At 70.1% G+C, this 110,406-nt stretch carries 110 protein-coding genes and 2 pseudogenes (2 of these 112 running past the window's edge); 47 read left to right on the forward strand and 65 right to left on the reverse strand.

The window, feature by feature from the left end; genetic code table 11:
• Together EV671_RS04825 and EV671_RS04830 are read left to right on the forward strand one after the other, a co-directional pair.
• A protein-coding gene (locus tag EV671_RS04825) for an HD domain-containing protein (RefSeq protein WP_132570334.1) crosses the window boundary here: on the forward strand, positions 1 to 529 show its 3' portion. The gene continues 65 nt to the left of window position 1, outside the view; 529 of the gene's 594 nt are visible here — the last part of the coding sequence; the start codon falls outside the window, past its left edge; its stop codon occupies positions 527 to 529.
• 16 nt (positions 530 to 545) lie between these two features.
• The gene (locus tag EV671_RS04830) at positions 546 to 1,304 is read left to right on the forward strand and encodes a class II aldolase/adducin family protein (protein ID WP_132570165.1); all 759 of its coding nucleotides are present in this window, start codon (positions 546 to 548) and stop codon (positions 1,302 to 1,304) included.
• A gap of 9 nt (positions 1,305 to 1,313) precedes the next feature.
• Here EV671_RS04830 and EV671_RS04835 read toward each other — a convergent pair whose 3' ends face one another.
• On the reverse strand, positions 1,314 to 2,105 hold the full coding sequence (locus EV671_RS04835; protein ID WP_132570166.1) for a DODA-type extradiol aromatic ring-opening family dioxygenase: 792 nt from the start codon (positions 2,103 to 2,105) through the stop codon (positions 1,314 to 1,316).
• Positions 2,106 to 2,205: 100 nt separating this feature from the next.
• Here EV671_RS04835 and EV671_RS04840 point away from each other — a divergent pair, with 100 nt between their 5' ends.
• From EV671_RS04840 to map, 7 genes are read left to right on the forward strand one after another with little or no spacing between them, the layout of a single operon-like run.
• Positions 2,206 to 3,519 carry a hypothetical protein gene (locus tag EV671_RS04840; protein ID WP_132570167.1) on the forward strand — a complete coding sequence of 438 codons (1,314 nt, stop codon included), beginning with the start codon at positions 2,206 to 2,208 and terminating at the stop codon, positions 3,517 to 3,519.
• On the forward strand, positions 3,516 to 4,223 hold the full coding sequence (locus EV671_RS04845; protein ID WP_132570168.1) for a hypothetical protein: 708 nt from the start codon (positions 3,516 to 3,518) through the stop codon (positions 4,221 to 4,223). Before EV671_RS04840 ends, EV671_RS04845 begins: the two co-directional genes overlap by 4 nt.
• On the forward strand, positions 4,223 to 7,039 hold the full coding sequence (locus tag EV671_RS04850; protein ID WP_132570169.1) for an ATP-binding protein: 2,817 nt from the start codon (positions 4,223 to 4,225) through the stop codon (positions 7,037 to 7,039). Before EV671_RS04845 ends, EV671_RS04850 begins: the two co-directional genes overlap by 1 nt.
• Positions 7,036 to 8,208, forward strand: coding sequence for a hypothetical protein (locus tag EV671_RS04855; protein WP_132570170.1), 1,173 nt, complete (start codon positions 7,036 to 7,038; stop codon positions 8,206 to 8,208). Before EV671_RS04850 ends, EV671_RS04855 begins: the two co-directional genes overlap by 4 nt.
• Positions 8,205 to 8,651 (forward strand): acyl-CoA thioesterase, encoded by a 447-nt coding sequence (locus EV671_RS04860; protein ID WP_207911092.1) that lies wholly within the window; start codon positions 8,205 to 8,207, stop codon positions 8,649 to 8,651. Before EV671_RS04855 ends, EV671_RS04860 begins: the two co-directional genes overlap by 4 nt.
• 44 nt (positions 8,652 to 8,695) lie before the next feature.
• On the forward strand, positions 8,696 to 8,944 hold the full coding sequence (locus EV671_RS04865; protein WP_132570171.1) for a ParD-like family protein: 249 nt from the start codon (positions 8,696 to 8,698) through the stop codon (positions 8,942 to 8,944).
• Entirely contained in the window at positions 8,941 to 9,732 is a 792-nt protein-coding gene (gene map / locus EV671_RS04870) for a type I methionyl aminopeptidase (protein ID WP_132570172.1), read from the forward strand. The genes EV671_RS04865 and map overlap by 4 nt, the downstream gene beginning before the upstream one ends.
• A gap of 19 nt (positions 9,733 to 9,751) precedes the next feature.
• Here the strand turns inward: map and EV671_RS04875 are convergent, their stop codons facing one another.
• From EV671_RS04875 to EV671_RS27210, 4 genes and pseudogenes are all read right to left on the reverse strand, one after another.
• Positions 9,752 to 10,663: a S1/P1 nuclease gene (locus tag EV671_RS04875; protein ID WP_132570173.1), complete on the reverse strand. Its 912-nt coding sequence runs from the start codon at positions 10,661 to 10,663 to the stop codon at positions 9,752 to 9,754.
• A gap of 126 nt (positions 10,664 to 10,789) precedes the next feature.
• A complete protein-coding gene (locus tag EV671_RS04880) occupies positions 10,790 to 11,206 on the reverse strand; it encodes a PilZ domain-containing protein (protein ID WP_132570174.1) in 417 nt (138 codons plus the stop codon).
• 61 nt (positions 11,207 to 11,267) lie between these two features.
• Positions 11,268 to 11,615 (reverse strand): FKBP-type peptidyl-prolyl cis-trans isomerase, encoded by a 348-nt coding sequence (locus tag EV671_RS27205; RefSeq protein WP_415840364.1) that lies wholly within the window; start codon positions 11,613 to 11,615, stop codon positions 11,268 to 11,270.
• Positions 11,616 to 11,645: 30 nt separating this feature from the next.
• Positions 11,646 to 11,990: pseudogene (locus EV671_RS27210) on the reverse strand (FKBP-type peptidyl-prolyl cis-trans isomerase); the annotation flags it as partial.
• 167 nt (positions 11,991 to 12,157) lie between these two features.
• On the opposite strand from EV671_RS27210, the gene EV671_RS04890 reads away from it, so the two are divergent.
• Both EV671_RS04890 and EV671_RS04895 read left to right on the forward strand, forming a co-directional pair.
• Positions 12,158 to 13,480 (forward strand): serine hydrolase domain-containing protein, encoded by a 1,323-nt coding sequence (locus EV671_RS04890; protein WP_132570176.1) that lies wholly within the window; start codon positions 12,158 to 12,160, stop codon positions 13,478 to 13,480.
• Positions 13,481 to 13,804: 324 nt separating this feature from the next.
• Positions 13,805 to 14,593: an N-acyl amino acid synthase FeeM domain-containing protein gene (locus EV671_RS04895; RefSeq protein WP_132570177.1), complete on the forward strand. Its 789-nt coding sequence runs from the start codon at positions 13,805 to 13,807 to the stop codon at positions 14,591 to 14,593.
• Here EV671_RS04895 and EV671_RS04900 read toward each other — a convergent pair.
• The 3 genes from EV671_RS04900 to EV671_RS04910 all read right to left on the reverse strand — a co-directional run bounded on the left by EV671_RS04900 (position 14,587) and on the right by EV671_RS04910 (position 19,501).
• On the reverse strand, positions 14,587 to 17,526 hold the full coding sequence (locus EV671_RS04900) for a putative bifunctional diguanylate cyclase/phosphodiesterase (RefSeq protein WP_132570178.1): 2,940 nt from the start codon (positions 17,524 to 17,526) through the stop codon (positions 14,587 to 14,589). The genes EV671_RS04895 and EV671_RS04900 overlap by 7 nt on opposite strands.
• A gap of 143 nt (positions 17,527 to 17,669) precedes the next feature.
• Complete coding sequence (gene gluQRS, locus EV671_RS04905) at positions 17,670 to 18,536, reverse strand: tRNA glutamyl-Q(34) synthetase GluQRS (RefSeq protein WP_132570179.1); 867 nt, start codon at positions 18,534 to 18,536, stop codon at positions 17,670 to 17,672.
• On the reverse strand, positions 18,533 to 19,501 hold the full coding sequence (locus tag EV671_RS04910) for a LysR family transcriptional regulator (protein WP_132570180.1): 969 nt from the start codon (positions 19,499 to 19,501) through the stop codon (positions 18,533 to 18,535). The genes gluQRS and EV671_RS04910 overlap by 4 nt, the downstream gene beginning before the upstream one ends.
• A gap of 337 nt (positions 19,502 to 19,838) precedes the next feature.
• Here EV671_RS04910 and EV671_RS04915 point away from each other — a divergent pair, with 337 nt between their 5' ends.
• Positions 19,839 to 20,561, forward strand: a complete 723-nt coding sequence (locus EV671_RS04915) for a pirin family protein (RefSeq protein ID WP_132570181.1) — start codon at positions 19,839 to 19,841, stop codon at positions 20,559 to 20,561.
• A 33-nt stretch (positions 20,562 to 20,594) separates the two neighbouring features.
• Positions 20,595 to 21,155, forward strand: a complete 561-nt coding sequence (locus EV671_RS04920) for a flavodoxin family protein (RefSeq protein WP_132570182.1) — start codon at positions 20,595 to 20,597, stop codon at positions 21,153 to 21,155.
• On the opposite strand, the gene EV671_RS04925 is transcribed toward EV671_RS04920, so the two are convergent.
• Complete coding sequence (locus EV671_RS04925) at positions 21,152 to 22,348, reverse strand: DUF1501 domain-containing protein (protein ID WP_132570183.1); 1,197 nt, start codon at positions 22,346 to 22,348, stop codon at positions 21,152 to 21,154. The genes EV671_RS04920 and EV671_RS04925 overlap by 4 nt on opposite strands.
• A gap of 4 nt (positions 22,349 to 22,352) precedes the next feature.
• The gene (locus tag EV671_RS04930; RefSeq protein ID WP_132570184.1) at positions 22,353 to 23,876 is read right to left on the reverse strand and encodes a DUF1800 domain-containing protein; all 1,524 of its coding nucleotides are present in this window, start codon (positions 23,874 to 23,876) and stop codon (positions 22,353 to 22,355) included.
• A gap of 135 nt (positions 23,877 to 24,011) precedes the next feature.
• Between EV671_RS04930 and EV671_RS04935 the strand changes: the two genes are divergently transcribed.
• Positions 24,012 to 24,842: a type 2 periplasmic-binding domain-containing protein gene (locus EV671_RS04935; RefSeq protein WP_132570185.1), complete on the forward strand. Its 831-nt coding sequence runs from the start codon at positions 24,012 to 24,014 to the stop codon at positions 24,840 to 24,842.
• A 20-nt stretch (positions 24,843 to 24,862) separates the two neighbouring features.
• Here the strand turns inward: EV671_RS04935 and EV671_RS04940 are convergent, their stop codons facing one another.
• From EV671_RS04940 to EV671_RS04990, 11 genes are all read right to left on the reverse strand, one after another.
• A complete protein-coding gene (locus EV671_RS04940) occupies positions 24,863 to 25,828 on the reverse strand; it encodes a CysB family HTH-type transcriptional regulator (protein WP_132570186.1) in 966 nt (321 codons plus the stop codon).
• Positions 25,829 to 25,924: 96 nt separating this feature from the next.
• On the reverse strand, positions 25,925 to 26,515 hold the full coding sequence (locus EV671_RS04945; RefSeq protein WP_132570187.1) for an RBBP9/YdeN family alpha/beta hydrolase: 591 nt from the start codon (positions 26,513 to 26,515) through the stop codon (positions 25,925 to 25,927).
• A 10-nt stretch (positions 26,516 to 26,525) separates the two neighbouring features.
• Positions 26,526 to 26,744 carry a TOBE domain-containing protein gene (locus EV671_RS04950; protein ID WP_132570188.1) on the reverse strand — a complete coding sequence of 73 codons (219 nt, stop codon included), beginning with the start codon at positions 26,742 to 26,744 and terminating at the stop codon, positions 26,526 to 26,528.
• A gap of 96 nt (positions 26,745 to 26,840) precedes the next feature.
• The gene (locus tag EV671_RS04955; protein ID WP_132570189.1) at positions 26,841 to 27,104 is read right to left on the reverse strand and encodes a hypothetical protein; all 264 of its coding nucleotides are present in this window, start codon (positions 27,102 to 27,104) and stop codon (positions 26,841 to 26,843) included.
• Between the two features lie 142 nt (positions 27,105 to 27,246).
• Entirely contained in the window at positions 27,247 to 28,305 is a 1,059-nt protein-coding gene (locus EV671_RS04960) for a sulfate/molybdate ABC transporter ATP-binding protein (protein WP_132570190.1), read from the reverse strand.
• Entirely contained in the window at positions 28,305 to 29,180 is an 876-nt protein-coding gene (gene cysW / locus EV671_RS04965; protein ID WP_132570191.1) for a sulfate ABC transporter permease subunit CysW, read from the reverse strand. Before cysW ends, EV671_RS04960 begins: the two co-directional genes overlap by 1 nt.
• A complete protein-coding gene (gene cysT, locus EV671_RS04970) occupies positions 29,177 to 30,001 on the reverse strand; it encodes a sulfate ABC transporter permease subunit CysT (RefSeq protein ID WP_132570192.1) in 825 nt (274 codons plus the stop codon). The genes cysW and cysT overlap by 4 nt, the downstream gene beginning before the upstream one ends.
• A complete protein-coding gene (locus EV671_RS04975) occupies positions 30,001 to 31,011 on the reverse strand; it encodes a sulfate ABC transporter substrate-binding protein (RefSeq protein WP_132570193.1) in 1,011 nt (336 codons plus the stop codon). The genes cysT and EV671_RS04975 overlap by 1 nt, the downstream gene beginning before the upstream one ends.
• Positions 31,012 to 31,089: 78 nt before the next feature.
• Positions 31,090 to 32,670 carry an aldehyde dehydrogenase family protein gene (locus tag EV671_RS04980; RefSeq protein WP_132570194.1) on the reverse strand — a complete coding sequence of 527 codons (1,581 nt, stop codon included), beginning with the start codon at positions 32,668 to 32,670 and terminating at the stop codon, positions 31,090 to 31,092.
• Positions 32,671 to 32,753: 83 nt separating this feature from the next.
• Positions 32,754 to 33,659 carry a dihydrodipicolinate synthase family protein gene (locus EV671_RS04985; protein WP_132570195.1) on the reverse strand — a complete coding sequence of 302 codons (906 nt, stop codon included), beginning with the start codon at positions 33,657 to 33,659 and terminating at the stop codon, positions 32,754 to 32,756.
• A 36-nt stretch (positions 33,660 to 33,695) separates the two neighbouring features.
• A complete protein-coding gene (locus EV671_RS04990) occupies positions 33,696 to 34,640 on the reverse strand; it encodes a 4-hydroxyproline epimerase (protein ID WP_132570196.1) in 945 nt (314 codons plus the stop codon).
• Positions 34,641 to 34,747: 107 nt separating this feature from the next.
• Between EV671_RS04990 and EV671_RS04995 the strand changes: the two genes are divergently transcribed.
• The 3 genes from EV671_RS04995 (at position 34,748) to EV671_RS05005 (ending at position 38,050) form a co-directional block, all read left to right on the forward strand.
• Positions 34,748 to 35,479 (forward strand): AraC family transcriptional regulator, encoded by a 732-nt coding sequence (locus EV671_RS04995; protein ID WP_132570197.1) that lies wholly within the window; start codon positions 34,748 to 34,750, stop codon positions 35,477 to 35,479.
• Positions 35,480 to 35,586: 107 nt separating this feature from the next.
• Entirely contained in the window at positions 35,587 to 36,828 is a 1,242-nt protein-coding gene (locus EV671_RS05000; RefSeq protein WP_207911093.1) for an NAD(P)/FAD-dependent oxidoreductase, read from the forward strand.
• A 13-nt stretch (positions 36,829 to 36,841) separates the two neighbouring features.
• On the forward strand, positions 36,842 to 38,050 hold the full coding sequence (locus EV671_RS05005) for a M24 family metallopeptidase (protein WP_132570198.1): 1,209 nt from the start codon (positions 36,842 to 36,844) through the stop codon (positions 38,048 to 38,050).
• Here the strand turns inward: EV671_RS05005 and EV671_RS05010 are convergent.
• The 4 genes from EV671_RS05010 to modB are packed head-to-tail and all read right to left on the reverse strand — an operon-like array spanning position 38,040 to position 40,967.
• Entirely contained in the window at positions 38,040 to 38,837 is a 798-nt protein-coding gene (locus tag EV671_RS05010) for a TOBE domain-containing protein (RefSeq protein ID WP_132570199.1), read from the reverse strand. The two genes, EV671_RS05005 and EV671_RS05010, sit on opposite strands and share 11 nt — an antisense overlap.
• On the reverse strand, positions 38,834 to 39,544 hold the full coding sequence (locus tag EV671_RS05015; RefSeq protein WP_132570200.1) for an ABC transporter ATP-binding protein: 711 nt from the start codon (positions 39,542 to 39,544) through the stop codon (positions 38,834 to 38,836). Before EV671_RS05015 ends, EV671_RS05010 begins: the two co-directional genes overlap by 4 nt.
• The gene (modA, locus tag EV671_RS05020) at positions 39,541 to 40,287 is read right to left on the reverse strand and encodes a molybdate ABC transporter substrate-binding protein (RefSeq protein ID WP_132570201.1); all 747 of its coding nucleotides are present in this window, start codon (positions 40,285 to 40,287) and stop codon (positions 39,541 to 39,543) included. Before modA ends, EV671_RS05015 begins: the two co-directional genes overlap by 4 nt.
• Entirely contained in the window at positions 40,284 to 40,967 is a 684-nt protein-coding gene (gene modB, locus EV671_RS05025; RefSeq protein ID WP_132570202.1) for a molybdate ABC transporter permease subunit, read from the reverse strand. Before modB ends, modA begins: the two co-directional genes overlap by 4 nt.
• A 79-nt stretch (positions 40,968 to 41,046) precedes the next feature.
• Between modB and EV671_RS05030 the strand changes: the two genes are divergently transcribed.
• From EV671_RS05030 to dusA, 3 genes are all read left to right on the forward strand, one after another.
• Positions 41,047 to 41,982: a VTT domain-containing protein gene (locus EV671_RS05030; protein ID WP_132570203.1), complete on the forward strand. Its 936-nt coding sequence runs from the start codon at positions 41,047 to 41,049 to the stop codon at positions 41,980 to 41,982.
• Positions 41,983 to 42,069: 87 nt separating this feature from the next.
• Positions 42,070 to 42,246, forward strand: coding sequence for a hypothetical protein (locus EV671_RS26665; RefSeq protein WP_165917475.1), 177 nt, complete (start codon positions 42,070 to 42,072; stop codon positions 42,244 to 42,246).
• A 190-nt stretch (positions 42,247 to 42,436) separates the two neighbouring features.
• Complete coding sequence (gene dusA / locus EV671_RS05035) at positions 42,437 to 43,390, forward strand: tRNA dihydrouridine(20/20a) synthase DusA (RefSeq protein WP_132570337.1); 954 nt, start codon at positions 42,437 to 42,439, stop codon at positions 43,388 to 43,390.
• Here dusA and EV671_RS05040 read toward each other — a convergent pair.
• The 11 genes from EV671_RS05040 to EV671_RS05090 form a co-directional block, all read right to left on the reverse strand.
• On the reverse strand, positions 43,367 to 46,513 hold the full coding sequence (locus EV671_RS05040) for an efflux RND transporter permease subunit (RefSeq protein ID WP_132570204.1): 3,147 nt from the start codon (positions 46,511 to 46,513) through the stop codon (positions 43,367 to 43,369). The genes dusA and EV671_RS05040 overlap by 24 nt on opposite strands.
• Positions 46,510 to 47,742 carry an efflux RND transporter periplasmic adaptor subunit gene (locus EV671_RS05045; protein ID WP_132570205.1) on the reverse strand — a complete coding sequence of 411 codons (1,233 nt, stop codon included), beginning with the start codon at positions 47,740 to 47,742 and terminating at the stop codon, positions 46,510 to 46,512. The genes EV671_RS05040 and EV671_RS05045 overlap by 4 nt, the downstream gene beginning before the upstream one ends.
• Complete coding sequence (locus tag EV671_RS05050; RefSeq protein ID WP_132570206.1) at positions 47,739 to 48,971, reverse strand: TolC family protein; 1,233 nt, start codon at positions 48,969 to 48,971, stop codon at positions 47,739 to 47,741. The genes EV671_RS05045 and EV671_RS05050 overlap by 4 nt, the downstream gene beginning before the upstream one ends.
• A gap of 72 nt (positions 48,972 to 49,043) precedes the next feature.
• The gene (locus EV671_RS05055) at positions 49,044 to 49,424 is read right to left on the reverse strand and encodes a hypothetical protein (protein ID WP_132570207.1); all 381 of its coding nucleotides are present in this window, start codon (positions 49,422 to 49,424) and stop codon (positions 49,044 to 49,046) included.
• A 48-nt stretch (positions 49,425 to 49,472) separates the two neighbouring features.
• Positions 49,473 to 49,796 carry a copper-binding protein gene (locus EV671_RS05060; protein ID WP_132570208.1) on the reverse strand — a complete coding sequence of 108 codons (324 nt, stop codon included), beginning with the start codon at positions 49,794 to 49,796 and terminating at the stop codon, positions 49,473 to 49,475.
• Between the two features lie 11 nt (positions 49,797 to 49,807).
• A complete protein-coding gene (locus EV671_RS05065; protein WP_132570209.1) occupies positions 49,808 to 50,299 on the reverse strand; it encodes a cupredoxin domain-containing protein in 492 nt (163 codons plus the stop codon).
• 11 nt (positions 50,300 to 50,310) lie between these two features.
• Entirely contained in the window at positions 50,311 to 51,678 is a 1,368-nt protein-coding gene (locus tag EV671_RS05070; RefSeq protein WP_132570210.1) for a multicopper oxidase family protein, read from the reverse strand.
• A gap of 11 nt (positions 51,679 to 51,689) precedes the next feature.
• Positions 51,690 to 53,093, reverse strand: coding sequence for a TolC family protein (locus tag EV671_RS05075; RefSeq protein WP_132570211.1), 1,404 nt, complete (start codon positions 53,091 to 53,093; stop codon positions 51,690 to 51,692).
• A gap of 101 nt (positions 53,094 to 53,194) precedes the next feature.
• Complete coding sequence (locus EV671_RS05080; protein WP_132570212.1) at positions 53,195 to 53,542, reverse strand: DUF2946 family protein; 348 nt, start codon at positions 53,540 to 53,542, stop codon at positions 53,195 to 53,197.
• Between the two features lie 88 nt (positions 53,543 to 53,630).
• Positions 53,631 to 54,098, reverse strand: a complete 468-nt coding sequence (cueR, locus tag EV671_RS05085) for a Cu(I)-responsive transcriptional regulator (protein ID WP_132570213.1) — start codon at positions 54,096 to 54,098, stop codon at positions 53,631 to 53,633.
• Positions 54,095 to 56,506, reverse strand: a complete 2,412-nt coding sequence (locus EV671_RS05090) for a heavy metal translocating P-type ATPase (RefSeq protein WP_132570214.1) — start codon at positions 56,504 to 56,506, stop codon at positions 54,095 to 54,097. Before EV671_RS05090 ends, cueR begins: the two co-directional genes overlap by 4 nt.
• 173 nt (positions 56,507 to 56,679) lie before the next feature.
• On the opposite strand from EV671_RS05090, the gene EV671_RS05095 reads away from it, so the two are divergent.
• Complete coding sequence (locus EV671_RS05095) at positions 56,680 to 56,937, forward strand: heavy-metal-associated domain-containing protein (RefSeq protein WP_132570215.1); 258 nt, start codon at positions 56,680 to 56,682, stop codon at positions 56,935 to 56,937.
• A gap of 113 nt (positions 56,938 to 57,050) precedes the next feature.
• Positions 57,051 to 57,665 (forward strand): class I SAM-dependent methyltransferase, encoded by a 615-nt coding sequence (locus EV671_RS05100; protein WP_132570216.1) that lies wholly within the window; start codon positions 57,051 to 57,053, stop codon positions 57,663 to 57,665.
• Between the two features lie 6 nt (positions 57,666 to 57,671).
• Here EV671_RS05100 and EV671_RS05105 read toward each other — a convergent pair whose 3' ends face one another.
• A complete protein-coding gene (locus EV671_RS05105; protein WP_132570217.1) occupies positions 57,672 to 58,748 on the reverse strand; it encodes a nickel/cobalt efflux protein RcnA in 1,077 nt (358 codons plus the stop codon).
• 83 nt (positions 58,749 to 58,831) lie between these two features.
• Between EV671_RS05105 and EV671_RS05110 the strand changes: the two genes are divergently transcribed.
• The 6 genes from EV671_RS05110 to EV671_RS05135 all read left to right on the forward strand — a co-directional run bounded on the left by EV671_RS05110 (position 58,832) and on the right by EV671_RS05135 (position 64,376).
• Entirely contained in the window at positions 58,832 to 59,113 is a 282-nt protein-coding gene (locus EV671_RS05110) for a metal/formaldehyde-sensitive transcriptional repressor (protein ID WP_132570218.1), read from the forward strand.
• A gap of 89 nt (positions 59,114 to 59,202) precedes the next feature.
• The gene (locus EV671_RS05115; protein WP_132570219.1) at positions 59,203 to 59,808 is read left to right on the forward strand and encodes a methylated-DNA--[protein]-cysteine S-methyltransferase; all 606 of its coding nucleotides are present in this window, start codon (positions 59,203 to 59,205) and stop codon (positions 59,806 to 59,808) included.
• A 21-nt stretch (positions 59,809 to 59,829) separates the two neighbouring features.
• Complete coding sequence (locus tag EV671_RS05120) at positions 59,830 to 61,083, forward strand: DEAD/DEAH box helicase (RefSeq protein ID WP_132570220.1); 1,254 nt, start codon at positions 59,830 to 59,832, stop codon at positions 61,081 to 61,083.
• Positions 61,073 to 61,555, forward strand: a complete 483-nt coding sequence (locus EV671_RS05125; RefSeq protein WP_132570221.1) for a CYTH domain-containing protein — start codon at positions 61,073 to 61,075, stop codon at positions 61,553 to 61,555. The genes EV671_RS05120 and EV671_RS05125 overlap by 11 nt, the downstream gene beginning before the upstream one ends.
• Entirely contained in the window at positions 61,552 to 62,034 is a 483-nt protein-coding gene (gene nikR / locus EV671_RS05130; protein ID WP_132570222.1) for a nickel-responsive transcriptional regulator NikR, read from the forward strand. Before EV671_RS05125 ends, nikR begins: the two co-directional genes overlap by 4 nt.
• 242 nt (positions 62,035 to 62,276) lie before the next feature.
• Complete coding sequence (locus EV671_RS05135; RefSeq protein WP_243655587.1) at positions 62,277 to 64,376, forward strand: TonB-dependent receptor; 2,100 nt, start codon at positions 62,277 to 62,279, stop codon at positions 64,374 to 64,376.
• A gap of 18 nt (positions 64,377 to 64,394) precedes the next feature.
• On the opposite strand, the gene EV671_RS05140 is transcribed toward EV671_RS05135, so the two are convergent.
• From EV671_RS05140 to EV671_RS05160, 5 genes are all read right to left on the reverse strand, one after another.
• A complete protein-coding gene (locus tag EV671_RS05140; protein WP_132570224.1) occupies positions 64,395 to 65,669 on the reverse strand; it encodes a cytochrome-c peroxidase in 1,275 nt (424 codons plus the stop codon).
• The gene (locus tag EV671_RS05145) at positions 65,666 to 66,286 is read right to left on the reverse strand and encodes a PEP-CTERM sorting domain-containing protein (protein ID WP_132570225.1); all 621 of its coding nucleotides are present in this window, start codon (positions 66,284 to 66,286) and stop codon (positions 65,666 to 65,668) included. The genes EV671_RS05140 and EV671_RS05145 overlap by 4 nt, the downstream gene beginning before the upstream one ends.
• A 25-nt stretch (positions 66,287 to 66,311) precedes the next feature.
• The gene (acpA, locus tag EV671_RS05150; protein WP_243655588.1) at positions 66,312 to 67,949 is read right to left on the reverse strand and encodes an acid phosphatase; all 1,638 of its coding nucleotides are present in this window, start codon (positions 67,947 to 67,949) and stop codon (positions 66,312 to 66,314) included.
• 165 nt (positions 67,950 to 68,114) lie between these two features.
• Positions 68,115 to 69,095 (reverse strand): recombination-associated protein RdgC, encoded by a 981-nt coding sequence (locus EV671_RS05155; RefSeq protein ID WP_132570227.1) that lies wholly within the window; start codon positions 69,093 to 69,095, stop codon positions 68,115 to 68,117.
• Positions 69,096 to 69,178: 83 nt separating this feature from the next.
• Positions 69,179 to 69,829 carry a DsbA family oxidoreductase gene (locus tag EV671_RS05160; RefSeq protein WP_132570228.1) on the reverse strand — a complete coding sequence of 217 codons (651 nt, stop codon included), beginning with the start codon at positions 69,827 to 69,829 and terminating at the stop codon, positions 69,179 to 69,181.
• Between the two features lie 209 nt (positions 69,830 to 70,038).
• Here EV671_RS05160 and EV671_RS05165 point away from each other — a divergent pair, with 209 nt between their 5' ends.
• The 9 genes and pseudogenes from EV671_RS05165 (at position 70,039) to EV671_RS05205 (ending at position 75,241) form a co-directional block, all read left to right on the forward strand.
• On the forward strand, positions 70,039 to 70,620 hold the full coding sequence (locus EV671_RS05165; protein WP_207911094.1) for a hypothetical protein: 582 nt from the start codon (positions 70,039 to 70,041) through the stop codon (positions 70,618 to 70,620).
• Between the two features lie 54 nt (positions 70,621 to 70,674).
• Positions 70,675 to 71,214 (forward strand): hypothetical protein, encoded by a 540-nt coding sequence (locus EV671_RS05170; RefSeq protein ID WP_132570230.1) that lies wholly within the window; start codon positions 70,675 to 70,677, stop codon positions 71,212 to 71,214.
• Between the two features lie 4 nt (positions 71,215 to 71,218).
• Entirely contained in the window at positions 71,219 to 71,653 is a 435-nt protein-coding gene (locus tag EV671_RS05175; protein WP_132570231.1) for a hypothetical protein, read from the forward strand.
• On the forward strand, positions 71,650 to 72,657 hold the full coding sequence (locus tag EV671_RS05180) for a PAS domain S-box protein (protein WP_132570232.1): 1,008 nt from the start codon (positions 71,650 to 71,652) through the stop codon (positions 72,655 to 72,657). Before EV671_RS05175 ends, EV671_RS05180 begins: the two co-directional genes overlap by 4 nt.
• 78 nt (positions 72,658 to 72,735) lie before the next feature.
• Positions 72,736 to 73,011: pseudogene (locus tag EV671_RS27950) on the forward strand (GGDEF domain-containing protein); the annotation flags it as partial.
• A 31-nt stretch (positions 73,012 to 73,042) separates the two neighbouring features.
• Positions 73,043 to 73,255 carry a diguanylate cyclase domain-containing protein gene (locus EV671_RS27695; RefSeq protein ID WP_132570233.1) on the forward strand — a complete coding sequence of 71 codons (213 nt, stop codon included), beginning with the start codon at positions 73,043 to 73,045 and terminating at the stop codon, positions 73,253 to 73,255.
• 93 nt (positions 73,256 to 73,348) lie between these two features.
• Positions 73,349 to 74,236 carry a glutathione-dependent disulfide-bond oxidoreductase gene (gene yghU / locus EV671_RS05195; RefSeq protein ID WP_132570234.1) on the forward strand — a complete coding sequence of 296 codons (888 nt, stop codon included), beginning with the start codon at positions 73,349 to 73,351 and terminating at the stop codon, positions 74,234 to 74,236.
• Positions 74,233 to 74,862, forward strand: coding sequence for a glutathione S-transferase family protein (locus EV671_RS05200; RefSeq protein WP_132570235.1), 630 nt, complete (start codon positions 74,233 to 74,235; stop codon positions 74,860 to 74,862). The genes yghU and EV671_RS05200 overlap by 4 nt, the downstream gene beginning before the upstream one ends.
• Before the next feature lie 10 nt (positions 74,863 to 74,872).
• A complete protein-coding gene (locus EV671_RS05205) occupies positions 74,873 to 75,241 on the forward strand; it encodes a hypothetical protein (RefSeq protein ID WP_132570236.1) in 369 nt (122 codons plus the stop codon).
• Between the two features lie 7 nt (positions 75,242 to 75,248).
• On the opposite strand, the gene EV671_RS05210 is transcribed toward EV671_RS05205, so the two are convergent.
• Genes EV671_RS05210 through EV671_RS05235 form a run of 6 tightly spaced genes read right to left on the reverse strand, consistent with a single transcriptional unit; the run spans position 75,249 to position 81,141 of the window.
• Positions 75,249 to 76,229 carry a succinylglutamate desuccinylase/aspartoacylase family protein gene (locus EV671_RS05210; protein WP_132570237.1) on the reverse strand — a complete coding sequence of 327 codons (981 nt, stop codon included), beginning with the start codon at positions 76,227 to 76,229 and terminating at the stop codon, positions 75,249 to 75,251.
• A 39-nt stretch (positions 76,230 to 76,268) separates the two neighbouring features.
• The gene (locus EV671_RS05215; protein WP_132570238.1) at positions 76,269 to 77,141 is read right to left on the reverse strand and encodes a DMT family transporter; all 873 of its coding nucleotides are present in this window, start codon (positions 77,139 to 77,141) and stop codon (positions 76,269 to 76,271) included.
• Between the two features lie 47 nt (positions 77,142 to 77,188).
• Complete coding sequence (gene aptA / locus EV671_RS05220; protein WP_132570239.1) at positions 77,189 to 78,505, reverse strand: omega-aminotransferase AptA; 1,317 nt, start codon at positions 78,503 to 78,505, stop codon at positions 77,189 to 77,191.
• A 29-nt stretch (positions 78,506 to 78,534) separates the two neighbouring features.
• Complete coding sequence (locus tag EV671_RS05225) at positions 78,535 to 79,449, reverse strand: DMT family transporter (RefSeq protein ID WP_132570240.1); 915 nt, start codon at positions 79,447 to 79,449, stop codon at positions 78,535 to 78,537.
• A complete protein-coding gene (locus EV671_RS05230; protein ID WP_132570241.1) occupies positions 79,449 to 80,231 on the reverse strand; it encodes a ferritin-like domain-containing protein in 783 nt (260 codons plus the stop codon). The genes EV671_RS05225 and EV671_RS05230 overlap by 1 nt, the downstream gene beginning before the upstream one ends.
• A 28-nt stretch (positions 80,232 to 80,259) precedes the next feature.
• On the reverse strand, positions 80,260 to 81,141 hold the full coding sequence (locus EV671_RS05235) for a type 2 periplasmic-binding domain-containing protein (protein WP_132570242.1): 882 nt from the start codon (positions 81,139 to 81,141) through the stop codon (positions 80,260 to 80,262).
• Between the two features lie 63 nt (positions 81,142 to 81,204).
• Here EV671_RS05235 and EV671_RS05240 point away from each other — a divergent pair, with 63 nt between their 5' ends.
• The 4 genes from EV671_RS05240 (at position 81,205) to EV671_RS05255 (ending at position 86,962) form a co-directional block, all read left to right on the forward strand.
• Positions 81,205 to 81,729, forward strand: coding sequence for a gamma carbonic anhydrase family protein (locus EV671_RS05240; protein WP_132570243.1), 525 nt, complete (start codon positions 81,205 to 81,207; stop codon positions 81,727 to 81,729).
• Entirely contained in the window at positions 81,726 to 82,685 is a 960-nt protein-coding gene (gene hslO, locus EV671_RS05245; RefSeq protein WP_132570244.1) for an Hsp33 family molecular chaperone HslO, read from the forward strand. The genes EV671_RS05240 and hslO overlap by 4 nt, the downstream gene beginning before the upstream one ends.
• A gap of 109 nt (positions 82,686 to 82,794) precedes the next feature.
• A complete protein-coding gene (locus EV671_RS05250) occupies positions 82,795 to 86,274 on the forward strand; it encodes a hypothetical protein (RefSeq protein WP_132570245.1) in 3,480 nt (1,159 codons plus the stop codon).
• A 208-nt stretch (positions 86,275 to 86,482) separates the two neighbouring features.
• Entirely contained in the window at positions 86,483 to 86,962 is a 480-nt protein-coding gene (locus EV671_RS05255) for a hypothetical protein (protein ID WP_132570246.1), read from the forward strand.
• 9 nt (positions 86,963 to 86,971) lie between these two features.
• Here EV671_RS05255 and EV671_RS05260 read toward each other — a convergent pair whose 3' ends face one another.
• The 9 genes from EV671_RS05260 to mutS all read right to left on the reverse strand — a co-directional run bounded on the left by EV671_RS05260 (position 86,972) and on the right by mutS (position 95,968).
• Positions 86,972 to 87,478 carry an AAA family ATPase gene (locus EV671_RS05260; RefSeq protein ID WP_132570247.1) on the reverse strand — a complete coding sequence of 169 codons (507 nt, stop codon included), beginning with the start codon at positions 87,476 to 87,478 and terminating at the stop codon, positions 86,972 to 86,974.
• Positions 87,475 to 88,086, reverse strand: coding sequence for a nicotinamide riboside transporter PnuC (gene pnuC / locus EV671_RS05265; protein WP_132570248.1), 612 nt, complete (start codon positions 88,084 to 88,086; stop codon positions 87,475 to 87,477). Before pnuC ends, EV671_RS05260 begins: the two co-directional genes overlap by 4 nt.
• On the reverse strand, positions 88,086 to 88,376 hold the full coding sequence (locus EV671_RS05270; protein ID WP_132570249.1) for a septum formation initiator family protein: 291 nt from the start codon (positions 88,374 to 88,376) through the stop codon (positions 88,086 to 88,088). Before EV671_RS05270 ends, pnuC begins: the two co-directional genes overlap by 1 nt.
• 3 nt (positions 88,377 to 88,379) lie before the next feature.
• Positions 88,380 to 89,666: a phosphopyruvate hydratase gene (gene eno, locus EV671_RS05275; RefSeq protein WP_132570250.1), complete on the reverse strand. Its 1,287-nt coding sequence runs from the start codon at positions 89,664 to 89,666 to the stop codon at positions 88,380 to 88,382.
• 80 nt (positions 89,667 to 89,746) lie between these two features.
• Positions 89,747 to 90,037: a DUF1330 domain-containing protein gene (locus EV671_RS05280; protein WP_132570251.1), complete on the reverse strand. Its 291-nt coding sequence runs from the start codon at positions 90,035 to 90,037 to the stop codon at positions 89,747 to 89,749.
• 7 nt (positions 90,038 to 90,044) lie between these two features.
• Entirely contained in the window at positions 90,045 to 90,902 is an 858-nt protein-coding gene (gene kdsA / locus EV671_RS05285) for a 3-deoxy-8-phosphooctulonate synthase (protein ID WP_132570252.1), read from the reverse strand.
• 2 nt (positions 90,903 to 90,904) lie between these two features.
• Entirely contained in the window at positions 90,905 to 92,551 is a 1,647-nt protein-coding gene (locus tag EV671_RS05290) for a CTP synthase (RefSeq protein WP_132570253.1), read from the reverse strand.
• A gap of 64 nt (positions 92,552 to 92,615) precedes the next feature.
• Complete coding sequence (locus tag EV671_RS05295; RefSeq protein ID WP_132570254.1) at positions 92,616 to 93,410, reverse strand: alpha/beta fold hydrolase; 795 nt, start codon at positions 93,408 to 93,410, stop codon at positions 92,616 to 92,618.
• Entirely contained in the window at positions 93,407 to 95,968 is a 2,562-nt protein-coding gene (gene mutS, locus EV671_RS05300; protein WP_243655589.1) for a DNA mismatch repair protein MutS, read from the reverse strand. Before mutS ends, EV671_RS05295 begins: the two co-directional genes overlap by 4 nt.
• Positions 95,969 to 96,054: 86 nt before the next feature.
• On the opposite strand from mutS, the gene EV671_RS05305 reads away from it, so the two are divergent.
• Positions 96,055 to 97,143: a hypothetical protein gene (locus EV671_RS05305; protein ID WP_132570255.1), complete on the forward strand. Its 1,089-nt coding sequence runs from the start codon at positions 96,055 to 96,057 to the stop codon at positions 97,141 to 97,143.
• Positions 97,144 to 97,268: 125 nt separating this feature from the next.
• Here EV671_RS05305 and EV671_RS05310 read toward each other — a convergent pair whose 3' ends face one another.
• Positions 97,269 to 97,583, reverse strand: a complete 315-nt coding sequence (locus EV671_RS05310; RefSeq protein ID WP_132570256.1) for an energy transducer TonB — start codon at positions 97,581 to 97,583, stop codon at positions 97,269 to 97,271.
• 223 nt (positions 97,584 to 97,806) lie between these two features.
• Positions 97,807 to 98,745, reverse strand: coding sequence for an inositol monophosphatase family protein (locus EV671_RS05315; protein WP_132570339.1), 939 nt, complete (start codon positions 98,743 to 98,745; stop codon positions 97,807 to 97,809).
• Between the two features lie 122 nt (positions 98,746 to 98,867).
• Here EV671_RS05315 and EV671_RS05320 point away from each other — a divergent pair, with 122 nt between their 5' ends.
• The 3 genes from EV671_RS05320 to EV671_RS05330 all read left to right on the forward strand — a co-directional run bounded on the left by EV671_RS05320 (position 98,868) and on the right by EV671_RS05330 (position 103,833).
• Positions 98,868 to 99,605, forward strand: coding sequence for an RNA methyltransferase (locus tag EV671_RS05320; protein WP_132570257.1), 738 nt, complete (start codon positions 98,868 to 98,870; stop codon positions 99,603 to 99,605).
• Positions 99,606 to 99,645: 40 nt separating this feature from the next.
• Entirely contained in the window at positions 99,646 to 100,422 is a 777-nt protein-coding gene (gene cysE, locus EV671_RS05325) for a serine O-acetyltransferase (protein ID WP_132570258.1), read from the forward strand.
• Positions 100,423 to 100,566: 144 nt separating this feature from the next.
• A complete protein-coding gene (locus EV671_RS05330) occupies positions 100,567 to 103,833 on the forward strand; it encodes a ligand-binding sensor domain-containing diguanylate cyclase (RefSeq protein WP_165917476.1) in 3,267 nt (1,088 codons plus the stop codon).
• Here the strand turns inward: EV671_RS05330 and mog are convergent, their stop codons facing one another.
• The gene (gene mog, locus EV671_RS05335; protein WP_132570260.1) at positions 103,834 to 104,418 is read right to left on the reverse strand and encodes a molybdopterin adenylyltransferase; all 585 of its coding nucleotides are present in this window, start codon (positions 104,416 to 104,418) and stop codon (positions 103,834 to 103,836) included.
• The gene (gene yjgA / locus EV671_RS05340; RefSeq protein ID WP_132570261.1) at positions 104,411 to 104,977 is read right to left on the reverse strand and encodes a ribosome biogenesis factor YjgA; all 567 of its coding nucleotides are present in this window, start codon (positions 104,975 to 104,977) and stop codon (positions 104,411 to 104,413) included. Before yjgA ends, mog begins: the two co-directional genes overlap by 8 nt.
• Before the next feature lie 57 nt (positions 104,978 to 105,034).
• Here yjgA and pmbA point away from each other — a divergent pair, with 57 nt between their 5' ends.
• On the forward strand, positions 105,035 to 106,402 hold the full coding sequence (gene pmbA / locus EV671_RS05345) for a metalloprotease PmbA (RefSeq protein ID WP_132570262.1): 1,368 nt from the start codon (positions 105,035 to 105,037) through the stop codon (positions 106,400 to 106,402).
• A gap of 52 nt (positions 106,403 to 106,454) precedes the next feature.
• Positions 106,455 to 107,537, forward strand: a complete 1,083-nt coding sequence (locus tag EV671_RS05350; RefSeq protein WP_132570340.1) for a TRAP transporter substrate-binding protein — start codon at positions 106,455 to 106,457, stop codon at positions 107,535 to 107,537.
• Between the two features lie 50 nt (positions 107,538 to 107,587).
• Here EV671_RS05350 and EV671_RS05355 read toward each other — a convergent pair whose 3' ends face one another.
• The 4 genes from EV671_RS05355 to EV671_RS05370 all read right to left on the reverse strand — a co-directional run.
• The gene (locus EV671_RS05355) at positions 107,588 to 109,105 is read right to left on the reverse strand and encodes a TRAP transporter large permease (RefSeq protein ID WP_132570341.1); all 1,518 of its coding nucleotides are present in this window, start codon (positions 109,103 to 109,105) and stop codon (positions 107,588 to 107,590) included.
• Positions 109,105 to 109,713 (reverse strand): TRAP transporter small permease subunit, encoded by a 609-nt coding sequence (locus EV671_RS05360; RefSeq protein WP_132570263.1) that lies wholly within the window; start codon positions 109,711 to 109,713, stop codon positions 109,105 to 109,107. Before EV671_RS05360 ends, EV671_RS05355 begins: the two co-directional genes overlap by 1 nt.
• 90 nt (positions 109,714 to 109,803) lie before the next feature.
• On the reverse strand, positions 109,804 to 110,148 hold the full coding sequence (locus tag EV671_RS05365; protein ID WP_132570264.1) for a TIGR01244 family sulfur transferase: 345 nt from the start codon (positions 110,146 to 110,148) through the stop codon (positions 109,804 to 109,806).
• 10 nt (positions 110,149 to 110,158) lie between these two features.
• Positions 110,159 to 110,406 carry the 3' portion of a GatB/YqeY domain-containing protein gene (locus tag EV671_RS05370; protein WP_132570265.1) on the reverse strand. Its footprint extends 199 nt past the window's final position, so 248 of the gene's 447 nt are visible here — the last part of the coding sequence; the start codon falls outside the window, past its right edge; its stop codon occupies positions 110,159 to 110,161.

A 110,406-nucleotide genomic window follows, 5' to 3' on the forward strand; every position in this document is an offset into this window, starting at 1 on the left:
ACAGGAATTCCTGGGGTTCGCCAAGGCCCTGCCGGATCGCATCATGGCCCACCTGCGCCTGCTCGATGGCGACTACGGCGGCTTCCCGATTGACCGCCTCGCCCACTCGCTGCAGACCGGCACGCGGGCGCTGCGCGACGGCCGCGACGAGGAGTACGTCGTCTGCGCGCTGTTGCACGACATCGGCGACACGCTGGGTTCCTTCAACCACCCGGACATCGCCGCGGCCATCGTCAAGCCCTTTGTCAGCGAAGCCAACCACTGGATGATCCAGAACCACGGCATCTTCCAGGGCTACTACTTCTTCCACCACATCGGCATGGACAGGAATATGCGCGACCGCTTCGCCGGCCATGCGCATTTCGAGCGCACCGCCGAGTTCTGCGAGCTCTACGATGCGCCGGCCTTCGACCCCAAGGCCGAGACGCTGCCGCTGTCGGAGTTCGAGCCCATGCTGCGCCGCGTGTTCGCCAGGCCCGTCAACTCAGTCTACAAGCAGGCGATCGCCAAGCAGGCCGTTGCCGCCTGAGCGCCGGAGGACCGCCATGAACATCCCCTCGCTCAAGGGCGCCGTCAGTGCCGAAGAATGGCAGCTGCGCTGCGACCTGGCCGCCTGCTACCGGCTCATCGCGTTGTATGGCTGGACCGACCTCGTCTTCACCCACATCAGCGCCAAGCTGCCGGGCGGCGAACACCGCTTCCTGATCAACCCCTACGGCCTGATGTTCGACGAGATCACGGCCTCCTCGCTGATCGTCGTCGACCAGGCGGGCAACAAGCTCTCCGAGTCGCAGTTCCCGGTGAACCGGGCCGGCTTCGTCATCCACAGCGCCATCCATGCGGCGCGCGAGGATGCGGGCTGCGTGCTGCACACCCATACGCGGGCCGGCGTCGGCGTCAGCGCGCAGAAGAACGGCATCCTGCCGATCTCCCAGCAGTCGACCTTCGTGCTGGCCTCGCTGGCCTATCACGACTATGAAGGCGTCGCCATCCGCGACGACGAGAAGCCGCGCCTTGAGGCCGACCTCGGCACCGCCAACTACCTGATGCTGCGCAACCACGGCCTGCTGACGGTGGGCCGGACCGTGGCCGACGCCTTCCTGCAGATGTATGTCTTCGAGACCACCTGCCAAATCCAGCTGGCCGCCCAGTCGGGCGGAAGCGAGCTGGTGCAGGTCGAGTCGCACATCGTCGACGGCGTGGCCGAGTCCATCCGCAGCCAGACCGAAGGCCTGGGCGGCGGTTTCGTCTGGCCGGCGCTGCTGCGCAAGCTCGACCGCGTCGACCCGTCCTACCGCAGCTGACCCGAGCGCTCAGCCGAAGCGGAAGCTGGACGCCGCCACGCCGCCGAGGAACTCGGTCTCGTGATAGTTGCAGCTGCCGGCATCGCCCTCGGCAGCGCCGGCCGCCACCATCAGCGGCAGCAGATGCTCCTCGCGCGGATGGGCCAGCCGCGCCGCCGGTGCCTGGGCCCAGGCCTGCAGCCGTTCAGCGCGGCCCTCGGCCGGGGGCAGGGCGGCCTGCAGCCAGGCGTCGAAGGCGGCCGACGGCGCGCGCCCGCCCTCGTTGTACAGGCGCATGTTGTGGAAGCTGAAGCCGCTGCCGAGGATCAGCACGCCCTCGTCGCGCAGGGGGCTGAGCGCCCGGCCCAGGGCCAGGTGCTCGGCCGGGTCCAGGCCGCGCTTCAGCGACAGCTGCACGACCGGGATCTGCGCCTCGGGGTACATGGGCGCCAGCGTGCAGAAAGCGCCGTGGTCGAAGCCGCGGCCGGCGTTGCGCGCGGCGGGCAGGCCGGCGGCCTCGATCAGCGCAAAGACTCGCTCGGCCAGCGCCGGGTCGCCCGGGGCCGGGTAGACCACCTCGTAGGTGTGGGGCGGGAAGCCGCCGTAGTCGTAGAGCATGCCCGGCGCCGGCGCGGTCATCACCGTGAAGGCGTCTTCCTCCCAATGGGCCGAGATCATCAGGATGGCCTTGGGCGTCTCGACCAGCGTGGCCGGCAGGGCCTGCAATGCGGCTTCCAGCTTGGCGTGGGCCTGGTGATAGGGGCCATCCATATAGGGCCAGGGGCCGCCGCCGTGGGAGAGGAAGAAGGTGGGCTGTCTCATGATGCGCCCAAGTTTGAGCTCTTGTCGCCCGACCGGGGTTCAAACCCCTCGCTGGCAGCGCTCAAAGCGCTTGAACAGCCCCGACGATAATCCGCGCCCCATGTCCGACCTTCGCATCACGCCCGCCCCTGACGAGCCGCGCTCGGCCGACGATTTCTTCCGCGATGGTGATGCGCCCGTGGATTCGTTGCTGTGGTGGCAGCTGGACCGCCACGAGGCCTTGCTGGCCGCGCAGCGTGCGCTGTTCGGCGGCGAGGCGGCCTGGGTGCGGCTGCGCGTCTGGGTGTTCCTGGAGCTGATGGCGTTGCCAGCCGCCCGGTTGACCCGCGACGAACTGAACCGCCACTTCCACCATGTGCGCGAGGACGCGCTGGAGACCGTGCTCAAGCGCCTGCGCGACGCCGCGCTGCTGCACTGGGAGGCGTCCACGCAAACCTACGCCATCACGCCGCTGGCGCAGTCGATCGTCGGCATGCTGCAGCCGCTGACGGCCGACACCACTGGCCCCGATGACGACCTTGCCGCGCTGCTGGCCGGCGTGGCGGGTGCACACCAGCTGGGCCTGCTGGAGCCGCAGCAGTTGAACATGCTGCAGGCCCAGCTGGCGCGCCTGCGCGAGGAGTTCGCCGATGCGATGGCCAGTGGCAGCGAGTTTGAGCTGCGCCGTGCCAACGCGCGCTTCGTGCGCGCCATCGCGCTGGTGGAGCGGGCCAGCGATGCCGTCAAGGCCATCATCGAGCAGGCCCAGGCCAGCGGCCATGCGCGGCTGGAGCGGCTCGCGCGCGAGCTGGCGGGCGCGCAGGCCGGGCTGCTGGTCATGGCCAGCCAGTTCAACCGCGCGCTGCAGCAGGCTGACCGCCAGCGCGTGACGCTGGGCTCCACCGGCGTGACGACGACCGACCTGCGCCAGTGGCTGCAACGCGTGCCCGACCTGGCGGCCCTGCTGGGCGAGGCCTTGTCCACCGGTGTGCAGCCAGCGCTGGTCGGCGCGCAGGAACTGGTGGACGGCGCCGAGGCCGAGTTCGAGCGCGACCGCCCCAGGCCCGCCGACGTGGCCGGCTTGCCCGCCGCGCAGGCCGCTCCCGACGGCCGGCTGGAGGTGCTGAGCCTGCCGGCCGAGCTGGGTGCGCTGCAGCGGCTGCTGGACGGCTGGACGGCGGAGGGCCTGGGCACCCAGCCCGTGGAGCCGGCGGTGCTCGGAGGGAGTTATGCCTCGGCCGCTTACCGCGCGCAGCTGCTGCCCTTGCTGGGTGACCCGCAGGCGCATCACCTGAAAGGCGCCGCCGGCGACATGGCCCGCCAGCCGTGGCGGGTGCAATGGAGCGCCGAGCAGGGGCCGGTCGATGACGAGGCCGTGGCTTGGATGAGCCGCGGCGAGCTGACCAAAGAATCTGTCAAAGAGCAGGGCGAATGAACACCTTCGACGACGCCGCCAGCCTGGCGGCCCAACTGCTGGCCCGGCGCTGGCTGCCCCGCACCCACCCGCTGGTCAAGCGCGCGCTGATCGACGCCGACCTGTGGGCAGCCGTCACCGCGCGGCTGGACGGCGTGGGGCTCAGGCTGGTGGACAACGTCTACGCCGAACACGTGTCGGTGGCGCTGTTGCGTCCTGCCGAGACCGCCGTGTTCGGCGAGACCGGCCTGGGCGCCAACAACAATCTGGATCTGCCGCGCGACGGCGTGTCGCTGCTGGTGGTGCTGTGGAGCCTCATCGTGCTGCCCAAGCGGCAGCGCCAGATCAACCGGGCCGACGCTGCCACCGACAGCCAAGGCGAGATGTTCGCCGCCGACAAGCCGCTGCCGACGGCGGCCAGCGTGGCGCCGGTGCTGAGCTACCGCAGCCTGCTGGCCGACTACGGCGACCAGCTCGGCAAGAAGGTCCGGCTGGACGGCAACCTCAAGGCGCTGGAGCGCCACGGCTTCATCACGCGGCGCGGTGAAGACATCGCCGAAGGCCCGCTGCTGGACCTGCTGCTGGACTACGACCAGCTCGCGCCGCGCATCCTCGACGGCGCGCTGGCCGACGTGCTGGCTCGCGCGACGGATGCCGTCGCCGCGCCGGCGCTGGCCGCCATCCAGGCCGCGCGCCAAGAAGAACCCGCCGACGACGAGGCCTGATGTTCCACCTCCAAACCCTCGAACTGCTGCACTGGGACTACTGCCAGCGCGTCACGCTGCCGCTGGACGGCAACATCATCACGATCGCCGGCCCCAACGGCTCGGGCAAGACCACGCTGCTGGACGCGCTGCGCACGCTGCTGGGCCTGGAGTGCTCGGGCGGTCGCACCTTCCGCACCTATGCCCGCCACGCCAACGCAGAGACCGCCTGGCTGCGCGCGCTGGTGGACAACCGCCCGCGCGGCCGACAGAACAGCAGCCGGCCCTTCGCCAGCTCGTTGATCTACGCCGACCAGGTCACGTTGGCCTGCCGCATCGAGCGCCAGGGCGGTGACTGGGTGCGGCGCTACCTCATCGTGGATGGCGCCGTCGATATCGAGAAGCTGGCCGAGAAGGGCGAGCGCGAATGGCTGGGCATCGAGGCCTGGCGCAAGCGCCTGGAGGCAGCCGGCCTCACCCGCGCCATCGGGCGCGTGCTGGCGCTGGAGCAGGGCCAGACCGACCGGCTCTGCGAGCTGAGCCCGAAGGAATTACTGCGCCTGGTCTTCGAGGTCTTCGGCGACCAGGAGGTACTGGACCGCTACGAGCAGGCGCGCAGCCACCAGCAGCAGCTGGCCAAGGAGGTGCAGACCGCCGAGGGCGAGTTGGCGCGCACGCAGGCCCAGCTCAGCGAACTGGCCAACCGCGTCAACAACTACAGGCAGTGGCAGCTCAAGATCGCCGAGCGCGAGCGCCTGGCCACAGAGGTGCTGCCCGTCATGCAGTGGAGCGAGGCGCGTGACCGGCTGGCCCGTGAGGGCCGCGAGCTGCACCGCGCCAGGCTGTTCGCTGCCGCCGACGCGCGGGCGTTGTCGGCCAAGCGCGCGGGGCTGCATCAGCTGTTTGCCGACCATGAGGCGGCCAAGAAGCGGCTGGCCGAGCTGGACGGTGAGAAGCGCGAGGCCCGCGCCGCGTTCGATATGGCGCGCGATGCCGAGAAGCCCGTCGAGGCCACCGTGAAGCGCGAGGACGAGTTGCGTGCGCTGGCCGACGTGGAAGCCGATGCCGCCGCGCTGGCCGCCCGCACCCAGGCGTTGGCCGCCGAGCGCGACCGGCTGCGCGGCGACTACACACGCTGGAACGACAAGCTGCTGCACGTGCAGGGCCTGATCAACGAGCTGAAGGACAAGCGCCTGCCGCCGCCGCCGGCCGAGGTGAGGCCGCTGCGCCAGGCGCTGGACGAGGCAGGCATTGCCCATCACGTCGTGGCCGACTGCATCGACATCGCCGACGAGCAGTGGCGCGCTGCCGCCGAGGGCGTGCTGCGCGGCTCGCGCTGGGTCATCGTGCTCAAGCACCGCAGCGACGAGGCGCGCGCTTTCGGCATTGCGGCGAAGCAGAAGTATCGCCACTACGTCGTCTCCGACGCGGCGCCGGTGCCGCAGGCACGGCCCGGCTCGCTGCTGGCCGCGCTGAAGGTCAGCGCGCCGTTGCCGACCTGGCTGGCCCGTCAGCTGGACGGTATCCGCTGCGTCGCTAGCACCGAGGAAGGCTCGGGCACCGGCGGCGAATGGATCACGCCAGACGCCTACTACCGCGACGGCCGGGGCGGCCGCAGCGTGGCTATTCCGGTGTCGGATCATCAGTTCGGCGCCAACGCCGTTGCGTCGCGTCGTGCGTCGCTGGAGGGTGAACTGGCCCGCATCGACAAGGAACTCACCGGTGTCGCCAAGGCGCAGGCCGAGGTGGAGCGCCAGTTGAAGGATGCGCAGCGCGCCGCGCAGGGCCACAAGGCCGCCGCGGAGCTGTCCGAGCGGGCCGACGAATTCGCCGAGGCGCGCGCGCGGCTGCCGGCGTTGAAGCAGGCACGAGCTGAGGCCAGCACGCGCATGACCAGCGTGGAGACCGAGCATGACCGGCTGCTGAAGGCCTCCGGCGTGCACGAGCAGAACTACGAGCGTGCGCAGCGGGAACTGAAGGACGGCGAGGAACGCCAGGCCCGCACGGCACGTGAGCACGGCGAGCGGCGCAAGGCCTTGCATGAGGCCGCGCGCGAATCCCGCGAGGCTGGCGCCAAATTCCCGCCGCGTTGGACCACCGCCATCGCGCTGCAAGCCTTGCGCAATGACTTCGAGAATGCCCGCCAGGCCCAGCTCCGCGCTGACCGCGTCGACCGCGAGCTCGCGGACGGCCTCTGGGAGACCGACACCACCGTCATCGACCGCCACCTGCGCATGGAGATGCAGGTGCGCGAGGAGGAGACCCAGCTCGGCGACCGCCGCGCAAGTAACGCGCTGGCCGCCACGGCCGCGAGCAACGCCCGCGAGCGCTACATCGACGTGCTGCGCGCCACCGTGCGCCGCTACAAGAAGAACGTGGCCGAGCTGGGTGAACTGGCCGGTGTTGCTGCCGAGGCACAGTTGCCGCATCTGGACAACGATGACACCGTGCTGGCCCAGGCCGGCCTGCACGTGAAGTTCAACTTCGACGGCAAGGGCGAGGTGGGCCTGAACGACGGCGAGGCCTCGGGCGGCCAGCAGGTGCTCAAGAGCCTGATCCTGCTCGTCGGCCTGATGAAGGACGACGAGACGCCCGGCGGCTTCGTCTTCATCGACGAGCCCTTCGCCCACCTGGACGTGCGCAACATCCAGCTCGTCGGCCACTTCCTGCGCAGCACGCGGGCCCAGTACCTGCTCACCACGCCGATCACACACAACGTCGAGGTCTTCGAGCCCAGCGAGATCACGCTGATCACGAGCAAGAAGCCGCGCGGTGAACGCTGGGCGCCACCCATTGCCGTGCTGGCACGAAGGCCCGAGGTCAGCGAGTACGCATGAGTGCCTGGCGCGAGCTGTCGGCCAACCGCTCGCGGCGGCATCTCGGCGCTGCCGAGCCGGTCTGGCCCGGCTCGCTTGCGCCGCTCGACGAGGACGAGAAGGCCTTGCTGCTCGACTGGCTGCGAGACAGCGCGGACACGCGCAAGTGGCAGGCCTTGCTGGAGACTGCGGGCACCGCTCGCATCGACCTGGCCGGCCGGCTGAGCGACAAGCTGTTGTCCAAGGGCATGGCCACCCGCAAGGAGACTTTCGAGCAAGGCCGATGGCGGCCGGCATTGCTGTGCTGGGTGGAGCTGGAGGCACTGCAGGCGGCGCTGGGCCTGCCCACGCGCAGCGCTCGTGATGCCCGGCGTGCGGCCTTGTCTGCCCGGCTTGAGGTCCTGATGGGCAACGAACTCGTCGGCGAAGCCGCGCAAGCCCTGGCTGAGTCGGGCATGGCCACGGCCGCCGCCGAGGCGCGCGCGGCGCTGCTGGACGCGCTGCTCGGCTGGGTGGCCGATGGCGAGACCGGCCTGCGCCGCGACTTTGCGCTGCGGCTGGGCCACACCAAGGCCGTTGGTGATGGCGAATGGCAGTGGCTGGAGCGTCATTTCGACCTGCCTGCGCTGGGTATCGGCAGCTTTGCACCGCAGCTGACGCTTGCCGGCCAGCTCAGCCTGCACTGGGGTCAGGGGCTGCGGCTGGACATGGGCGTGGCGGCCTTCATCACGCTGCCCGTGGCGTCGATGGCGTCGCTTGAGAACGTCACGCCGCCCAGGCACTGGTGGCTGATCGAAGGTCGCGCCAGCTTCGAGAAGCAAGCTGCGCGTTGCGAGCCCGGCGTGGCGCTCGTCTGGATCGCCGGCAGGCCGACGCACGCCTGGGCCGCCGCGATGACCCGGTTGCTCCAACTCGCACCGGCTCCGGCCGTCATCAGCGCCGACGCCGACCCCGCCGGTATCGAGATTGCGTTGTCGGCAGCCCAGCCCTGGAAAGCTGCTGGCTTGCCTTGGACCGCGACAGCGATGGAGCCCGAGAGATTGGACCGTCCGGGGCTGCAGCCATTAGGCCGCTACGACCTCGAAGTGCTTGCCCGCCTTGCCGAGCGTGCGCTGCCGCCCGAACTGGTCGCTTTGCGCGATGCGCTGAGCGAGCGCGGCGTGAAGGCCGAACAAGAGGGCTGGCTGTGAAGGATGACTGGGACCACCCGTCCCCGTTCACGCTGTTGCTCTCGCCTGCGGCCGGGCACATCGACGGGTTGGGCCACACCAACAACGCGGTCTATGTGCAGTGGTGCGAGCAGGCGGGCTGGGCGCACTCGGAGGCGCTGGGCCTGTCGCTGGCCGACTACCGGCGCCTGGACCGCGCGATGGCCATCCGCGAGGGCCACTACGACTACCTGCTGCCGTCCTTCGAGGGCGAGGCCCTGGTGCTGGGCACCTGGCTGACGGCTAGCGATGGCCGGCTGACGATGGAGCGGCGCTTCCAACTGCGCCGCGCCAGCGACGGCATCACGCTGGTGCGCGGGCGCTGGGTGTTGGTCTGCATTGCGATCAGCGACGGCAGACCGAAGCGCATGCCGGCTGAATTCCTGGGCATCTACGACGCGGCGGTGGTGCGGTCGGCCGGCTGATGTGGTTGTATACGGTTTGTATATGAATCGTATATAGTCCCGCCATGGGAATCGTCAAAATCTCCGATCCGTTGCATGAGAGCCTGCGCATCGCCAGCCAGGCCTTGTCGCGTTCCATCAATGCCCAGGCCGAGCACTGGATGCGCATCGGCCTGCTGGCCGAGCTGCATCCGCTGCTGAACCACAGCGAGCTGTGCCAGTTGCTGATCCGCGCCGAGCAGGAGGGCGGGCTGGACCTGGCGCGCCTGGCCGGCTGGGCTCAGCCCGCCAAGGCCAAGGGGGCCCGCGCATGAAGAGCCTCAAGCTGCGCAGCCCCGAGGAAGTCGCCAGGGCCCGCGAGGCCGGCCACCTCATTGCCGAGGTGCTGGCCATGCTCAAGCCCCATGTGGTGCCCGGCGTGACGACCGAGGCGCTGGACGACCTCTGCCGCGACTACATCGTCAATACGCTGAAGTGCATCCCGTCCAACGTCGGCTACCACGGCTTTCCGAAGACGGCCTGCATCTCGCCCAACCACGTCGTCTGCCACGGCATCCCGAGCAAGGACAAGACGCTGAAGAAGGGCGATATCGTCAATGTCGACGTGACGCTCACGAAGGACGGCTGGTTCGGCGACAGCAGCCGCATGTTCATCGTCGGCGAGACCAATGTGCTGGCGCGCCGGCTGGTGACGACGACCTACGAGGCGCTGCGCGCTGGCATCCGCCAGGTGCGCCCGGGGGCGACGCTGGGCGACGTGGGCCATGCCATCCAGAAGGTCGCGCATGCGGCCGGCTTCAGCGTCGTGCGCGAGTACGGCGGCCACGGCATCGGCGACGTCTATCACGACGAGCCGCATGTGAACCATTTCGGCCGGCCGGGCGAAGGGCTCAGGCTGCAGGAGGGCATGATCTTCACGATCGAGCCCATGATCAACGCCGGCGGCGCCGCCATCCGCGAGCTGAATGACGGCTGGACGGTGGTGACCAAGGACCGCTCGCTGTCCGCGCAGTGGGAGCACATGGTCACCGTGACCAAGGATGGCTTCGAGATCCTGACGCCCTGGCCCGACGGCCTCGGCGACTATCCGGCCATCGATTGAGTCCGGGCCGCCGGGCGGCCTACTTGAAGGCCTCGTTGAGCAGATTGGCCAGACGCACACCGGCCTTGGCGAGGGCCTCCTTGGCCACGGGCAGGGCGCGGGCGGCGTACTGGGCGTCCAGCACTTCGCCGACGCCGCCGTGGTCGTCGACGAAGGTCTTCTCGCCGCTGAAGTTGTAGGCCGTGTCCTTGGCCCTGGCGTTGGACTCGCCGGCCCAGTCCTCGATCGATCCGCTCGACCAGAGCGCGACGTTCTGCGCCGTGATGAGCTTGGCGACCGCCGCTGCGGCGACGGGCACGGTGCTGCCGAGCTTCTGGACCAGCTGGGTGTCCCAGTAGGCATGCAGATTGCCTTGGGCCTTGGACGGAGGGGCTTCGATGGCGACGCCGTTGCCGCCCTTGTCATGATGGTCGGACGAATGCAGCGGCTGGTGGATGTCGCCGACGAAATGCATGATGAACTTCAGCGCCAGCGTCTTCTCGGCCGTGGGCGTCGCCGGGTCGGCGAGTTCCTGTTTGAACTGCACCAGCTTGTCGACGACGCAGGCGTCGGCCTGGCCCTGGCTGGCCGGCGTGCCCGCGGGCAGCGCCGGGCGGCCGAAGCAGGCCTGGTCCAGCGTGCCGCCGTCGATCTCGATGTCGACGAAATGCCACTGGTGGGTGGCGTTGTAGTGCACGTGGGTGGTGTTGCGGTCGGAGTCGCGGAATTTGTCGGCCCAGGTCGCGCGGCTGACGAAGTCGGGCTTGGTGAGGGCGTCCTTGTCCTGGGCCAGCAGCGCGTCCACCGCCTTCTTCGCCTTGGGCGTCAGGCGCTGGTAGGCGAGGGTGCCGACGATCTCATGCCCCGCGTCGCCCCAGGCGAAGGCGGCGGCCGGGGCGGCGAGCAGCGTGGCGGCCAGCAGGCCGGTGGCGAGATTCGGACGAAGTTGCATGACGGTTCTCCGAGGCAGGTGGGAGGTGCGGCCAGTGTTGTCGCCGTTCGTGACCGCGCAAAGACCTAGCTTGGCCACTGGCGTGCCGGTCTTCAGCAAGCTTGTGGATGCTCGCCCGAACTGGCTTCAGGCCAGCGCCGTCATCCGCTCCACCAGCACGCAGCGCACCCATTTGCGCGCGGTGATCTGCGCGGTTTGCGTGCGCAGGAATTCCTCGGCCTCGGAGTTGGACGATTCGAACTCGAAGCCACCGAGCTGCACCAGCTGGCTCAGCGGCCGGTTCCAGACGCGGCGCACGGCCGCGCTGAACAGCGGCACGCCCTCGTCCTCGCCGAGCAGCAGGCGCAGCTCGTAATGCTGGGCATCCAGCTCGGGATCCGCCGCCGCGAGGATCTGCAGGCCGGCCTCGCTGAGGTTGACGACGACACCACCACGCGCCTCCGCCAGCCCCTGCGGCTTGATGACCCAGACCGGCAACTGCTCGTGCTCGGCAGGCACCAGGAAGAACTCGACGCGGGGGAAGCGGCGTTGGTCGACGGACATGGCGGGGATCGAGCGTCGTTGAGGATGCCCGATCAAACCAGCCCCGCGTGACAGGGCCTTGTCAGACCGACAGCAGCTCGACTTCGAACAGCAGCGTCGCGTTGGGCGGGATCACGCCGCCGGCGCCATGCGCGCCATAGCCCAGCTCGGGCGGCAGCACCAGCATGCGCGTGCCGCCCACCTTCATGCCCTGCACGCCCTCGTCCCAACCCTGGATGACCTCGCCGCCGCCGAGGCGGAACTTGAAGGGTTGGCCGCGGTCCTTGCTGGAGTCGAACTTCTTGCCGCGCATGCCGTCCTTGTAGAGCCAGCCGGTGTAGTGCACAGCCACGCGCTGGCCCTTGAGGCCTTCAGCGCCTTCGCCGACGACGCGGTCCTCGTACTGCAGGCCGCTGGCCGTCGTCTGCAGGTCCAGCTCGACGGGCTCGGGGCCGCCGGCCAGGCCGAGCAACTCGACCTCGAAGCACAGCGTCGCATTCGGCGGGATGACGCCGCCGGCGCCGCGTGCGCCATAGCCGAGCTGGGCCGGGATGATCAGCGTGCGCTTGCCGCCGATCAGCATGCCCTGCACGCCCTCGTCCCAGCCGCGGATGACCAAGCCGGCGCCGAGCTCGAACTCGAAGGGGTCGCCGCGGTCCAGGCTGGAGTCGAACTTGGTCGTCCGGGCGCCATCGACCCAGAGCCAGCCGGTGTAGTGCACGGTGACGTCATGGCCGGCCTGGGCCTGCTTGCCGTCGCCGACGACGCTGTCTTCGAACTGCAGGCCGCTGGGCGTGGTGTTCATGGGGGTGTCCTTGAGCTGTTTGACAAAGGCGGCATTGTCGCCGCCGGGCCGCGGCTGGAGTGCCCCCGGAGCCCTGCTGGACGGCAGACGCCCGAATCGATCCTTTTCAGACACAGGCCGGATGCGCAGAATCCGCCCGCGCATCCCGAACATCACAAGGAGACAACATGGACGCCACCTTCACACGGCAGGGCATGGCCGCCGCGCTGCTTGCAGGCATGACGCTGCTGGCCCAGGCCCAGACCGCCCCCAAGCTGCCTTCGGCTGCGGAGACCGATCCGGCCAGGCTGGGCTGGATGGTGGGTTCGCCGCCGCCCGCCGAGAAGATGTTGCACTTTGCCGATGGCAGCCATGCCAAGTTCCCGCAGTTCCGCTGGAGCTTCGCCAACTGGCGCCAGTTCATGCCGTCCACTGACGTCTGGCGCGGCGATGGCGGGCCGCGCCGCCTGGAGCGCGCCGAGCGCGGCGACATCGACGGCATCAGCTTCGTGCCGCTGGGGCAGAGCGAGCCTATGACCTGGGCGCAGTCCCTGCAGGCCAATTACACGGACGCCATCGTCGTGCTGCACAAGGGCCGGGTGGTCTACGAGAAGTACAACGGCGTGATGACGCCGCACACGGCTCACATGGCGATGTCCGTCACCAAGTCCGCCTTCGGGCTGCTGGGCGCCATGCTGGTCAACGAGGGCAGGATCGACGAGACGGCCCTGGTCACCCGCTATGTGCCCGAGCTCAAGGACAGCGCCTGGGGCGATGCCACGGTGCGCCAGGTGCTGGACATGACGGTGGGGGTCAAGTACTCCGAGGCCTATGCCGACCCCAAGGCGGAGATCTGGGACCATGTCCGTGCCAACGGCGTGCTGCCCAAGCCGCCCGGCTACACGGGGCCGGCATCGTCCTATGCCTTCCTGCAGAGCCTGCGCAAGGAGGGCGAGCATGGACAGGCCTTCGCCTACAAGACGGTCAACAGCGACGTGTTGGGCTGGATCATCAAGCGCGTCACCGGCAAGGGCGTGGGCGAGCTGCTGTCCGAGCGCATCTGGCAGAAGCTCGGCGCCGAGGAGGACGCCTACATGCTGGTGGACCCGGACGGCGTGGATTTCGCCGGCGGCGGCCTGAACGCCACGACGCGCGACCTGGCCCGCCTGGGCGAGATGATGCGTCTGGGCGGCCAGTACAACGGCCAGCAGATCGTGCCCAAGGCCGTCGTCGACGACATCCAGCGCGGCGGCCGCAAGTCCGACTTCGAGAAGGCCGGCTACAAAACCCTGCCGGGCGGCAGCTACCGCGACATGTGGTGGGTGCTGCACAACGAGGACGGCGCGTTCGCGGCGCGTGGCATCCACGGCCAGACCCTCTACATCGACCCCAAGGCCGAGATGGTGGTGGCGCGCTTCGCCTCCTTCCCGATGGCGGCCAATGCCTTCAACGACCCGACCTCGCTGCCGGCCTTCCAGGCCCTGGCCAGGCATCTGATGGCCTCGCACTGATTCATCCGCGCGCCTCTGCCATCGAGGCGCGGACCTCGGGCGAGGGGGCGGTGGCCGTGTCGCTGAACCTGCGCTGGTCGGTCAGGGAGCCGGCCTAGGCCATCGACGACGCGCAGATGGGCGTCCTGCCCGCGGACGGCCCCTTCCTGGCGTCGGTGCCGCGGTTGCAGGCGCAAGCCCCGATGCGCTGGCCGCCGTCGTGTACCTGCGCGCCCCGCACATGAATCCACGGTGAATTGGCGGGCTAAGAGACGGCATACCGCAGGATTGACGAACTAGGGGGGCGCCTAGCATGGCCTTGCTTTATCAACCGAGCCGCCAGCAATGACATCCAGCCGAGTCCTGCGCCCCCGCAATGTTCGCGAGGCGCGCCTGCCCTTCACCGTGAGCATCGCGTCGGCAGAGCAAATGCCGGCTGTGAGCCAACTGCGTGCCAGTGCCTATGGCCGGCATCTGCCGGCCATGGCCGAGGTGCTGGCGCAGCCGGAATCGGCCGATTCCACCTTCGGCTGCGAGGTGATCGTTGCCACGTCCAAACTGGACGGGTCGGTGCTCGGTACGCTGCGCACCCACTCCAACGTGGTGGATCCCCTGCCCCTGGAGGCCGCGGTGGACATCCAGCAGGCCTTCAATGGCGAGCGGCTGGTCGAGGCCACGCGGCTGTGCGTGGGGCATGGCACTTCGGCCTCGCTGGTGCGCAACGCGCTGTTCAAGGCCCTGTTCCTGTACGCCGAGGAGCAGAACATCGACTGGCTGGTGGCGGGTGGGCGCAGGCCGGTGGACACGATCTACGACCGGTTGCTGTTCACCGACATCCTGGAGCCCGGCGTCTACTATCCACTGCCCTACGCGGCCAATATTCCGCACCGGATCATGCGTTTGCCAGTGGCTCAGGCACAAGACCTCTGGTCGGCCCAGGGGCACCCGCTGTACAGCTTCATGATCGAAACCTTTCATCCCGACATCGATCTGAGTGGAGCCCGTGACCTTAGCGCCATCGACTGGCGCCAGGTCTGCCCTCCTTCTGCCCTGCCGGGTTTCCCGGCGGCTGCGGCCAACCCGGGATGGCGGGCTACGCCGGCACGGATCGAGCCGCTGCTCCTGAGTCAGTGAAGCATTGGTTCGGCCGCGGCGGTGCCCGGCGCCGCCTGGCGCGAGACCAGCGTCGGCCGTGACTGCAAGGAACGCACGTACTGGGCCACGTCGGCATCCTGGATGAAGTCGGCCGACGAGGACGCCGCCAGGATCTGTTCGGGCATCACGGGCTTGCTGATGGCCCAGCCCTGGGCATAGTCCACGCCCGCGTCGACCAGGGCCTTCAGGATGGGCAGGTCCTCGACGTATTCGCCGATGGACTTCATCCCCAGGTTGGCCGACAGCCCGCCCAGCGCACCCAGGATGGCCATCGCGGCCGGGTTGCTCGTCACGTCGCGCACCAGCGAGCCGTCGAGCTTGAGTGCGTCGACGGTCATGCCCTTCAGGTAGCCGAAAGAGGAATAGCCGGCACCGAAATCGTCCAGCGCCACCTTGACGCCCAGCGCGCCGGCGCGCTCGATGAAGCGCTGCATATGGGCAAGGTCGGTGAGGGCGACGGTCTCGGTGATCTCGATGCACAGGCGTTTGGCGACGTCGCCGTGGGCCTCCAGCAACGCGAACAGATCCTCGATGAAGACCACGTCGTTCAGCGAGCCGCCAGACAGGTTGACGCCGATGAACTGCGTGTTGGGCAGTCGGGCCTGGTGGGTTTCCAGCCAGGCGAGCACCGTGGAGATGACCCAGCGGTCGATGATGGCCGTCTTGCCGTGGGCTTCGGCCGCCTCGATGACGACCTGGGCCGGCAGTGTCTCGCCGCTGGGCTTGCGCATGCGGATCAGCACCTCGAAGTTGAGGCTGTCGAACGGGCGGTGCAGCGACAACTCGGGCTGCATTACCAGGAACAGGCCTTCGGGCGTGCGGTCGTGCTCCAGGCAGTTGATGAGTTCCAGCTCTTCCTTGTGGGTCTTGAAGAACTTGTCCTCGCCCGCCATGACCAGCAGGCGGTCCGTGCCCGGGCGCTTCTTGGCCATGCGGCACAGCGTGTCGGCGGCCGACACGACGGCCTTCATGCCCTGGCTGGCCAGCCACTGGGTGCTGACCAGGCCGGCGGAGACGCTCAGCGCGAACTGCTGGTTTTCGATCTTGAATGGCGCCGTGGAGATCAGCGCGCAGATGTTCTGGCAGACGATGCGGGCCTGCGCGAGTTCGGTCGTCACGAAGGCGAGCACGAATTCGTCGCCGCCGACCCGGGCCAGCAGGGCATTGGCCGGCAGCTGCGAGCGGATGCGCTCGCAGACCTGCAGGAGCACGGCGTCGCCGGCGTTGTGCCCGTAGAGGTCGTTGATCAGCTTGAAGCGGTCCAGGTCCAGATAGGCCAGCGCGGTGACGCGCTCCACGCTGCGCTCGAAGGAGCGCGTCAGGCCGCGCAGGTTCAGGCACTCGGTCAGCGGGTCGTGGTTGACCAGGAACTCGAGCCGGTTGGCGGAGCGGACGCGGTCGGTGATGTCCTGCAGCGAGCATTCGATCAGGCCGGCACGCGAGGACGAGGCGCGCAGCAGGAACCAGCGCTCGACCGACCCGCCGTAGCGGATGCGCACCTGCTGGTCGAACTGGTCGCCATCCTCGCCCAGGTTGGCCAGCGCCAGCGCGACCTGGTTTTCGAAGATCATGTTGACATCCAGCGGGCCCGCATAGTCGGCCTGCGCCAGCATGGCCCGGAAGGCCGGGTTGCAGCTCAGCACTCGCAGTTTCTCGTCCACCGAGAACAGGCCGACCGGCGAATCGTCGTAGGCGGCCTTCAGCGTGCGTTGGGCTGCCTCGCGCTGCAGGCGGTCCTGGCGCATGTGCTCGGCCAGCGCGGCCGTGGTGAACAACGCCGAGGCCAGGGCCGCAGTGACGCTGTTCAGCCCACCCAACAGAAAGCGGTAACCAGTGGCGGCCGCGACGACCTCGGTAAGGCTGGCGACCAGGGTTACCAGAGTTGAGACGACGTACCACATGGCGGTGCGCGAGTGGACCTTGCGCAGGATCAGGTAGAGCCAAGGGGTGGTCAGCACCGCGACAATGGTGGTCGCGACCCAGACAAATGGCAGGAAGTGCTCGAAGGGCAGGGCCGCGCACAGCAGCGCGATCAGGATTGCAAAGACGCGCAGCGTGGTCAGCAGCCATCCTCCACCCAGTTGCTTGAGCTCCTGTTTGAACAGCAGCCCAAGCACGGCGATCGTGCAGCAGAAATACAGCGCGACGGTCCATTGCCGAACCGGAATGAGCAGTTCAAGCGGAATCGGCACGCCGATGAAACTCAGGTCTGAACCCTCGGACAGCAGGGCCATGCGCATGCTGACGAACAGCCAGCCGACGAAGGCCCAGTAGAGCTTGTTGAGGTTGATGGCGGCGGTCAGCACCATCGAGATGGCGAGCAGGCCGAAGCCGGCCTCGATCATCGTCGCGTTGCGCTTGTGCTGGGCGTTGGCGGCGTCGGCGACGGCCTGGGTCCAGCGTTCGGCACTGATCTTGGCGGGGCCGCGGAACTCGGAGCGGCACAGCAGCGATGCATGCCGGGCCTGGGGCTCCAGCCTGACGATAAAGCCGCCCTGCAGGTTGCCGATGGCCCCGCTGGTGTCGCTGCGGCTGGCCTGGCCCAGTGGCGCGAGTGTGGCGGCGTCCCAGCAAGCCAGGTTCATGGCATGCCGGGAGGGCAGGCCCACTCCCCAGGCCGAGTCGTGATCGGGCGCGTCCGCCTCGATGCGATACCAGAAGGGGCGCGTCGACAGTTGCGTCGACACGGAGCGGGCGGTTCCGGCACCGGCCAGCAAAGCCAGCGCCTGGGCAGGCAGGGTGTCCGCGGCCGGCGCTTCGCGGGCCGCGACGGGCACTGGCTGGCCGCTCAGCGGTTCGGCCGTGCCCAGCTGCCACAGCATGACCAGGCCGACGACGACCAGCACCACCGCCGGAAAGATCCGGACGGCGAAGGCGTCGAAGATGGACTCAAGCCGGTTGAACTGGGGCATGGAGGGCGTTACGCCTGGACATGTCGGCCTCGCACCATATCGGCATGGCGGCTAACGGCCGAGCAGGTGGGCGCCGGATGGCAGGCGACAACGTGACGAATTGCGCGCAAGTCGGGGTTTCCCGAGGTAGCTGGCCGATGGTGTCAGGCCGAACCTGCCCGTACCGTCCAGGCATGGGCCCGCCACTGTCCGACGGCGGCGGCTAGCAGAGTGGTGCTGTCGTCGACCTGCAGGCCCAGGCGCTCGGCCGCCTCGCGCAGCCGTGCCATCGGGTCGCGCAGGTCCAGCGCCGCGGCGCCGTTCTGCTTGGACAGCTTGTGCCCGTCCGCGGCCAGCACCAGTGGCGTGTGCAGATAGCGCGGCGTGGGCAGGCCGAGCGCGCGTTGCAGCGCGATCTGGCGCGGCGTGTTGTCGGCCAGGTCCTCGCCGCGCACGATGTCGGTGATGCCCTGCTCGGCATCGTCGACGACGACGGCCAACTGGTAGGCCCAGAGGCCGTCGGCGCGCTTGAGCACGAAGTCGCCGACCTCGGCTGCCAGGTCCTGCGTCTGCGGCCCAAGCCGGCGGTCGGTCCAGTCGATCCGGCCATCGACCCGAAAGCGCCAGGCGCGCACCGGCCGGCCATTCGTGCCGTGGCGGCAGGTGCCCGTATAGACGAGTTCACCGTGCCTGGGACGCGGCCCCGCGGCGGCCGCGATCTCGGCGCGTGTGCAGGCACAGCCATAGGCATGGCCGCTGGCGATGAGGCGGTCCAGCGCCAGCTGGTAGAGGGCGCCGCGGCGCGACTGCCAGACGGGGCGCTCGTCGGGGTGCAGGCCTAGCGCTGCGAGCTGGCCGAGGATGACCTGATCCATGCCTGGCGGGCAGCGCGGGCCGTCGACGTCCTCGACGCGCACCAGCCATTGGCCGCCCTGGGCGCGCGCGTCCAGCCAGCTCGCCAGCGCCGCGACCAGCGAGCCGGCATGCAGAGGGCCGGTGGGCGAGGGTGCGAACCTTCCCCGATAGGTCAAAGCAGCAGCCCCTCGTGCTGTTCCACCAGCGCCTTGCAGGTCGTGTCGTTGCGCAGCTTCTCCAGCCACCAGGCCAGCGCCTTGCCGGGCGCGTGGCCGGTGTCGCGCCAGGCGTAGTACATCGTGCCGGAGCGCAGGCCTTCATAGGTGGCCTTGTGCACCAGGCGGCCGGCCTCGATGTGCCGGCGCACCATCGAGACGGGCACAGAGCCGCAGCCCAGGCCGCGCAGCAAGCCTTCAACCTTGGAGGCCAGCGAGGGCAGGGTCAGTACGTCCTGCCCAGGCAGCACGCCGATGGTGATGGGCTGCATCTGGCGCGCACTGTCGGCCACCGTGATGATGCGGTGTTCGGCGATCTGCGCCGCCGCCAGCGGCTCGGGCGCCTCGGCCAGCGGATGATGGGGCGCCACGCAGAAGGCGAACTCCATCGGCCCCAGCGGCGCGGTCTGGATGGCCGGGCTGGGCGTGCGGGCCGGCACGCCGATGGCGATGTCGGCCTGGCCGCTCAGCAGCGCCTCCCAGGTGCCGGCCAGCACCTCCACGCGCAGCTTGAGCCGGGTCGGCGGCGGGCTGCCGTCGTCGGTCTTCTCAGCGTAGAAGGCCTCCATCAAGTCGAAAAGGGCGCGGCGGGCGATGGCGTCGTCCACGGCCAGCGTCAGCTCGCTCTCCCAGCCGGTGGCGATGCGGCGCACCCGGTTGGCCACGGCGTCCAGCTCCTGCAGCAGGCGCCGCCCTTCGTGCAGCAGTTCCTGGCCGGCGCTGGTCAGCACGGCCTGGCGCGAGCTGCGGTCGAACAGCAGCACGTCCAGCGCATCCTCCAGCTGGCGCACGGAATAGGTCAACGCCGAAGGCACGCGGCCCATCTCGCGCGCGGCGGCGGCAAAGCTGCCGGTGCGGGCGATGGTGTCCATCATGGCCAGCGCCTCGGGCGTCAGTGCGCGGCGTTTTTCGTGGGAGGGCGACATCCTAGACGCGACGTTTGGGCGTGCCCGAGTGGGCTGCGATGGCGCGTGCCGGCAAGGCGCGAGGACGCTGCGGGCTCAGGCCCGCGAGGAGGAGCAACGCAGCCGGCGCACGCCAGTGCGGCGCAATCGGGCGCGCAGCGCTGCTGCCTGAGGCGATGCGTTTGCCGTGAAAGGTGTTCTGCGATGAAGGCATCAGGTGCGAGCGCTGGGAAGCGGTCAGCCGTTGTATCTAGGATTTGTTCAGTCTATTTGAATGGTGCCCTCAGCGCCGGCTGATCGATGGTGGCAGGGGCGGCTCCTACATTGGCTGCACTGACGCAAGAAAAGGAGCCCGACCATGCTGCAACTGATCAAGTCCTGCGACCGCGGCTATGCCGACCACGGCTGGCTGAAGTCCTTCCACAGCTTCTCCTTCGCCGACTACTACGACCCGGCGCGCATGGGCTTCGGGGCGCTGCGCGTCATCAACGAGGACAGGATCGCACCCGGCACGGGCTTCGGCACGCATGGCCACCGCGACATGGAGATCATCAGCTACGTGCTCTCCGGCGAGCTGGCGCACAAGGACAGCATGGGCAATGGCGAGAAGGGTGCCGCGAACGCGGGCGTCATCCGCCCCGGCGACGTGCAGCGCATGAGCGCGGGCACGGGCGTGCTGCACAGCGAGTTCAACCACGCCAAGGATGAGACCACGCATTTCCTTCAGATCTGGATCCAGCCCGATGCGCGCGGCATTGCGCCGAGCTACGAGCAGAAGCATTTCGACGCCGGCTCCAAGCGCGGCCAGTTGCGCCTGGTGGCGGCGAACGACGGTGCTGGCGGCGCGGTGACCATCCATGCCGACGCCAAGCTCTATGCCGGCCTGTTCGACGGCGCCGAGCAGGCCGAGCTCGGCCTGGCCGATGGCCGCATCGCCTATATCCACCTCGTACGCGGCGCGCTTACCGTGAACGGGCAAGACCTGACGGCGGGCGATGCCCTGCAAGTTCGCGAAACATCGCGCCTCGCCTTGACGGCCGGCAAGGATGCCGAAGTCCTGGTCTTCGACCTCGCGGCCTGAAACCTTTTCCACCCACTTCAGAGGAAATCCTCCATGAGCAAGATCGTCGTTCTCTATCACTCCGGTTACGGTCACACCAAGAAGGTCGCCGAGGCCGTTGCCGGCGCCGCTGGCGCGCAGTTGATGCCCGTCGATGCCGAGGGCAATATCTCCGAGGCCGACTGGGCGGCGCTGGCCGCGGCCGACGCCATCATCTTCGGCACGCCGACCTATATGGGCGGCCCGAGCTGGCAGTTCAAGAAGGTGGCCGACGCCAGCAGCAAGCCCTGGTACAGCCAGGTCTGGAAGGACAAGATCGCGGCCGGCTTCACGAACTCGGCCACGCTCAACGGCGACAAGCAGGGCACGATGCAGTACCTGCACACGCTGAGCCAGCAGCACAGCATGATCTGGGTGGGCACCGGCATCAAGGCGCCCAACCACAAGGCCGCCACGCGCGACGATGTCAACAATCTGGGCGGCTATGCCGGCCTGATCACGCAGACGCCCAGCGACGCCTCGGCCGAGGAAATGGTGCCCGGCGACATCGCAACGGCCAAGGCCTTCGGCGAGCGCGTGAAGGCGGTCGTCGACCGCTGGGCCCGGTCGGCCTAAACCAAGCCGATATCGCGCGAGCTGGCCCCAGGGAAGACCGTGGCCAGTTGCGCGTCGTTCAGGCCGTAGATGCGCTTGAACAAACCGCCGAACAGCGCGCGGTATTCGTTGAGCACCGGCCAGTCACGGTTCTGGAACAGCGTGGCGGCCTTGACCTCCACCTGTTCGCCGGCGATGCGCCCGCCCTTCACGCCGCCGCCCAGCACCCAGTAGGCGCTGCCGTGGCCATGGTCGGTGCCGCGGTTGCCGTTCTCGCGGAAGGTGCGGCCGAACTCGCTGACGACGACGACGACGGTGTTGGCCCACTGCGGCCCCATCTCGTCGGCGAACAGCGCCAGACCCTTGCCCAGCTCACCGAGCTTGGTCGCAAGCTGGCCGTTGGCGCCGCCTTCGCCGACATGCGTGTCCCAGCCGCCGATGTCGATGAAGCCCAGCGTCACGCGTTCGCGCATCAGCCGCGCGACGCGCCGCGCCTCCAGCGCGAAGCCCTTGGCCGCGATGGCGTTGCGGCTGGCGGCCTCCATCTCGCCGGCCATCTCGCGGCTGACCTCGTCGCGCACCTCGAAGCCGCCGCTGACCGTGCCGGCCAGCTTGGTTCCGGCATACATGGCGGCGATGGTCTGCGCCTGGCTCGCGCTGATGGCCGGCTTGCCCAGGTCGCGCAGCGCCTGGTTGGCCACCGGCAGGCTGCCGCGCAGGATCAGCGGCACCTGGTCGGTGAAGGCCATCGCCTCCAGATGCGAGCTGCCGGCCGAGCCCGCGCCCAGCACGCCGGCCAGGCGGTTCATGAAGCCGCTGCGGAAGTCCCTCGAAGCATCGTCGGGCTGGCCCAGCTCGATGTGGTCCTGGGTCTCGAAATGGCTGCGTGTCGTGTCGTGCGTGCCGGCAAAGGGTACGAAGGCGGCCTGGCCCTTGAGCCACAGCGGGTGGATGCTGTCCGCCAGGGCCGGCGCCAGGCCCCAGGCGGCGTCCAGCGGCAGGGCTTGGGCCTTGGCGATGGCGATGTTGGGCCGGGCCTCGTAGTAGAAGCTCGACGCCGTGGGCACCAGCAGGTTGGCCGCGTCATAGGCGCCGCGCAGGAAGACGACGAGCACGCGCGGCGTCTCGGGCCAGGGCGCGGGCACGGCGGCCCAGAGTTGCATCGGCGGTGCGGCGGCGCCCAGGCCGAGCTGGAGCAGGTTGCGGCGTTTCATCGGTTCACCTGTTCATCAGTTCCGGAGAGGCGAGCAGGAAGGTGTTCCATTCCTGCGGCGATGCGGCCTGGCCCAGGGCCTGCTTCGTGGCGGCGGCCAGGCGCGGCGCGATGCCGTCGTAATAGAGCGGGTTGGCCAGCTGCGGGAAGGCGGGGCGATCCTGCTTCTCGCCTTCGATCTTGAACAGGCCGGCGCTGCCGCTGCCGATCGCGCGGGCGATCTCGAAGCGCGTCGTCATCTGGCCCGGGCCGGCCCAGGCGTTCTCGTCCAGCGGGTAGCCATCGGGCGTCTGGCGGTTGTAGGGCGCCTGGCCGAGACGGTAGAGCCAGCCGATCATCGGGCCCGTGTTCAGCACCACCTTGTCGGCATAGGCCAGCCGAACGGCCGAGACGACGTAGTGGGTCGGGTCCTTGAACTTGTGGCCGAGAGAGGCCTCGAACTCGGGCGAGGCGACCATGGTGCGCATCACCTCGACGATGCGGCCGTCGGTCTGCAGCCAGCGCGCGGCCATGCGCTCCACCAGGGCCGGCGGCGGCTCGTCGGCGACGAAATACTGGGCCAGCTGGCGCGACACGAAGCGTGCCGTGCTCGGGTGGCGGGCCAGCAGGTCCAGCACCTGGTCCAGCTCCGCATAGCCGCGGCCCTTCACGCTGATGCCGAGCAGTTGCTTGTCCCCGAAATCATGGCGCGCGGGGTTGAACTCCATCAACCCGTCGCGCCGGTACAGCGCCTCCTGCGCCGGCTTGAGTTTCGGGCGGTTGTCCGTCAGGTTCACGCCCAGCCCGGTCAGCACGCGGGCCAGCTCCTGCACGTCGCGCTGGCTGTAGCCGCCGTTGATGCCCAGCGTGTGCAGCTCCAGCAGCTCGCGGGCGTAGTTCTCGTTGATGTGGTTGGCGGCGTTCTGCTCGTTGTCGAGGTAGCGCAGCATGGCCGGATGGTGGGCCGTATAGCCCAGCAGGTCGCGAAACCTGCCGAGGGCCCGTTCCCGCAGGCCCTGCTCGTAGTCGCCCACCATCACGCGCAGGTTGGCCTTGTACTGGTGCACGTTGAAGTGGTTGAACCAGAACCAGGCCAGCTGCTCCTGCACCTGGTTGGGCGAGTAGAGCGCGTTCAGCAGCGCGCGTGCGGAGGCCTCGCGGGCCAGCTTGCTCAGCGCCTGCTGGTAGTCCTTCTGCGCGGCGGCCTTGGCCGTGTCGTCGGCCTGCGCGTCGGCGGCCTTGCGCTGGGCCTCCAGCGACTGCACCAGCGGCACCAGGGCCTGCTGGCTGACGCCCAGCGCCTGGATCTGCGCCTGCGCGGCCTCGGGCAGGCGGGCGGGCGTGGGCGGTGCGAGCTGGGCATCCAGCCACGCGGTGCGGCCCTGGGCACGCACCGCGGCCAGGTCGGAGGCGCTGGCGCCCCAGCTCAGGCGGTCCAGCCAGAGCGTGTCGGCCGCGGCGCTGGTTGGCACCCTGGGTGGCGGCGGGCTGGCACAGCCGGCGGCCAAGACGAGGGCGCCAGCCCAGAACAGCAGATGGGGTTTCACCATGAGGCCTCGCGTCGGTGTTCGGCGTTCAACGCTCGTCCGCGGGCATCGTTGACCCCGGACGGCTTTGCGCAAGCTTGTGATCGGTCCGCATGATCGTGCCTTGTTGTCCATCGAAATTGACGTTAAGGTTTCTGCATGCAAAGCAGACTCCGAATCCCGCGCCGGATCGGGCGGATGCTGGCGCTGGCTTGCGCCGCAGGGCTGTGGGTTTCGGGCGCGGTGGCTGGCTGCTCGCGTGTGATCGAGGTGCCGGTCTCCCCCGCGGGCCGGCTGGTGATCGTCGAGGACGAGCGCGTCGAAGGTGTGCTGCCGGAACTGCTGCGCGAGCAGGGCGCGCTGATCGGCTGCCAGTTCCGCTTCCGCGTCGTGCCACGGGCGCGCGCCGCGCAGGCGGTGTTCAAGTCGCAGATGGGCGACATCTACCTGCCGGCCATGCGCCAGCCCGAACGCGATGCCACCCATCTATTCCTGGCGCTCATCCACCAGAGCCTGGCGGTGGCGACCGAGCGTGCACATGCACCGGTGCCGGCGGACCTCAATAAGCTGCTGGCCGACAAGGGGCTGCGCGGCATCTTCGTGCGCGGCTATTACTTCGGAGCCGCCTACGGCGACTTCGTCGAGCGGCTGCTGGCCGACAAGCGCGCCGACATCGTGCCGGACATCGAGGCCGTGAGCCGCATGCTGCACGCCGGGCGGGCCGACTTCACGCTGCTGCCCTTTGTGACCGGCCAGGGTGCGCTGGACCTGTCACCGCGCACACCCTTGTCGCAGACGGCCTTCCGCATCGAGGCCCTGGAAGCCGAGCCGCTGATGGAGAACGGGGTCTACCTGTCCCGGCGCAATCTCGAGGCGGCCGATCTGGTGCTGCTGACGCAGATGTTCGAGCGGGCGCAGGCCGAGGGCGCCGTCCGTCGCGCCTATCTGCGCCACTATCCCGCGGAACTGGTCGAGCGCCTGCGCTTCTGAGGCGGCTGCGCTGGCCGGGCTCAGGCGGCCTTGCGCCAGGCCTGGTCCGATTCGTCTTCGGGTGCCTGATGGCGGGCCGCGTCGACCACATCGCGGCCCAGCGGCGAGGCGAAGGTCTGGATGAACTCGTAGACATAGTCGCGCAGGAAGGCGCCGCGGCGCACCGCCAGGCGCGTCATGTTGTCCGCGAACAGATGGCGGGCGTCGAGGGCGCGCAGGTGGCGGTCGCGCTCCTCGTCGAAGGCGATGGCCGCGACGATGCCCACGCCCAGGCCCAGTTCCACATAGGTCTTGATGACGTCGGCGTCCATCGCGCTGAGCACGATCTGGGGCGTCAGCCGAGCCGCGGCGAAGGCCTCGTCGATGTGGGAGCGGCCGGTGTAGCCGGGCTCGTAGGTGACGATGGGGAACTGGGCCAGGCGCGCCAGCGTCAGCGGCTCGCGGCTGCTGGCCAGCGGGTGATCGGGCGGCACGACGACGGCATGCGTCCAGCGGTAGCAGGGCAGGGCGACCAGCTCGGGATATTGGGCCAGCGCCTCGGTCGCGATGCCCACGTCGGCCTCGCCGTCGAGCAGCAGGCGCGCGATCTGCTGCGGCGAGCCCTGCTGCAGGTGCAGGCTCACGTCGGGGTGATGGGCGCGGAAGTCGCGCACGGCCGGCGGCAGCGCATAGCGGGCCTGGCTGTGCGTGGCGGCGATGCGCAGCCGGCCGCTGCCGGCGCTGGCGAAGTCGTCGGCCGCGCGCTTCAGGTTCTCGGCCTCCAGCAGCAGGCGTTCGATGACGGGCAGCACCTGCGCGCCCGGCTCGGTCAGGCCCGTGAGGCGCTTGCCGACGCGCACGAAGAGCTCGATGCCGAGTTCTTCTTCAAGTTCGCGGATCTGGCGGCTGACGCCGGGCTGGGAGGTGTGCAGGGCCTGGGCCACCTCGGTCAGGTTGAAGCCGCGGCGCTGGGCCTCGCGGACGGAGCGGAGCTGCTGGAAGTTCATGCGCGGCGATTCTGCGAACGGCGCGGCCGTTTGTCGTCGAACCATTCGCCATATCGTTATGCGTTCGGCAGATCTGGCCTCGAAGCGGACGCCGGGTCAGGTCGCGAACCCCCACTCGCTGAACTCCGCATGGCGCGGCCTTGCCTCGGCCGCGGCGCGCGCACGCGCGGCCTCCACCCAGCTCTTGGCCAGCGGAAACGGCCCGAAGCCGGCCTCGGCATTGATGTGGCCGACGTTGCCCAGGTTGCTGTAGCTCGCGCCCCAGCGGTGGGCCCAGCGCGCGGCGCTGGCGGCGCTCATCCACGGGTCGGTGCTGCTGGCGATGAGACGCGAGCGACGCGGCAGGCGCTGGTGGGGCAGGGCCTCTGCGATACCGAACTTGTCGGGCTCGGCCGGCGCGACGAACAGCGCCTCGCGGATGGGCGAACCGGGCCGGTCGGCCAGGTGGCGGGCCAGAGCCAGGCAGCCGAAGCTGTGCGCCACGGCCAGCCATTCGCCGCCGTCGCCGGCCACCTCCAGCGTGCGCTGGATGCGCTCGGCCCAGCGCTCCAGCTCGGGGCGGCTCGGGTCGCGCTGGGTGACGCGGCGGGCGTCGCGGTACTGGCCCTGCAGCCAGGTCTGCCAATGGGCCGGGCCGCTGTCGTGCAGGCCCGGGATGATGAGGACGCGCGGCGACTGGTAAGCCATGGCCGGCGCCTCAGAGCGTCGCGATGGACACTTCGGTCGACTTGACGAGGGCGACGACCTCTCGGCCGACCTCCAGGCCGAGGTCCTTGACCGAGCGCGTCGTGATGACGGAGGTGACGACGTCGCCGCTGCGCGTGACGACATCGACCTCGGACACGACCGGCCCTTCGACGATGTCCTTGATCGTGCCGCGGAACTGGTTGCGGACGTTGATGGCGGTGATGCTCATGAAGGCTCCAGCAAGAGGTGATGTGGAGCCAGTGTGCTCAGCCCGCCCGCGGCGGGGAAGGAAGCAATCCTCAGCAGCGCATGCGCGCGCCGAATATCAGTGCCGCCGCGGTTTGGGTTTGGCGGCGGCGGCGGGAGTGCGCAGGGCCTGGCAGTCGATGACGAGCCCATCGGGCGTGGGGTTGTCGATGCAGGCTTCGTAGCCGGCGTTGGCGCGCTGGGCCGGCCCGGCAGCGGGCGGGTCGAAGCGCAAGGGCGCCTGCTTGTGCGCCTTGGGGGCGGCGACAGCCGGCTGAAGCATGGCGCCGAGGCCGAGCAGCAAGGCGGCGGCGCGCAGCCGCGAAGTGGCGAAACCGGGCATGGGCATCTCCCTGCCGGCTTTTTCTTCGGTGGCGGCCCGTGCCGGCGGCGGGCGCCAATGGCGCAAGCCTAGGTGAGGCCGTCGCGGCTTGCCGGCCGGCCTCATCAGTGTTGATGAGACCGCTTGACATGAAAGTTAGGGGTCAGATGCCAGCGCCGGCCTCGAACAGGCTGAGCCGCTGAGCGCTGAGCTTCACGCGCTGGCCACTGTGCAGGCGCAGCGCCTCGGCCTGGTCGCGCGTCAGCTCGGCCTCGAGGGGCTGGCCGTCGGGGCCGATGAGTTCGACGCGGGCACTGGCACCAAAGGCCAGCACGCGCTCCACCGTGGCCGCGAGGCCGGGGGCGGCCTCGTCGGTCTGGATCTGCAGCTCGTGCGGCCGGGCGTAGGCCAGCACCTCGCCGCCGCCGTGGGCACCGTCGTGCGGCAGCTGGTGCTCGCCCATGTGCAGCACGCCGCCGTGGGCGCGGCCGACGAAGCGGTTGGCCGCACCGAGGAAGCCGTAGACGAAGGGCGTGGCCGGGCGCTCGTAGACCTCCAGCGGCGTGCCGACCTGCTCGACGCGGCCGTGGTCCATCAGCACGATGCGGTCGGCCACCTCCAGAGCCTCGTCCTGGTCATGGGTGACGAAGATGCTGGTGATGTGCAGCTCGTCGTGCAGGCGGCGCAGCCAGCGTCGCAGCTCCTTGCGCACCTTGGCGTCGAGTGCGCCGAAGGGCTCGTCCAGCAGCAGCACGCGCGGCTCCACGGCCAGGGCGCGGGCCAGCGCGATGCGCTGGCGCTGGCCGCCGCTGAGCTGGGGCGGGTAGCGCTCGGCCAGCCAGTCCAGCTGCACGAGCTGCAGCAGCTCGGTGACGCGTTTCTTGATCTCGGCTTCGCTCGGCCTGTGCTTGCGCGGCTTCACGCGCAGGCCGAAGGCGACGTTGTCGAACACCGTCATGTGACGGAACAGCGCGTAGTGCTGGAAGACGAAGCCGACCTGGCGCTCGCGCACATGGGTGTCGGAGGCATCCTGGCCGTCCAGCAGCACGCGGCCGCTGTCGGCCTGTTCCAGCCCGGCGATGACGCGCAGCAGCGTGGTCTTGCCGCAGCCCGAGGGGCCGAGCAGGGCCACCAGTTCGCCGCTGGGAAAGTCCAGCGACACGTCGCCCAGCGCGGTGAAGCCGCCGAAGCTCTTGTGGATGTTTTGGACCTGGATTCCCATCACGCTTCCTTGGCCGACTGGCTGGCACGCCACTCGATGAATTGCTTGATCACCAGTGTCACCAGCGCCAGCAGCGCGAGGATGGACGCGACCGCAAAGGCCGCGGCGAACTGGTATTCGTTGTAGAGGATCTCGACCTGCAGCGGCAGCGTGTTGGTGAGGCCGCGCACGTGGCCGGACACGACGGACACCGCGCCGAACTCGCCCATCGCGCGCGCATTGCACAGGATGACGCCGTAGAGCAGACCCCACTTGATGTTGGGCAGGGTCACGCGGCAAAAGGTCTGCCAGCCGCTGGCGCCGAGCACGGTGGCGGCCTCCTCCTCGTCGCGGCCCTGGGCCTGCATCAGCGGGATCAGCTCGCGGGCGATGAAGGGGAAGGTCACGAACACGGTGGCCAGCACGATGCCTGGCACGGCGAAGACGATCTTCAGGTCGTGGTCCTGCAGCCAGGGCCCGAGCCAGCCCTGGGCGCCGAACAGCAGCACATACATCAGGCCCGCGACGACGGGCGAGACCGAGAAGGGCAGGTCGATGAAGGTGATGAGCAGCTGCTTGGCCGCAAAGTCGTGCTTGGCAATGAGCCAGGCCGCGCTGACGCCGAACACCAGGTTCAGCGGCACGGCGATGGCGGCGGCCAGCAGCGTGAGCTTGAGGGCCGACAGCGTCTCCGCGTCGGCCAGCGACGCGAAATAGACCTCCCAGCCCTTGCGCAGCGCCTCGGTGAAGACGGCGACCAGCGGCAGCAGCAGGAAGAGGCCGAAGAAGCCCAGGCCCAGGGCCAGCAGCAGCCAGCGCACCGCGCGGCTTTCGCGCGTGGCGGGGTTGGCCTGGTAGTTCGGGCGGCTGCGGGAGATCGACAGCGCCGTACTCAACGGACACCTCGCCTGGAACTCCAGCCCTGCAGCAGGTTGATGGCCAGCAGCAGCACGAAGCTGAAGACCAGCATGACGACGGCGATGGCTGTGGCGCCGACGTAGTCGTACTGCTCGAGCTTGGAGATGATCATCAGCGGCGTGATCTCGCTGACCAGCGGGATGTTGCCGGCGATGAAGATGACAGAGCCGTACTCGCCGACGGCGCGCGCGAAGGCCAGCGCGAAGCCGGTCAGCAGGGCCGGCAGCAGCGTGGGCAGCACGACGAAGCGGAAGGTCGTCCAGCGCTGCGCGCCGAGGGAGGCGGCCGCTTCTTCCAGCTCGGTCTCCATGTCCTCCAGCACCGGTTGCACCGTGCGGACGATGAAGGGCAGGCCGATGAAGATCAGCGCCAGCAGCACGCCCAGCGGCGTGAAGGCGATCTTGATGTCGTGCGGGGCGAGCAGCGCGCCGAGCCAGCCGTTGGGTGCATACAGCGCCGTCAGCGCGATGCCGGCCACGGCCGTGGGCAGGGCGAAGGGCAGGTCGATCAACGCGTCGACCAGCTTGCGGCCGGGGAAGTCGTAGCGCACCAGGCACCAGGCCAGGATGAGGCCGAACACGAGGTTGATGCCCGCGGCCAGCAGCGAGGCGCCGAAGCTCAGCCGGTAGGACGCCAGCACCCGCGGCGACGTGGCCGCGGCCCAGAAAGCGTCGAAGCCATGGCCGGCGGACTTGATGAAGACCGCGGCCAGCGGGATCAGCACCAGCAGCGACAGGTAGAACAGCGTGAAGCCCAGTGTGGGCGCGAAGCCAGGAAGGACCCTTCGACGAATCGGCATCAGCGCTTGATCCCGGCCACGATCTGGTCGTAAATGCCGCCGTCCGCGAAATGGGTCTTGCTGACCCTGGCCCAGCCGCCCAGCGTCTTGTCGACCGTGAACAGCCTGATGTTGGCGAAGCGTGCGGCGTGCTTCTTGAACACGGCCGGGTCGCGCGGGCGAAAGTTGTTCTTCGCGATGATTTCCTGGGCCTCGGGGCTCCAGTGGAAGTCGAGGTAGGCCTTGGCCAGCGCGGCCGTGCCGTGCCTGTTGGCGACCTTGTCGACCAGGGCCACGGGCGCCTCGGTCTCGATGGAGATGCTGGGGTTGACCTGCTCGAACTGGCCCTTGCCGAACTCGTTCTCGATCAGCTCGACCTCGCCCTCGAAGGTGACCAGCACGTCGCCGATGCCCCGCTGCGTGAAGGTGGTGGTGGCGCCGCGGCCGCCGCCGTCCAGCACCGGCACGTTGGCGAAGATCTTGCCGACCAGTTCGCGGGCCTGGGCCTCGCTGCCGCCGCTGGCGATGACGCTGCCCCAGGCGGCCAGATAGCCGTAGCGGCCGTTGCCGGTGACCTTGGGGTTGGGGATGATGACCTGCACGCCGGGGCGGGCCAGGTCGCTCCAGTCCTTGATGCCCTTGGGGTTGCCCTTGCGCACAAGGAAGAGCATCGTCGACGAATAGGGCGCCGCGCCATTCGGGAAGCGGTTGCGCCAGTCGGTGCCCGTGAGGCCGGCGCTGGCGAGCTGGTCCACGTCGGTGGCCTGGTTCATCGTGACGACGTCGGCCTCCAGGCCGCCGATGACGGCGCCGATCTGCTTGCTGGAGCCGCCGTGGCTCTGGTTGACCGTGACCGGCTGGCCCTTGGCCTTCTGCGCGGCGACGAACGCCGGGTTGATCTGTTTGTAGAGCTCGCGGGCGACGTCGTAGGAGACGTTCAGCAGCGCCGGGTCGGCGGCCAGCGCGGGCAGGGCGGTGGCCGAGGCGATCAGGGCCAGCAGGGCGCGGCGGCGGGGCAGGGAGAAGGGCATGGCGGGGCCGTCGGATGAACGAAAGCCGCGAGGGTGCCCAAACTCCCTTATTCGAGGAACGACAGTTTTCTTATTTCCTTATGCGAGAGCCCGCTCGGTCCAGAGCCCGTCCACGCAGCGTTGCACGCCGGCCGGGTTGGCGTCGCGCAGCTCGATGGGCAGGCGGTCGTCGCGCAGGTTGTCATAACTCTGCAGTTGCGCGAAGCGGCGGATGGCGCCTGGCATGCCCACCGCGCTGAAGCCGGCGTGGCTGGTGCTAGGGTAGGGGCCGCCATGCTGCTGGGCCGCGCTGACGGAGACGCCGGTGGGCCATTTGTCGGCAATGAGGCGGCCCACGCGCGGGCGCAGGGCCGCGGCGACGGCTGCCCAAGCCGCGTCGTCGCTGCCGTCCGCGGCGGCGTGCAGCGTGCCGGTCAGGTTGCCGTCGAAGCTGCGGGCCAGCGCCACCGCTTCGTCCGTGCCGCTGAACCGCACCAGCAGCGAGACGGGGCCGAAGGCCTCCTGCTGCAGGGCGCCCGCCCGGGCGAGGAAGCTGGCGGCGTCCACCTCCAGCAGCGTGGGCGCGTAGCGCGAGCCGGGGCCGGCCGTGTCGGCCGCGCCGCCGGCCACGCGCGCACCGGCGCCGCGCAGCGCCTGCACGGCGTTGGCGAGATGGCCCTGCACGCCGGCCGAGAACAGCACCATGGGCGCGGCGGCGGCGAACTTCTGCGCGGCCTGGGCGACGAAGGCGTCGCCGTCTGCACCCGTGGGCACCAGCACGATGCCGGGGTTGGTGCAGAACTGGCCGCTGCCGAGCGTGCAGGAGGCGAAGAAGTCCTGGGCCAGTGCCGCGCCGCGCTCGCGCAGCGCGCCGGGCAGCAGGAAGACCGGGTTCACGCTGGACATCTCGGCATAGATCGGGATGCCCGAGGCGTCGGCCGCCGCCTTCAGTGCCAGGCCGGCGCCGCGGCTGCCGGTGAAGCCGATCGCGCCGATGCGCCGGTCGCCGGCCAGGCGCAGCCCGAGCGCCGGCTCCACGTCGTAGAACATCTGCACGGTTGCGGCCGGCAGGCCGCTGGCCAGGGCGGCGACGTGGGCCAGTTCGGCGAGCCGCCGGCTCGTGGCCGGGTGCGAGGGATGGGCCTTGGCGATGACAGGGTTGCGCGCCGCGATGGCCGAGGCGAAGTCGCTGCCGGCCACCGCATTGAAGGCGAGCGGGAAGTTGTTGGGCCCGAGCACCAGCACCGGCTTGTGCAGCGGCGCGAAATGCGAGCGCAGGCCGGCCCGGGTGTCGATGACGGGATGGGTCCAGGCGTGGCTGCGCACGGCCTGCGCGGCCTGGCGCAGCTGGCCGGTGGTGCGCGGCAGCTCGACGTCGGCCAGGCGCGGCGCGACCGGCAGCGCGGTTTCCTCGTGCGCGCCGGCGACCAGCGCGTCCTTGGCGGCGTCGATGGCGTCGGCGTAGGCCTCCAGGAAGGCGGCGATGCGTTCGGGCGGCGTGGCCGCCAGCGCGTCGGCGGCCTGGGCGGCGGCGGCCACCATCTGCTCGATGTCGGCCGCGCCGGAGCGCGGGAAGGCCGGGGCCAAGGCTTCGCCGTTGGCCGGGTTTACGGCGCGGAACTGGCCGAAGGGCGTGCCGGCTTGCCAGCGGCCGGCCAGCAGGATGGGTTCTGTCGTCATGGGTGTTTTCAGCTTGGCTTGAAGTGGAAAAGCCCCCGGCGCGGTAGCGCGAGGGGCTGGTGCTGTCCGGCCGCGGGGCCGGGTCAGAGCGTGGGGCGGGTCTGGATCGCGTGGTCGATCTGGCGCAGCGCCTCGGCGCGCTCGGCGCCCTCGACGACATAGCGCGGCGCGCGCACGCGCTCGCTGCCCTTGCCCACGCGCTCCTGCATCAGCTTGATGAGCTGCACGAACTTCGGCACCGTGTCCATGCGCAGCAGCGGCAGATGCCAGGCGTAGAGGGGCATCGCGGCGTTCGTGCCCTTTTTGAGCGCGACGTTGAACAGCGCGACCGACTCGGCCGGGAAGGCGTTGACGACGCCGGCGATCCAGCCGGTCGCTCCCATCGCGATGCCTTCGACGATGGCGTCGTCCATGCCCACCATCAGGACCAGGCGGTCGCCGATCAGCGCGCGGATGCCGGCGAAGCGGCGGATGTCGCCGGACGATTCCTTCACCGCCTGCAGCAGCGGGAACTCGGCCGCCAGCTCGGCGATCTGCTCGGGCTTGAAGTCGGTCTTGTAGGCGGGCGGGTTGTTGTAGAGCAGGGTCGGCAGCGCGGTGGCGCGCAGCACGGCCTTGATGTGGCCGCCCATCTCGTGCCAGTCGGTCGAGTAGACATAGGGCGGCAGCACCATGAGGCCATGGGCGCCGAGACCCTCGCATTCGCGGGCCAGGCGGACGGCTTCGTCGGTGGACAGCGCGGCGATGCCCGGGATGACCGCGGCGCGGCGGCCGATGGCCTGCACCAGCGTCTTCACGATGGCCAGCTTCTCGTCGAAGGACAGCGTGGCGCCTTCGCCCAGCGAGCCCAGCGGCACGATGCCGGTGCAGCCGGCGTCGATCATCTCGATGGCATGGCGGGCGAGGAAGTCGTGGTCGACGCTGCCGTCGGTCTTGAAGGGCGTGGTGATGGCCGGCACGACGCCGCGCCAGAAGTTGGCTTTGCTCATGGTGGTGGGGTGGGAGAGAAAGGGGAAAAAACGAATTCAGCGGGCGACGATGCCCCAGGCGAAGGGGTCGTCGCCCTCGATCAGCAGCCGGCCTTCGCCCGAGAGATGGGCGCGGCCGGTGATGCGCGGCCGGACACGGCCGTTCTCGGCGAGCGTGTAGCTGCCCTCGAACAGGCTGCCGATGAGGCTTTCCATGCGGAAGACCTCGCCCGGCGCCAGCCTGCCGTCCGCGGCCAGGCAGGCGAGCTTGGCCGACAGGCCGGTGCCGCAGGGCGAGCGGTCATAGGCCAGGCCGGGGCACAGCACGAAGTTGCGTGCGTCGTGGGCCAGGTCGACGGGCGCGGCGTTGAGCTCGATGTGGTCGATCTCGGCGCCGTTCGCACCTGTGATGCCGGCCGCCGTCAGCGCGTCGCGGATGGCGGCGGTGTAGGTGGTCAGCTCGCGCCAGTGGGCATAGCCCAGCGGCAGCGGGCAGTCGTTGCTGATGAAGAACCAGTTGCCGCCCCAGGCCACGTCGCCGCGCACGCGGCCGTGGCCCGGCACGTCCACCTCGACGCCCGCCGCATGCCGGTAGCTGTCGACATTGGCGATGCTGACCCGGCCGTCGGCGTGCAGCTCGGCGCTCACCGTGCCGACCGGCGTGTCGATGGCATGCACGCCGGGGGTGATGCGGCCAAGGTGGGCCAGCGTGCGCACGAGGCCGATGGTGCCGTGGCCGCACATGCCCAGGGCGCCGACGTTGTTGAAGAAGATCACCGACGCGACCGAACCTGCGTTCTCGGGCGGCAGCAGCAGCGCGCCCACCATGGTGTCGGAGCCGCGCGGCTCGCAGGCGATGGCGCTGCGCCAGCGGTCGTGCTCGCGCAGCAGCGCGGCGCGGCGCTCGGCCAGGCTGCCGTGGTCCATGCCGGGCAGGGGCGACAACACCACACGGGTCGGTTCGCCGCCGGTGTGGGAGTCGATGTAGTCGATCTGATGCATGGCGGGCAGCATCGCGCCAAAGCCCGGCGGCGTCTAGCCGGGATCGCGCCATGCACATGCGGAAGTCGGCACAAACGAAAGGGCCGGCTCTGCCTATGATTCGCTTCATGATTCAGCCCCGGCCCACCCAGGTCGACGCCGACCAGCTGCAGTGCCTGCTGGACATGCTGCCGGCCACCGTGTTCTTCATCAAGGATCTGCACGGCCGCTACACGCACGCCAACATGACGCTGGTGCGGCGGCTGGGCCTGTCGCGCCGGGAGGACGTCGTCGGGCGCACGCCCATCGAGGTCTTCCCGCAGCGGCTGGGCGATGCCTATGCCTCGCAGGACCGCCGTGTGCTCGCCGGCCATGCCATCGCCAGCCAGCTGGAGGTCCATCTCTTCCCCAACCGCGGCTCCGGCTGGTGCCTGACCCACAAGACCCCGCTGCGCGACGAGCAGGGCGGCGAGATCGTCGGCCTGATGGGCGTTTCCCACGATCTGCAGCAGCCGGACGGCCGCCACCCCGGCTTCGCGCGCCTGCGCCGCGTGCTGGACCACATGGAGGCGCACTATGGCGAGCCGGTGCGCATGCAGGCGCTCGCCGATCTGGCGGGGCTGTCGCTGTCGCAGCTCGAGCGCCAGTTCCACCGCGTCTTCCACCTGACGCCGCAGCAGTGGCTGACCCGGCTGCGCATCGAGGCCGCGATGGCGTTGCTGCGCGGCCGCGACAGCATCGCCTCCATCGGCCTGAGCTGCGGCTTCAGCGACCAGAGCGCCTTCAGCCGCCAGTTCAAGGCCTCGGTCGGCGCCACGCCGCGGGACTATCGGCGCCTCGTCGCCGCGGCCGGCGTCTGAGCCCGCCGATTTCCAAAAACCAGATGCGGATAACGGCATAGCCGAACGACCGTCCCAGGCCTAGCATCGCGGCCAGTTCCCAAACCCCTTTGCCACCGTCCCCTCCCGTGTCTTCTCCTTCAGCAACAGCCCTGGTCATCGGTGGCGGCGTCATCGGCCGTGCCTGCTCGCTCGCCCTGCAGCGTGGCGGCTGGCGCACGACCCTGGTCGATCCCGAGTCCGCCGAGATGGCGCCCTCCTGGGGCAATGCCGGCCACATCGCCACCGAGCAGGTGGCGCCGCTGGCCTCGCTGGCCACGCTACGCAGCGCGCCGCGCCGTTGGCATGGCTTCGGCGGCCCGCTGGACCTGCGCCAGCCGCTGCGCCAGGCCGGCTGGGTGGCGCGCTATCTGCGGGCCTGCCGCCCCGCGCGCTTCGAGGCCGGGCGCCTGGCCCTGCGCGGCCTGCTGGCCGAATCGCTGCCGGCCTGGCGGCGGCTGGCCCAGGCCCTGGACGCCCCCGGGCTGCTGCTGGAGCAGGGTCATTGGGTGTGCTGGGAAAGCGAAGCCAGTGCGCGGCAGGGGCAGGCGGCATGGCGCAGCGCAGACATCGGCACGGCCCGCTGCGCGGCGCTGCCGGCGGCCGGGCTCGAGGCCTTGCAGGCGCGGCTGGCCGTGCCGCTGGCCGCGCGCCTCGCGTTCGAGAACACCGCGCAGATCGCCGACCTGCCCGCGCTCGCGCAGCGGCTCGGCGACGCGTTCGCGCAGGCCGGCGGTACGCTGCGCCGCGCCCGGGTGCAGGCGCTGCAGCGCGATGGCCGCCGTGCCCATGCCGTCACCGACGCGGGCGAGCGGCTGGATGCCGACCTCATCCTCGTCTGCGCCGGTGTGCGCTCGCGGGCGCTGATGGCCGGCCTGGGCCTGGCCGCGCCGCTGATCGCCGAGCGCGGCTACCACCTGCAATGGGCCGAGCACGACTGGCCGGAGCTGCCGCCCGTGGTGTTCGAGGACCGTTCGATGATCGTCACGCGCTTTGCCGGCGGCCTGCGAGCGGCGGGCTTCGTCGAGTACGCCAGCCTGGATGCGCCGCCCGACCCACGCAAATGGGCGCGGCTGCGCCGCCATGTGGCAGAGCTCGGCCTGCCGGTCCGGGGCGAGCCCGTACCCTGGTTCGGCGCCCGCCCGACCCTACCCGACTACCTGCCGGCGCTCGGCCGCAGCGCCCGCTTCGACAACCTCGCCTATGCCTTCGGCCACCAGCACCTGGGCCTGACGCTGGCCGCCATCAGCGGCGAACTGATCGCCGGGCTGTGCGCGGGCGGTCCCGTTGCGCTGCCGCTGGCGCCTTTCGACCTCGAACGCTTTTCCTGATCCGGAGACTCCCATGAACAAGCAGATCGGCCACCTCACGCTCGCGCAGGCGCAGGCGCTGCTGGCCTCGCCCTTGCCCGGCCGCCCCGCCGCCATTTCCGCCGCGGAGTACGCCGCCCGCATCGCCCAGGCGCGTGCGTTGATGCGCGAGGCCGGCGTCGATGCGTTGCTCGTCACCGCGGGCCAGTCGCTGCGCTATTTCACCGGCATCGCCTGGGGCGCGAGCGAACGCCTGGTCGCGCTGCTGCTGACCGCCGAGGGTGAGCCGCTGCTGATCGCGCCGGCCTTCGAGGAGGGCTCGCTGGACGCGGTGCTGCGCATCCCGGCGGCGAAGCGGCTGTGGCAGGAGCACCAGGACCCACATGCGCTGGTGGCAGTGGCGATGGCCGAGCGCGGCGCGCGCCGGCTGGCGCTGGACCCGGAGGCGGCGTTCCGCGTCTCGACCGGGCTGCGCCGGCACCTGGCCGTCGACGCGCTCGTCGATGCCCAGCCCATCATCGACGGCTGCCGCATGTGCAAGTCCGCCGCCGAGCTGGCGCTGATGCAGCATGCCTGCGACATCACGCTGCAGGTGCAGCGGCTGGCCGCCGGCATTGCGCGCGAAGACATTGGCAGCGACGAACTGGTGCGCTTCATCGACCAGGCCCATCGCGCGCTGGGTGCGGACGGCGGCTCCACCTTCTGCATCGTGCAGTTCGGCCACGCGACGGCCTATCCGCATGGCATTCCCGGCGTGCAGCATCTGAAGCCGGGCGAGCTGGTGCTTATCGACACCGGCTGCAGCATCGAGGGCTACAACTCCGACGTGACCCGCACCTGGATCTTCGGTGAGGCGGACGAGGAGCAGCGGCGCATCTGGGCGCTGGAGCGCGCCGCCCAGCAGGCGGCCTTCGACGCGGTGCGCCCCGGCGTGCGCTGCGAGGCGGTAGACCAGGCCGCGCGCGACGTGCTGGAGGCCGCCGGCCTCGGCCCCGACTACCGCCTGCCCGGCCTGCCGCACCGCACCGGCCACGGCTGCGGCCTGGCCATCCACGAGGCGCCTTATCTGGTGCGCGGCAATGCGCAGCGGCTGGCGCCGGGCATGTGCTGCAGCAACGAGCCGATGATCGTCGTGCCGGGCCGTTTCGGCGTGCGGCTGGAGGATCACTTCCACGTCACCGAAGGCGGCGCGCAGTGGTTCACGCCGCCGTCGGTGGCGATCGACCAGCCGTTCAGCTCCTAACCGCCAGCATCACAGCGTAGGCCTTGAACACTGCAGTAGCCGGCTGGCCGACGGCCAGGCCCAGCGCATCGACCGCGTCGTTGGTGACGCTGGCCGTGATGACGGCGCCGCCCGGCAGCGTCAGGCCGACGAGGCTGGAGACGGCGCCGCGCTGCACGCGCGAGACGGTGCCGGCCAGCTGGTTGCGGGCCGACAGCCGGTAGCCGCCGAAGTCCGTCACCAGCACGACTTCGCTGGACTTGACCAGGGCCAGCGCCTCCTTGCCGGTCTGCACCTGCAGTTCCTGGGCGGCCAGCGTCGTCAGCGAAGCGGTGATGGCCTGGCCACCGTCCAGTGCGACGCGCACCGTCGTCGTGGCGGGGCCGGGGTTCACGCCGGCGATGCGGCCGTGGAACTGGTTGCGCGCGGTGGTTTTCATGCTCATCCTCTTCAGCAGGGCAGCAAGGCCCGGTTGTTCGTTCAGCCAGGCCTCCTGCTCGCCCAGGAAGCCGGCGAGGCGCGACTGCAGGCCGCGCCAGCCGGCCAGCAGGGCCGCGCCCTCGGCGGTCAGCCGCGTGCCGCCGCCGCCGCGGCCGCCGGTGGCCGTCTCGACCAGCGGCGCATGCGTCAGCGCGCCGGCCGCGTCCAGCACCAGCCAGGCGCCCTTGTAGCTGTAGCCGGCGGCGCGGGCGGCCTTCTGCAGCGAGCCGGTCAGGGCCAGCGCTGCGAGCAGGTCGAAGAAGCGGCCGTCGAGCCGCCCGGCTAGGCGCAGCTCGCCCTGCAGCAGGGGCTGGTCCTGGGCCTTCATGACCGGCGTTCCAGCGCCGCGCGCAGGTCCGGGTCGCCGGCGCGCAGGCTTTGCTGCAGGCCGCCGCCATCGAGCATGAAGACCTCGTCGGCCAGCGCCATCACGTCGTCCGGGTCGTGGCTGACGATGACGGCGGGAATGCCCAGGCGCCGTTGCAGGTCGCGCAGCTCGGCGCGCAGCTCGCGGCGCAGCGTCGTGTGCAGGGCCGCGAAGGGCTCGTCCAGCAGTAGTACCTGCGGCCTGCAGGCCAGGGCCCGCGCCAGCGCCACGCGCTGCTGCTGGCCGCCGGACAGCGTGGCCGGCCGGCTGCGCGCCATCGCGCCCAGGCCGAAGGACTCGATCAGCGCGTCCACCCGTGCCGCATCCTCGGGCGCGAGGCGCCGCCGCCAGCTCGTCAGGCCGAAGGCGATGTTGTCGCGCACGCTGAGGTGGGGGAAGAGGGCGTACTGCTGGAACAGATAGCCCACGCCGCGCGCCTCCGGGGGCAGGCAGACGCCGGCGGCCGTGTCCAGCAGCGTGCGGCCGTCCAGGCGCACATGGCCGGCGCGCACCGGCAGCAGCCCGGCCATGGCCTGCAGCGTCAGCGACTTGCCGGCACCCGAGGGGCCGTACAGCGCGATGAAGGGCGCATCGGTGGCGAAGGCGATGTCGAGGTCGAAGCGACGGCGCGCGTCGCTGACCGAGAGCTGGAGGCGGACGTCGATCAAGGTCTGCCGAAGCCGTACTTGGCGAGGATGGCCTGCGCCTCGGCGCTGCCGAGGAAGGCGACGAAGTCCCGGGCCAGCGCGGCCTGCTTGCTGTCGGCGATGACGGCGACGGGATAGGTCACCGGCGTGTGCCCACCGACCGTCAGCGCGATGCGCACCCTGTCCTTCAGCAGTTCGGCATCGGTGCGATAGACGAAGCCGGCCTCGACCTCGCCGCGCGAGACATAGTCCAGCACCTGGCGCACGTTTTCCGCGAATACGAGCTTCGGCGCCAGGCCGGCCCAGAGCTGTGCGCCTTCCAGCGCCTGCTGCGTGTAGCGGCCCACCGGCACGGAAGCCGGCTTGCCGACGGCGATGCGCCTGACCTCGGCCCGGCCCAGGTCGGCCAGGGCCGCGACGCCAGGCCCGCCATGGGCCGGCGCGATCAGCACGAGGGTGTTGCTGGCGAAGTCGCGCCGCGTGTCGGCGGCGACGAGCTTCTGCGCCGCGCCGCGGTTCATCGTCTCCTGGTCGGCGCTGGCGAAGACGTCCACCGGCGCGCCCTGGACGATCTGCTGCAGCAGCACGCCCGAGGCGGCGAAGTTGAAGCGCAGGCTCGCACCGGGCCGGCCGGCCTCGAAGCGCGGGCCGATCTCCTTGAAGGCGTCGGTCAGGCTGGCGGCGGCCGAGACAGTCAGCTGCTGGGCGCAGGCCAGCAGGGGCAGGGCGGCGAGAGACAGGGCGAGCAGCAGGCGTTTCTTCATGACGGCGAGCGTTGCAGATAGCGGTTGGACAGCACCAGGACGGCCACCGAGATGGCCGACACGACGAGGGCGAGCACCAGGGCCAGATCGTCGCGGCCGGCCTGCACGGCGTCGTAGATGGCCATCGAGGCGGTCTGGGTCTGGCCGGGGATGGAGCCGGCCACCATCAGCGAGGCGCCGAACTCGCCCATCGCACGGGCGAAGGCCAGCAGCGTGCCGGCCAGGATGCCGGGCCAGGCCAGCGGAAGCGTCACGCGCATGAAAGTGCTCCAGCGCGACTGGCGCAGCGTGCGCGCGGCGGCCTCGAGGCTGCGGTCCACCTGGGCGAAGGCGCTGCTGGCGCCCTTGAGCACCAGCGGCACCGCGACCAGCGTGGACGCGACGATGGCACCGTGCCAGTTGAAGATGATGGAGTAGTCGAAGTGCTCGCGCAACCAGCCGCCCACGGCGCCATGCCGGCCCATCAGCACCAGGATGCCGTAGCCCAGCACGGTGGGCGGCAGCACCAGCGGCAGCATGCAGACGGCCTCCAGCAGGCCACGGCCGGGCAGGCGTGTGCGCGCGAACAACCAGCCCAGGGCCACGCCCAGCAGCAGGGCCAGGCCGGTCGCGACGACGGCCACGCGCAGCGTCAGCGTCAGCGGCGCGGCATCGAACTGGGTCCAGAGGTCGGTGGGCATGGGTCCGTAATGTAATCAACTACATCACGATGGACTGCCGCCAGCCGGGACAAGGGCCTGCGGCTATCCTCGCTGCGCCATGGACCTGCTCACCGACCTCTTCTCCCACCACGGCCTCATCGCCGTCGCCCTCGCCGTGCTGGTCGAGCAGCTCGGCGCGCCGCTGCCGTCCACGCCGGTGCTGATGCTGGCCGGGGTCGAGTCGGCGCTGCGGGACGGTTTCGCGCTGCGCGCCTTCGCTGTCGCGACGCTGGCGGCGCTGGCGGCCAACGGGCTGTGGTTCTGGGCCGGCCGGCGCCTGGGCCGGCGCGTGCTGGCCACGCTGTGCCGCATCTCCATCTCGCCGGACAGCTGCGTGCGCCAGAACGAGGCCAGCTTCGCGCGCCGTGGTGTGGCGACGCTGGTCATCGCCAAGTTCGTGCCGGGCCTGTCCATCCTCGCGCCGCCGCTGGCCGGCGCCCTGGGCATGCCGGCGCGGCGCTTCCTCGGCTGGAACCTGCTCGGCTCGGCGCTGTGGGCCGGTGCGGCCATCGGCGTCGGCCGTGCCTTCCACGAGCAGATCGACGCGTTGCTGCGCATGCTGGGCCAGCTCGGCAGCGCGGCGCTGGTGCTGGCGGGCGTCGCGCTGCTGGCCTATATCGGCTGGCGCCTGTGGCGGCGCGCCTTGGTCAGGCGCGAGCTGGCGGGCTTCGAGCGCCTGGGCCCGGCCGAGGCCGCGGCCCTGCTGGGCGAGCGCGGCGACATCGTCTTCGTCGACGTGCGCGCCTGCTCGCCCGAGATGCCGCTGCCAAGCCGCATCCCCGGTGCCCGTCACCTGGACCTCGGCGCCCTCAGCGATGCGGCGCTCGCCGGCTGGCCGCAGGGCGCCGAATTCATTACCTACTGCGCCTGCCCCAACGACGCCTCGGCGGTGCGCGCGGCGCTGTGGCTGAAGCGCCAGGGCCGCCAGGCCCGCGTGCTGCGCGGCGGCATCGAGGCCTGGACGTCGGCCGGCCTGGCCCTCGAAGCGGGCTGAACCCACTGGCTTGCTTTAAAGCTAGTGTTAACCCTATAATCGGGTTTACCCTAGTGAAAGCAAAGCGGCCACGAGCCCGAAAGCCAAATGGAACTGATCCAGAACCTCTTCTCCTCGCTGCGCGACGCGCTGACCGTGCAGACCCAGACGGACATCGACGAGCGCTATCTGTCCGACGCGGTCGACCATGTCGACCTGGAGCGCCGCATCGCCAGCCAGGCCCGCGCCTACATGGCGATGGCCCCGATGAATATCGGCCGCTGAACGGCCCGGCGGCAATGGCCGCCACCCAATGCGTGCTTCCGACACGCCAGACGCCCGTAGACGCTGCCGCGCTCGACGGGCGTTTTTGTTCTCAGGCTAAAGTGCCGGCCCCGAGCCGACTGGCGCGGCCTCCCGAAGTTCGCAAGTGACCAGCAAATCCCCAAGCCCCTGGCGCCTTTCCGTCGCACCGATGATGGACTGGACTACAGCGGATTGCCGCTATCTGCACCGCCTCATCACCCGCCATACGCTGCTCTACACCGAGATGGTGACGACAGGCGCGCTGCTGCATGGCGACCAGGGCCGTCACCTCGACTTCAATGCCGAGGAACATCCGGTCGCGCTGCAGCTCGGCGGCAGCGAGCCCGAGGACCTGGCCGCCTGCGCGAGGCTGGCCGAGCGCTGGGGTTATGACGAGGTCAACCTGAACTGCGGCTGCCCGAGCGAGCGCGTGCAGAAGGGCGCCTTCGGCGCCTGCCTGATGGCCGAGCCGCAACTGGTGGCCGACTGCGTGAAGGCCATGCGCGACGCGACCGCGCTGCCCGTCACCGTCAAGCACCGCATCGGTATCGACAGGATCGAGAGCTACGACTTCGTGCGCGACTTCGTCGGCAGCGTGGCCGCGGCCGGCTGTGAGGTCTTCATCGTCCACGCCCGCAATGCCTGGCTGCAGGGACTGTCGCCCAAGGAGAACCGCGAGATCCCGCCGCTGCGCTACGAGCTGGTGGCGCGGCTCAAGCGGGAATTTCCGCAGCTGACCATCGCCGTCAACGGCGGCCTGAAGACGCCCGACGAGATCGCCGCACAGCTCGAACTGCTGGACGGCGTCATGGTCGGCCGCGAGGCCTACCACGAGCCCTGGAGCATGGTGCAGTGGGACTCGCGCTTCTTCGGCCAGCCCGATCCCGCGGCGTCGCGCGAGCAGGTCGAGGCGGCGTGGCTGGACTATCTCGACCGCGTGCATGCCTCGGGCCGCTCCTGGGCGCATGCGATGCGCCACGCGCTGGGCCTGTGGAACGGCACGCCCGGCGCGCGGCGCTGGCGCCAGGTCTGGAGCGACCACCGGCTCAAGGCCCTGCCGCCGCGCGAGGTCGCCCGCCAGGCGACGGCCGCCCGCCTGTCAGGCGCCGCCGTCGCCGCCTGAGCGCTGCCGCCCGCGGCGGTGCAGCAGATACCAGGCCGCCGGGATGACCAGCATGCTGAGCAGCGGCGCCGTCACCATGCCGCCCACCATGGGCGCGGCGATGCGCGTCATGACCTCGGAGCCTGTGCCATGGCCGAGCAGGATGGGCAGCAGGCCGGCCATCACCACCGCCACCGTCATGGCCTTGGGCCGCACGCGCATCACCGCGCCTTCGCGGATGGCCGCGAGCAGCGTCGCTTCGTCGTCCGGCGCGCCGGCGGCCAGGCGCTGCCGCCAGGCGTTCTGCAGATAGACCAGCATCACGACGCCGAACTCGGCCGCGACGCCGGCCAGCGCGATGAAGCCCACGGCCGTCGCGACCGAGATGGCGTGACCTAGCGCCCAGACGAGCCAGAAGCCGCCGACCAGCGAGAACGGCACCGCGGCCATGACCAGCACCGCATCGCCTGCCGCGCGGAACAGCACATAGAGCAGCACGAAGATGATGACCAGCGTGACCGGCACGACCAGCTTCAGTCGCTCGGTGGCCCGCTCGAGGTATTCGAACTGGCCGGACCAGGACAGCGCATAGCCGGCGGGCAGGGCGACCTCCCTGGCCACCACCGCCTGCATCGCATGCACCACCGAGCGCAGGTCGCGGCCGCGCACGTCGACATAGACCCAGCCGGACAGGCGGGCGTTCTCACTGCGCAGCATCGGCGGCCCCTGCGCGACGGAGATGCGGGCCACGTCCTGCAGCAGCAGCGTTGCGCCCTTGTCCGTCACGAAGGGCAGCTGGCGCAGGCCCGCCAGTGAATCGCGCAGCTCGCGCGGGTAGCGCACGTTGACCGGGAAGCGCTCGCGGCCCTGGATGACCTCGCCGACGTTGTCGCCGCCGATGGCCGTGGCGACGACGGCCTGCACGTCGGCCACCGACAGCCCGTAGCGGGCCGCCGCCTGCCGGTCCACGTCCACGTCGACATAGCTGCCGCCGGTCAGGCGCTCGGCCAGCGCCGAGGACACGCCGGGAACACCGCGGACGGCCGCCTCGATCTGCGCCGCGAGGCGGTCGATGGTGGCCAGGTCCGTGCCCGCGACCTTGATGCCGACGGGGCTCTTGATGCCCGTGGCCAGCATGTCGATGCGGTTGCGGATCGGCGGCACCCAGACGTTGGACAGGCCGGGCACCTTGACGATGCGGTCCAGCTCCTCGACGAGCTTCTCCGGCGTCATACCGGGGCGCCACTGCTCGCGCGGCTTGAACTGGATGGTGGTCTCGAACATTTCCAGCGGCGCGGGGTCGGTGGCCGTGTCGGCCCGCCCGGCCTTGCCGAACACGCGCGCCACTTCGGGCAGCATCTTGATGAGGCGGTCCGTCTGCTGCAGCAGCTCGGCGGCCTTGGACACCGGCAGGCCCGGCAGGGCCGAGGGCATATAGAGTAGGTCGCCCTCGTCCAGCGGCGGCATGAACTCGCCGCCCAGGCGCGCGACGGGCAGGGCGGTGACGGCCAGCACCAGGGCCGCGACTCCCAGCGTGGCCTTGGGGAAGCGCAGCGCCGCCTCCAGCGCCGGCCGGTAGACGGCGATGAGCCAGCGGTTGACCGGGTTCACCGTTTCCTTCGGGATGTGCCCGCGGATCAGATAGCCCATCAGCACCGGAACCAGCGTGACCGATAGCCCGGCGGCGGCGGCCATCGCATAGGTCTTGGTGAGGGCCAGCGGCGAGAACAGCCGCCCCTCCTGGGCTTCGAGCGTGAACACCGGCAGGAAGGACAGCGTGATGACCAGCAACGAGAAAAACAGCGCCGGCCCCACCTCGACCGCCGCCCGCGTGACCAGCTCCCAGCGCTCGGCCAGTGCGGGCGGGTGCCCGTGCTCGACCTCGAAATGCTCCAGATGCCGGTGCGTCGCCTCCACCAGCACGACCGAGGCGTCCACCATCGCGCCCAGCGCGATGGCCACGCCGCCCAGCGACAGGATGTTGGCGCTGACGCCCTGCCAGTGCATCACGATGAAGGCCGTCAGCACGCCCACCGGCAGCGTCACGACAGCCACCAGCGCGGAGCGCAGATGGAACAGGAAGACCGCGCAGACCAGGGCGACGACGATGAACTCCTCGGCGAGCTTCTCGCGCAGGTTGTCCACGGCGCGGTCGATGAGCCTGGAGCGGTCATAGGTCTCGACCACCTCGACACCCGGGGGCAGGCTGGGCCTGAGCGCCTCCAGCCTGGCCTTGACCGCCGCGATGGCGGCCCGCGCGTTCTTGCCCGAGCGCATGACGACCACGCCGCCGGCGACCTCGCCCTCGCCATCCAGCTCGGCGATGCCGCGGCGCATCTCCGGCCCCAGCTGCACCGTCGCGACGTCGCGCAGCAGCACGGGCGTCGCCCCGCTCACGGCCAGCGGGATGGCGCGGAAGTCGTCCAGCGACTTCAGGAAGCCGTTGGATCTCACCATGTACTCCGTTTCGCCCAGCTCCAGCACCGAGCCGCCGCTGGACTGGTTGGCCCGGCGCAACGCGTCGATGACGGTGGACTGCGGCATGCCGAGGGCACGCATGCGGTCGGGGTCGAGCACCACCTGGTACTGGCGCACCATGCCGCCGATGCTGGCCACCTCGGCGACGTCCGGCACGGTCTTCAGCTCGAACTTCAGGAACCAGTCGTTCAGCGCGCGCAGCTGGCCGATGTCGGCGCGGCCCGTGCGGTCGACCAGCGCGTATTCATAGACCCAGCCGACGCCGGTGGCATCCGGCCCCAGCGCCGCCGTCGCGCCCTCGGGCAGCCGGCCCTGCACCTGGTTCAGGTACTCCACCACGCGCGAACGGGCCCAGTAGGGATCGGTGCCGTCGTCGAACAGGATATAGACGAAGGAGTCGCCGAAGAAGGAGTAGCCGCGCACCGTCCGCGCGCCCGGCACGCTGAGCATGGTGGTGGTGAGCGGGTAGGTGACGAGGTCCTCGACGACCTGGGGCGGCTTGCCGGCGTAGGTCGTGCGCACGATGACCTGCACGTCGCTCAGGTCGGGCAGGGCGTCCACCGGCGTGCGCGCCGCCGACCACAGCCCGGCGGCGGTGAGCAGGGCGGTGGCCAGCAGCACCAGCAGCCGGTTGGTGATGGACCAGCGGATCAGCGCGGCGATCATGGCTTGGCCTCCGGCCGGGCTGGCGACATCGCGCCCAGCACCGACTTCAGCCGCGCCTCGGAGTCGATGAGGAACTGGCCGCTGACGACCACCTCGTCGCCTTCGGTCAGGCCGTCCAGCACCTCGAGCCGGTCGCCCAGGTCAAGGCCCAGCTTCAGCTCGCGGGGCTCGAAGGCCGCGCCGCTCCGGCGGGCAATGGCGACGGCACGTGTGCCGGTGCGGATGACGGCCTCGGCCGGAACCAGCAGCCGCGTGCTCGGCGCGCCGGCGATCTGCAGGCGCAGCAGCATGCCGGGCAGCAGCTGGCCACCGCGGTTGTCCACCTCGAAGCGGGCCTGCAGCGTGCGCGTGCTGGCGTTGACCTGGGGCAGGATCTCCTGCAGCGTGCCGCTGAACACCTGCGCGGCATCGGCCTGCAGCGAGGCCCCGACCTTCTGGCCGCGGGCCAGCCGAACTGCCTGGGCCTCCGGGATCTCGGCCACGGCCCAGACCTTGTCCAGGCCGGCGATGCGGAACAGCGTCATGCCGGGCGACACCTGCATGCCCTCACGCACGCCGAGGTCAGTGACCACGCCGCTGGCCGGCGCGTTCAGCGTGAAGCGCGCCTCCGCCACGCCGCTCTCTTCGCTCTGGCGCACGAGGCCGTCGGGGAGGGACAGGGCCCGCATGCGCTCGCGCGCCGCGGCGATCAGCTCGGGCGCCGCGCCGGCGCGCTTGAGCGCCAGCAGCTCATTCTGCGGCGCCAGCCATTCGGGCGCGAAGACGGTGGCCAGGGCCTGACCCTTGCGCACCTGCTCCATAGTCGCTCGGACGGACAGTTTTTCGACATAGCCGGCAACTCGGGTCTGCACGGCAACGCCCAGGCGTTCATCGAACTGCACCGTGCCGACGGCGGCTATCGCGGGGCTGACCTCGGTGCGCGTGACGGCCGCGGTGCGCAGGCCCAGGTTCTGCTGCACCGTGGGGCTGATCTTCACGCCGCCGCCGTCGCCGGCCTCGTCGGCGTAGACGGGCACGAGCTGCATGTCCATGAAGGGCGACTTGCCGGGCTTGTCGAAGCGCGCGCCGGGCACCATGGGGTCCTGCCAGTACAACGGTTTGCGCTCGGCCGGCGCAGCTGCCGCGGCAGCGGGTTCGTGATGCCCGGAAGCGCGGCCCGCGAGAAAGCCCGCGGCGGCCAGCAGGGCGCCGGCCGCGGCCAGCGAGATGACGAGGGTTGCGCGCTTCATCGTGCGTCTCCCGGCAAGAGTGGCTTGAAACTGAGCTGGGCCTGCGCCCGGGCGAGATCGCGCTGCAGCGCGAGCAGCTTGCGCTGCACGTCGACCTCGGCGCGCCGCGCCTCGAAGAGCATCGACAGCGGCAACTGGTTGGAGCGGTAGGCCGCGAGGGCCGCAGCGCTGCGCTGCCTTGTGGGCAGCGCGACGGTGCTGCGGTAGCGGTCTATGCGCTGCTGGAGGCGGCTGGCGTCGCTGGCCAGCGCCTGGTAGTCGGCGGCGGCGGCGCGGGCAGCCTCGGCCAGCTCGGCCTCGGCCTTGTCCACCAGGGCCAGGCGGGCGGCGGTCTCGCGGTCCTGACGCTGGCCGGGCGCGATCTGCAACGGGATGCTGACGCCGACGGAGAAGAGGTCGGCATTGCCGTTGCGCTGGCCATAGGACAGCTCCCAGGTCCAGTTGGGCCTGCGCTCGCTGGCGGCGACGGCCGCGGCCTCCCGCGCCGCGTCGACCTCGCGCCGCAGCGCGACGACGGCGGGGTGGCGCTGCAGATAGTCCGGCTCGGCGGGCGGGGCCAAGGCCGGCGGCGCTGCCAGGCCGTCGGGCAGGAAGCCCACCCAGCGGCTCAGGCCGACCATGGCCGCGGCCTGCTGCTGGCGGGCTTCCTCGCTCTCGTCAGCGGCGACACCGCTGGCGGCGGCGAGCTGCAGCACCTCGACGCTGCCGCTGGCTGCCGCGGCGAGGCGGGCCTGCGCGGTCGCCTGCTCCTCGTTCAGGCGGTCCTCGGTCTGCGCCGTCAGCTTCAGCGCTTCGCCGGCGTACCAGGCGTCCAGATAGGCCAGCGCCACCTGCAGCCGGGCATCGGCCTCGGCGGCGTGGGCCTGCACGGCCTCGCGTTCGAGCGTCGCGCGGGCCGCGTGCTCGCGGGCGGCGCGCTTGGCCGCGGATAGCCATTCCTGGCTGATGCCGATGCGCTTCATCGTCATCGGCTCGCGCGTCGTGCTGAAGCGGTCGGGGCCGGTGGCGGGCAGGTTGTCGATGCCGGCTCGCAGCATCGGGTCGGGCAGCTGGCCGGCGGCCTGGGCCAGCTCGGCGGCGCTGGTGGCCGCGGCGCGGCCCGCGCGGGCGGCTTCGGAGCGTTGGGCGGCCAGGCTCAGCGCGTGGTCGAAGGAAAGGGGTTCTGCCGCAGCCAGCGTGGGCAGAAGGGCGGCAGCCAGCGCGGCAGCGCGCAGCAATATCGTCGACATGGGAACTCCGCGAACGAACGGAACATGGCCGGGCGGGCAGGCCGCACCGGCACCGATCAGTCGGCGGAGGGGTCAGACCCGGAGTCTGAGCGTGGACAGGAACAGCGGGTCGGGCGGCGGGCGCAACTCGGCCTGGGCGGCGGGCACCACGGCCGGGGCTGCCGCGCCGTCGTCACGCACCAGCGGCAGCGCCAGCATCTGGATCAGGGCCGGCAGCGAGACCGTGGGCAGCTTTGCCGTCTCGAAGGTCTTGCCCGGGTCGGCCGCATGCTGGTGGCATAGCGCCGGCTGCTGCGCGTCCATGTCGTCGCAGGGCATGCCGGCCATGGCCGCCATCGCGGCCGGGTCGGCCTGCTGCGGGCAGACATAACTCGCCAGCGCCAGCTGCGAGAACAGCAGCGACAGCAGCACGAATAAGGTGGTGCCCAGGCGATGGAGGCGGCGGCGGGACATGACGGGTGCGAGTCTAGTGTTGGCGGGCTGCTGCGGCCTTGACCCGCCTCAATGGGCCGGCTCGATGGCCGTCACCGTGAAGGCGCCGTTCGCGCGCTCGGCGGTGAACCTGACTTCGTCGCCCTCCTTGAGCCCGTCGAGCATCTTCGGGTCGGCGACCCTGAAGACCATCGTCATGGCTGGCATGCCGAGGTTCTCCAGCGGCCCGTGGCGCAGCGTCAGCTTGCCCTGCGCCCTGTCGATCTTGCGGACCTCGCCTTCGCTTCGCGGCGCTGCCGTGGCAGCGGTCGGGTGGGAGGCGGGGACCGTCTGCGCCTGGGCGCCGCTGGCCATGGCGAGCGCGGCGGCGGCGAGGAAGTGGACGAGTTTCATCGAGGGCTTCTTCATTTGACGCTCAGCTTGCCGACCATGCCGGCTTCGAAGTGCCCGGGCTGCAGGCAGGCGAACTGGAACTCGCCGGGCTGGGTGAACTGCGAGACGATCTCGCCCTTGCGGCCCGGCTTGACGTGGGCCATGTTCGCGTCGGAGTGCTCCATCTCGGGGAACTTCTTCATCAGCTCGGCGTGCTCGGCGAGGGCCTTGCTGGTGCCGAGAACCATCTCGTGCAGCACCTTGCCGCCGTTGTGCACGACGAACCTGACGGTCTCGCCGCGCTTGATGACGAGGTTGGCCGGCGTGAAACGCATGTTGTCGTTCATGTCGACCTTGATGGTGCGCGTCACCTTGGCGGGGTCGCCTTCCTGGCCGAAGTCGGTGGCCTCGACCTTGGCGGCGTCGAACTTGTGCGGCTTGGCGTGCGCCTCGTCGCCATGGGCGAAGGCGCTGGATGAGGCGGCCAGCAGCGCGGCCAGGCCCAGGGTTTGCAGTGTCTTCATGGAATGCTCCTTCAATGGCCGTGCTGGCCATCGGGTTTGCGGACCTGCAGGGTGCCGGCGTCGCTCGCCGTCGATGCGGCGCGTGCGGGCTCGGGCAGTTCGGCGCTGTATTCGTTGGCGAGGGTGCCGACCGGATGCTTGTAGGGGCCGGGGTCGCCGTAGTCGCCGCGCTTGAGGTCGTCGCGCACCTTGACGACGCTGAACATGCCGCCCATGCCCACGGGGCCGAAGGGGCCGGTGCCGGTCATCATCGGCAGCGTGTTGTCCGGGATGGGCATCTCCATCTCGGCCATGTCGTGCATGCCCTTGTCGCCCATGACCATGTAGTCGGGCATCAGCCTGGTGATCTTGCGGGCGACGTCCGTGTGGTCGACGCCGATCATCGTCGGCACGCCATGGCCCATCGCGTTCATCGTGTGATGGCTCTTGTGGCAGTGGATGGCCCAGTCGCCGGCGACGGCATCGAACTCGAAGGCCCGCATCTGGCCCACAGCGACGTCGGTCGTCACCTCCGGCCAGCGCGCGCTCTTCGGCACCCAGCCGCCGTCGGTGCCCGTCACCTCGAAGTGCGGCCCGTGCATGTGGATGGGGTGGTTGGTCATCGTCAGGTTGCCGACGCGGATGCGCACCCGCTCGCCGCTGCGGGCGACGAAGGGGTCTATGCCGGGAAAGGCCCGGCTGTTCCAGGTCCACAGGTTGAAGTCCAGCATCGTGTTGACGCGCGGCGTCGCGCTGCCGGGCTCCACGTCGTAGGCGTTCAGGATGAAACCGTAGTCGCGGTCGACGCGGTACTGCCGCGGGTCCCTGGGATGGATGATGAACAGGCCCATCATGCCCATCGCCATCTGCACCATCTCGTCGGCATGCGGGTGGTACATATGCGTGCCCGGCTTCTGCAGCAGGAACTCGTACATGAAGGTCTTGCCCACGGCGATGGGGGGCTGGGTCAGGCCGGTGACGCCATCCATGCCCGAAGGCACCAGCACGCCGTGCCAGTGCACGCTGGTGACCTCGGGCAGCTTGTTGGTCACGAAGATGCGGATGCGGTCGCCCTCGACACCCTCGATGGTGGGGCCGGGGCTGGAGCCGTTGTAGCCCCAGAGCCTGGCCTTCATGCCCGGCGCGATCTCGCGCACGACCGGTTCGGCGACGAGGTGGAACTCCTTGACGCCGTCCTTCATGCGCCAGGGCAGGGACCAGCCGTTCAGCGTCACCAGCGGGTTGAAGGGGCGGCCGTTGGGCGGCGGCGGTGGGACCAGGGTCTGCGCCGAGGTCTGGATGACGGCCTCAGGCAGCGACGCGGCGCCGACGCGGCTGACGGCGGCTGCGCCGAGAAAGCTGGCGCCCGCCGTCTTGAAGAAACTTCTGCGGTTGCTCATTTCGTGTTCCTTCAGTGCGCGGCCGGGGCGGCGGGGGCGGCCTTGGCGGGGCCCATGGCCGGCGCGGTGCCGGGGGAGTGCCCGGTCAGCGCCGTCTGCAGCTCGGTTTCGGCCAGCCAGTAGTCGCGCTGGGCCTCGATGGCGGCGGCCACGGTCGTGACCTGCTCGCGGGCATCGGCCAGCAGCTCGAACACGCTGGCGAGCATGCCGTTGTAGCGCAGCAGGTTCTCGTCGGAGATGCGCTTGCGCAGCGGCACAACCTCGTCGCGGTAATGCCGGGCCAGTTCGAAGGCCGTGCGATAGGCCGAGTAGGCCTCGCGCACTTCGGACTGCGCGTTCACGGCGACCTCCGCGGTGCGGTGGACGGCCTGCATATAGACCGCCTCGGCGCGCGCCGTGCGGGCGGTGCCGAAGTCGAACAACGGCAGCTCGAGCCTGATCTCGTAGCCGTTGCGTCGCGGCTCGCCGGCCTGGCTCTTGTTGGCATAGCCGGCCTCCAGCACGTTGATAAAGCGCGTGCCGCGGGTCAGGCCCAGCGAGCGCGCCGTGGCCTCGGCGTTGCGCTTGGCCATCAGCACGTCCAGGCGCTTGTCGAGGGCGATCTGCTCGGTGTCCTTCGGTTCGAGCGGCGTCTTGGGCAGCTCGGGCAGGTGTTCTGGGAGCTTGAAGGCCAGATGCGCGCCCGACAGGCCCAGGGCCCGCACCAGCCGCTCGCGCGCGGCCACGGCCTGGTGGCGCGCGCGCGCCAGGTTGGCCGTCGCGTCGGCCTGGAAGGCCTGCTCGCGCATCTGCGCGAGCTTGCTGAAGTTGCCGGCCTGCAGCATGCGCTGCGCCAGTTCGCTGGAGGCGTCGGCCGCCTCCTTGACCTGCTCGTAGTAGCCGACGAGGTCCTGCGCGGCCACCGCGCCGAAGAAGGCGCTGCGCGCCTCGGCGGCCACACCTACCGCATCGGACGCGGCCTGGAGCTGGGCCTGCTCGAACTGCCGCTGCGCGACCTCGCTGGCGACGGGCAGGGTCAGCAGGCCGAGCAGGTCGAACATCACCGAGCGGTCGATCTCGGTGCTGCCATGGCCGCCCAGGTGGCCGAAGCTGATCGACGGGTTGGCCAGCCGGCCGGCGCGCACGCGCTCGGCCTCGGCGATGCCGAGCTCGGCGAAGCTGGCCTGCATGCCGCGGTTGTTCAGCAGCGCGACCTCCACCGCGCTGTCCGCGGCGAGGGGCTGCCGGAGCAATTCGGCGACCCGCGCGGCGGCCGCGCCGACGTCGGCCTCCGAGCGTTGCAGGCCGACGCCATGGCCGGTGCGCTCATGCGTCAGTTCGGAGACCTTGGCGGCGCCTCCATCGGGCGTGAATGAGGCGCAGCCGGCCAGCAGCAGGGCCGCCAAGGGGGCAAGCCCGGGGAATGACTTGTTCATCGTTAGAAACCATCAGGGTCGGCGGCCTGGCGATGCCGGAGCCGCAGGACGCTCGCGGCGCGCGCGAGCCCACACGGGCCTCCCGCGGAGGCCCTGCGGCGTCAGAAGCTTCGGGGTGGGCGTTCCTGGCCGTCCGACAGGAAGCTCGGCGCCGGCGTCGGGAACTCCGGGAACTTGACGGCCGGCAGGGCTGCCGGCTCAGGCAGCCGAGGCGCGTCGCTCGCCAGCGGGGTGAGGGCGCAGAAAGCCGAGCACATATTGCACTTGTCCGGGCTGCCGTGGCCGTCGTGGTGATCGGTGCCGGCATGTGCATGGGCATGCGTTGCCGATGCGTGCATGCCCTGCTGCCCGGCGCCCTCGACCGGGCACAGCATGGTGGCCGCCACCGCGCCCCGGAGGGGCAGCAGCAGGGCCAGCAGCAGCAGGAAGCAGAGTCGGATGGTCTTCACGGGCAGGCGCGGCACGGGTGCACACGGGTCAGGCGGCGCATCCTAAACCTTGCCGCCGTGGCAAGGTCAAGCGGGTGCTGGCTCGGGTTCAGCCCGCCACCTTGCGCGCTGGCCGCCCCGGGCGCAGCCCCGCCGCCTGGCCATGCGAGGCATGCGGCAGGGCCGGAGCCTCCTGGGCGAGCGTGTCGATGATGGGGCAGTCAGGGCGATCGTCGCCATGGCAGCAGTGCACGAGGTGTTCCAGTGTGGCCTTCATCGCCTGCAGCTCCTTCAGCTTCTCGCCGAGCTCCAGCAGGTGGGCCTGGGCGAGGGCGCGCACCTGCCGGCTGGGCCGCTTGCGGTTCTGCCACAGGCCCAGCAGCTCGCGGATCTGCTCGATGGAGAAGCCCAGGTCGCGCGACTGGCGGATGAAGCGCAGCGTCGTGACCTCCTTGTCGGTGTACTGCCGGTAGCCCGATTCCGTGCGCGCGGGCTCGGGGAAGAGGCCGACGCTCTCGTAATGGCGGATCATCTTGGCCGAGACGCCCGCGGCCTTGGCCGCTTCACCAATGTTCATGCCTGCCCCCCTTGCGTTGCGGCACTGCCGTGCCAGTGCCTCAGTGCCAGCGCGTTGACGACGACGCTGACGCTGCTGAAGGCCATCGCGGCGCCGGCGATGACCGGGTTCAGCAGGCCCAGCGCAGCCAGCGGGATGCCCAGCACGTTGTAGCCGAAGGCCCAGAACAGGCCCTGCTTGATCTTGGAATAGGTGCGGCGCGAGACCTCCAGCGAGTCCGCCACCAGGCGCGGGTCGCCGCGCATCAGCGTGACGCCGGCGGTCTCGGTCGCAACGTCGGCGCCGCCGGCCATCGCGTAGGACACCGACGCGGCCGCGAGCGCCGGGCCGTCGTTCAGGCCGTCGCCGACAAAGGCTACCACCTCGCCGGCGTCGCGCAGCTGCGTGACGATGGCGGCCTTGTCGCCGGGCAGGACCTCGGCGCGGACCTCGTCGATGCCCAGCTGCTGCGCGACGGCCTGGGCCGCGCCGCGGTTGTCGCCGGTCAGCATCACGGTGCGTATGCCCAGCTCATGCAGCCGCGCGACGCCCGCGCGGGCGCCGGCCTTGACCGTGTCGCCGAAGGCCAGCAGGCCCAGCACGCGGCGGCTCTCGCCCTCGGTGGCCATCAGCCAGGACACCGTGCGGCCTTCGCGTTCGAGCTGCTGCGCGGCATCCAGCGTCGCACCGGCGTCCAGCCCCAGCTCCTTCAACAGCCGCGTGCTGCCCAGAGCCAGCTTGAGGCCCTGCACAACGCCTTCCACGCCCCGGCCCGCCAGCGCCTTGACCTGTCCGGCCTCGGGCACCGGCAATCCCGCCTCGCGGGTCTTGTCCATGACGGCAACGGCCAGCGGGTGGCTGCTCGACTGCTGCAACGCCGCAGCGAGGGCCAGCACGTCCTCGCGGCTGGAAGCGCCGGCCGGCACCACGGCCGCGAGCGCCGGCTTGCCCTCGGTCAGCGTGCCTGTCTTGTCGAAGGCGACGACGGTGACGGCATGTGCGAGCTCCAGCGCCTGCGCGTCCTTGATGAGGATGCCGTGGCGGGCGGCCACGCCGGTGCCGGCCATGATGGCGGCCGGCGTGGCCAGGCCCAGCGCGCAGGGGCAGGCGATGACGAGCACGGACACCGCGTTGATGAGGGCGTTCTCCCAGTTGCCGGCCAGCGCCAGCCATGCCAGGAAGGTCAGCAGCGCCGCGCCCAGCACGAAGGGCACGAACACGGCGCTGACGCGGTCGACGGTGCGCTGGATGGGCGCCTTGGCGGCCTGGGCCGACTCCACCATGCGGATGATGCGGGCCAGCGTCGTCTCGGCGCCGATGGCAGTGGTGCGCAGCGTCAGCAGCCCTTCGGCATTGATCGCGCCGCCGGTCACCTTGTCGCCCGCCGAGCGCGCCACCGGCAGGCTCTCGCCGGTGATGAGGGATTCGTCGACGTGGCTGCGTCCGTCGATGATTTCTCCGTCCACGGCGACGCGGTCGCCGGGGCGGACGATGACGAGGTCGCCGACGCGCACTTGCTCCACCGGGATGTCGGATTCCACGCCGTCGCGGCGCACCCGGGCCGTCGTCGGCCGCAGCGCGTTCAGCGCGCGGATGGCGTCGGTGGTCTGGTGCTTGGCGCGCTGCTCCAGCCATTTGCCCAGCAGCACCAGGCTGATGACGGCGGCCGAGCCTTCGAAGTAGAGATGGGGCATGCCCTGAGCCGCCGGCCTGAGCAGCAGGTAGACGGACAGGCCGTAGGCCGCCGACGTGCCCAGGGCCACGAGCAGGTCCATATTGCCGGCCTTGGCCAGCACCGCCTTCCAGCCGGAACGGTAGAAGCGCCAGCCCAGCCAGAACTGTACCGGCGTCGCCAGCGCGAGCTGCAGCCAGCCGTCAAGCATCCAGTGCAGGCCGAATAGCTGCAGCAGCATCGGCAGCACCAGCGGCAGCGTGAACGCGCCGCTGGCCGCCACCGGCCACCAGTCGGGAGCGCGGCGGGGCTGCGGCTCGTCCTGCAGCTCGCTGGCCGTGTAGCCCGCCTTGACGATGGCGGCCTTCAGCGCCGCCACCGGCACCGTCGACAGCGCCTGCACGGTCGCCCTCTCGGTGGCCAGGTTGACCGAGGCGCTTGAAACGCCGGGCAGCTTCAGCAGCGCCTTCTCCACGCGACCCACGCAGGACGCGCAGGTCATGCCGCCGACCTGCAGCACCGTCTCGGTCGTCGCGACGTCATAGCCCGCCTTGCGCACGGCTGCGGTGAGCATGGCCGTATTGACCGAGGCATCGACATCGACCGAGGCCTCCTCGGTGGCGGGGTTGACGCTGGCCGACTGCACGCCGGGCACGGCCCTCAGCGTCTTCTCGACCCGCAGCACGCAGGATGCGCAGGTCATGCCGGTCACATGCAGCCGGATGTCCCGCCGGTTCGGGATTGCAGCGATGTTCATGGATCCCTCAGATGTCCGATGCCGGCATCATCAAGCTTCCCACGTTGGCAAGGTCAAGAAGGGTATTGATTTGCGTCATGACTTGGGTGAATTCCTTGTCGAGGGTATTGACCTTACCCCTGTGGGATGGCTGAAAGTCCATTCATCGACAACCCCGTCCCCAGGAGGACAGCATGATTGCCTTCGAAGTCAACGACATGAGCTGTGGCCACTGCGTCGGCGCCATCACCGAGGCGCTGAAGGCCGTCGACAGGGATGCCAGGGTGGAGATCGACCTGGCCCAGCATCGCGTGCAAGTCGAATCCGGCAGCGCCGGCGCCGAGCAACTGGCCGAGGCGATCAGGGGCGCGGGCTACAGCCCGGTGCCGGTGGCGCCGGCCGCCGGGCCCGCGGCTGCGGGTGGAGGCAGTTGCTGCGGCTGCCGGCGCTGAGCGCCGCGCCATCCCGGGCCTGGCACATCAAGGCTTGACCCAGCGCGACACTGGGCATTGGTGGCCTACGCATAGTTCGGCCCGCGAGGACGGCAGGACATCAGGAGGCCAACATGAGCAGATCGCATTGGGAAGAGGTCTATGGCAGCAAGGCGGCCGACGCCGTCAGCTGGTACGCGCCCCACCTCGACGAGTCGCTGGGCTATATCCGCCGCACGGGCATTGCCGCCGATGCCGCCATCATCGACGTGGGCGGCGGCGAGGCCACCCTCGTCGATGACCTGCTGGGCGCCGGCTATTCGGACGTCACGGTGCTGGACATCTCGGCGCGGGCGCTGGAGGTCTGCCGCGCGCGCCTGGCCGGGCGGGCCGCCCAGGCGAAGTGGCTCGCGGCCGACGTGCTGGTGCACGACTTCGCGCCGCGCTCGGTCGACGTCTGGCACGACCGGGCCGTCTTCCACTTCCTGACCGAGCCGGCACAACGGCAGCGCTACGTCGCGCAGGTGCTGAGGGCGCTGAAGCCGGGCGGCTACGCCATCGTCGGCACCTTCGGCCCGCAGGGCCCCACGCAATGCAGCGGCCTGCCCGTCGCGCGCTATTCCTCAGAGTCCCTGCACGACGAGTTCGGCAACCCCTTCCAGCTGATCGACCACTCGACCTCCCTGCACACGACGCCCTGGGGCGCGACGCAGCAGTTCGTCTACTGCTACTGCAGGCGCGAGCACTGATGCAGATCAGCCCAGGCTGCGCAGGCCCTGGTAGCTCACATACAAACCGACCAGCACGATGAGGGCACCCGAGAAATAGGGCGCCTTGCGCGCGAATTCGCCGAAGCCGCTCCAGCGCCTGGACACATGCTTGACGCTGAGGGCCGCCATCGCGCCCGACGCGACCATGGTCGCGGCCAGGCCGATGCTGAAGCACAGCACCAGGGCCGCGCCCAGCGTGAACTGCTTGAGCTGCAGGCACAGCAGCAGCACGGTGATCGAGGCTGGGCAGGGGATCAGGCCGCCGGTCAGGCCGAAGACGATGATCTGGCCCGTCGTCACCTGGCGGTTGGCGAAGCGGCGCTTGATGTCGTTGGCATGGGCGCGCTCGTGGGCGTCCTGGTATTCGAGGTCGCCGACCTCCAGGCCTTCGTGGTCGTGGCCATGCTCGCTGAAGCTCAGGTCGTAGTCGTGGCTGTGGCCGGCATGGCCCAGGCTCAGCCGCAGCTCGAATTCATGCGGCTCGGGAATCTCGTCGACCGACTCCAGGAAGCCGTCGCGGGCCGCGAAGCGGAAGCGCTGGACAACGCCATCGGGCCGCGTGGTCGAGACCTCGACGTCGCCGGCCGCCCAGGCATGGCCTTTTTCCGTGCGCAACCGGAAGCGCGGCGGCACGTCGGCCTCGAAGATCTCCAGCGTGACGACGCCATGCCCCGTGTCCACGCGCTGCGAGCCGTCGTGGGCGTGGTCATGATGGTGGCCGTGCTGGTCGCGCCAGGTGCGCCACAGCATCCAGGCCGCCACGGCGATGATCAGCACGCCCGACGCGAGCTGGAAATAGGGCTCGCTGGCCTCCGCATTCCAGTTGCGGCCGAAGTAGAGCCCGGCCAGCGCCACCAGCCAGACCACCGCCGTGTGCGACAGCGTGGCCGACAGGCCCAGCAGCACGGCCTGGGTCAGCGTGCCGCGGATCGCGATGATGAAGGCCGCCATCATCGTCTTGGAGTGGCCCGGCTCCAGGCCGTGCAAGGTGCCCAGCAGGATGGCACTGGGCACGAAGAGCCAGGCGTTGCCTTGCTGGAGCAGTGCTGCGAAATCGGTCATGAGCGGCGTCGGAAATCAGTTTTCTGGTACTCTACCCCAGTACCTTGTGGTACTCCACCCAGTACCTTGCCTCAAGCTGAAACATGACTCACACCGTCCATGGCCAGAAAAGCCTGCTGGCGCGCGTGCGCCGCATCAAGGGCCAGGCCGATGCGCTGGAGCGGCTGATCGAGGCCGGCCAGGAACTGGACTGCGGCAAGGTGCTGCAGCAGATCGCCGCCATCCGCGGCGCCGTGGCGGGCCTGATGGCCGAGGTGCTGGAAGGCCATCTGCGCGAACATGTGGCGGCCGAGAACATCACGACCGAACAGCGCCATGAGGAGATCGAGGAAGTCGTTTCTGTGCTGCGCACCTATCTGAAGTAGCCGTTGCTTCGCCGCCCACGGCGCGCCGCGAACGCGCCGCCCGAGTCGGGGAAACTCGTGGCAGCCCTGCGTTCCTCGTGCTGCCCCAGATGACCCCGACCCACACGAAAGACTTCTTCGACGACCCCGACATCGGCCCCGTGCTGCCGCCCGGCGAGCCGCTGTGGAGCCATGGCTTCGACACGGCCCTTGGGCGCTGCGGCGTGGTCTGGAGCGGGCAGGGCATCGTCGCCTCGCTGCTGCCTGAGGCCACGCCCGCGCGCCTACGGCGCCGCCACCCGACGGCCCGCGAGGTGGCGGAGCTGCCGCCCGCCATCGCCCGTGTCGTCGAGGGCATACGCGCGCTGCTCGCCGGCGAGGCGCATGACCTCAGCGACGTCGTCCTCGACGAGCGCGGCATTCCCGAGTTCCGCCGCCAGGTGCATGCGCTGACCCGCGCCATCCCGCCGGGCCAGACCCGCACCTATGGCGAGATCGCCGCCGCCCTGGGCCAGCCCGGCGCCGCGCGCGCGGTGGGCCGGGCCGAAGGCGAGAACCCCTTCCCGCCCATCGTGCCCTGCCATCGCGTGATGGGCGCGGGCGGCGAGCCCACCGGCTTCTCGGCGCCCGGCGGCATCGAGACCAAGCGGCGCATGCTGCTCATCGAGGCGCGTGCCGCGGGCCAGCTGGCGGGGGACCAGCAGGCCCTGTTCTGATCGGACCGCGACAATCGCGGCATGTCTTTCTCATCCCTGGGCCTCTCGCCCGCCCTGCTGCGCGCCGTGCGCACGCTGGGCTATCACGCGCCCACCGCGGTGCAGTCGGCCGCGCTGCCACCGGCGCTGGCGGGCGCCGATGTGCTCGCACTGGCGCAGACCGGCTCCGGCAAGACGGCCGCCTTCGCGCTGCCGCTTCTGCAGCGCCTGGTCGCGACGCCGCCGCGGCCGGGGCCGCGCGCCCTGGTGCTCGCACCCACGCGCGAGCTGGCCAAGCAGACGGCCGAGTTGCTGCGCGAACTGGCGGCCACGTTGCTGCACCGCCCCAAGGTCGCGCTGGCTTTCGGCGGCGTGTCCATCAACCCGCAGCTGATGGCGCTGCGCGGCGGCTGCGACGTGATGGTGGCCACACCCGGCCGCCTGCTCGACCTGCTGGACCACAACGGCCTGACGCTCGCCGGCGTGCAATGCCTGGTGCTCGACGAAGCCGACCGGCTGCTGAGCCAGGGCTTTGCCGACGAGTTGCAACGCCTGCTCGCGCTGCTGCCGGCGCAGCGCCAGTCGCTGCTGTTCTCCGCCACCTTCCCGCCGGCCGTGGAGGCGCTGGCCGCCCAACTGCTGCGCGAGCCCGTGTGCATCCGCATCGAAGAGACGCCGCCGCAGATCACGCAGCGGGCCATCCAGCTCGACCGCGCCCAGCGCCTGCCGGCCCTGCGGCAGCTGCTGAAGAGCGAGGGTTGGGCGCGCTGCCTGGTCTTCGTGGCCAGCCGCTACACGGCCGAGCTGGTGTCGGACAAGCTCTTCGCCCACGGTTTCAAGGCCGGGCTGCTGCATGGCGAGCTGAGCCAGGGCGCGCGCCGCGACGTGCTGGCGGCGCTGAAGGCGGGCTCGGTCGAGGTGCTGGTGGCCACCGACGTCGCCGCGCGTGGCCTGCATGTCGATGCGCTGGATGCCGTAGTCAACTACGAGCTGCCGCGCTCGGCGGCCGACTACACCCACCGCATCGGCCGCACCGGCCGCGCGGGCGCCAGCGGCGTGGCCATCAGCTTCATCTGCGCGGACAGCGCCGAGAACGCCGAGAGCCATTTCCGCCTGATCGAGAAACGCCAGGGCCAGCGCGTGCCGCGCGAGCGCCTGGACGGCCTCGAGCCGCAGGCCGTGGCGACCGAGGCCCAGGCCACGGGCGGCATCAAGAGCACGACGCGCAAGAGCAAGAAGGACAAGCTGCGCGAAGCCGCAGCCAAGGCAGCAGGGGCTTCCCAAGATGGGCATTGAGATCGAACGCAAATTCCTCGTCGCCGGCGACGGCTGGCGCCGGCAGGCCACCACGCAGACCCGCTTCAGCCAGGGCTATCTGAGCCGCGACCCGGCGCGCGCGGTGCGCGTGCGCATCGCCGGCGAGCGGGCCTTCCTGACCATCAAGGGCGCGACGACCGGCGCCACGCGCGCCGAGTTCGAATACGAAGTACCCGTGGCGGATGCCGCGCAGCTGCTGGCGATGAGCGACGGCCCGGTCGTCGAGAAGATCCGCCATCTCTGCCCGCACGCGGGCATGACCTGGGAGGTGGACGAGTTCCTGGGCGCCAATGCCGGGCTCATCGTCGCCGAGATCGAGCTGGAGTCCGAGGGCCAGGCCTTCGCGCGCCCGGCCTGGCTGGGCGGGGAGGTCACCGGCGATGCGCGCTATGTGAATGCGAACCTGGCCGTGCATCCCTTCACGAGCTGGGGCAAGAATCCGCGGCCATGAAACGCCTCACCATCTCCCTGGACGACGACCTGGCCGACGCCTTCGAGGCCCTGGTGCGGGCGCGCGGCTACGAGAACCGTTCGGAGGCCTTCCGCGACCTGCTGCGCCAGGACCTGGGCAATGTGCGCCTGCGCGACCGCCCGGACGAGCCCTGCATCGCGACGCTGAGCTATGTCTACAACCACCACCAGCGCCAACTCGCCTCGCGACTGGCCGACTTCCAACACAAGTACCACGACCTGACGGTCTCGACGACGCATGTGCACCTTGACCACGAGCACTGCCTGGAGACCGTCATCCTGCGCGGCCGCACGGATGCGGTGCAGGCCTTTGCCGACACCGTGATGGCCCAGCCCGGTGTCACCCACGGCAGCCTGCACCGCGTGCCCGTCGTGAGCCACCATGCCCACGGCCACAGCCATATGGAGCCGGCCACCACCCGGCCCGCGGACGACAGGCGCCCACGCCGCGCTCGCTGAGGCACTGCAAGCGGCGCTGCCGTTTCGATCGGCACGCCCGCTGCCGCGCAGGCAGCCGATGCCCACCCCTCTCCCGGACGGCCTGGGCACATTTCTTGTAAGACGGTTTTCTGGAACTTCATACCGAGCGACAGCGCCTGCGCCGAGGAGTGCGGCCTGCCGCATCCGGGTGCCCCACTGGTCCGTAAGAAGTTCCGAGCCGGATTCATACGAATGACAGGGGAGCCGCCAGCATGCCGTCCATGAACTTCCAGTTCCTGCCTCTCGCGCTCCTGGCCCTGCTGGCCCTGCTGCCGCCCGCCCTGCAGGGCCAGGAGCTGCTAGCCGCTGCCGAGCCGCTGGAGCGCGTGGAGGTCAGTGGCCACCACTACGACAACGCCATCGGCAGCTCAGATGCCGCTTCGCAGGGCGTTGTCCGCGCCGAGTTGCTGAAGGTCCGGCCGCTGCTGCGCCCCGGCGAGGTGCTCGAAACCGTGCCGGGCCTGGTCGTCACCCAGCATTCGGGTGACGGCAAGGCCAACCAGTACTTCCTGCGCGGCTTCAACCTCGACCACGGCACGGACTTCGCCACCACCGTCAACGGCATGCCGGTGAACATGCCGACGAATGCCCATGGCCAGGGGTATTCGGACCTGAACTTTCTGATTCCCGAACTGGTCGACCGCATCGACTACCGCAAGGGGCCTTACTTCGCGAAGAACGGCGACTTCAGCGCCGCCGGCTCGGCCGACGTCGCCTACCGCACGACGCTGGAGGCACCCTTTGCCCAGGCCACCCTCGGTGGCGAGGGCTACAGGCGCCTGCTGGGGGCGGGCAGTGCGGCAGTGGCGGGTGGCAACACCCTGCTCGGTGCCCTGGAGGTCATGCGCGACGACGGCCCCTGGACGCTGAAGGAGGGCTTGCGCCGCACGAACGGCCTGCTGACGCTCGCGGGCGGCAGCAGCGCGGCGGGCTGGTCCACTTCGCTGATGGGCTATGACGCGCATTGGACATCCACCGACCAGGTGCCCCAGCGGCTGATCTCGGCCGGCAGCTACCTGGGCCGGCCTTTTGGCCGCTTCGACGCCGTCGACCCCAGCGACGGTGGCCAGTCCTCTCGGGCCAGCCTGTCGGCCGAGTGGCACGACACGGACGCGGGCGGCGCACGTACCCAGGTCTCGGGCTTTGCGCTGCACGATGCGCTGAAGCTGTTCTCGAACTTCACCTACCGGATGGACCGCCCGGAGACGGGCGACCAGTTCTCCCAGTCCGATGACCGCAACGTGTTTGGGCTGCAGGCTTCGCGCAGCTTCGACCACGGCTGGGGGCCGTTCGCTGCACGCAGCGAGGTCGGCCTGCAGTGGCGCCATGACCGCATCCATGTCGGCCTGTTCGACACCCAGGATCGGCAGCTCATCGCCACGACGCGGGTGGACGATGTGCGTGAAACCCTGCTGGCGGCCTACGCGCAGACGGCCGTCGAGTTCACGCCCTGGCTGCGCGGCCTGTTCGGCCTGCGGGCCGACCGTGTCGATGCCCATGTGGACAGCCTGCTGGAGCCCCGCAACACCGGGTCGGCCGGCAAGGCGCTGCTGTCGCCCAAGCTGTCCCTGGTGCTCGGGCCCTGGAGCCGGACCGAGTTCTTCGTCAACACCGGCAGCGGCTTCCACAGCAACGACGCCCGCGGCATGACCACGACGGCCGACCCCAAGACGGGCGAGGCGCAGCAGCGCGTACCGGGCCTGGTGCGGGCGCGCGGCTCGGAGCTGGGCCTGCGCACCGAGATCGTTCCCGGCCTGCAGAGCTCGCTGGCGCTGTGGCGGCTCGATTTCGCGTCGGAGCTGACCTACTCGGGCGACGCGGGCACCACCGCCGCCAACGGCCCGAGCCGCCGCTACGGCCTGGAGTGGAACAACCACTGGGTGCCGCAGCCCTGGCTGCTGCTGGACCTGGACCTGGCGTGGACGCACGCCCGCTTCAAGGACAACGAGTCGGACGGCATCACCACCGGGCCCTTCGTGCCGAACTCGGTGGACCGGGTCTTCACGGGAACCGTCACCTTGAAGGATCTCGGCCCCTGGACCGTGAGCCTGACCGAGCGCTATATCGGCGCCGGCGCCCTCACGGCGGACAACAGCGTCCGCTCCAGCGCATCGCTGGTGAGCAATCTGCGCGTGAGCCGCAAGTTCTCGACGGGGACCACGCTGTCGCTGGACGTGCTGAACCTGTTCGACCGCCGCTACAACGACATCGAGTACGACTACGCCACCCAGCTCAAGGGCGAGGCCGCGCCGGTCAACGACAAGGTTGTCCACCCGGGCGAGCCGCGCACGGTGAGGTTGACGCTGAGGCAGGCGTTCTGACGGGACGGAGCGGCGCAGCTATCGGGCGTGGCTTGTCGCTGCGCCGGCCTGCGGTGCCCAGCCGTCGGTCAGCGTGTTCAGGAAGGCCAGCAGGTCCTCGATGTCGGCCGCGTCCAGCGGCGGCGCCTCACCCGGCTTGCGGCCGAAGGGCGGCGTCGCGATGACGTTGCCGCGGTAGCGTGCCGGCAGGTCGTCGAACTTGCGCACCTGGCCGTCGCGGCCCTTGGGGTACCAGCGCGCGGGCTCGGTGTCGCGCCGGGCGTAGAACTCCAGCACCTCGCGCAGCGTGTGGAAGACGCCGTTGTGGAAGAAGGCCCGGCGCGTGGCGACATTGCGCAGCGTCGGCGTCTTGAAGCGGCCGCAGAACTCGTCCCGGTCGGCCAGGCCGCGGCGGCCGTTGGCGCACAGGCCGAGGTCGTAGTGGGCCGCGTCGCGGTTGGCGCGCAGCGCGCGGTTGCGCGGCACGCCCAGGGCCGCGTAGGCCGAGTCGGTGAAGCGCGGGAAGGCGCCGCCCGAGCCCAGGCTGCTCGGGTGGCAGCTGGCGCAATTGCCCTTGGCCGGGTCGTTGAAGACGGCGAGGCCGCGCGCCTCTTCGGGCGCCAGCGTGGCTTGGTGGCGCAGCACGGCGTCGTATTTGCTCGTGTAGGGATAGAAGTCCGGCGCGCTCTGCTGGAAGACCTCCAGCGCCGCGGCCAGCCAGCGGGCGACGTGCTCGGGTTCGTCGAAGACGCGCTCGCCAGGGCCGCTGAAGGCCACCTCGAACTCGCGCGCATAGGGCGAGCGCTGCACGCGCGCCGCCAGCTGGGCCGGGTTGGCATTGCCGAACTCGTGGCGGGCGAACAGCGGGATCAGGGCCTGCTCGCGCGGCGTGTCGACGCTGCCGTCCCAGGTCAGCGCGCCCGTCGGGCCGCCGTCCTCGCCGTGGCCGTCCTCGTCGTCGATGAAGTGGTCGGTGAAGGGGATGGTGGTGACCAGGTAGCGCAGCGTCGGCGCGGCGCGCGTGCCCATCTGGTCCATGTGCCGGCCGCCGCGCTGGGCGGACAGCGCATTGGGTGGGCCGAAGGCATGGGCCGGATCGTGGCAGCTCGCACAGGACAGGCGTCCCGAGCTCGACAGGCCGGGGTCGAAAAAAATCTTGCGACCCAGCTCGGTCATCTGCTCCAGGCTGGGCCGGCCGTCGAAGACCCGCGGGCCGTAGCCCGGCAGCCGCTCGCCCGCGCCCGCCGTCTCGCAGACGAAGGCGGGCAGCGCGAGCAGCAGGCCCAGGCCGGCAGCGCGCAGGCGCGCGATCACGCGCGGCGGCGGCGCAGCAGGCCCAGGGCCATCGCGCCCGTGGCGAACAGCAGGGCCGAGGCCGGCTCGGGCACGGCGGAGACGGCGTTGACGGTCACGCGCAGCGTGTCGCCGGTGAAGGCGCTCACGCCGCTGCCGTCGTACTGCAGGAAGCTGGGCGAGCCGATGGCCGCCTGACCTGCGACGAGGCCGCTGGAGCCGGTGGTGCCGAACAGGCCGGAGCCGAACACGACGGCGTACTGGCCGGGCTGCAGCACGGTGTTGAGCGCGACGGACTGGTCGCCGCCGGTGGGCGTGAAAACGGCCTCGGCGACGACATTGGCCGACAGCTGGCCCTGCAGGCCGCCGTTGCCATCCAGCTTCACGATGGCGCCGAAGATGTTGTTGCCGTCGCCATATTGCGTGAAGTTGCCGCCGATGGCGCTGACCGCCTCGGCCTGGCTCACCGTGAAGCCGGCGCCGAGGAAGCGGGTGGCGTCGATGTAGTAGTCGCCGTTGGCGACGGACTCGTCGACGAAGCTGGCGGATTCGTAGAAGGGGGCGGCGACGACGGCGTGGGCGCCGGCGGCCAGCGTCAGGGCCGCAGCGGCGGCGGCGGTGCGGAGCAGGGCTTGCATGGGGTTCTCCTCGGAAGGGTGTTGCTCAGTGCGCCAGCGTCAGCGCGTTGGTCAGGTCGCCCAGCGGCTTGCCGGTGGCGGCCTGCACGGCGGCGTCGCGCGCGGCCAGGCCGGGCAGCACGGGCAGGGCCCAGCGGCGGGTCACGAGGCGCAGCACGGAGGCGGTGTCGTAGGTGGTGTGGTCGACGAAGCCCTTCTTGGCGAAGGGCGAGATGACCATCGCCGGGATGCGGGTGCCGGGGCCGATCAGGTCGCCCTTGGGCGGCGCGACATGGTCGAACTGGCCGCCGAATTCGTCATAGGTGACGACGACGACCATATGGCCCCATTGCGGGCTGGCCTGCAGCGCGCGAATGGTGTTGACGATCTCGGTGTCGCCATCGGTCACGTTGGCATAGCCGGGGTGCTGGTTCTGCTGGCCGATGGGCTTGTAGAAAGTCACGGCGGGCAGGGCGCCGGCGGCGGCGTCGGCATAGAGGTCGGCGCGGTCCTTCAGGTGCGCTGCGCGCTCGGCCGGGTGGGCCACCGGGTCCATCGACGCGTAGTAGTTGAAGGGCTGGTGGTGAGCCTGGAAGTCGCCGTGCGTGGCGTCCGCGGTGCCGAAGCTGTTGGCGTTGTAGATGGTGCTGCTGCTGCCGAAGCTGCTGGTGCTGCTGTTGTAGGGATAGGGGTTGGCCGAGGCTGCGGCCCAGCCGCCCGAGTACCAGGCCCAGCCCACACCGGCGTTGCTCAGCAGGTCGCCGATGGTGGTCTGGGTCTGTGGCGGCAGCGTGGTCGCAGCGGCAGGGTTGGCAAAGAGCGGGTTCATGCCGCTGTTGTCGACCGGTTTGTTGCCGCTGGGCTGGAAGGCCGGTTGCATGGTGTTGACGGCGCGGTAGCCGTCACCGGCGCCGAAGTAGTCCAGCGGCGCGATGTTGCCGGTGGTCAGCGCGGTGGCACCGTTCAGGGCCGAGGCCTTCTGGCTGGTCTTGGCGAGCAGCTGGGGTACGCCGTTGGCCGGCGTGGTCAGCGTGTTGATCGACATGCCGTTGGCTGCGACGGTGGCGGCCGGCACCGTCGGCGCGCAGGCGCAGATCAGGTACTGGTGGTTCAGGAAGGAGCCGCCCCAGGCGGCCTGGAAGAAGTTGTCGGCCAGGGTGTACTGCCGGGCTAGGGCCCACAGCGCCGTCTTGCTGCCGTCGAAATAGCCCATCACCGTGCCGCCGGAATCGCCCCAGGCGACGAACTGGTTGTTGTGGCCGCCGTTGGCCTGCATCTGGTTCTCGAAGAAGCGGTGATACAGGTCGCGCGTGATGATGGCGTTGGACAGCGTGCCGTAGCCGAAGTTGTTGCTGGCGCTGTCGATCTGGAAGGGCGCGTTCGGCCAGACGTTGGTGGTCTGGGCCTGGCTGACGACGGGCGACTGGCCGGCGGCGGTCAGGCCGCCCCAGGCCGGGGGCAGCACGGGCAGCACGGTGCTGCCGTCGCGGTCCACCTGCTTGATGGCCTTGGCAGCGGCGGTGTTCAGGCCGTTGGCGCCGGGGTAGGTGCCGAAGAGGTTGTCGAAGCTGCGGTTTTCCGCATAGATGACGACGACGGTCTGGATGGCGTCCAGGCCGGCCGGCGTGGACTGGGCGTGAGCCTGGGTGGCCAGTGCGGCCGCGAGGGCCAGGGGGGCAAGCATGAAGCGGCGCATGGGCATCCTTCGGGCGGGTTGCGTGATGAATGCCACGGATTCTTCGGTTCTTCCGTGACCGCTCTGTGGCTCCGGACCACGCCAGACGGACAAAAGGGCTGCACGCGGCAGCCCTTTCGGCGGTGTTGGATGCGGCCCCGGAGGGCCGGCCCGTTACCAGGGCGGCGCGTCGCCGAGGGCTTCCTCGGCCGTCGGCTGGGGCAGGGCGGCCGGCACGGGGGCCGGCGCGGCACCGGCGGCGAAGTCGTGCTCGCCGCCCAGGCCCTCGATCAGTGCCGGGATCAGCCGGCCCAGCTCGCCGGTGGCCAGGGCCAGGTCGGCGTCGAAGGCCTCGTCGCCGCTGGTCTCCGCGCGACCCTCGAAGGCCAGGTCCAGGAAGCTGATCTTCTTGATCGCGAAGCCCTCGGTCAGCGTGAAGGCGACGCGCCCCTGCCAGCTCAGCGCCAGGCGCGTGGGCATCTTGCCGCTGGTCAGATGGGCGCGCACCTCGTCGATGTCCAGCGGGTGGCGCGCATAGCGCACGACGGGCTTCTGCTCGTCGCTACCCTTGAGCTCGCACTCGCGCTCGATCTGGAAGCCCTCGGGCGTCACGCCGTCCATCAACCACGCGGCCATCACGGCGGCGGGGCTCTCGGCGGTCTGCACGAGCTGCAGCGAGAGGCCGGGGCTGGCCTGGATCAGCAGCGTGATGACCTCGTCGGCGCGGCTGCTGGAGCCGGCGTCGACGAAGAGCAGGCCCTGCTGGGGCGCGATCCAGACCTGCGTGGCCGAGGTCTTGGTGAAGGCGCGCGGCAGCAGCTCGTGCTGGGCCTGCTCCTTCAGGTCCTTCTTGGCTTTCTTGCCGGGCTTGCGGCCGGTGGTTTCCTCGATGTGCTCGGCCAGCTCGTCCACGCGCTCCTGCACGACGGAGGAGGGCAGCAGACGCACCTCGCGCTTGAGCTTGACGAGCCAGTGGCCGTCCACGACCTCGACGAGGGGCGCGTGCTCGATGCCGCGCGGCGGGGCCCAGCCCACGGCCAGCGGCTGCGTGGGCGCGCAGGGCAGGAAGGGCTCCTTGGCGAGCTGCTCGGCGAGCAGCTTGGCGTCGGCTGTCCAGCCTTCGCCGATGCGATAGGTGATGAGATTCTTGAACAAGGGATCGGACTCCAGACAAAGGCGAAGCCCGCCAGCGGCGGGCTTCCTCGGGGTGCTGGGGTGGATTGTCTCAGGCTCGTCGCTCAGGCCGCCGCGGGCTCGGCCATCGCCTGGCGCAGCAGCTTCTCGAACACCTCGACCGACTGGCCGCCCTGGATCAGGTGGCGCTGCTCGACGACGATGGCCGGCACGGCGTGGATGCCCTGGGCCTGCACCTCGGCCTCGGCCGCCTCGACTTCGGCCGCGTAGCGCTGGCCGGCCAGCAGTTCGCGCGCCTCGGCTTCCGGTAGGCCGGCGGCGGTGGCCAGGTCCAGCAGCACGGTGGGGTCGGACACATTGCGGCCGTCGGTGAAATAGGCCTTCAGCAGCGCGACCTTGAGCGTGCGCTGCACGGCGCCGCCATGGGCCTCGTCGGCCCAGTGCAGCAGGCGGTGGGCATCGCGGGTGTTGTAGATGCGGCTGCGCGCTTCCATGCGGAAGTCGAAGCCCAGGGCCGCGCCGCGTTCGCGGATGGCCTGGCGCGTGCCGGCCAGGGCGGCCGGGCTGGCGCCGTATTTCTCCGCCAGATGTTCCTCAATGTCCTGGCCCTCGGGGCCCATCGTGGGGTTGAGTTCGAAGGGGTGGAAGTGCAGGTCCAGCGTCAGCCCGGGAATGCGGGCGGCGGCGGCCTCCAGCGAGTACAAGCCGATGGCGCACCAGGGGCAGACCACGTCGGAGATGAAATCGATACGCATGGTCGCGATTGTCCGGGCGATGCGTTGCCCTCATGGCTTGCAAGGTCGGCGCGATCGTGATCGGTTTGCGTTTCCGGCGGGTCGGGCGCCGCGCCGGGCGCTGGGCGGGGCCCCAAAATCGCCTCACTCCGTCAGCCACCTACGCCCGCCTTGACGACACCTCGACGCCTTCCCAGCCTGCTTGCCGGCGCCCTGTGTGCCCTCGCGCTTTGCACGGCCCGGGCGCAATCCGAGACGGAGCCGCCGCAGTCGGCGCTGCGCTTCAGCGGCTTCGCCAGCCTGGGGGCCAGCCACGTGGGCGCGCCGGCCTGCGCGCCGACATCGACACGCGGCTCGGGCTGCAGCTGAACTACAACCCGAGCGCGCAGTTCGAGCTGGTGGCCCAGGCCATCCTGAAGACGCAGGGCGCCCATGCCGTCGACGCCGATGCGCTGGAGTGGGCCTATCTGAACTACCGGCCCGCGGCCGACTGGGTGCTGCGGCTTGGGCGGGTCAATGTCGATGCCTTCCTGATGGCCGACTACCGCAACGTGGGCTATGGCTTCACGATGGCGCGGCCCCAGGTTGAGCTCTACGCGCTGCTGCCGACGACGCTGGACGGCTTCGACATTGCGCGCAGCTGGCCCAGCGGCGATGCGCAGTGGCGCGCGAAGCTGATGGTCGGCGGCACGCGCATCGGCGACCTCAGCGAGGCCCGGGCCAGCAGCCTGCGTTCGGTGGCCGGGGCCATGATCTCGCGCGAAGAGGGCGGGCTGCTGCTGCGCGCCAGTTTCTTCCGTGGCCGCATCTAGAGCCATAGCGCCCAGCTGCCGCTGCTGCTGGCGGGCCTGAGTCAACTGGCCGCCTTGCCGCTGCCGGCCGTGGCCGACGAGGCCGCGGCGCTGCGCCGCCGCCTGGATCTCGATGGCATCTGGGGCAATTTCAGCGAGATCGGTGTGCGCCAGGAGCTGACCGACTGGCAGTGGAGCGCAGAGTTCGTGCACATCGCCGCCAAGCCGCTGAGCTCGGAGAGCTCCGTCGCGCTGATGCTCGGCCGGCGCATCGGCGACTGGACGCCCTATGCCGGCTACGGCTGGGCCAAGACTTCGGGTGCTGCGCTGGCGCCCCCGTCCTGGGGCGCGGCGCTGCAGCCCCTGCTCGGCCCCGCGGGCGCGGCCCAGGGACAGGCGCTGGGCGCGGGTGCCGCGCAGGCCTACAACGCCACCCGGGTGCAGCAGTCGAGCTGGTCCGTCGGCGCGCGCTGGGATTTCCATCCGCAGGCGGCGCTGAAGCTGCAATGGGACGAGGTCCGCGTTTCGGCCAACGGCGCCGCGCTGTGGGGCCATGCCAGTACCGATGCCGGCCGCGCCCGCGTGGCATCGGCCGTCGTCGACTTCATCTTCTGAAGCCATGGCGCTGCGCAAGCTTCTTGCCCTGCTGTCGCTGCTGGCCCTGGCCTGGCCGGCGCGGGCGGATTTCTACATCGTCGTGCATGCCAGCAACCCGCAGCACAACCTCACTCACAAGGAGGTCGTCGACCTCTTCATGGGCCGCAGCCGCGCGTTCGCGAATGGCGACTTCGCCCTCATCTTCGACCTGCCGCGCGACAACCCGCGGCGCGCGGCCTTCTACCAGGCACTCACCGGCATGAGCGCAGCCCAGGTCAACAGCTACTGGTCGCGGCTGATGTTCTCCGGCCAGAGCGTGCCGCCTCAGGCCCTGCCCGACGAGGCCGCCATGCTCGGCATCCTGCGCCGCAACCCCAGCGCGCTGGGCTGGCTCAGCAGGGAGCCGGCCGACGCCGGCCTGCGCACCGTGCTGGTCATCAAAGAGCCGGCCCGATGAAGGCGCCCCGCGTGCGCGGCGGCAACAGCCTGCAGCTGCGCTTCATGCTGCTGGTCTTCGTCAGCGCGGCGCTGCTGGCCGTCATCGCGGCGGCCGGGGCCTATGGCCTGGGGCAGACGCGCGCGCTGGCGCGCAGCCGCAGCAGCGTCGAGGCCCTGGCCGTGGCCGTCGAGAAGACGCTGCAGATCGGTGCCTTCGCCAACGATGCCGTGCTGCTGCAGGAGGTGGCCAACGGCCTGGCGCGCAACGAGCTGATTGCCGCCGTCACGGTGCAGGCCGCCGACGGCCGCGTGCTGGCCCAGGCCGGCAGCGATGGCGCCGCCGTGGCGGGCGGCAGCCTGCTGGCGCGGCCGCTGCAGTCGCCCTTCGATGCCGGCGAGCGGCTCGGCAGCCTGCGCATCCGCCTCAACGATGCCCGCGTGCAGGCCGACGCCGACCACCAGGCCTACACGCTGGCCGCCGCGATGGCCGGCCAGGCGGCGCTGCTGGCGCTGGTGCTCTACCTGGTGGCGGCGCGGCTGGTATCGCTGCCCATCGTGCACCTGGCCCGCGCGCTGCGCGAGATGCAGCCCGGCTCGGGCGAGCGGCTGCTGACGCCGGCCAACTACGCGGGCGACGAGATCGGCGTGTTGATCTCCGGCGCCAACGCGCTGCTCGAATCCAACCAGCGCGCGCTGCAGACCGAGAGGCAGCTGCGCGCCGAGGTCGAGGCCATGGAGGCGCAGTACCGGCAGATCTTCGATTCCAGCAGCGCCGGCATCTTCGTGCTCAGCCAGGCCGGCCGCCTCATCAACGGCAACCCGACGGTGTCGCGCGTCGTCGGCCTGAGCATGGCCGAGCTGCGCGGCCTGGGCGAGGACGAATTCGTCGGCCGCGTCTTCCACCGGCCCGAGCTGGTGCGCCAGATGATCGACGAGGCCGCCGCGCGCGGCGAGACGGTGTCGGCCGACCTGGAGCTGGTGCAGCAGGGCGAGGCCAGGCGCTGGGTGCATTGCCTGATCTAGGTGCAGGCCACGACCGACGAACGCACGGTGGAGGGCGTCATCTACGACATCACCGAGCGCGAGAGCGACGAGAACGCGGTGCGCCACCGCGCCGAGCACGATGCGCTGACCCAGCTGAAGAACCGCGCCGCTGGACAGGAAGAGCTGGCGCGCTTCGTGGCCGACACGCTGGCGCGCGGCGCCTCCCTGTGCGTGGCCTGCATCGATCTCGACGGCTTCAAGCAGATCAACGACGCCCACGGCCACCAATGCGGGGACGAGGTCCTCGTGGCCTGCGCGGAGCGCATGCGCCTCGCGGTGCGGCGCTCCTCCGATCTCGTGGTGCGCCTGGGCGGCGACGAATTCCTTGTCGCGCTGCGCGACGTGGGGGGCGGACGACGCGGCGATGAGCCAGGTCATGCAGGAGCTGCTGGCGGCGCTGTCGCAGCCGATCCGGCTGTCCACCGGCGTCGAGGTCGGTGTCAGCGTCAGCATCGGCGTGGCCTGCCAGCCCACGCACGGCTTCGACGGGCCAGGCCTGGTGCGTGCGGCCGACGAGGCGCTCTACCACGTCAAGCGCAATGGCAAGCAGGCCTTCGCGGTGGCGCTGGCGAGCTGAGGTGGCCGCAGCGTACAAGCCCGCACGCTGGCGGGGCGGGCGCGGACTGGTTACCGTGCTGGCCTTGCCAACCCACCACCCGCCGCACCGCGCATGACCGATCCGACTGACTACAGCCCGCCCAAGGTCTGGACCTGGAACAAGGCCAGCGGCGGCCGCTTCGCCAACATCAACCGGCCTGTGGCCGGCGCCACGCACGAGCAGGAACTGCCGGTGGGCCGCCACCCGCTGCAGCTCTATTCGCTGGGCACGCCCAATGGCGTCAAGGTCACCGTGATGCTGGAGGAACTGCTGGCCCTGGGCCACGCCGGCGCCGAATACGACGCCTGGCTGATCCGCATCAACGAGGGCGATCAGTTCGGCAGCGGCTTCGTCGCGGCCAACCCCAACTCCAAGATCCCGGCGCTGGTGGACCACAGCGGCGGACCTGACACGCAGCCGCTGCGGGTGTTCGAGTCGGGCGCCATTCTGATGTATCTGTCCGAGAAGTTCGGCGGCGCCTTCCTGCCCGCCGCCGGGGCCGAGCGCGCCGAGGCGCTGAGCTGGCTGTTCTGGCAGATGGGCAGCACGCCCTTCCTGGGCGGCGGCTTCGGCCACTTCTACGCCTATGCGCCGCAGAAGCTGGAATACCCCATCGACCGCTATGCGATGGAGGTCAAGCGCCAGCTCGACGTGCTGGACCGCCAACTTGCCGAGCGGCCCTATCTGGCCGGCGAGCAGTACAGCATCGCCGACATGGCCGCCTGGCCCTGGTATGGCGCGCTGGCCAAGGGCCAGCTCTACGGCGCGGGCGAGTTCCTGGCTGTGCACGAGTACCGCCATGTCATCCGCTGGGCCGACCAGATCGCGCAGCGGCCGGCCGTGAAGCGCGGCCGCAAGGTCAACCGCACCTGGGGCGAGCCGGCCAGCCAACTGCACGAACGCCATGATGCGAGCGACTTCGACACCCGCACCCAGGACAAACTGACCGCCACACCATGATCACCCTCTACGACTGCGCTACCGCCCCCAGCCCGCGCCGCGCCCGCATCCTGCTGGCCGAGAAGGCCGTGCCCTTCGATACCGTGCAGGTGGACCTGCGCAGCGGCGAGCAGATGGGCGAGGCCTTCCGCCGCATCAACCCGCAGTGCACCGTGCCGGCGCTGGTGACGGAGGAAGGCCCGGTGCTCACCGACAACGCGGCCATTGCCGCCTATCTGGAGGCGCGCTATCCCGAGCCGCCGCTGCTTGGCCGCACGCCGCTGGACAAGGCCGAGATCGCGAGCTGGCAATGGCGGGTGGAGTTCGAGGGCCTGATGCCTATCGCCGAGGCGCTGCGCAACAGCAGCCCGGCGATGGTGGACCGCGCGCTGCCCGGCCCCGTCAACTACGCGCAGATCCCGGCGCTGGCCGAGCGCGGCCTGGCACGGCTGCGGCACTTCTTCGCCGAGCTGGATGCACATCTGCAGGGGCGTGACTTCATCGCTGCCGGGCAGTTCAGCATTGCCGACATCACGGCCGTGGTGGCGCTGGACTTCGCACGCGTCGTGAAGTTCAAGCCGGGCGCGGAGCTGCCGCAGCTGCTGCGCTGGCGCGCGGCCATGGCGGCGCGCGGCACGATGGGCTGACAATCCCGCCGTGCAGTCCTTCGTCTATGCCAAGATCCCGTTGCGCCCCGGCGCGGCAGAGCACATGGACGAGGTGCATGAAGCCGTCGAGCAGGCGCTGGCGGCCCGCTCGGCGGGGACGCTGATCGGCTGGGGGCGGTCCGTGTCCAACGCCGGCGATGCCGTCATGCACCACCGGCTGGACATCGAGGTCGACGGTCAGGCCCGAGGCCTGGCCGTGCTGAAGGAGGCGCTCGCCGGCCTCGGCGTGCCGGACGGCACCGAGTTGCACTACACGGTGGACGGCGAGGCCCTGCAGATCGTCCGTGCCGGCGCTTCATGGGCCGAACCCGTTCGGAGCACGGCCACCAGCCGTCACATGCGCCGCACCGGCCGGTGAAGACTGTTCAGCCCAGCTTGCGGTCGCTCGGCCGCGCCAGATAGAACCACTCGGTCCCCGGCTGCGACTTCACGTTCGGGAAGACGATGCGACCCTCGCTGGGCGCCAGTACGGCCTCGCCGCTGGCGCGGGTGCCGATCTGCTGGCCCTTGTCGATGGCGTCGAAGCTTGCCCATTCGCGCTCGAAACGGTCGCCCAAGTCCTCGCGGTCGATGACGTCGTAGAGCTGCAGCAGCTCGGGCGCTTGCGCGGGCCGGTGCGGCTCCACCGCACTCTCGTCGAGCATGCCCAGGAAGACCAGCGTGCGCAGGATGGCCAGGCGGGCCACCTCGGGGCCGTTCGGGTCCAGGTGCTGGCCGCATTCCAGCGTGATGGCCCAGCCGCCCGTGGAGCGCATGTATTCGGTGGTGCCGACGCCGTAGTGCGGGTCGGAGATCAGCGTGGCGCGGCGCGAACCGTCGTGCTCGCGCTGCTGGCGGCGCTGCAGGCCCAGCGCATAGGTGGACAGCCAGCCCTCGACGATGCGGCCCACGCCGAGAACCGCGGCCAGGGCCGATTCGGTCGCCTCCTGCGAGAAGGGCTCCAGCTCGCCGCTGTTGTTGCGCGGGCCGATCATCGCGAAGGCCGGGCCGTTGCCCTGGAAGCTGTGCAGGTCCAGGATGCCGTCGTGCTGGGCAATCAGCGGGCACAGCACGCGCGCGACGCGGTCCTCGAAGTCGTGCGCAATGACCGGCGGGCGCAGATTGCGGTTGAGGTTCCGGTCGCCCTCGCGGCGATTGAGCCGGTGGGCCAGCGGGTTGACGATGGGCACCAGGGTCAGCGTGCCGCGCAGCAGCGTCAGCTCGCCGGCGTCGAGCTGGCGAATGATCTCGGCCATGGCCTTGCTGCCATGGATCTCGTTGCCGTGCACCGCGCTGGTCACGAGCAGGCGGGGGCCGGGCCGCAGGCCGGCGAACAGGTGGACGCGGATGTGGGTGGGTGCTGTCATGCTTGGATGCGGGATCGGTTCGGACGCCAAGCCGCGATGCTAACGAGGCCAGGTCGCCAGCAGCACGCCCAATAAGGCCAGGCCATAGGCCAGGGCCTGGGCGCCGGACAGGGTCTCGCCGAGCAGCAGGCCGATCAGCGCCGTGCTGATGGGCAGGAAGACCATGAAGACGCCGGCCTTGGCCGCCGGCAGGCCGCGCAGGCCGGCCATCCACAGCCAGACGGTGATGACGCTGGCCGTCGCGGCGTAGTAGGCGAGCAGGCCCCAGTCCAGCGCGCGCGGCGCGGCGAAGTCGAAGCTGAGGGCCTGCCAGAGTGCCAGCGGCGTGACCAGCACCAGGCCCCAGAGGTTGATCAGCGCGCTGATGCGTTTCGGGCCGAGGCCGGCCGTCAGCTTCTTGCCGATGACGACATAGCTGGCCTCGCAGAACACGGCGGCCAGCAGCAGCAGGGCGCCAATGGGCGTCGTCTCTGCGCCGCCCTGCCTGCCGCCGGCCACCAGCGCGATGCCGCCCACCGCGCAGGCAATGCCGGCCAGCACGCGGCGGCTCAGCTGCTCGCGCAGGAAGGCCCGACTCAGCAGGGCCACCGCGGCCGGGATGCCGGCCATGATGACGCCGGCGTCGACGGCCGAGCTCTGCCGCAGGCCGAACAGCATGCAGATGGAGAACAGGAAGTTGCCGAGGAAGGATTCGAGGAAGAGCAGCCACCTCGAATGGGCATCCAGCGGCGCCTCGGCGGCCGGCTTCTTCAGCCAGGGCAGCATCAGCAGGGCCGCGAAGGCGAAGCGCATGCCGGCGAGCAGGAAGATGGGGAAGACGGCGACCAGCAGCTTGGACAGGCCGACATAGCTGCCGACCAGGCTGGTGCTGGCCGCCAGCAGCGCATAGGCGCGCCAGGGGACGGGATGCATCGGAAAAGAGTGGGACTGCGGCGGCGGCCCAGTCTAGTCCGGTGGTTTCAGGCGGCCCTTCGCAAGGCGCCGCGCAGCGTGTCGATGATGCGATGGATGTGATCGGTCTCGATGATCAGCGGCGGCGAGAGAGCGATGGTGTCGCCCGTGGTGCGGATCAGCAGGCCCTGGTCCCAGCAGTCCAGGAAGATGTTGAAGGCGCGCTTGGCAGGCTCGCCGGGCAGGGGTTTCAGCTCGATGCCGCCGACCAGGCCAATGTTGCGCACATCGATGACGTTGGGCTCGCCGCGCAGCGAGTGCAGCGCCTGCGCGAACTCGTCCTGCATGCCGGCGGCGCGGGTCAGCAGGCCGTCGTCGGCATAGGTGTCCAAGGTCGCCAGACCGGCCGCGCAGGCCAGCGGGTGGGCCGAGTAGGTGTAGCCGTGGAAGAACTCGATCAGGTGCTCGGGCCCGGTCATGAAGGCGTCGTGGATCTTCTGCTGCGCGAACACGGCGCCCATCGGCACGCAGCCGTTGGTGATGCCCTTGGCCACCGTCATCAGGTCGGGCGTGACGCCGAAGGTCTGGGCCGCGAAGGGCTGGCCGGTGCGGCCGAAGCCGGTGATGACCTCGTCGAAGATCAGCAGGATGCCGTGCCGGTCGCAGATCTCGCGCAGGCGCTGCAGATAGCCCTGCGGCGGGATCAGCACGCCGGTGGAGCCGGCCACGGGCTCGACGATGACGGCCGCGATGGTCGAGGCGTCGTGCAGCGCGACGAGGCGCTCCAGCTCGTCGGCGAACTCGGCGCCGTGCGGCGGGATGCCGACCGAGAACGCATTGCGCGCCGGGTCGTGCGTGTGGCGGATGTGGTCCACGCCCGCGAGCAGGCTGCCGAACATCTTGCGGTTGGCCACCATGCCGCCGACCGAGATGCCGCCGAAGTTGACGCCGTGGTAGCCGCGCTCGCGGCCGATGAGCCGCGTGCGGGCGCCCTCGCCGCGCACGCGGTGGTAGGCGAGGGCCATCTTCAGCGCCGTCTCGACGGACTCGGAGCCTGAGTTGGTGAAGAAGATGCGGTTCAGCCCCGCAGGCGTGATCTGGGCCAGGCGCTCGGCCAGCTCGAAGGCCTTGGGGTGGGCCATCTGGAAGGGCGGCGCGAAGTCCAGTTCCGCGGCCTGCTGCTGGATGGCCTGCACGATCTTCGGGCGGTTGTGGCCGGCGTTGACGCACCACAGGCCCGCGATGCCGTCCAGCACTTCGCGGCCCTTGTCGTCGCGGAAGAACATGCCGTCCGCCCGGGTCAACAGACGCGGCGCCTGCTTGAACTGCCGGTTGGCGGTGAAGGGCATCCAGTAGGCGTCGAGCCTGGAAACGTCTGCGCTCATGCGGGCCTCCTCGGGAAGGAGCGCTGAGTCTAGGACGGGTTGGCAAGAATGCGTCGACGCGTCAGGCTGCCCAGCAGCGGCAGCAACTGCACGAGCAGGATGCAGGCGAGCATCAGGCCGCAGCCGATCAGGCCGGCGGTGTTCAGGCGTTCGCCCAGCAGCAGATAGCCGAAGCCGGCGGCGAACAGGGTCTCGGACGACAGGATGATGGCCGCGTCCGCCGCATGGGCGTAGCGCTGGGCGACGACCTGGGCCGTGAAGGCCACGCCCACCGACAGCACGCCGGTGTAGGCAATGGGCCAGGCAGCGGCCGCGATGCCGGTCCAGCGCAGCGGCTCCATGATGCCGGCCGCGGCCAGCGACAGCAGGCCGCAGACGGCGAACTGGCCGCTGGCAACGAGGAAGGGTGCGCCCATGCGGTCGGCCCAGCGGCCCACCATCAGCACATGCACCGCCCAAGGCACGGCCGAGCCCAGCACCCAGAGGTCGCCCAGGCCGATGCTGAGCTGGTGGGCGCCCGACAGCAGGAAGGCGCCCACCAGGCAGCCCGCAGCTGCAGGCCAGACCGACCAGTGCGCGACCTGGCGCAGCAGCAGCCAGCCTAGCACGGGCACGAGGGGCACGTAGACGGCCGTCAGGAAGCCGGCATTGGTCACGCTGGTGTACTGGATGCCCACCTGCTGCATGACGGCGCCTAGTGTCATCAGGAGGCCCAGGCCGGCGATATGCCAGCCGTCCAGCCGCTTCAGCGGCCGGCCCTGGCGGCTGAGGCGCCGCCACTCCAGCACGGCCAGCGGCAGTACGACGGCCGAGCCGACCAGGAAGCGCACACCGGTGAAGAGCAGGGGGCCGACGTCGGCCATGCCCTTGTTCTGGGCGACGAAGGCCGAGCCCCAGATCAGCGCGACGAAGGTGAGGAGCAGATTGGCTTGCAGGCGGGACATCAGGCAGTGGTTTGCAGGGCCGCCAGTTCGGCCTCGTCGAAGCCGGCCGCGCGGCGGGCTTCCAGGTTGAAGGGGGCGCGCAGGCGCGGCGCCTGGTGGCGCTCGGCCAGCTCGGCATAGTTGGCGACCGGGTCCAGGCCGCGCTGCTCGCACAGGAAGCGGTACCAGCGGTTGCCGGCGGCGACATGGCCGATCTCGTCGCGCAGGATCAGGTCGAGGATTTCGCCGGCGCGCCTGTCGCCGGCGCCGACGAGCTTGCGTTTGACGGCGGGCGAAGCGTCCAGGCCGCGCGCCTCCAGCGTGCGCGGCACCAGCGCGATGCGGGCGAGCAGGTCGTGCCTGGTGCGCTCGGCCATGTCCCACAGCGCGTTGTGGGCGTCGAAGCTGCCGTAGTCGAAGCCCAGCGTGAGCAGGTGCTCGCGCAGCAGCGTGAAGTGCAGGGCCTCCTCGGCGGCAATGCGCAGCCAGTCGCGGTAGAAGGCCTCGGGCATGCCGGCGAAGCGCCAGGCGATGTCCAGCGCCAGATTGATCGCGTTGAACTCGATGTGGGCGATGGCGTGCACCAGGGCCGCGATGCCGGCAGGCGTGCGCAGCGAAGGCGGCTTCAACAGGAGGTGTTCGACGAGGCGGGGGCGGTCAGGGCGGCCCGGGATGCCGGGCGGCTCGGCCAGCACGGCGTCGGGGTCGAGCGGCGCCGCCGCGTCGAGCGCCCGCGCGGCCTCGGCCTTGGCGAGCGGGTCGGCGAGGCACAGGATGTCGAGGGCGCAGGAGCGGGCTTCCATGGCCCGGATTATCGGTGGCGACCCCAGTTCAATCGCGCAGCCGGGCGCCGACCAGTGGATGCCAGAGCCTCTCGTCCTGCAGCGGCGTGCCGGCGGGCAGGTCGGGGTTGCGCAGCTTCAGCCAGCGGCGCTCGTTCAGCGCGGCGCGCTGCAGCTGCGGTCCCAGCCAGACGTCGAACAGCGCGACGAAGCTGCCGTCGGCCAGCACCAGCTCCCAGCCCTTGCGCAGCCGGTCGGCCAGCTCGGGCTGGTGCGGGCTGACGAAGAAATAGGCCGGCGCGGGGTAGGCGATCAGCCAGCCGTCCAGCACGCTGAGGCCGGGCAGGGCGTCGACGATGGGGTAGACCTCGATCGCGCCCAAAGCGAACAGGTCGATGCGCTCGCGCTCCAGCAGCGCCGGGAAGCTGTCGCGCCTCGCGATGGGATGCACGGGCCAGCCATTGGCCTTCAGGATCTGCGTGTCGGGCCAGCTCTCCACCTGGGCCAGGCGCAGCCGGCGCGCCTGTTCCAGCGTGGTGATGCCCTGCAGCTCGGCGCGCCGGCGCGTCAGCGCGATGGGCAGGCGGATGCCGAGCAGGCCGCGGTACAGGCACACGCGCAGCGCCAGCGCCTGGGCCTCGTGCTCGGTCGTCGTGATGGACGAGGCGACGTCGACATCGCCGCTGGCCAGCTGCAGGAAAGCGCGGCTCTGCGTCATCGGCGGGGCAAACGCGAGGCGGTAGGGGCCGTGGCTGGCCCGTGTGCGCTCCAGCAACAGGCGCAGCACGGCGAACTCGTAGTTGGGCGCGTCCTGGGGCAGCTGCACGAGGGAGTGCCGGATCAATGGCCCCTCGGGCGGCAGTGCGGCTCCCAGGGCGGGCAGCAGCCCCAGGGCGGACAGACAGTGCCTGCGATTGCGGCTCACCGACATGGCCTCAGCCTAGCAGGCCGCCCCCCTAAAATCGTGGTTTTGCGGTCACGGGAGGGCGAGGCGATGGCCATCTATCAGCTGGACGATTGGCAACCCGACCTGGCCGACTCGGCCTGGGTCGCCGACAGTGCCGAAGTGATCGGGCGTGTGACTCTCGGGCAGGATGTCAGCATCTGGTTCAACGCGGTGCTGCGCGGCGACAGCGACACCCTGACCATCGGCCCGGGCAGCAATATCCAGGACGGTTCGGTGCTGCACGCCGACCACGGATTCCCCCTCGTGATCGGCGCGAACGTGACGGTCGGCCACCAGGTGATGCTGCATGGCTGCACGGTGGGCGACGAAAGCCTCATCGGCATCGGGGCGGTGGTCTTGAACGGGGCGCGCATCGGCCGCAACTGCGTCGTCGGCGCCGGCGCGCTGGTGACCGAGGGCAAGGAATTCCCCGACGGTTCGCTGATCGTCGGCGCGCCGGCCAAGGTCGTGCGCGAGCTGACCGCGGCGCAGGTCGCCGGGCTGAAGGCCAGTGCGGCCCACTATGTCAACAACGGTCGCCGTTACGCGGCCGGCCTGAAAAAGATTCGATGAGCGAATTGCACAAGTTCCTGTTCGACGGCCTGCCGGTGCGCGGCATGCTGGTGCGCCTGACCGGCGCCTGGCGCGAGGTGCTGGCGCGGCGCGAGCCCGGCCACGAATACCCGCCCGAACTGCGTGACCTGCTCGGCGAGATGAGCGCGGCGGCCGTGCTGATGCAGGCCAACATCAAGTTCAACGGCGCGCTGGTGCTGCAGGTCTTCGGTGACGGCCCGGTCAAGCTCGCCGTGGCCGAGGCCCAGCACGACCTGACGTTCCGCACGACGGCCAAGTGTGTCGGCGACATCCCGCCGGGTGCGACGCTTGAGGGCATGCTCAACCTGCATGGCCACGGCCGCTGCGCGATCACGCTGGACCCGCGCGACAAGCTGCCCGGCCAGCAGCCCTACCAGGGCGTCGTGCCGCTGCACGGCGACCGGCGCGAGCCGCTGCAGAAGATGAGCGAGGTGCTGGAGCACTACATGCTGCAGTCCGAGCAGCTCGACACCCGGCTGGTGCTGGCCGCCAATGGCGACTTTGCCGCGGGCCTGCTGATCCAGCGCCTGCCGGTCGAGGGCGAGGGCAACCTTGAAGGCAAGAAGAATGAAGACGACATCGGGCTCTCCGACGCCTTCAACCGCATCTCCATGCTCGCGTCCACGCTGACCTCCGAGGAGCTGTTGACGCTGGACGCGGACACCATCCTGCGCCGCCTGTTCTGGGAGGAGACGGTGACGCGCTTCGAGCCGCTGGCGCCACGCTTCGCCTGCACCTGCTCGCGCGAGCGGGTTGCGCAGATGCTGCGCGGCCTGGGCCGCGAGGAGGCCGACAGCGTGCTCGCCGAGCGTGGCGACATCGAGATCGGCTGCGACTTCTGCGGCCGGCATTACCGCTTCGACGCCGTCGACGTCGGCATGCTTTTCACGACCGGCAACGACCAGCCGAGCGGCGCCAGCGCGACGCTGCAGTAGCCGCGGGCATCCCGACTTCTGAGGATGTCCGCCAGCCTAGTGATTGACGGCCCCGGGCCGAGCTGAGACTTTCTGCGCCTGGCCCCTTGTGCAAGGGCAGGAGGCGACGATGGCGGACTCCAAGGGCGGCGTGCTCGGCAGCTTTCCGTGGGCGAGCCTGGCGGTGCTGATGGCCTTCGTCGCCAGCACGCAGCTGGTGCCGCATGCCTTCGATGCGCTGCGACCGGCCGAGAAGGCGCGCGCCCAGGCGCCGCTGGACCCCGACCTCGAGATCAATGCCAGGCTCTGGGAGGACCCCTTCGCCGCGCTGCGCCGCTATGAGCTGGAGCGCTCCGAGCGCTGCGAGCGCCAGCAGAAGGCCTCGCGGCCGGTAGATGGCGACTGCAGCCGGCAGATGCCACGGCTGCGCGACCCGCGCAACCTGCTGGCGCGGCTGGACGCCGACCAGAACCAGCGCATGGACGACATCCTCGTCATCCTGGCCCTGATGCCTGGCGCCGACTTCGTCGGCGCCGAGGAGGCGCGGCGGCGCATCCGCTATGCGACGCTGGCCGGCCTGCTGGCCCAGGACTATGTACCCGACAACGCCGAGCGGCTGAGCCTGCTGGAGTTCAGGCTGCTGGATGCCCAGGCCGAGGCCGGCGGCCCGGGCTATATGGTCCCCTACGAGCTGCTGTCGCTGCGTCGCCCGGCCACCGAGCAGCCGCCCTCGCGCTATGCCCAGGTGGCGCTGCTTTGGGTGGACGAGACGGCGCTGCCGCTGCGCAAGCTCGATGCCGTGGCGCGGCTCACCGAGCAGCTGATGGGCCGTGAGGCGCGCGAGCGCGCGCATCTGCGCTTCAGGTTTGATGCCCAGGACGTGCTGCCGCGGCTGGCCGTCATCGGCCCGTCCTCCACCGACGCGCTGCGCACCGCGCTGCGCGACCTGCGCTGTGCGGCCGACCTCAACAACACCGCCGGCATCGGCACCAGCCAACTGGCCGAGAGTGATGCGGTGCGCTGCGCGCGCCGCGGCGAGGATGTGCGGGCGGGCCTGCCGGCCGACGTGCTGGCCGGCTACCGGCTGCTCGCCCGGGCGGAGTTCTACAACCCGTCGTCCACGGCGCCCGAGCGCATGCTGCCCGAGCTGCAGGGCTATACGCGTGCCGTGACCGGCCTCGACGACGGCCTCGATGCCTTCCTGACCCAGCATTTCAGCCGCCTCACCGGCGCCCAGGGCAGGCCGCCGCCGGTGCACATGCTGCGCACCGTGGGCAGCGACGCCGACCTGATCGACAAGCTGGTGGCGGAGCTGAAGTTGCGCCTGCCACAGCGGCACCGCCGCGTCGTCATCGTCGCCGAGCGTGATTCCATCTACGCCCAGGCGCTGGTGGAGCAGTTCCGCGACGACCTGCCCGCGGATCTGCAGAAGAGCCTGCGCGTCATCTACTTCTTCCGCGGCATCGATGGCGTGACGACCAAGGATGCGAACGCCGCTGCGGCACTGGCCACCGCGGCGGACAAGACGCCGCCGCTGGAGTGGCCGGAGAGCCGCGACCAGCTCGACTATCTGCGCCGCCTGGGCATGGAGCTGCAGCGCAGCGAGAGCGGCAACGGCGACATGCCCATAGGCGCCATCGGCATCTTCGCCAACGACGTGCATGACAAGCTGCTCGTGCTGCAGGCCCTGCACGAGAACTTCTCCGACCGCATGTTCTTTACCACGGACATGGACGCGCGCTACCTGCACCCGCGCACCCAGGCCTTCACGCGCAACCTCATCGTGGCCAGCAGCCTGCCGCTGGCCTTCTACCCGGTTCCGCCCGAAAAGGCCGGCAGCGCCCTGGACCTGCAGGCCGGCACGCCGCCGCTGCGCGACATCTACCAGACCAGCACCTATGCGGCGGCCCGCCGCGCCGGCTGCCGCAGCGATCCCTGCAAGCAGCGAGAGGGCAGGGCGCTGGACGAGGTGCTGAAGCACACCTCGGTCTACGAGATCGGGCGCTCCGGCACGGTGCCGCTGTCGGGCTATGCGCTGGAGCGGCGGCCGCCGCAGAGTTCGATGGGCCGCGTCTTCGTCGCGCTGCTGATGGCGGCGGTGTTCGGCTGCATGCTGTTCGCCTGGCCGTCCACACCCTCGATGCGCCAGGCCCGGCGCGTGCTGCTGCCGCGCAGCCCCGGCGAGGCGGCCATGCGCATGGAGCCGACGGCCATCATCCTCGTGACCATGCATGCGGTGCTGCTGTCCTACGGCATGTTCAGCCTCGTCGAGTTCGTGCTGCCGGGCCGCATGAGCTTCGGGCGTGCGCCGCTGCTGGCCGCGCTGGCCGCCGGCGCGGCCCTGCTTGTCGGGCTGACCGGCTGCAAGTCCGGCGGGCAGCGCCGGCCGACCGCGCTGCTCACCGCGGGGCTGGCGCTGCTGGTGACCACCTGGTTGGCCCTGGCCTGGCCAGCCGGGGGCTGGCGGCCGGGCGGCATCTGCCCGACCTGCGAGCCCACGGTGTGGCTGGAAGGCGTGAGCGCGTGGCCCTCGCACCTCATCCATCTGCTCGCCCTGTTCACGCTGCTGTGGACGCTGGACTGGGCCTGGGCCGACAGCCAGGAGCAGCTGTGCCGAGATTCCGACTGGCTGCACCTGCCCAGGCCGCCCGAGCACCCCAGCGTGACGGCGCTGCTGCGCAACTGGTTCTCCACGGTCAGCGTGCTGTTCTGGAAGCCGGGCGTCGGCTACAGCTGCGACTTCAAGCAGCTGTGGATCGAGTACGGCGAGCGCGGCGAGGCCTCGCCGCGCTCGGCGCGCACGCTGTTCTGGTTCACGCTGACGCTGGGCGTCGTGACCCTGCTCTTTCTCGGCCTGAATGACGGCCAGATCCCGGAGGTGCCGGCGCGCGGGCGCGAGTACCGCGGCCTCGTGCGCGTGACGCTCTACGCGGCACTGCTGCTGCTGCCGCTGCTCATCGTCGCGGTGGCCGACGCGACCGTGCTGCTGACCCGCTTCGTGCGCCATCTCAACGTCGGCCGCAGCTTCTACCCCGACGAGACCATCGAGCTCTTCGCCAAGGCGCTGGGCAGCGAGCACCAGGACCTGTGGGCGCAGCGTTTCAGCGCCCGCCCCGAAGAGCGCGTGCAGGGCCGTGGCGGCTTCGCGATGCACACGCTGCTGGACGACTGGATCGACGTGCAGGTCGTGGCACGCCGCAGCGTGCCGGTCGCGCGCCTGGTCATCGGGCCCTTCGTCGTGCTGGCCCTGCTCGTCGTCGCGCGCAGCCGGCTGTTCGACAACTGGTCGCTGACGCCGGCCATCGCCGTCGGCGTGAGCTTCTACGTGGCGACGCTGATCGGCCTGACCTTCCTGCTCAAGCAGGCGGCCGAGAACGCGCGCAGCCGCGCGCTGGAGTCCATGCAGGCCGACCTGCGCTGGCTGGCCGGCTGCGGCGCGCCGCTGGCCGGCCTGCAGGAACCCTTCAAGCGGCTGATCGCCCAGGTCGAGAACGAGCAGAAGGGAGCCTTTGCGTCCTTTTTCGACCAGCCCCTGCTCAAGGCGCTGCTGGTGCCGCTGGGCGGCGCGGGCGGCACGCAGCTGTTCGACTACCTGCTGCTGGGCCGCTGAAGGCGGGGTGCCGGCCGCACCGGCTGCGATTTCAAGCCCTAGAACCGCGGGCGGCCCCGCCCGCCGTCATGCGTCCATACGATGGTCTTCGCTGTGAATGCGACTAGCCTTCCCGTTAGGACGCGATGCACGCTTGCGGGCAGTTGCTCGACATCGGAACCCGTCTGGCGACCCGGCATCGCCTTGCATGCCGGCCTCGGAGCATGCAATGAACTTCGACTCTCGTTTGCTGGCCCTGATCGGGCGGCGCCTGCCGGCCATCTTCGACGTCATCCCGCGCGGGCCCCAGGCCGTGGCGGGCCTGCAGGACAGGCTGGCCGAACTGGCCATCAACCCGCAACCCCTGCCGCCCGGCCCGCCCGAGCGCCTGGGCGCGGCGCTGGCCCAGGAGTTCGCCCACATGGCCTGGGTGGCCGACCGCCTCGGCGCGAACTGGAAGAGCATGGCCCAGGATCTGGACGACTGGTGCCCGACGGCGCCGCGCAAGATCAAGCTGCCGGTCGGCTGGCCGCCTATTCCCGAACCCGAGCCGCATCCGAACTGGCTGGCGGAACTGCATCTGGGTTTTGCCGCCAAGCTGGCGTCGATCTCGGCCGAGCACGCCGGCAGCAACTTCGCGGCGACGCTGGACCGGGCCGTCGGTCGCTCGGTCGACGCGATATCGCAGTTGCAGATGCCGACGCGCTGAAGGCGCGGGTCAGCGGATGGCGCCCAAGGCCTGGGCGAGCCGGCTGCCGTCGTCGCCGCGAATGTCCACCCAGGGCAGGCCATGCCCGGCCAGCGTGGCGCGCAGGCGCGCGTCGAAGCGCGCCCGCACCTCGGGGCCGTCGCGTTGGAAACCGTCGGCCTGCCAGGGCAGGTCGGGAGCACACAGCAGCGTCACTTCGCAGCGGCGCTGGAAGGCGACGGCGCTGGCGGTCAGCGAGTCATCGTCGAAATAGTGCTCGCTGCACAGGGCCGTGATCAGCGGCGTGGTGTCGCAGATCACCAGTTCATGCGCGCGCGTAGCGGCCTCGATGCGTGCGGCCTGTTCGGTGGCGATGTGGGCCTGCTCGTGGCGCTGCGGCGTGCGGCCATGGGCGGCGCACCACTCACGCAGGTATTCGGTGACGAGGCCGGCGTCGAGATGCGCCGCCAGGGCTTCGGCCAGCGTGGACTTGCCCGTGCATTCGGCACCGAGCAGCGCGACAAGACGCCCGCTCATGTGCGGCGCCAGGCGCGCCAGCCCCAGAAGCTCATCGGGATGAAGCCGGCGTACAGGATGACGGTCAGCCAGTAGCCCTTGATGCCGAACAGCACGACGCTGACCGCGTTGACGACGATCCAGGTCGGCCAGTTCTCTTCGTATTTGCGCGCCAGCAGCCATTGGCCGAGCAGGCTGGCGACGGTGGGGAAGGCGTCCCAGTAGGGCAGGGGGCTGTCGGTCGCCTTGGCAAGGAAGGCCCCGAGCAGCGGCCAGGCGGCCAGTGTCAGCAGCGCCGGCTTCACGAGGCCGCGCAGCCCCAGCCGCCTCACGCTGAGCGCATCGCCCTGGCGCGTGCGGCCGAAGCGCCATTGCCACCAGCCCCACAGCGCCAGCGCCGCGAACAGCAGCTGCAGGGAGGCCTCGCCGTAGAGCCTGCCGTCCCAGAAGAGGGCGAAGTACATCAGCGAGCTGACCAGGGCCAGCGGCCAGGCCAGCAGATGGACGTGCATATTGCAGACCACCATCCAGACGGCCAGCACGAAGGCGACCAGCTCCAGCCAGGAGATGGGGCTGCCGAATGCGGTGAAGGCCGGCGCGATCAACGCCGCCCAGGCAGCGGCGAGCATCAGCGCTTGGCCGCCGACGACGCGGCGGCCAGCGGCACGAAGACCTCGTCGGACTTGATCATGCCCAGCTCGAAACGGGCTTTCTCCTCGACCATCTCCAGGCCTTCGCGCAGGTCGCGCAGCTCGGCCTGCAGCTGGGCATTGCGGGCCCGGGCCTGGTCGTTGTCGGCCTGGGCCTTGGCCAGCTCCTCCCGGAGCTGGGCCACATGCGGAATGCTGCCCCGGCCCACCCAGAGCTGGGCTTGGATGACGACCAGGAAGATCGCCAGGACCAGGGCAAGCGCCTTCAACGCTTACTTGAGGTTGTAGAACGCGGAGCGGCCGGGATAGACGGCGACGTCGCCCAGGTCTTCCTCGATGCGCAGCAGCTGGTTGTACTTGGCCATGCGGTCCGAGCGCGACAGCGAACCCGTCTTGATCTGGCCGGCGTTCAGGCCGACGGCGATGTCGGAGATCGTGTTGTCCTCGGTCTCGCCCGAGCGGTGCGAGATGACGGCCGTGTAGCCCGCGCGCTTGGCCATCTCGATGGCGGCGAAGGTCTCGGTCAGCGTGCCGATCTGGTTGATCTTGATCAGGATGGAGTTGGCGATGCCCTTGTCGATGCCTTCCTGCAGGATCTTGGTGTTGGTGACGAAGAGGTCGTCGCCCACCAGCTGCACCTTCTTGCCCAGCACTTCGGTGATGTGCTTCCAGCCGTCCCAGTCGCCTTCGGCCATGCCGTCTTCGATGGAGATGATGGGGTATTTGTCGACCCAGGTGGCCAGCATGCTGGTCCATTCCTGCGCGCTCAGCTGGATGCCGCCTTCGCCTTCCAGCACGTACTTGCCGTCCTTGTAGAACTCGCTGGCGGCGCAGTCCAGGGCCAGCGCGATCTGATCACCGGCGCGGTAGCCGGCCTTGTCGATGGCCTGCAGGATCAGCTGGATGGCGGCCTCGTGGCTCTCGACGCTGGGGGCGAAGCCGCCCTCGTCGCCGACGGCGGTGGAGATGTGCTTGTCGTGCAGGATCTTCTTCAGCGCGTGGAAGACCTCGGCGCCCCAGCGCAGGGCCTCGCGGAAGCTCGGTGCACCCACGGGGACGATCATCAGCTCCTGCAGGTCCAGCGAGTTGTTGGCGTGGGCGCCGCCGTTGATGACGTTCATCATCGGCACGGGCAGTTGGTTGCCGTTCATGCCGCCGAAGTAGCGGTACAGCGGCAGGCCGGACTCTTCGGCCGCGGCGCGGGCCACGGCCATGGACACGGCCAGCATCGCGTTGGCGCCCAGGCGGCTCTTGTTCTCGGTGCCGTCGAGGTCGATCAGGGTCTTGTCCAGGAAGGCCTGCTCGGAGGCATCGAGGCCCAGCACGGCCTCGCTGATCTCGGTGTTGATGTGCTCGACGGCCTTCAGCACGCCCTTGCCCAAGTAGCGGGCCTTGTCGCCGTCGCGCAGCTCGATGGCTTCGCGGCTGCCGGTGGACGCACCCGAGGGCACGGCCGCGCGGCCCATGACGCCGGACTCCAGCAGCACGTCGCATTCGACGGTGGGGTTGCCGCGGCTGTCGAGGATTTCTCGGCCGACGATGTCAACGATGGCGCTCATTCAGTGTCTCCAGGAAGTGAAAAATTCGGGCGGGCCGCAGTTTGCCAAGCGGGCGTTACCGCGTCACAACAATGCGCTCTTCAGACGCCTTCGATCAGGACCATGCGCATCACGGCCGCACCTTCGCGGGCCTGGCGGGCGCGGGTGTATTCGGCCGAGTCGTAGAAGGCCTGGGCCGCTTCGCGCGATGGGAACTTCAGCAGCACGACGCGCTCGGGCGTCCAGTCGCCTTCCAGCACGGTTACCGCGCCGCCACGCACGCAAGGCTCGGCGCCGTGCACCTGCATCGCGATGGTGGAGAACTTGCGGTAGTCCTCGTACTGCGTGGGGTTGGTGACGGTGACGTTGGCGAGGATGTAGGCAGACGGCATGGTTCGATCAGCAGGAAAAGTCGTTCTCCAACAGGGGCTGCTTCTTGACGACGCGGTCCAGCGCCACCAGTTGCTCCAGCAGCGTCTTCATGTGCTTGAGCGGCACGGCATTGGGGCCGTCGCTGAAGGCCTCGGCCGGGTTCGGATGCGTTTCCATGAAGAGGCCGGCCACGCCCACGCCGACACCGGCACGCGCCAGCACCGGCACCATCTCGCGGGCGCCGCCGCTGGTGCCGCCGAGGCCGCCGGGCTTCTGCACCGAGTGGGTCACGTCGAACACCACCGGCGCGCCGGTGTTGCGCATCCCGGCCAGGCTGGTCATGTCGGCGACGAGGTTGTTGTAGCCGAAGCTGACGCCGCGTTCGCAGGCCAGGAAGCGATCTTCGGAAAGGCCCACTTCCGCGGCTGCGGCGCGGGCCTTGTCGATGACGTTCTTCATGTCCCAGGGCGCGAGGAACTGGCCCTTCTTGATGTTGACCGGCCGGCCACTTTGCGCGACGGCGCGGATGAAGTCGGTCTGGCGGCACAGGAAGGCCGGCGTCTGCAGCACGTCGACGACGGCGGCGACCTCGGCAACCTGGGAGGCATCGTGCACATCGGTCAGCACCGGCAGGCCGGTCTGGCGGCGCACCTCGTCGAGGATATTCAGGCCGGCTTCCATGCCGACGCCACGCTTGGAGGTGCCGGACGAGCGGTTGGCCTTGTCGAAGGAGCCCTTGTAGATCAGCGGAATGCCGAGAGCCGTGCAGGCTTCCTTCAGCAGGCCGGCGACGTCGAGCGACATCTGCAGGCCTTCGATGGAGCAGGTGCCGGCGATCAGGAAGAAAGGCTTGTCAATGCCGGCGTCGAATCCGCAGAGCTTCATGATTAGGCTTGGTGTTTGTGGTTCAGCGCCGCCTTGATGAAGGCCGTGAACAGCGGATGACCGCCCCAGGGCGTGGACTTGAACTCGGGGTGGAACTGCACGCCGACGAACCAGGGGTGAACCTCGCGCGGCAGCTCGACCATTTCGGTCAGCTTCTCGCGCTGGGTGATGGCCGAGATGACGAGGCCGGCCTGCTGCAGGCGGTCGAGGTAGTGCTCGTTGGCCTCGTAGCGGTGGCGGTGGCGCTCGGTGACGACGGGGCCGTAGATGTCGCGGGCCAGCGTGCCGTCCTTGACGTCGGAGCTCTGCGCGCCCAGGCGCATCGTGCCGCCGAGGTCGGAGTTGGCGTCGCGCTTCTGGATGCTGCCGTCGGCGTCCTGCCACTCGTCGATCAGCGCGATGACGGGGTGGGGCGTCTCGGGGTCGAACTCGGTGGAGTTGGCGTTCTCGAGGCCAGCCATGTGGCGCGCGTATTCGATGGTCGCGACCTGCATGCCCAGGCAGATGCCGAGGTAGGGCAGTTTGTGCTCGCGGGCGTACTGGGCGGCCAGGATCTTGCCTTCCACGCCGCGCTTGCCGAAGCCGCCGGGCACGAGGATGGCATCGAACTTGGCCAGACCGCCGACCGTCTGCGGCGTCAGCGTCTCGCTGTCGACGTACTCGATCTTCACGCCGGCATGGTTGTGGATGCCGGCGTGGCGCAGCGCCTCGTTCAGCGACTTGTAGGAGTCCGACAGGTCGGTGTACTTGCCGCACATGGCGATGGTGACCTGCTCGGCGGGGTTTTCGACCTCGTGAACCAGGGTGTCCCAGCGCTTCAGGTCGGCGGACTTGGTGTTGAGCTGCAGCTTGGTGCAGATCAGCTGGTCCAGCCCCTGCTCGTGCAGCACGCGCGGCACCTTGTAGATGGTGTTCACGTCCCACATCGAGATCACGCCGTACTCGGGCACGTTCGTGAACAGCGAGATCTTCTCGCGCTCGTCGTCGGGGATGCGGCGGTCGGCGCGGCAGATCAGCGCGTCGGGCTGGATGCCGATCTCGCGCAGCTTCTGCACCGTGTGCTGGGTCGGCTTGGTCTTGAGCTCGCCGGCGGCGGCGATCCAGGGCACATAGGTCAGGTGCACGAAGGCGACATTGTTCGGGCCGGCCTTCAGGCTCATCTGGCGCGCCGCCTCGAGGAAGGGCAGGGACTCGATGTCGCCCACCGTGCCGCCGATCTCGACGATGGCCACGTCGACCGCATCCGGCGTGCCCTGGCCGGCACCGCGACGGATGAAGTCCTGCATCTCATTGGTGATGTGGGGGATGACCTGGACGGTCTTGCCCAGGTAGTCGCCGCGACGCTCCTTCTCCAGCACCGACATGTAGATCTGGCCGGTGGTGAAGTTGTTGCTCTTCTTCATCCGGGTCGTGATGAAGCGCTCGTAGTGGCCCAGGTCCAGGTCGGTCTCGGCGCCGTCATCGGTGACGAAGACCTCGCCGTGCTGGAAGGGCGACATCGTGCCGGGGTCGACGTTGATGTACGGGTCCAGCTTGATGAGGGTGACTTTGAGGCCGCGCGATTCGAGGATGGCAGCCAGGGAGGCCGACGCGATGCCCTTGCCCAAGGAGGACACCACACCGCCGGTGACGAAGACGTATTTGGTCATGTCTTGCAGCAGCCCAGAACAGGCTGCTGTGGTGGGAAATTGCGATTGTACGAGAGCGCTCGAATCAGCCCAGGAGGTCGAGCACCAAATCGGCCGTCTCTTCCGGTTTCTCGAAGGGGTAGAGGTGACTGCCCTCCATCCAGCGCCAGTTGTCGCCGGCCAGCTTCTTTGACGCCGCCGCGCCTGCCTGGCGCAGCTCGCTGGAACGTGTGCCGCCGACGAAGGCCACCGGGCATTGCGGCGGCCGCAGGCGCAGCAGCAGCGGCAGGTGATGGGGCAGGGTGCGGTAGACGTGGGCCTCCACCTCGCGGCGGAACCGCAGCTGGACCTGACCGTGAGCCTCCTCGAAGCCGGCGTCGACATAGTCGGCGAGCACGCGCGGGTCCCAGCGGGCAAATGCTTTCTTGGCCGCGAAATGCGTGTGCACGGCGGCACGGTCGGGCCAGACATGGCGGCGCTCCCGGGCGATCTTGGAGGGCCCATAGCGGTGGATCAGCCCGGTCGTCTTGGCCACGGCGATGGCGGCCGCCTTCATGCCCGCGACGACGGGCGAGTCCAGCATCACCAGCCGGCTCACGAGGTCGGGCCGGCGGCAGGTCGCCATCAGGCTCAGCATGCCGCCCAGTGAATGGCCGACGAGGGCGACCTGACCCTCGGGCTTCACATCGTGCTCGATGAAGTGGATGAGCTGGTCGCGCAGCCGGCGCCAGTCGCCGGTGACGGGGAAACGTGGGTCGTGCCCGAAGCGGTCCAGCGCCTCGACGCGCCAGCCGGCCGCGCGCCAGCGCTCGAACAGCACGCGGTAGCAGCCGGCCGGGTAGCTGTTGGCGTGCGAGAAGACGATGGTTTTCTGAGTCATGCCTTGGCCAGTGCCTTCAGCTTGTAGAGCGCTTCCAGCGCCTCGCGCGGCGACAGCGTATCCGGGTCGACCTTGTCCAGCGCCTGCCGCAGCTCGCTGAGCTCGGGCAGGGGCGGTGGCGCGGGCGGGGCGGCGAAGAGGTCGAACTGGTCGTCGGCCGCGTTCTGCCGCGCCTCCAGCGCCTCCAGCGTCGCGCGCGCCTGGCGCACCAGGCTGGCGGGCATACCGGCCAGCCTGGCCACCTGCACGCCATAGCTGCGGCTGGCCGGGCCGGCCTGCAGCTCGTGCAGGAAGACGATGTCCTCGCCGCTCTCCACGGCCGACACATGCCAGTTCTGCGCCATCGGATGCTTGGCCGGGAACTCGGTCAGCTCGAAGTAGTGCGTCGCGAACAGCGTGAAGGCACGGGTCTTGTCGTGCAGATGGCTGGCGATGGCGGAGGCCAGCGCCAGGCCGTCGAAGGTGGAGGTGCCGCGGCCGATCTCGTCCATCAGCACCAGGGACTGGTCGGTGGCCGAATGCAGGATGGCCGCACCCTCGGTCATCTCCAGCATGAAGGTGGACTGCGCATTGGCGAGGTCGTCCGCCGCGCCGATGCGGGTGTGGATGGCGTCCATCGGCCCGAGGCGGCAGCTCGTCGCCGGCACGTAGGAGCCGATGGCGGCGAGCAGCGCGATCAGCGCGACCTGGCGCATGAAGGTGCTCTTGCCGCCCATATTGGGGCCGGTGATGACCAGCATGCGCGTGCGTGCGTCGAGCCGGCAGTCGTTGGGCATGAATTCCGCGCCGCTGGTCTCGGCCAGGCGTGCCTGCACGACCGGATGGCGGCCGGCCTCGATCTCCAGGCAGGGCTGGCTGACGAACTCCGGCCGGCACCAGTTCAGCGTGATGGCGCGTTCGGCCAGCGCGGCCAGCGCGTCCAGCCCGGCCAGCGTACGGCCCAGCGCGGCCAGCGGTTCCAGACGCGAGATCAGCGCGTCGATGACCTGCTCGTACAGCAGCTTTTCGCGCGCCAGCGCCCGCTCGTTGGCGGACAGCGCCTTGTCCTCGAAGGCCTTGAGCTCGGGCGTGATGTAGCGCTCGGCGTTCTTCAGCGTCTGGCGGCGCTGGTAGTCCATCGGCACCTTGTCGACCTGCCCCTGCGTGACCTCGATGTAGAAGCCGTGCACGCGGTTGAACTGCACGCGCAGATTGGCGATGCCGGTGCGGGCGCGTTCGCGGGTCTCGAGGTCGAGCAGGAAGCCGTCGCAGTTCTGCTGGATGCCGCGCAGCTCGTCCAGCTCGGCGTCGAAGCCGTCGGCGATGACGCCGCCGTCGCGCGGCAGCAGGGCCGGCTCGGCGGCAATCGCACGCTCCAGAAGTTCGAGGATGTCGGCCGGCGGGTTCAGGCTCGCGTCGCGCAGTGCGGCCGGCGTCACGGCGCGCAGCTGCGGCAGCACCTGCAGCGTCGCGCGGATGCCGGTCAGCTCGCGCGGGCGCACCTGGCGCAGCGCGATGCGGGCGGCGATGCGCTCGACGTCGCTGACCGACTTCAGCGCCTCGCGCAGCGGCTCGAAGCCCTCGGCCTGCAGCGCCGCGATCGCGTCGTGGCGGGCGATGGCCTCGCCGCGCTCGCGCTTGGGGTGCAGCAGCCACTGGCGCAGCATGCGGCTGCCCATGCCGCTCTTGCAGGTGTCCAGCAGCGAAAAGAGGGTGGGCGAGGTCTCGCCGCGCAGCGTCTGCACGAGTTCCAGGTTGCGCTGCGTGGCCGGTGGCAGATCCAGCAGTTCGCTGGCACGCTGCACGCGCAGCGTGCGCACATGGGCCAGCGCGCGGCCCTGGGTGTGCTCGGCAAACGCCAGCAGGGCGCTCGCGGCCGCATGGGCCAGCGACAGCTCGTGCGCGTTGAAGCCCTGCAGATTGGCCACGCCCAGCTGTTCGCAGAGCTTGCGCTGGCCTAAAGCGCCGTCGAACTGCCAGCCCGGCCGGTTCGTGACGGGCCAGCGCGCGCGCATGACGCCGGCCGGCTGGGCCTCGCGGTTGACCAGGATCTCGGCCGGCGTCAGCCGCGCCATCCAGGCCGACAGCTCGGCGTCGCTGCACTCGGCCAGGCCGATCTCGCCCTGGGTCAGCGACAGCCAGGCCAGGCCATGCCGGCGGCCCTGGGCCGAGACGCTCAGCAGCACGGCGTCCTGCTTGTCGGCCAGCAGCTCGGTGTCGGTGATGGTGCCCGGCGTGACGACGCGCACCACCTTGCGCTCCACCGGCCCCTTGCCGGCGCCGACCTCGCCCACCTGCTCGGCAATCGCCACCGCTTCGCCCAGCTTGATGAGCTTGGCGAGATAGCTCTCCAGCGCATGCACGGGCACGCCGGCCATGACGACGGGCTGGCCGGCGCTCTGGCCGCGCTGGGTCAGCGTGATGTCCAGCAGCGCGTTGCACTTGCGGGCATCGTCGTAGAAGACCTCGTAGAAATCGCCCATCCGGTACAGCAGCAGCGTGTCCGGGAAATCGGCTTTCAGGCCCAGGTATTGGGCCATCATGGGCGTGTGGGCGCTGAAGTCAGCGGGCTGGGTCATCGAAGTTTTCTAGGAATAGCAAAGCCCTCGAAGGAGGGCTCAAATCAGCGGCTCAGTTTAAGCGGGCACCGCATGAAGGACAGGACATGACGACACCCTTGATGCCGCGCACGGCGTGGTTGGGCGGTTTAGCGTTTGCGCTGGCGGGCCTGGCGGCCACGGCGCAGGCCGGGCCATCGGCCTGCGCCGAGGTGGCGGCCCAGGCGCGCAAGCTGCCGGAATCGGGCTGGGCCGCGCCGGAGCCGCTGGCACCCTGGCTGCGGCGCTACGAACCACGCCATCCAAGGGCAATGCTGACGGCCGTCGAGCAGGATCTGCTGGACGACCCGCGCTGGCGCCAAGCGGTGAGCGCCACGCCGGACCAGCCGTTGTCCATTGAGCGGCTGCGCGGTACGCCCATCTACCGGGTGGACCAGGTGGCCGGCAGTGCCGGCTGCCAGACCTATGTGCTGGTGGAGGCCCGCAGCGGCCAGCCGGCGCGCCCGCTGGCCACGCCTATCCCCGTCGAGCAACCCATGGGCCTTTGCACCACGCAGTCGGCTTTCTTCGCTACGGTGCAGGGGCAGCCGGCGCTGGTGGTGGGCGGCCACGATTCGATGATCGGGCTGGATCAGCATTACCGCGTCTCGACCTGGGACGGCAAGGCCTTCGGCCCGGCCTGTACGCTGGCGTTGAAGCTGCACGGCCGGCTGCGCCAGGCCGAGCAGCATTGCCGCAGCGATGCGGGCTGGTGCAGTGGCGCAGCGGCGTTGGCGCGCGAGCTGGCCCAGGCCTATGACCGCGACCGCCGCGGTGGCGCCAAGCTGGACCCCGAGAAGTTCGCGGACGGGCACAGCCCCGACCGAATACTGCGCACCACGCTGCGGCAGCCCGACCTGGGGCCCGGCGCCGCCGGCGACGAAGGGTTGCAGTTGCCGCTGCTGGGCGACGAGGCGCGCGACCGTGACATCTTCCTGAGCAGCTACGCCAACGTGGACGTGCGTCGACTGGCCGTCTGGCTGGATGGCCGCTGGTGGCAGGTGGTCGTGGGGCGCGCCGGCATCGGCTGGCGCGAATCGACCGACACCCTGGTGACCCTGTACGAGCCGCTGGGCCGCGCCATCGACGCGCAGGCAGGCTGGCGCTTCACGCTGGAGGCCTCGGGCCTGGTGTCGGCTACTGCGTCACCGGAGTGAGTTGCCCCGGAAAAGCGCAAGGCCCGCGATGCGGGCCTCGGTGCTTGCTCATGCCAGCCGGCTTGCAGGCCGGCTGGCCTTCGATGCGCGTCGCTGGGTCCGCAGGGACTCAGCTCGGGCGCATCTCAGTCTTCCGACTTGAAGACGAGCTTGACTTCGTGGGTCTGGGGCGTGCCCGTGCCTTCGAAGCGCCACTGGCTCAGCGCGTCCACGGCGGCGCGGTCGAACACGCGCTTAGGTTCGGCTTCGACGACCTCGACGCCCGAGACCTTGCCGTCGCCGGCAATGCTCATCTTGGCGCGCACGCTGCCGGACGTGATGTTCTTCTTCACGGCTTCGCCCGGGTACTCCGGCGCCACCTTCTTCAGGACCTTGGCATCGGCATGAGCCAGGGAAGCAGCGGCGACGAGGGCGAGGGCGATAGCGGAGCGGGCGAACATCGGACAGGTCTTTCGGTCGGTGGTATCTGTTGGATGGCGGCTTGTGGCCGAGGAGCAGCGCGCATTCTGGCCAGCGGAACCCCCACGGTTAAGGGGGTGGGCCGTGCACAAGTCACACGCCGGCGCTGGGCTTGCCGCGTGGATGCCATGGTTGCCAACTCCGTCACGGCCGAAAACGACGAAGCCCTCGCGGGGAGGGCTTCGGCTGCGGGGCGGAGGGCTGTCAGAGCGGCGCGTCGCCGCCTTGCTCGTCCTTCTTGATGCGCAGGGGGCCGCGCTTCTTCGGCGCCGGCGCGGGGGCCGCGACCTCGACGGCCGGAGCCGTGCTGGCGGTGGCGGACACCTCGTCCTCCTTGATGACGCGGGTGTAGGGCGACAGGATGGTGACGAGCTGGGCGTAGATCTTGGGGTTGCCGGCCACGACCTCGCGCTGGTGCAGGTAGTCGGCCTCGCCCGTGAAGTTGCCGATCAGGCCACCGGCCTCGGAAATGATCAGCGAGCCGGCCGCGATGTCCCAGGGCTGCAGGCCGGTCTCGAAGAAGGCGTCGTAGTAACCGGCGGCCACGTAGCACAGGTCCAGGGCCGCGGCGCCCGGGCGGCGCAGGCCGGCGCAGTGCTGCATGACCTCCTCGAACATCTTCACGTAGCGCTTGAAGTTGTCGCCACGGCGGAAGGGGAAGCCGGTGCCGATGAGGGCGTCGCTCATGCGGGTGCGCTTGGACACGCGCAGGCGGCGATCGTTCAGGAAGGCGCCGCGGCCCTTGGTGGCGTAGAAGAGGTCGTTGCGGGTCGGGTCGTAGACGACGGCCTGCTGCACGACGCCGCGGTGGGCCAGCGCGATGGACACGCAGTACATCGGCAGGCCGTGGATGAAGTTGGTGGTGCCGTCCAGCGGATCGATGATCCAGACGTACTCGGAATGCTTGGCACCGTGGGTGCGGCCCGACTCTTCGGCCAGGATGCCGTGGTCGGGGTAGGCGCCCAGCAGCGTCTCGATGATGACCCCTTCGCAGGCGTGGTCGACTTCGGTCACGAAGTCGTTCGGGCTCTTGGTGTTGATCCGCAGTGCCTCCAGGTCCAGCGAGGCGCGGTTGATGATGGCGCCGGCCGCACGTGCCGCCTTGATGGCGACATTGAGCATGGGATGGAGAGACGTTTGCAGCATGCGTAGCACTCGCTGGGAAGAAGGGGTCGACAGGGAGGAAAGAGCGGCGGGGCGGCCCAGTGAACTGAGGCAAGGCCCGGATAATCGCGCGATTCTAGCCGCTGACCCCGAGTAAACCCGTGGAATCCACACGCTTCATCCTCATCAACACCAGCCACGCGGGCAACGTCGGCGCGACGGCGCGGGCGATGAAGGTGATGGGTTTCGGCGACCTCGTGCTGGTGGCGCCGCGCTTTCCGGACGTGCTCTGCCACGAGGAGGCCGTCGCGATGGCCAGCGGCGCCGCCGACATCCTGGCCCGCGCCCGCGTCGTGCCGACCCTGGCCGAGGCGCTGGACGGCGTCGACTACGCCTGCGCCACCGCGATGACGCCGCGCGACTTCGGGCCGCCCACGCACGAGCCGCGCGCGCTGTTCGCCGAGCTGGCCGCGCGCGCGTCCGCACCGCGCCTGGCCCTGGTGTTCGGCTCGGAACGCTACGGCATGGCCAACGAGGACGTCTATCGCTGCCACGCGGTGCTCAGCATCCCGACCCACCCGGACTACGGCTCGCTCAACCTCGCCCAGGCCGTGCAGCTGCTGGCCTATGACCTGCGCCAGGCCGTCGGCGGCTTCGCCGTGCAGGCGCGCACACCGGATCCCGAGCGGGCCGATGCCCGCGCCGTGCAGGGCCTGCTTGAGCATCTGCAGGCAGCCCTGACCGATATCGGCTACCTTGACCCCGCCGCGCCGAAGAAGCTGATGCCGCGCCTTAACCAGCTCTTCAACCGCGCCGCGCTGACGAACGAGGAAGTCCACATCCTGCGCGGCATCGCGCGGCAGATCAGCAAGACCGTAGATGCAGCAGGCTCTAGGTAGCCGCGCCTACACTGAAGCGCCTTTCTCCCCTGGCCGCACCATGTTCCAGCGCCTGCGCGAAGACATCGCCCTCATCCTCGAACGCGACCCGGCCGCCCGGACGGCCTGGGAGGTGCTGACCTGTTACCCGGGCCTGCATGCGCTGTGGCTGCACCGCCGCGCCCACTGGTTCTGGACGCGCGGCTGGAAGTGGCTGGGGCGCTGGATCTCGCACTGGGGCCGCTTCCTGACCGGCATCGAGATCCACCCCGGCGCCAAGATCGGCCGCAGGGTCTTCATCGACCACGGCATGGGCATCGTCATCGGCGAGATGGCCGAGATCGGCGAGGGCTGCACCATCTACCAGGGCGTCACGCTGGGCGGCACCTCGCTCGTGAAGGGCGCCAAGCGCCATCCGACGTTGGGCCCGGGCGTCATCGTCGGCGCCAATGCCAGCGTGCTGGGCGGCTTCACGGTCGGGGCCGGCGCGCGCATCGGCTCGGGCGCCGTCGTCACCAAGCCCGTGCCGGCGGGCGCGACGGCTGTTGGCAACCCGGCCCGCATCATCGAGGCCGCCAGCGACCAGGCCCGTGAGGAGGCCGCCGCCAAGATGGGCTTCTCGGCCTATGGCGTGACCCAGGGCGACGACCCGGTCGCGCTGGCCATGCGCGGCCTCATCGACAGCGCCTCCGGCCACGAGCACCAGATCGCGCTGCTGTGGAGCGCCGTGTGCAAGCTGTCGACGCAGATGGGCAAGCCGGTCGGCGATTGCGTACCCGACGACGCCCAGCGCGACGAGGCCTTCGACGCGGCGCAGATGAACCGGCTCGTGGAGTGAGCCGCGTGGGCCGGCCGGCAGAGAAATAAGCCACTCGGGCCGGTCCGATCTGGCACCTGGGGCGCTGCCCGTGCCGCAGAATTGCCGGTTCCGGGCCGCAAGGCCCAACTCCCACGGCCTGCTGTGCTTCCGAGCGAGTTCCGATTGCGGCTTTCAAATGGCTGGCGTATCGCCTGCGGCCTTGCGCTGGGTATCTCGCTGGCTGTGGCTGCCCCGGCCGCGCAGCAGCCCACGCAGACCCGCCTGGCCGACATCACCTTCCAGCACATCACGCAGGACCAGGGCCTGCCCAATGCCATCGCGGCCGCGCTGGTCCAGGATGGCCAGGGCTTCCTGTGGATAGGCAGCCCCGGTGGCCTGGCACGCTGGGACGGCTATCGCTTCCGCGTCTACCAGGCCGACCCGACGCGCGAGGGCGGCCTGCCCGACAACTATGTGCAGGCCCTGTTCAGCGATGCGCGCGGCCGGCTGTGGGTGGGCACGACCTCGGCCGGGCTGCTGCGCTACGAGCCCGCCACGGACCGTTTCGTCCGCTACCCGATCGGGGGCGAGCGCGGGCTCAGCCATGTCAGCGTGCGCCAGATGCTGGACGATGGCGAGGGCGGGCTCTGGATCGTCACCGAGGGCGGCCTGGACCGGCTGGCCGCCGGCGACGGGCGCATCGAGCATGCCAGCCAGGGCTGGGCCGCAGCCGCCGGCACCCAGGTGCGGGTGCTGCTGCGCGACCGCAAAGGCGTGCTGTGGCTGGGCAGTGCCGCCGGCCTGTTCAGGCGCGAGCCGGGCGGCGGGCCGCTGCAGGCGGTGCCGCTGGGCTCGGGCGGCACGGTCCAGCCCGAGGTGCTGAGCCAGGACAGCGCCGGGCGCATCTGGGTCGGCAGCCAGCAGCATGGCGTCTTCGTGCTGCCGGACGATGGTCACGCGCCGGCCGTGGCATTGCACGAGCCCGCCTCGCCCGACAGCCTGGACCTGCTGGGCGACAGCCAGGTCGCCGGCCTCGCCGAGGTGAGGCCGGGCGAGATGTGGGTGGCGACGCAGACCCAGGGCCTCGTCGCAGTGGACTTCGCTGAGGGGCGGACGCGGCGCATCCGCCATGTGCCGGCCTGGCCGATGAGCCTGGCCGACAACGCGCTGCGTGCCCTCTACCGCGACCGCGCCGGCCTGATCTGGGTGGCCACCAACCGCGGCCTGAGCCGCTACGACCCGCACCAGGCCGGCGTACTGACGCGCTTCGGCGTCGCGCCCGACGGCGGCAATGCCTTCGACGCCCGCTTCATCGGCACCGAAATCAGCTGGATACAGCCCATGCCCGACGGCCGCATCTGGTTGGGCACGCACAACAGCGGCATCGACATCCTTGACGCGGCGGGTGCCCGTGTCGGCGCGCTGCGGCCCGACGGGAGCCGCCCCGAGACCGCGCTGCCGCCCGACATCGTGCTGGTCATGGCGCCGGCGCCCGACGGCGGCCTCTTCATCGGCACCAAGCGCGGCCTCTACCGCGCCGATGCCGCGGGGCGGCGCGTCGCACGCGTCGCGCTCGCCGGCCGCGACCCGGCGGCCTCGGTCTGGGTGCTGCTGGCGGACGGCAACGACCTCTGGATCGGCGGCCAGGCGGACGGCCTGTGGCGGCTGGACCTGAAGCGCGGCAAGGCCGAGGCCGTCGCGCTGGCCGCGCCGGGCCTGAGCGACCAGCGCGTGACCGTGCTGGCACGCGACGGGCAGGCGCCGGGCCGGCTCTGGGTCGGCACACGCAACGGCCTGAACCGCGTCGATGCTGCCCGGCGCAGCGTCGTGCGGTGGTTGCCGGGGCCGGTGCAGATGGGTTCGTTGTCGGCCGGCTTCATCACCGCATTGCTGGCCGACGCGCAGGGCAGGCTCTGGGTCGGCAGCTATGGCGGCGGCATCGACGTGCTGCCCGCAGCGGGGCAGGGCGCCGACGCGCGGCCACAGCGCCTGGGCGTGACCGAGGGCCTGCCCGACAGCACGGTCAACACCTTGCTGAGCGATTTGCGCGGCCATGTCTGGGCCAGTACCGACAACGGCCTGGCCCGCGTCGACGCCAAGACCCTGGCCGTGGTGGCTCTGCGCCGAGCCGAGGGGGTGGTCTTCCCGACCTACTGGACCGCCTCGGCCGCGCGCACCGCGAGCGGCGAACTGTTGTTTGGCGGTGGTGGGGGCATGACCGTCGTGCAACCGGATCAACTGCAGGCCTGGACCTACCTCCCCCGCGTGCTGGTCACCGACATCAAGCTGGGCGGCCAGGCTGTGCCCGCCCCGGCCGAGGACGCACCGCTGACGGTGGTGCCCGAGGCCAACAAGCTGTCCGTCGAGTTCTCGTCCACCGACTTCTCGGCTCCCGAGCGCAACCGCTATGCCTTCAAGCTCGAGGGCTATGACGCGGACTGGGTGGCGACCGACCCGACGCGCCGCCTCGCGGCCTATGCCAACCTGCCGCCGGGCGACTACCGCCTGCGCCTGCGCGCTTCCAACCGCGACGGGCAATGGGGCGAGCACGAGCTGGCCCTGCCCATCCGCGTGCTGCCGGCCTGGCACCAGACCTGGTGGTTCCGTGCGGCCGTGGTGCTGGCCCTGGGCCTGCTGATGCTGGCCGCCGTGCGGGTGCGCACACGGCTGCTGCGCCACCGCCAGCGCGAGCTCGAACTCAAGGTCAGGCAGCGCACGGCCGAACTGGAGGCCCTGCACGACGCGCTGGAGGAGAAGTCGGTCCAGCTGCAGATGAGCAGCGTGACCGATCCGCTGACCGGCCTGCACAACCGCCGCTTCCTGACCGAGCACATCGAGCACGACCTGGCCGCCAGCCTGCGCCGCGCCCAGGAGACGCGCGCGGCGGGCGTACAGCCGCTGGACACAGACGGCGTCTTCCTGTTGCTGGACATCGATGCCTTCAAGCGCATCAACGACCGCCACGGCCATGCGGTGGGCGACGCCGTGCTGGTGCAGTTCGGCGCGCGCCTGCGCGGCGTGCTGCGCGAGTCGGACTATCTGGTGCGCTGGGGCGGCGAGGAATTCCTGGCCGTCGCCCGCGACACCGATCGCGTGCGCGCCGAGGAGCTGGCCGAGCGCATGCGCGCTGCCATCGCCGACACACCTTTCGTGCTCGCCGATGGCAGCGCGCTGGCGGTGAGCTGCTCCATCGGCTTCGCCTGCATGCCCTTCGAGTTCGAACGCCCGCAGACGAAGACCTGGCAGCAGGTCGTCAACATCGCCGACCTCGGCCTCTACGCCGCCAAGCGCGCGGGCCGCAATGCCTGGGTCGGCGTGCACGCCGGCCCCTGCGCGCCGGGCCGGCGCCAGGTGGGCGAGTTCTGCGTGACGAGCAACCGCGGGCTGGACGAAGTGGCCGCCGCGATGCGCGCGCCGGCGGCGCTCGGCGCGGTGGCCGCGCAGGGTTGATCAGGCGGCCGCGGGGCGTTGTGCGCTCTTGGGCCTGAAGGCCTTGCAGACCTCGTCTCGGGTCTCGAGATAGGGCCCGCCGATCAGGTCGATGCAATAGGGCACGGCGGCGAAGATGCCGCTGGCCTTCTCGTGGCCGGCCAGCGTCTCGGCAATCGCCTTGGGCTGGCCAGGCAGGTTGATGATCAGGCTCCTGCCGCGGATGACGGCGACCTGGCGCGACAGGATGGCCGTCGGCACGAAATGCAGCGAGATCTGGCGCATCTGCTCGCCGAAGCCCGGCATCACGCGGTCGGCCACGGCCAGCGTGGCCTCGGGCGTCACGTCGCGCGGCGCGGGGCCGGTGCCGCCGGTCGTCAGCACGAGATCGCAGCCTTCGGTGTCGACCAGTTCGACGAGCGTCGCCGAGATGCCTGCCTGCTCGTCGGGGATCAGGCGGGGCACGAACGTGATCGGGTTGAGCAGAGCGCCGCCCAGCCAGTCCTTCAGGGCCGGTAGACCCTTGTCCTCATAGACACCTGTCGACGCACGGTCGCTGATGGAGACGATGCCGATGCGGACCGGCTCGAAGCTCACCTCACTCATTGCCGCTCTCTTCGACATCGCCGGCCTCATCCGCGGCGCCGCCCTCGCTGGCCTTGATGAACTGGAAGAGTTCACGGAAGGCGCGGCCGCTGCGTTTCTCGGGCACGTTGGCCGCGTCCTTGCGCGCGGCGCGCACCAGATTGCGCAGCTGCTGAATGTCGACGTCGGCGTGCTCAGCGAGGAACTCCTGCAGCGCCTCGTCGCTGGCCACCAGGCGCTCGCGCCAGCGCTCGGATTGGTGCAGCTTCAGACTGTCCTTCGCGTGGCCCAGCTTGAAGGCGGCGACCGCCTCGCGGATGGGCTCGGGGTCGACCTTGCGCATCAGCTTGCCGATGAACTGCATCTGCCGGCGCTTGCCCTCGAAGTTGGTGATCTTCTTGGCTGCCTTCAGCGCGTCGTACAGGATCTCGGGCAGGGCCAGGGGCTCCCAGCGGCTCTCGGGCAGGGCCAGCAGGTCGTCGCCGAGCTTCTGCAGCGCGGTCATGTCGCGCTTGAGCTGGGACTTGCTGGGACGGTCGAAGCCGTCGTCGTCTTCGAAATCAGGGGTGTTCTCTTGCATCGGGGGCAGCTTGGGCGCGGGCCTATCATTGTCGCCCACCCGAATTCAGTGTCCTTCATGTCCCAAGCCCAAGACGGTTTCGCCTACAGCCCCGAGCAGTTCCAGCAGTGGATCGAGGATGCCCTCGCCGAGGCGAAGAAACTCGGCGCCAGCGATGCCGGGGCCGAGGTGTCCGAGGGCTGCGGCCTGTCGGTGTCGGCGCGGCTGGGCAAGCTGGAGAACGTCGAGCGCAACCGCGACAAGTCCCTCGGCATCTCGGTCTACCTGGGCCAGCGCCGTGGCAACGCCAGCACGTCCGACTTCTCGGCCCAGGCCATCCGCGACACGGTGCGCGCTGCCTTCGACATCGCCCGGTTCACGGCCGAGGACGAGTTCGCCGGCCTGCCGGATGCCGCCGACCTCGCCCTGGATGCCGCGCTGCGGCCCGAGCTGGATCTCTTCCACCCCTGGGCCATCGATGCGGCCCAGGCCGCCGAGATCGCGCTGCGCTGCGAGGCCGCGGCCCTCGCCGTGGACAAGCGCATCACCAACAGCGAGGGCGCGGCCGTGTCGGCCCAGCAATCGCATTTCTGGATGGGCAATACGCGCGGTTTCCGCGGCGGCTATGCGAGCTCGCGGCATTCGCTGTCGGTCGCGCCCATCGCCGGCCGCGGCGCCGGCATGCAGCGCGACGCCTGGTACAGCTCCATGCGCGACGCGGCCGACCTGGCCTCGGCCGAGGCCGTGGGCCGGTATGCGTCCGAGCGCGCGCTGTCGCGCCTGAAGGCGCGCAAGGTCGCCACCGCCGAGGTGCCGGTGTTGTTCGAGAGCACCGTGGCCATCGGCCTGCTCGGCGCGCTGGTGCAGGCCACCAGCGGTGGCGCGCTCTATCGCCGCACCAGCTTCCTGCTCGACAGCCTGGGCAAGCCGGTGACGGCCTCGCACATCGACATCGCCGAGGACCCACATGTGAAGAAGGGCAAGGGTAGCTCGCCCTTCGACGACGAGGGCGTCGTCACGCGCGCTCGCCCGGTCGTGCAGGGCGGCGTGCTGCAGGGCTATTTCCTGTCCAGCTACTCGGCGCGCAAGCTCGGCATGAAGACGACCGGCCATGCCGGCGGCTCGCACAACCTGCGCATGACGAGCCGCGCGACGGCGCCGGGCGACGATCTCGCGACCATGGTGCGGCGCCTCGGCCGCGGCCTGCTCGTCACCGAGTTGATGGGCCAGGGCGTGAACTACGTGACCGGCGACTACTCGCGCGGCGCCAGCGGCTACTGGGTCGAGAACGGCGAGATCGCCTACCCGGTCCATGAGGTGACCATCGCCGGCAACCTGAAGGACATGCTGCACAACGTCGTCGGCATCGGCGCCGACGAGTACACGATGGGCACCAAGACGGTCGGCTCCGTGCTTGTCACAGGCATGAAGCTCGCCGGCAGCTGACAGAATCGCCCGGCCTTTCCCTCAGGATCCCAACAAGGAGACATTCATGGTCATGGAGCGCCGTTCCTTTGTTCGACACGCTGGCCTTGCCGGAGTGCTGGCCACCGGCGCCGCGCCGGCCGTCGTCAACGCCCAGGCCCAGGTGCGCTGGCGCCTGGCATCGAGCTTCCCGAAGTCGCTGGACACGTTGTTCGGCGCGGCCGAGCTGATGGCCAGGAAGGTCAGCGACATGAGCGGCGGCAAGTTCCAGATCTCGGTGCATGCCGGTGGCGAGATCGTGCCGGCCCTGCAGGTCGTGGATGCGGTGCAGGGCGGCACCGTCGAGTGCGTGCATACGGCGCCCTATTACTTCTTCGGCAAGGACGAGACCTTCGCGCTGGGCTGTGCCATTCCCTTCGGCCTGAACAGCCGCCAGATGAGCGCCTGGATGGTGGAGGGCAACGGCCTGAAGCTGATGCGCGAGTTCTACCGCAACTACAACATCATCAATTTCCTCGGCGGCAACACCGGTGCGCAGATGGGCGGCTGGTATCGCAAGGAGATCAAGAGCACGGCCGACATCAAGGGCCTGAAGATCCGCATCGGTGGCTTCGCCGGCCGCGTCATCGAGCGCATGGGCGCCGTGCCGCAGCAGATCGCCGGTGGCGAGATCTACTCGGCGCTGGAGAAGGGCACCATCGATGCGGCCGAATGGGTCGGCCCCTATGACGACCAGAAGCTGGGCTTCAACAAGGTCGCGCCCAACTACTACTACCCGAGCTGGTGGGAGGGCGGCGCCCAGGTGGATTTCTACGTCAACACCAAGGCCTATGACGCGCTGTCCAGCGAGAACAAGGCCATCCTCGAGGCCGCCTGCGCCGTGTCGCATGTGGACATGCAGGCCAAGTACGACGCCAAGAACCCGATCGCACTGAAGCAGCTCGTCGGCTCGGGCACCAAGCTGTTCCGCTTCCCCAAGGACGTGATGGACGCGGCCTTCAAGGAGTCGCACGCGGTCTATGCCGAGATCTCGGCCAAGAACCCGAACTGGAAGAAGGTCTACGAAGACCTGGTCATCTTCCGCCGCGACCAGAACCTCTGGTTCCGCTTCGCCGAGGCCGGCTTCGACGACTTCATGCAGGCGCAGAAGCTGTAAGCGTCGCCCCCCCGATGAACCAAGGCCCCGCGATACGGGGCCTTGCCTTTTCAGGGCTGCGAAGCGGCCGACGCTGGCAGTTCGGGCGCGAACAGCCTGGCCGCGTCGTCCGCACTGAGCTCCTTCTGCTGCGGCTTGTCCTTGTCGCCGCCCATCTGCTGCAGCAGCTCTGAGGCCTGGTTCAGGTCGACGGGCTTCTCCTTGTCGAGGAAGACCGTCACCGTTTGCGGGAAGAAGATGACGATGGCCACCAGGATGAGCTGCATGGCCACCCAGGGCAGGGCGCCCATGTAGATGTCGCCGGACTCGACCTTCTTGGGCAGCGAGCCGTTCTTGAACAGCGTGTCGGCAATGCCTCGCAGGTAGAACAGCGCGAAGCCGAAGGGCGGGTGCATGAAGCTGGTCTGCATGTTCACGCACAGCATCACGCCGAACCAGACGAGGTCGATGCCCATCTTCTCGGCTACCGGGCCGAGCAGCGGCAGGATGATGAAGGCGATCTCGAAGAAGTCGAGGAAGAAGGCCAGGAAGAAGATGAAGACGTTGACGGCGATCAGGAAACCGATCTGGCCGCCCGGCAGGTTGCTGAGCATGTGCTCGATCCAGCGGCCGCCTTCGACGCCCTGGAAGACCAGCGAGAAGGTGCGCGAGCCGATCAGGATGAAGACCACCATGGCCGTGATGCGCATGGTGCCGAGCATGGTTTCCCAGACCAGCGGCCAGCTCAGGCGGCGATGCAGGCCGGCCAGGATGAAGGCGCCGACCGCACCCATCGCACCGGCCTCGGTGGGCGTGCAGATGGCCGTGTCTATGCCCGGCAGGCCGCCCATCGAGCCCAGCACCGCGAAGATCAGCAGGGCCGACGGGATGATGCCGCGCAGGCATTTCTTCCACAGCGCCCAGCCCTGCAGCGTGCGCGCCTCCTTGGGCACGCCGGGCACCTGCTCGGGCCTGAGGCGGGCGAGCACGAAGGTGTAGAGGGCGAAGATCAGCACCTGCAGGATCGACGGCCCCCAGGCGCCCTTGTACATGTCGCCGACAGAGCGGCCGAGCTGGTCCGCCAGCACGACCAGCACGAGGGACGGCGGCACCAGTTGCGTGATCGTGCCGGAGGCGGCCAGCACGCCGGTCGCGTAGCGCATGCTGTAGCCGTAGCGCATCATGACCGGCAGCGAGATCATCGCCATCGCGATGACCTGGCCGGCCACGGTGCCGGTGATGGCGCCGAGGATGAAGCCGACGATGATGACCGAGTAGCCCAGGCCGCCGCGCACGGGGCCGAAGAGCTGGCCCATCGAGTCCAGCATGTCCTCCGCGAGGCCGCATTTCTCCAGCAGCGAGCCCATCAGCGTGAAGAAGGGGATGGCCAGCAGCAGGTCGTTGGACAGGATGCCGAAGACGTTCTGCGGCAGCGCGCTCATGAACTCGGGCGGGAACCAGCCCTGGCTGACGGCGTAGAAGCCGCAGGCCAGACCCAGCGCCGCCAGCGAGAAAGCGACGGGGAAGCCGATCAGCAGCACGACGATCAGCCCCGCGAACATCAGCGGCGGGAATGCCTCCATCGAGATCATTGCAGCGGCCTCTCGTAATGCGTGTCCATGTCGAAGCGGTGCTGCAGCCAGGCGATGCGCTTGATGACCTCGGCCAGGCCCTGCAGCCAGACCAGGGCGAAGCCCAGCGGCAGCGTCAGCGCGGCCGGCCAGCGGATCAGGCCGCCGGCATTGCTGGACATCTCGCCGCTGCCGAGCAGCTTGGCGGCATAGCCGACGAGGCCGAGGCTGGCGACCGAGTCGGCCGGCGCCATGCCGGTGGTCAGCTTGACGAGGAAGAAGCCCCAGCTCAGCCAGGCCGCATAGCCGATGACGGGCAGCAGGAAGACGAGGAGGCCGGCCAGGTCCACCCAGACCTTGCCGCGGCCGCCTAGCCGGCCATAGATCAGGTCGACCCGCACATGCTCATTGAGCCGCAGCACCTGGGCGGCGCCCAGCATCACGCAGGCGGCGAACAGATACCACTGGATCTCGAGGAAGGCGTTGGAGCTGTAGTCCAGGCCGTAGCGGACGACGGCGTTGGCGGCGCTGATGAAGCAGGACAGCAGCACGGCCCAGGCGGCGAACTTGCCGAAGCGGTCGTTGAGGCTGTCGATGCGTCGCGCGAAGGCGAGCAGGGCGTCCATGGGGGTGGGTGGAATCGAAACCCGCCAATGTAACGAGGCGCCGCCCCGCCTGAGCGGAACGGCGCCTCGGGAAAGCCCGCGGAATGCGGCTCAGCCGAGTTGCTGGGCCTGCAGGAAGAGACGCGTCGAGCGCGCGCCCGAGCGGCAGAAGACCAGCAGCGGGCGCGGCAACTCCTCGAGCAGCTTCGCAAAGGCGGCGATCTCCTCGGGCGACTGGTAGCCGCCGGCCACCGGCAGGTGGCGATACTGCAGGCCGGCGGCCTGGGCGGCGGCCTGGATGGCGGCCGAGGTCGGCTGGTCGGGGCCGTGCTCGAAGTCGGGGCGGTTGTTGACGACGCTCTTGAAGCCCATCGCCGCGGCCTCGGCCATGGCCTCGGGCGTCAGCTGTGGGGCGGCGCAGATGTCGGGTGCGATGGCTTGCAGGGGCAGGCTCATGGCAGGCCCCTCACTTGGCCAGCGCGGCCTTGACCGCGCTAGAAACCGTGCCCATCTCGGCCACGCCGCCGAGCGCGGCCTTGGCGGCGGCCATGACCTTGCCCATGTCGCCAGGACCGCTCGCGCCCAGTTCCGCGACGATGGCCGCCACCTTCTCGGCCACGGCCTCGGCGCTCAGGCGCTCGGGCAGATAGGCCTGCAGCACGTTCAGCTCGGCGGTTTCCTTGGCGACGAGGTCGTCGCGGCCGGCGCTGGCGA

The organism is Roseateles saccharophilus (assembly GCF_004342485.1).
Taxonomy (GTDB): domain Bacteria; phylum Pseudomonadota; class Gammaproteobacteria; order Burkholderiales; family Burkholderiaceae_C; genus Pelomonas; species Pelomonas saccharophila.

Bases quoted from the DNA above. Each gene is read 5' to 3' on its own strand.
- EV671_RS05060 (WP_132570208.1), bottom strand. From the start codon at position 49,796: ATGAAACTCGTCCACTTCCTCGCCGCCGCCGCGCTCGCCATGGCCAGC.
- EV671_RS05240 (WP_132570243.1), top strand. From the start codon at position 81,205: ATGGCCATCTATCAGCTGGACGATTGGCAACCCGACCTGGCCGACTCG.
- EV671_RS05235 (WP_132570242.1), bottom strand. From the start codon at position 81,141: ATGTCGGTGAGCCGCAATCGCAGGCACTGTCTGTCCGCCCTGGGGCTG.
- EV671_RS04895 (WP_132570177.1), top strand. From the start codon at position 13,805: ATGACATCCAGCCGAGTCCTGCGCCCCCGCAATGTTCGCGAGGCGCGC.
- EV671_RS05040 (WP_132570204.1), bottom strand. From the start codon at position 46,513: ATGATCGCCGCGCTGATCCGCTGGTCCATCACCAACCGGCTGCTGGTG.
- EV671_RS05230 (WP_132570241.1), bottom strand. From the start codon at position 80,231: ATGGAAGCCCGCTCCTGCGCCCTCGACATCCTGTGCCTCGCCGACCCG.
- EV671_RS05290 (WP_132570253.1), bottom strand. From the start codon at position 92,551: ATGACCAAATACGTCTTCGTCACCGGCGGTGTGGTGTCCTCCTTGGGC.
- EV671_RS05215 (WP_132570238.1), bottom strand. From the start codon at position 77,141: ATGCATCCCGTCCCCTGGCGCGCCTATGCGCTGCTGGCGGCCAGCACC.
- EV671_RS05100 (WP_132570216.1), top strand. From the start codon at position 57,051: ATGAGCAGATCGCATTGGGAAGAGGTCTATGGCAGCAAGGCGGCCGAC.
- EV671_RS05005 (WP_132570198.1), top strand. From the start codon at position 36,842: ATGAACAAGCAGATCGGCCACCTCACGCTCGCGCAGGCGCAGGCGCTG.
- EV671_RS05030 (WP_132570203.1), top strand. From the start codon at position 41,047: ATGGACCTGCTCACCGACCTCTTCTCCCACCACGGCCTCATCGCCGTC.
- mog (WP_132570260.1), bottom strand. From the start codon at position 104,418: ATGAGTGAGGTGAGCTTCGAGCCGGTCCGCATCGGCATCGTCTCCATC.
- EV671_RS05065 (WP_132570209.1), bottom strand. From the start codon at position 50,299: ATGAAGACACTGCAAACCCTGGGCCTGGCCGCGCTGCTGGCCGCCTCA.
- EV671_RS04945 (WP_132570187.1), bottom strand. From the start codon at position 26,515: ATGGCTTACCAGTCGCCGCGCGTCCTCATCATCCCGGGCCTGCACGAC.
- EV671_RS05295 (WP_132570254.1), bottom strand. From the start codon at position 93,410: ATGACTCAGAAAACCATCGTCTTCTCGCACGCCAACAGCTACCCGGCC.
- pmbA (WP_132570262.1), top strand. From the start codon at position 105,035: ATGTCCCAAGCCCAAGACGGTTTCGCCTACAGCCCCGAGCAGTTCCAG.
- EV671_RS05120 (WP_132570220.1), top strand. From the start codon at position 59,830: ATGTCTTTCTCATCCCTGGGCCTCTCGCCCGCCCTGCTGCGCGCCGTG.
- EV671_RS05125 (WP_132570221.1), top strand. From the start codon at position 61,073: ATGGGCATTGAGATCGAACGCAAATTCCTCGTCGCCGGCGACGGCTGG.
- pnuC (WP_132570248.1), bottom strand. From the start codon at position 88,086: ATGCTCGCCGCTGCCTGGGCGGCGTTGATCGCGCCGGCCTTCACCGCA.
- eno (WP_132570250.1), bottom strand. From the start codon at position 89,666: ATGAGCGCCATCGTTGACATCGTCGGCCGAGAAATCCTCGACAGCCGC.
- EV671_RS04875 (WP_132570173.1), bottom strand. From the start codon at position 10,663: ATGCAACTTCGTCCGAATCTCGCCACCGGCCTGCTGGCCGCCACGCTG.
- EV671_RS05250 (WP_132570245.1), top strand. From the start codon at position 82,795: ATGGCGGACTCCAAGGGCGGCGTGCTCGGCAGCTTTCCGTGGGCGAGC.
- EV671_RS04865 (WP_132570171.1), top strand. From the start codon at position 8,696: ATGGGAATCGTCAAAATCTCCGATCCGTTGCATGAGAGCCTGCGCATC.
- dusA (WP_132570337.1), top strand. From the start codon at position 42,437: ATGATGGACTGGACTACAGCGGATTGCCGCTATCTGCACCGCCTCATC.
- EV671_RS04840 (WP_132570167.1), top strand. From the start codon at position 2,206: ATGTCCGACCTTCGCATCACGCCCGCCCCTGACGAGCCGCGCTCGGCC.
- nikR (WP_132570222.1), top strand. From the start codon at position 61,552: ATGAAACGCCTCACCATCTCCCTGGACGACGACCTGGCCGACGCCTTC.
- EV671_RS05010 (WP_132570199.1), bottom strand. From the start codon at position 38,837: ATGAAGGCCCAGGACCAGCCCCTGCTGCAGGGCGAGCTGCGCCTAGCC.
- EV671_RS05260 (WP_132570247.1), bottom strand. From the start codon at position 87,478: ATGAGCGGGCGTCTTGTCGCGCTGCTCGGTGCCGAATGCACGGGCAAG.
- EV671_RS04995 (WP_132570197.1), top strand. From the start codon at position 34,748: ATGATTCAGCCCCGGCCCACCCAGGTCGACGCCGACCAGCTGCAGTGC.
- mutS (WP_243655589.1), bottom strand. From the start codon at position 95,968: ATGACCCAGCCCGCTGACTTCAGCGCCCACACGCCCATGATGGCCCAA.
- EV671_RS05145 (WP_132570225.1), bottom strand. From the start codon at position 66,286: ATGCAAGCCCTGCTCCGCACCGCCGCCGCCGCTGCGGCCCTGACGCTG.
- modB (WP_132570202.1), bottom strand. From the start codon at position 40,967: ATGCCCACCGACCTCTGGACCCAGTTCGATGCCGCGCCGCTGACGCTG.
- EV671_RS04880 (WP_132570174.1), bottom strand. From the start codon at position 11,206: ATGTCCGTCGACCAACGCCGCTTCCCCCGCGTCGAGTTCTTCCTGGTG.
- EV671_RS04855 (WP_132570170.1), top strand. From the start codon at position 7,036: ATGAGTGCCTGGCGCGAGCTGTCGGCCAACCGCTCGCGGCGGCATCTC.
- EV671_RS05105 (WP_132570217.1), bottom strand. From the start codon at position 58,748: ATGACCGATTTCGCAGCACTGCTCCAGCAAGGCAACGCCTGGCTCTTC.
- EV671_RS04830 (WP_132570165.1), top strand. From the start codon at position 546: ATGAACATCCCCTCGCTCAAGGGCGCCGTCAGTGCCGAAGAATGGCAG.
- EV671_RS05070 (WP_132570210.1), bottom strand. From the start codon at position 51,678: ATGAGCAACCGCAGAAGTTTCTTCAAGACGGCGGGCGCCAGCTTTCTC.
- EV671_RS04940 (WP_132570186.1), bottom strand. From the start codon at position 25,828: ATGAACTTCCAGCAGCTCCGCTCCGTCCGCGAGGCCCAGCGCCGCGGC.
- EV671_RS05350 (WP_132570340.1), top strand. From the start codon at position 106,455: ATGGAGCGCCGTTCCTTTGTTCGACACGCTGGCCTTGCCGGAGTGCTG.
- EV671_RS05115 (WP_132570219.1), top strand. From the start codon at position 59,203: ATGACCCCGACCCACACGAAAGACTTCTTCGACGACCCCGACATCGGC.
- EV671_RS04975 (WP_132570193.1), bottom strand. From the start codon at position 31,011: ATGCCCTTCTCCCTGCCCCGCCGCCGCGCCCTGCTGGCCCTGATCGCC.
- yghU (WP_132570234.1), top strand. From the start codon at position 73,349: ATGACCGATCCGACTGACTACAGCCCGCCCAAGGTCTGGACCTGGAAC.
- EV671_RS05175 (WP_132570231.1), top strand. From the start codon at position 71,219: ATGGCGCTGCGCAAGCTTCTTGCCCTGCTGTCGCTGCTGGCCCTGGCC.
- EV671_RS05225 (WP_132570240.1), bottom strand. From the start codon at position 79,449: ATGTCCCGCCTGCAAGCCAATCTGCTCCTCACCTTCGTCGCGCTGATC.
- EV671_RS05305 (WP_132570255.1), top strand. From the start codon at position 96,055: ATGACGACACCCTTGATGCCGCGCACGGCGTGGTTGGGCGGTTTAGCG.
- EV671_RS04850 (WP_132570169.1), top strand. From the start codon at position 4,223: ATGTTCCACCTCCAAACCCTCGAACTGCTGCACTGGGACTACTGCCAG.
- EV671_RS05360 (WP_132570263.1), bottom strand. From the start codon at position 109,713: ATGGACGCCCTGCTCGCCTTCGCGCGACGCATCGACAGCCTCAACGAC.
- EV671_RS05055 (WP_132570207.1), bottom strand. From the start codon at position 49,424: ATGTCCCGCCGCCGCCTCCATCGCCTGGGCACCACCTTATTCGTGCTG.
- EV671_RS05160 (WP_132570228.1), bottom strand. From the start codon at position 69,829: ATGCGTATCGATTTCATCTCCGACGTGGTCTGCCCCTGGTGCGCCATC.
- modA (WP_132570201.1), bottom strand. From the start codon at position 40,287: ATGAAGAAACGCCTGCTGCTCGCCCTGTCTCTCGCCGCCCTGCCCCTG.
- hslO (WP_132570244.1), top strand. From the start codon at position 81,726: ATGAGCGAATTGCACAAGTTCCTGTTCGACGGCCTGCCGGTGCGCGGC.
- cueR (WP_132570213.1), bottom strand. From the start codon at position 54,098: ATGAACATTGGTGAAGCGGCCAAGGCCGCGGGCGTCTCGGCCAAGATG.
- EV671_RS04935 (WP_132570185.1), top strand. From the start codon at position 24,012: ATGCAAAGCAGACTCCGAATCCCGCGCCGGATCGGGCGGATGCTGGCG.
- EV671_RS04950 (WP_132570188.1), bottom strand. From the start codon at position 26,744: ATGAGCATCACCGCCATCAACGTCCGCAACCAGTTCCGCGGCACGATC.
- aptA (WP_132570239.1), bottom strand. From the start codon at position 78,505: ATGAGCGCAGACGTTTCCAGGCTCGACGCCTACTGGATGCCCTTCACC.
- kdsA (WP_132570252.1), bottom strand. From the start codon at position 90,902: ATGAAGCTCTGCGGATTCGACGCCGGCATTGACAAGCCTTTCTTCCTG.
- acpA (WP_243655588.1), bottom strand. From the start codon at position 67,949: ATGCTTGCCCCCCTGGCCCTCGCGGCCGCACTGGCCACCCAGGCTCAC.
- EV671_RS05045 (WP_132570205.1), bottom strand. From the start codon at position 47,742: ATGAAGCGCGCAACCCTCGTCATCTCGCTGGCCGCGGCCGGCGCCCTG.
- EV671_RS05280 (WP_132570251.1), bottom strand. From the start codon at position 90,037: ATGCCGTCTGCCTACATCCTCGCCAACGTCACCGTCACCAACCCCACG.
- EV671_RS05365 (WP_132570264.1), bottom strand. From the start codon at position 110,148: ATGAGCCTGCCCCTGCAAGCCATCGCACCCGACATCTGCGCCGCCCCA.
- EV671_RS05090 (WP_132570214.1), bottom strand. From the start codon at position 56,506: ATGAACATCGCTGCAATCCCGAACCGGCGGGACATCCGGCTGCATGTG.
- EV671_RS05210 (WP_132570237.1), bottom strand. From the start codon at position 76,229: ATGACAGCACCCACCCACATCCGCGTCCACCTGTTCGCCGGCCTGCGG.
- EV671_RS27695 (WP_132570233.1), top strand. From the start codon at position 73,043: ATGAGCCAGGTCATGCAGGAGCTGCTGGCGGCGCTGTCGCAGCCGATC.
- cysE (WP_132570258.1), top strand. From the start codon at position 99,646: ATGTTCCAGCGCCTGCGCGAAGACATCGCCCTCATCCTCGAACGCGAC.
- EV671_RS04835 (WP_132570166.1), bottom strand. From the start codon at position 2,105: ATGAGACAGCCCACCTTCTTCCTCTCCCACGGCGGCGGCCCCTGGCCC.
- EV671_RS04960 (WP_132570190.1), bottom strand. From the start codon at position 28,305: ATGGGAATCCAGGTCCAAAACATCCACAAGAGCTTCGGCGGCTTCACC.
- cysT (WP_132570192.1), bottom strand. From the start codon at position 30,001: ATGCCGATTCGTCGAAGGGTCCTTCCTGGCTTCGCGCCCACACTGGGC.
- EV671_RS26665 (WP_165917475.1), top strand. From the start codon at position 42,070: ATGGAACTGATCCAGAACCTCTTCTCCTCGCTGCGCGACGCGCTGACC.
- EV671_RS04925 (WP_132570183.1), bottom strand. From the start codon at position 22,348: ATGAAACGCCGCAACCTGCTCCAGCTCGGCCTGGGCGCCGCCGCACCG.
- EV671_RS04980 (WP_132570194.1), bottom strand. From the start codon at position 32,670: ATGACGACAGAACCCATCCTGCTGGCCGGCCGCTGGCAAGCCGGCACG.
- EV671_RS04990 (WP_132570196.1), bottom strand. From the start codon at position 34,640: ATGCATCAGATCGACTACATCGACTCCCACACCGGCGGCGAACCGACC.
- EV671_RS04985 (WP_132570195.1), bottom strand. From the start codon at position 33,659: ATGAGCAAAGCCAACTTCTGGCGCGGCGTCGTGCCGGCCATCACCACG.
- EV671_RS05255 (WP_132570246.1), top strand. From the start codon at position 86,483: ATGAACTTCGACTCTCGTTTGCTGGCCCTGATCGGGCGGCGCCTGCCG.
- EV671_RS05110 (WP_132570218.1), top strand. From the start codon at position 58,832: ATGACTCACACCGTCCATGGCCAGAAAAGCCTGCTGGCGCGCGTGCGC.
- EV671_RS05050 (WP_132570206.1), bottom strand. From the start codon at position 48,971: ATGTCGACGATATTGCTGCGCGCTGCCGCGCTGGCTGCCGCCCTTCTG.
- EV671_RS05180 (WP_132570232.1), top strand. From the start codon at position 71,650: ATGAAGGCGCCCCGCGTGCGCGGCGGCAACAGCCTGCAGCTGCGCTTC.
- EV671_RS05075 (WP_132570211.1), bottom strand. From the start codon at position 53,093: ATGAACAAGTCATTCCCCGGGCTTGCCCCCTTGGCGGCCCTGCTGCTG.
- EV671_RS04920 (WP_132570182.1), top strand. From the start codon at position 20,595: ATGAGCAAGATCGTCGTTCTCTATCACTCCGGTTACGGTCACACCAAG.
- EV671_RS05310 (WP_132570256.1), bottom strand. From the start codon at position 97,583: ATGTTCGCCCGCTCCGCTATCGCCCTCGCCCTCGTCGCCGCTGCTTCC.
- EV671_RS05135 (WP_243655587.1), top strand. From the start codon at position 62,277: ATGAACTTCCAGTTCCTGCCTCTCGCGCTCCTGGCCCTGCTGGCCCTG.
- EV671_RS04900 (WP_132570178.1), bottom strand. From the start codon at position 17,526: ATGCCCCAGTTCAACCGGCTTGAGTCCATCTTCGACGCCTTCGCCGTC.
- EV671_RS04890 (WP_132570176.1), top strand. From the start codon at position 12,158: ATGGACGCCACCTTCACACGGCAGGGCATGGCCGCCGCGCTGCTTGCA.
- EV671_RS04845 (WP_132570168.1), top strand. From the start codon at position 3,516: ATGAACACCTTCGACGACGCCGCCAGCCTGGCGGCCCAACTGCTGGCC.
- EV671_RS04915 (WP_132570181.1), top strand. From the start codon at position 19,839: ATGCTGCAACTGATCAAGTCCTGCGACCGCGGCTATGCCGACCACGGC.
- EV671_RS05095 (WP_132570215.1), top strand. From the start codon at position 56,680: ATGATTGCCTTCGAAGTCAACGACATGAGCTGTGGCCACTGCGTCGGC.
- EV671_RS04955 (WP_132570189.1), bottom strand. From the start codon at position 27,104: ATGCCCGGTTTCGCCACTTCGCGGCTGCGCGCCGCCGCCTTGCTGCTC.
- EV671_RS05200 (WP_132570235.1), top strand. From the start codon at position 74,233: ATGATCACCCTCTACGACTGCGCTACCGCCCCCAGCCCGCGCCGCGCC.
- EV671_RS04910 (WP_132570180.1), bottom strand. From the start codon at position 19,501: ATGTCGCCCTCCCACGAAAAACGCCGCGCACTGACGCCCGAGGCGCTG.
- EV671_RS04930 (WP_132570184.1), bottom strand. From the start codon at position 23,876: ATGGTGAAACCCCATCTGCTGTTCTGGGCTGGCGCCCTCGTCTTGGCC.
- yjgA (WP_132570261.1), bottom strand. From the start codon at position 104,977: ATGCAAGAGAACACCCCTGATTTCGAAGACGACGACGGCTTCGACCGT.
- map (WP_132570172.1), top strand. From the start codon at position 8,941: ATGAAGAGCCTCAAGCTGCGCAGCCCCGAGGAAGTCGCCAGGGCCCGC.